Annotated in this window: 118 protein-coding genes and 4 tRNA genes (2 of these 122 cut by a window edge); 75 read left to right on the top strand and 47 right to left on the bottom strand. The window is 71.3% G+C overall.

The features are described 5' to 3' along the window. The 4 genes from ACQEVU_RS50270 to ACQEVU_RS50255 all read right to left on the bottom strand — a co-directional run. Window positions 1-237 carry the beginning of a hemolysin family protein gene (locus ACQEVU_RS50270; protein ID WP_433337509.1) on the bottom strand. The gene continues 1,020 nt to the left of window position 1, outside the view, so the window shows 237 of its 1,257 coding nt (coding positions 1-237); its start codon is at window positions 235-237; its stop codon lies off the left edge, out of view. Window positions 238-357: 120 nt separating this feature from the next. Then, entirely contained in the window at window positions 358-1,917 is a 1,560-nt protein-coding gene (locus ACQEVU_RS50265) for an AMP-binding protein (protein WP_433337507.1), read from the bottom strand. Window positions 1,918-1,987: 70 nt separating this feature from the next. Continuing rightward, entirely contained in the window at window positions 1,988-3,202 is a 1,215-nt protein-coding gene (locus ACQEVU_RS50260; protein ID WP_433337505.1) for an acyl-CoA dehydrogenase family protein, read from the bottom strand. A gap of 3 nt (window positions 3,203-3,205) precedes the next feature. Beyond that, a complete protein-coding gene (locus ACQEVU_RS50255) occupies window positions 3,206-3,661 on the bottom strand; it encodes an SCP2 sterol-binding domain-containing protein (protein WP_433337503.1) in 456 nt (151 codons plus the stop codon). A gap of 161 nt (window positions 3,662-3,822) precedes the next feature. Here ACQEVU_RS50255 and ACQEVU_RS50250 point away from each other — a divergent pair, with 161 nt between their 5' ends. Next, on the top strand, window positions 3,823-4,404 hold the full coding sequence (locus ACQEVU_RS50250) for a TetR/AcrR family transcriptional regulator (protein WP_433339718.1): 582 nt from the start codon (window positions 3,823-3,825) through the stop codon (window positions 4,402-4,404). On the opposite strand, the gene ACQEVU_RS50245 is transcribed toward ACQEVU_RS50250, so the two are convergent. Further along, window positions 4,401-5,351 (bottom strand): rhomboid family intramembrane serine protease, encoded by a 951-nt coding sequence (locus tag ACQEVU_RS50245; RefSeq protein ID WP_433337501.1) that lies wholly within the window; start codon window positions 5,349-5,351, stop codon window positions 4,401-4,403. The two genes, ACQEVU_RS50250 and ACQEVU_RS50245, sit on opposite strands and share 4 nt — an antisense overlap. A 67-nt stretch (window positions 5,352-5,418) precedes the next feature. Next, complete coding sequence (locus tag ACQEVU_RS50240; RefSeq protein WP_433337499.1) at window positions 5,419-5,958, bottom strand: peptidylprolyl isomerase; 540 nt, start codon at window positions 5,956-5,958, stop codon at window positions 5,419-5,421. 185 nt (window positions 5,959-6,143) lie between these two features. Here ACQEVU_RS50240 and ACQEVU_RS50235 point away from each other — a divergent pair, with 185 nt between their 5' ends. After that, window positions 6,144-6,788 (top strand): hypothetical protein, encoded by a 645-nt coding sequence (locus ACQEVU_RS50235; protein ID WP_433337497.1) that lies wholly within the window; start codon window positions 6,144-6,146, stop codon window positions 6,786-6,788. Between the two features lie 57 nt (window positions 6,789-6,845). On the opposite strand, the gene ACQEVU_RS50230 is transcribed toward ACQEVU_RS50235, so the two are convergent. The 3 genes from ACQEVU_RS50230 to ACQEVU_RS50220 all read right to left on the bottom strand — a co-directional run bounded on the left by ACQEVU_RS50230 (window position 6,846) and on the right by ACQEVU_RS50220 (window position 9,887). Next, window positions 6,846-7,982 carry a magnesium and cobalt transport protein CorA gene (locus tag ACQEVU_RS50230; RefSeq protein WP_433337495.1) on the bottom strand — a complete coding sequence of 379 codons (1,137 nt, stop codon included), beginning with the start codon at window positions 7,980-7,982 and terminating at the stop codon, window positions 6,846-6,848. 276 nt (window positions 7,983-8,258) lie between these two features. After that, on the bottom strand, window positions 8,259-9,353 hold the full coding sequence (locus ACQEVU_RS50225) for a PLP-dependent aminotransferase family protein (RefSeq protein ID WP_433337493.1): 1,095 nt from the start codon (window positions 9,351-9,353) through the stop codon (window positions 8,259-8,261). 147 nt (window positions 9,354-9,500) lie between these two features. Beyond that, window positions 9,501-9,887 (bottom strand): CBS domain-containing protein, encoded by a 387-nt coding sequence (locus ACQEVU_RS50220; RefSeq protein ID WP_433337491.1) that lies wholly within the window; start codon window positions 9,885-9,887, stop codon window positions 9,501-9,503. Between the two features lie 115 nt (window positions 9,888-10,002). On the opposite strand from ACQEVU_RS50220, the gene ACQEVU_RS50215 reads away from it, so the two are divergent. Further along, complete coding sequence (locus ACQEVU_RS50215; RefSeq protein WP_433337489.1) at window positions 10,003-11,439, top strand: GuaB1 family IMP dehydrogenase-related protein; 1,437 nt, start codon at window positions 10,003-10,005, stop codon at window positions 11,437-11,439. Between the two features lie 85 nt (window positions 11,440-11,524). Then, window positions 11,525-12,880, top strand: coding sequence for a hypothetical protein (locus ACQEVU_RS50210; protein ID WP_433337487.1), 1,356 nt, complete (start codon window positions 11,525-11,527; stop codon window positions 12,878-12,880). 4 nt (window positions 12,881-12,884) lie between these two features. Here ACQEVU_RS50210 and ACQEVU_RS50205 read toward each other — a convergent pair whose 3' ends face one another. Further along, window positions 12,885-14,045 carry a glycosyltransferase gene (locus tag ACQEVU_RS50205; protein WP_433337485.1) on the bottom strand — a complete coding sequence of 387 codons (1,161 nt, stop codon included), beginning with the start codon at window positions 14,043-14,045 and terminating at the stop codon, window positions 12,885-12,887. Between the two features lie 45 nt (window positions 14,046-14,090). Here ACQEVU_RS50205 and ACQEVU_RS50200 point away from each other — a divergent pair, with 45 nt between their 5' ends. From ACQEVU_RS50200 to ACQEVU_RS50135, 14 genes are all read left to right on the top strand, one after another. Beyond that, the gene (locus ACQEVU_RS50200; RefSeq protein WP_433337483.1) at window positions 14,091-14,951 is read left to right on the top strand and encodes an Fpg/Nei family DNA glycosylase; all 861 of its coding nucleotides are present in this window, start codon (window positions 14,091-14,093) and stop codon (window positions 14,949-14,951) included. Window positions 14,952-14,956: 5 nt separating this feature from the next. Next, window positions 14,957-16,408: a DUF2142 domain-containing protein gene (locus ACQEVU_RS50195; RefSeq protein WP_433337481.1), complete on the top strand. Its 1,452-nt coding sequence runs from the start codon at window positions 14,957-14,959 to the stop codon at window positions 16,406-16,408. A 238-nt stretch (window positions 16,409-16,646) separates the two neighbouring features. Further along, window positions 16,647-18,161: a sugar transferase gene (locus ACQEVU_RS50190; RefSeq protein ID WP_433337479.1), complete on the top strand. Its 1,515-nt coding sequence runs from the start codon at window positions 16,647-16,649 to the stop codon at window positions 18,159-18,161. A 54-nt stretch (window positions 18,162-18,215) separates the two neighbouring features. Then, window positions 18,216-19,403: a sensor histidine kinase gene (locus ACQEVU_RS50185; RefSeq protein WP_433337477.1), complete on the top strand. Its 1,188-nt coding sequence runs from the start codon at window positions 18,216-18,218 to the stop codon at window positions 19,401-19,403. Between the two features lie 28 nt (window positions 19,404-19,431). Beyond that, entirely contained in the window at window positions 19,432-20,196 is a 765-nt protein-coding gene (locus ACQEVU_RS50180; protein WP_433337475.1) for a LytR/AlgR family response regulator transcription factor, read from the top strand. 112 nt (window positions 20,197-20,308) lie between these two features. Next, window positions 20,309-21,007: a response regulator transcription factor gene (locus ACQEVU_RS50175; RefSeq protein WP_345120811.1), complete on the top strand. Its 699-nt coding sequence runs from the start codon at window positions 20,309-20,311 to the stop codon at window positions 21,005-21,007. Beyond that, window positions 21,004-22,035 carry a HAMP domain-containing sensor histidine kinase gene (locus tag ACQEVU_RS50170; RefSeq protein WP_433337472.1) on the top strand — a complete coding sequence of 344 codons (1,032 nt, stop codon included), beginning with the start codon at window positions 21,004-21,006 and terminating at the stop codon, window positions 22,033-22,035. Before ACQEVU_RS50175 ends, ACQEVU_RS50170 begins: the two co-directional genes overlap by 4 nt. A 432-nt stretch (window positions 22,036-22,467) precedes the next feature. Beyond that, on the top strand, window positions 22,468-24,012 hold the full coding sequence (locus ACQEVU_RS50165; protein ID WP_433337470.1) for a DUF4153 domain-containing protein: 1,545 nt from the start codon (window positions 22,468-22,470) through the stop codon (window positions 24,010-24,012). Window positions 24,013-24,101: 89 nt separating this feature from the next. Continuing rightward, entirely contained in the window at window positions 24,102-24,491 is a 390-nt protein-coding gene (locus ACQEVU_RS50160; protein WP_433337468.1) for a hypothetical protein, read from the top strand. Then, entirely contained in the window at window positions 24,488-26,185 is a 1,698-nt protein-coding gene (locus tag ACQEVU_RS50155) for a cation acetate symporter (protein ID WP_433337466.1), read from the top strand. Before ACQEVU_RS50160 ends, ACQEVU_RS50155 begins: the two co-directional genes overlap by 4 nt. Window positions 26,186-26,220: 35 nt before the next feature. Beyond that, window positions 26,221-26,985: an ABC transporter ATP-binding protein gene (locus ACQEVU_RS50150; RefSeq protein ID WP_433337464.1), complete on the top strand. Its 765-nt coding sequence runs from the start codon at window positions 26,221-26,223 to the stop codon at window positions 26,983-26,985. After that, entirely contained in the window at window positions 26,976-28,775 is a 1,800-nt protein-coding gene (locus ACQEVU_RS50145) for an ABC transporter permease (protein ID WP_433337462.1), read from the top strand. The genes ACQEVU_RS50150 and ACQEVU_RS50145 overlap by 10 nt, the downstream gene beginning before the upstream one ends. Before the next feature lie 58 nt (window positions 28,776-28,833). After that, a complete protein-coding gene (locus ACQEVU_RS50140) occupies window positions 28,834-29,346 on the top strand; it encodes a flavin reductase family protein (protein ID WP_433337460.1) in 513 nt (170 codons plus the stop codon). A gap of 43 nt (window positions 29,347-29,389) precedes the next feature. Continuing rightward, window positions 29,390-30,193, top strand: coding sequence for a prepilin peptidase (locus ACQEVU_RS50135; protein WP_433337458.1), 804 nt, complete (start codon window positions 29,390-29,392; stop codon window positions 30,191-30,193). Window positions 30,194-30,201: 8 nt separating this feature from the next. Here ACQEVU_RS50135 and ACQEVU_RS50130 read toward each other — a convergent pair whose 3' ends face one another. The 7 genes from ACQEVU_RS50130 to ACQEVU_RS50100 all read right to left on the bottom strand — a co-directional run bounded on the left by ACQEVU_RS50130 (window position 30,202) and on the right by ACQEVU_RS50100 (window position 37,344). Then, window positions 30,202-31,722, bottom strand: a complete 1,521-nt coding sequence (locus ACQEVU_RS50130) for a hypothetical protein (protein ID WP_433337456.1) — start codon at window positions 31,720-31,722, stop codon at window positions 30,202-30,204. Beyond that, complete coding sequence (locus tag ACQEVU_RS50125) at window positions 31,719-32,312, bottom strand: PulJ/GspJ family protein (RefSeq protein WP_433337454.1); 594 nt, start codon at window positions 32,310-32,312, stop codon at window positions 31,719-31,721. The genes ACQEVU_RS50130 and ACQEVU_RS50125 overlap by 4 nt, the downstream gene beginning before the upstream one ends. Further along, window positions 32,303-32,731: a type IV pilus modification PilV family protein gene (locus tag ACQEVU_RS50120; protein ID WP_433337452.1), complete on the bottom strand. Its 429-nt coding sequence runs from the start codon at window positions 32,729-32,731 to the stop codon at window positions 32,303-32,305. The genes ACQEVU_RS50125 and ACQEVU_RS50120 overlap by 10 nt, the downstream gene beginning before the upstream one ends. Then, window positions 32,732-34,033, bottom strand: a complete 1,302-nt coding sequence (locus ACQEVU_RS50115; protein WP_433337450.1) for a type II secretion system F family protein — start codon at window positions 34,031-34,033, stop codon at window positions 32,732-32,734. It abuts the gene before it with no gap. Between the two features lies 1 nt (window position 34,034). Then, on the bottom strand, window positions 34,035-35,675 hold the full coding sequence (locus ACQEVU_RS50110; protein ID WP_433337448.1) for a GspE/PulE family protein: 1,641 nt from the start codon (window positions 35,673-35,675) through the stop codon (window positions 34,035-34,037). A gap of 143 nt (window positions 35,676-35,818) precedes the next feature. After that, window positions 35,819-36,907, bottom strand: a complete 1,089-nt coding sequence (locus ACQEVU_RS50105) for a type IV pilus twitching motility protein PilT (protein ID WP_433337446.1) — start codon at window positions 36,905-36,907, stop codon at window positions 35,819-35,821. A gap of 86 nt (window positions 36,908-36,993) precedes the next feature. After that, window positions 36,994-37,344 (bottom strand): type II secretion system protein, encoded by a 351-nt coding sequence (locus ACQEVU_RS50100; RefSeq protein WP_433337444.1) that lies wholly within the window; start codon window positions 37,342-37,344, stop codon window positions 36,994-36,996. A gap of 684 nt (window positions 37,345-38,028) precedes the next feature. Between ACQEVU_RS50100 and ACQEVU_RS50095 the strand changes: the two genes are divergently transcribed. The 10 genes from ACQEVU_RS50095 (at window position 38,029) to ACQEVU_RS50050 (ending at window position 48,096) form a co-directional block, all read left to right on the top strand. Next, entirely contained in the window at window positions 38,029-38,394 is a 366-nt protein-coding gene (locus tag ACQEVU_RS50095) for a DUF485 domain-containing protein (protein WP_433337442.1), read from the top strand. Then, window positions 38,387-40,156, top strand: a complete 1,770-nt coding sequence (locus ACQEVU_RS50090) for a solute symporter family protein (protein ID WP_433337440.1) — start codon at window positions 38,387-38,389, stop codon at window positions 40,154-40,156. The genes ACQEVU_RS50095 and ACQEVU_RS50090 overlap by 8 nt, the downstream gene beginning before the upstream one ends. Before the next feature lie 85 nt (window positions 40,157-40,241). Further along, complete coding sequence (locus tag ACQEVU_RS50085; RefSeq protein WP_433337438.1) at window positions 40,242-41,210, top strand: UDP-glucuronic acid decarboxylase family protein; 969 nt, start codon at window positions 40,242-40,244, stop codon at window positions 41,208-41,210. 70 nt (window positions 41,211-41,280) lie between these two features. Beyond that, window positions 41,281-42,507 (top strand): LCP family protein, encoded by a 1,227-nt coding sequence (locus tag ACQEVU_RS50080; RefSeq protein WP_433337436.1) that lies wholly within the window; start codon window positions 41,281-41,283, stop codon window positions 42,505-42,507. 221 nt (window positions 42,508-42,728) lie between these two features. Continuing rightward, entirely contained in the window at window positions 42,729-43,886 is a 1,158-nt protein-coding gene (locus tag ACQEVU_RS50075; RefSeq protein ID WP_433337434.1) for an LCP family protein, read from the top strand. Between the two features lie 26 nt (window positions 43,887-43,912). Next, the gene (locus ACQEVU_RS50070; protein ID WP_433337432.1) at window positions 43,913-44,251 is read left to right on the top strand and encodes a rhodanese-like domain-containing protein; all 339 of its coding nucleotides are present in this window, start codon (window positions 43,913-43,915) and stop codon (window positions 44,249-44,251) included. Continuing rightward, complete coding sequence (locus ACQEVU_RS50065) at window positions 44,232-45,089, top strand: glycerophosphodiester phosphodiesterase (RefSeq protein ID WP_433337430.1); 858 nt, start codon at window positions 44,232-44,234, stop codon at window positions 45,087-45,089. The genes ACQEVU_RS50070 and ACQEVU_RS50065 overlap by 20 nt, the downstream gene beginning before the upstream one ends. A 135-nt stretch (window positions 45,090-45,224) precedes the next feature. Beyond that, window positions 45,225-46,697 carry an ATP-binding protein gene (locus ACQEVU_RS50060; RefSeq protein ID WP_433337428.1) on the top strand — a complete coding sequence of 491 codons (1,473 nt, stop codon included), beginning with the start codon at window positions 45,225-45,227 and terminating at the stop codon, window positions 46,695-46,697. Next, window positions 46,678-47,103: an ATP-binding protein gene (locus ACQEVU_RS50055; protein ID WP_433337426.1), complete on the top strand. Its 426-nt coding sequence runs from the start codon at window positions 46,678-46,680 to the stop codon at window positions 47,101-47,103. The genes ACQEVU_RS50060 and ACQEVU_RS50055 overlap by 20 nt, the downstream gene beginning before the upstream one ends. Window positions 47,104-47,208: 105 nt before the next feature. Beyond that, entirely contained in the window at window positions 47,209-48,096 is an 888-nt protein-coding gene (locus ACQEVU_RS50050) for a DUF5926 family protein (RefSeq protein ID WP_433337424.1), read from the top strand. Here ACQEVU_RS50050 and ACQEVU_RS50045 read toward each other — a convergent pair. Beyond that, a complete protein-coding gene (locus ACQEVU_RS50045; protein ID WP_433337422.1) occupies window positions 48,079-49,272 on the bottom strand; it encodes an arginine deiminase in 1,194 nt (397 codons plus the stop codon). The genes ACQEVU_RS50050 and ACQEVU_RS50045 overlap by 18 nt on opposite strands. Before the next feature lie 191 nt (window positions 49,273-49,463). Here ACQEVU_RS50045 and ACQEVU_RS50040 point away from each other — a divergent pair, with 191 nt between their 5' ends. From ACQEVU_RS50040 to pheA, 5 genes are all read left to right on the top strand, one after another. Further along, window positions 49,464-50,165: a nuclease-related domain-containing protein gene (locus ACQEVU_RS50040; RefSeq protein ID WP_433337420.1), complete on the top strand. Its 702-nt coding sequence runs from the start codon at window positions 49,464-49,466 to the stop codon at window positions 50,163-50,165. Between the two features lie 97 nt (window positions 50,166-50,262). After that, the gene (locus tag ACQEVU_RS50035; protein WP_433337418.1) at window positions 50,263-50,718 is read left to right on the top strand and encodes a hypothetical protein; all 456 of its coding nucleotides are present in this window, start codon (window positions 50,263-50,265) and stop codon (window positions 50,716-50,718) included. A gap of 78 nt (window positions 50,719-50,796) precedes the next feature. Then, complete coding sequence (locus tag ACQEVU_RS50030) at window positions 50,797-51,189, top strand: ACT domain-containing protein (protein ID WP_433337416.1); 393 nt, start codon at window positions 50,797-50,799, stop codon at window positions 51,187-51,189. Between the two features lie 36 nt (window positions 51,190-51,225). Next, window positions 51,226-51,735 (top strand): hypothetical protein, encoded by a 510-nt coding sequence (locus tag ACQEVU_RS50025; RefSeq protein WP_433337414.1) that lies wholly within the window; start codon window positions 51,226-51,228, stop codon window positions 51,733-51,735. Between the two features lie 14 nt (window positions 51,736-51,749). Further along, window positions 51,750-52,694, top strand: coding sequence for a prephenate dehydratase (pheA, locus tag ACQEVU_RS50020; protein ID WP_433337412.1), 945 nt, complete (start codon window positions 51,750-51,752; stop codon window positions 52,692-52,694). 13 nt (window positions 52,695-52,707) lie between these two features. Here pheA and ACQEVU_RS50015 read toward each other — a convergent pair whose 3' ends face one another. The 4 genes from ACQEVU_RS50015 to ACQEVU_RS50000 all read right to left on the bottom strand — a co-directional run bounded on the left by ACQEVU_RS50015 (window position 52,708) and on the right by ACQEVU_RS50000 (window position 55,288). Next, a complete protein-coding gene (locus tag ACQEVU_RS50015) occupies window positions 52,708-53,421 on the bottom strand; it encodes an AIM24 family protein (protein ID WP_433337410.1) in 714 nt (237 codons plus the stop codon). 75 nt (window positions 53,422-53,496) lie between these two features. Then, window positions 53,497-54,225 carry an AIM24 family protein gene (locus ACQEVU_RS50010; RefSeq protein ID WP_433337408.1) on the bottom strand — a complete coding sequence of 243 codons (729 nt, stop codon included), beginning with the start codon at window positions 54,223-54,225 and terminating at the stop codon, window positions 53,497-53,499. Between the two features lie 57 nt (window positions 54,226-54,282). Beyond that, the gene (locus ACQEVU_RS50005; RefSeq protein WP_433337406.1) at window positions 54,283-54,636 is read right to left on the bottom strand and encodes a metallopeptidase family protein; all 354 of its coding nucleotides are present in this window, start codon (window positions 54,634-54,636) and stop codon (window positions 54,283-54,285) included. Between the two features lie 226 nt (window positions 54,637-54,862). Continuing rightward, complete coding sequence (locus ACQEVU_RS50000) at window positions 54,863-55,288, bottom strand: OsmC family protein (protein WP_433337404.1); 426 nt, start codon at window positions 55,286-55,288, stop codon at window positions 54,863-54,865. Window positions 55,289-55,354: 66 nt separating this feature from the next. Here ACQEVU_RS50000 and ACQEVU_RS49995 point away from each other — a divergent pair, with 66 nt between their 5' ends. From ACQEVU_RS49995 to ACQEVU_RS49980, 4 genes are all read left to right on the top strand, one after another. After that, a complete protein-coding gene (locus ACQEVU_RS49995) occupies window positions 55,355-55,744 on the top strand; it encodes a hypothetical protein (protein ID WP_433337402.1) in 390 nt (129 codons plus the stop codon). 26 nt (window positions 55,745-55,770) lie between these two features. Then, a complete protein-coding gene (locus tag ACQEVU_RS49990) occupies window positions 55,771-56,382 on the top strand; it encodes a hypothetical protein (protein ID WP_433337400.1) in 612 nt (203 codons plus the stop codon). Between the two features lie 88 nt (window positions 56,383-56,470). Continuing rightward, window positions 56,471-57,289: an HAD family hydrolase gene (locus ACQEVU_RS49985; RefSeq protein ID WP_433337398.1), complete on the top strand. Its 819-nt coding sequence runs from the start codon at window positions 56,471-56,473 to the stop codon at window positions 57,287-57,289. Then, entirely contained in the window at window positions 57,286-58,086 is an 801-nt protein-coding gene (locus ACQEVU_RS49980; protein WP_433337396.1) for an HAD family hydrolase, read from the top strand. Before ACQEVU_RS49985 ends, ACQEVU_RS49980 begins: the two co-directional genes overlap by 4 nt. A 562-nt stretch (window positions 58,087-58,648) precedes the next feature. Here ACQEVU_RS49980 and ACQEVU_RS49975 read toward each other — a convergent pair. Further along, complete coding sequence (locus ACQEVU_RS49975) at window positions 58,649-59,188, bottom strand: bacterial proteasome activator family protein (protein ID WP_433337394.1); 540 nt, start codon at window positions 59,186-59,188, stop codon at window positions 58,649-58,651. Window positions 59,189-59,283: 95 nt separating this feature from the next. Here ACQEVU_RS49975 and ACQEVU_RS49970 point away from each other — a divergent pair, with 95 nt between their 5' ends. Further along, a complete protein-coding gene (locus tag ACQEVU_RS49970) occupies window positions 59,284-60,102 on the top strand; it encodes an alpha/beta hydrolase family protein (RefSeq protein WP_433337392.1) in 819 nt (272 codons plus the stop codon). A 109-nt stretch (window positions 60,103-60,211) separates the two neighbouring features. Further along, on the top strand, window positions 60,212-61,420 hold the full coding sequence (locus tag ACQEVU_RS49965) for an ABC transporter substrate-binding protein (protein ID WP_433337390.1): 1,209 nt from the start codon (window positions 60,212-60,214) through the stop codon (window positions 61,418-61,420). Here ACQEVU_RS49965 and ACQEVU_RS49960 read toward each other — a convergent pair. Further along, window positions 61,417-61,809: a hypothetical protein gene (locus ACQEVU_RS49960; RefSeq protein ID WP_433337388.1), complete on the bottom strand. Its 393-nt coding sequence runs from the start codon at window positions 61,807-61,809 to the stop codon at window positions 61,417-61,419. The genes ACQEVU_RS49965 and ACQEVU_RS49960 overlap by 4 nt on opposite strands. Window positions 61,810-61,887: 78 nt before the next feature. Beyond that, window positions 61,888-62,325 (bottom strand): hotdog fold thioesterase, encoded by a 438-nt coding sequence (locus ACQEVU_RS49955; RefSeq protein WP_433337386.1) that lies wholly within the window; start codon window positions 62,323-62,325, stop codon window positions 61,888-61,890. An 85-nt stretch (window positions 62,326-62,410) separates the two neighbouring features. Between ACQEVU_RS49955 and ACQEVU_RS49950 the strand changes: the two genes are divergently transcribed. Together ACQEVU_RS49950 and ACQEVU_RS49945 are read left to right on the top strand one after the other, a co-directional pair. Continuing rightward, window positions 62,411-63,760, top strand: a complete 1,350-nt coding sequence (locus ACQEVU_RS49950; protein ID WP_433337384.1) for an ABC transporter substrate-binding protein — start codon at window positions 62,411-62,413, stop codon at window positions 63,758-63,760. Window positions 63,761-63,869: 109 nt separating this feature from the next. Next, a complete protein-coding gene (locus tag ACQEVU_RS49945; RefSeq protein ID WP_433337382.1) occupies window positions 63,870-64,112 on the top strand; it encodes a hypothetical protein in 243 nt (80 codons plus the stop codon). Between the two features lie 65 nt (window positions 64,113-64,177). Here the strand turns inward: ACQEVU_RS49945 and ACQEVU_RS49940 are convergent, their stop codons facing one another. Further along, entirely contained in the window at window positions 64,178-65,500 is a 1,323-nt protein-coding gene (locus ACQEVU_RS49940) for a hypothetical protein (RefSeq protein ID WP_433337380.1), read from the bottom strand. 1,187 nt (window positions 65,501-66,687) lie between these two features. On the opposite strand from ACQEVU_RS49940, the gene ACQEVU_RS49935 reads away from it, so the two are divergent. Then, window positions 66,688-67,113, top strand: a complete 426-nt coding sequence (locus tag ACQEVU_RS49935) for a hypothetical protein (protein ID WP_433337378.1) — start codon at window positions 66,688-66,690, stop codon at window positions 67,111-67,113. A gap of 49 nt (window positions 67,114-67,162) precedes the next feature. On the opposite strand, the gene ACQEVU_RS49930 is transcribed toward ACQEVU_RS49935, so the two are convergent. Together ACQEVU_RS49930 and ACQEVU_RS49925 are read right to left on the bottom strand one after the other, a co-directional pair. Next, complete coding sequence (locus ACQEVU_RS49930) at window positions 67,163-68,449, bottom strand: cryptochrome/photolyase family protein (protein ID WP_433337376.1); 1,287 nt, start codon at window positions 68,447-68,449, stop codon at window positions 67,163-67,165. After that, entirely contained in the window at window positions 68,446-69,399 is a 954-nt protein-coding gene (locus ACQEVU_RS49925; RefSeq protein ID WP_433337374.1) for a phytoene/squalene synthase family protein, read from the bottom strand. The genes ACQEVU_RS49930 and ACQEVU_RS49925 overlap by 4 nt, the downstream gene beginning before the upstream one ends. Before the next feature lie 71 nt (window positions 69,400-69,470). Here ACQEVU_RS49925 and crtI point away from each other — a divergent pair, with 71 nt between their 5' ends. From crtI to ACQEVU_RS49860, 13 genes are all read left to right on the top strand, one after another. Continuing rightward, window positions 69,471-70,961, top strand: coding sequence for a phytoene desaturase family protein (gene crtI / locus ACQEVU_RS49920; protein WP_433337372.1), 1,491 nt, complete (start codon window positions 69,471-69,473; stop codon window positions 70,959-70,961). A gap of 2 nt (window positions 70,962-70,963) precedes the next feature. Beyond that, window positions 70,964-71,494 (top strand): isopentenyl-diphosphate Delta-isomerase, encoded by a 531-nt coding sequence (gene idi / locus ACQEVU_RS49915; RefSeq protein WP_433337370.1) that lies wholly within the window; start codon window positions 70,964-70,966, stop codon window positions 71,492-71,494. Then, the gene (locus ACQEVU_RS49910; RefSeq protein WP_433337368.1) at window positions 71,491-72,360 is read left to right on the top strand and encodes a MerR family transcriptional regulator; all 870 of its coding nucleotides are present in this window, start codon (window positions 71,491-71,493) and stop codon (window positions 72,358-72,360) included. The genes idi and ACQEVU_RS49910 overlap by 4 nt, the downstream gene beginning before the upstream one ends. A 135-nt stretch (window positions 72,361-72,495) precedes the next feature. Next, the gene (locus tag ACQEVU_RS49905) at window positions 72,496-73,428 is read left to right on the top strand and encodes a polysaccharide deacetylase family protein (RefSeq protein ID WP_433337366.1); all 933 of its coding nucleotides are present in this window, start codon (window positions 72,496-72,498) and stop codon (window positions 73,426-73,428) included. 121 nt (window positions 73,429-73,549) lie between these two features. Further along, a tRNA-Glu gene (locus tag ACQEVU_RS49900) sits at window positions 73,550-73,622 on the top strand. Between the two features lie 17 nt (window positions 73,623-73,639). Next, window positions 73,640-73,713, top strand: a tRNA-Asp gene (locus ACQEVU_RS49895). Window positions 73,714-73,739: 26 nt separating this feature from the next. After that, a tRNA-Phe gene (locus ACQEVU_RS49890) sits at window positions 73,740-73,813 on the top strand. 166 nt (window positions 73,814-73,979) lie between these two features. Then, window positions 73,980-74,360 carry a DUF6193 family natural product biosynthesis protein gene (locus tag ACQEVU_RS49885; protein ID WP_433337364.1) on the top strand — a complete coding sequence of 127 codons (381 nt, stop codon included), beginning with the start codon at window positions 73,980-73,982 and terminating at the stop codon, window positions 74,358-74,360. A 19-nt stretch (window positions 74,361-74,379) separates the two neighbouring features. Then, the gene (locus ACQEVU_RS49880) at window positions 74,380-74,745 is read left to right on the top strand and encodes a type II toxin-antitoxin system RelE/ParE family toxin (RefSeq protein WP_433337362.1); all 366 of its coding nucleotides are present in this window, start codon (window positions 74,380-74,382) and stop codon (window positions 74,743-74,745) included. Beyond that, window positions 74,742-75,059, top strand: coding sequence for a helix-turn-helix domain-containing protein (locus ACQEVU_RS49875; RefSeq protein WP_433337360.1), 318 nt, complete (start codon window positions 74,742-74,744; stop codon window positions 75,057-75,059). Before ACQEVU_RS49880 ends, ACQEVU_RS49875 begins: the two co-directional genes overlap by 4 nt. 77 nt (window positions 75,060-75,136) lie before the next feature. Continuing rightward, a tRNA-Phe gene (locus ACQEVU_RS49870) sits at window positions 75,137-75,217 on the top strand. Window positions 75,218-75,854: 637 nt separating this feature from the next. Next, complete coding sequence (locus ACQEVU_RS49865) at window positions 75,855-76,412, top strand: Uma2 family endonuclease (RefSeq protein ID WP_433337358.1); 558 nt, start codon at window positions 75,855-75,857, stop codon at window positions 76,410-76,412. Between the two features lie 117 nt (window positions 76,413-76,529). Continuing rightward, on the top strand, window positions 76,530-76,880 hold the full coding sequence (locus ACQEVU_RS49860) for a hypothetical protein (protein ID WP_433337356.1): 351 nt from the start codon (window positions 76,530-76,532) through the stop codon (window positions 76,878-76,880). 54 nt (window positions 76,881-76,934) lie between these two features. Here ACQEVU_RS49860 and ACQEVU_RS49855 read toward each other — a convergent pair whose 3' ends face one another. From ACQEVU_RS49855 to ACQEVU_RS49835, 5 genes are read right to left on the bottom strand one after another with little or no spacing between them, the layout of a single operon-like run. Then, window positions 76,935-77,834: a DMT family transporter gene (locus ACQEVU_RS49855; RefSeq protein ID WP_433337354.1), complete on the bottom strand. Its 900-nt coding sequence runs from the start codon at window positions 77,832-77,834 to the stop codon at window positions 76,935-76,937. A gap of 29 nt (window positions 77,835-77,863) precedes the next feature. Continuing rightward, window positions 77,864-78,439 carry a PspA-associated protein PspAB gene (pspAB, locus tag ACQEVU_RS49850; protein ID WP_433337352.1) on the bottom strand — a complete coding sequence of 192 codons (576 nt, stop codon included), beginning with the start codon at window positions 78,437-78,439 and terminating at the stop codon, window positions 77,864-77,866. After that, window positions 78,436-79,350: a zinc metalloprotease HtpX gene (gene htpX / locus ACQEVU_RS49845; protein WP_433337350.1), complete on the bottom strand. Its 915-nt coding sequence runs from the start codon at window positions 79,348-79,350 to the stop codon at window positions 78,436-78,438. The genes pspAB and htpX overlap by 4 nt, the downstream gene beginning before the upstream one ends. Before the next feature lie 10 nt (window positions 79,351-79,360). Next, window positions 79,361-79,639 (bottom strand): PspA-associated protein PspAA, encoded by a 279-nt coding sequence (gene pspAA, locus ACQEVU_RS49840; RefSeq protein ID WP_433337348.1) that lies wholly within the window; start codon window positions 79,637-79,639, stop codon window positions 79,361-79,363. Continuing rightward, a complete protein-coding gene (locus tag ACQEVU_RS49835; protein WP_433337346.1) occupies window positions 79,636-80,412 on the bottom strand; it encodes a PspA/IM30 family protein in 777 nt (258 codons plus the stop codon). Before ACQEVU_RS49835 ends, pspAA begins: the two co-directional genes overlap by 4 nt. A 168-nt stretch (window positions 80,413-80,580) precedes the next feature. Here ACQEVU_RS49835 and ACQEVU_RS49830 point away from each other — a divergent pair, with 168 nt between their 5' ends. From ACQEVU_RS49830 to ACQEVU_RS49820, 3 genes are read left to right on the top strand one after another with little or no spacing between them, the layout of a single operon-like run. Then, on the top strand, window positions 80,581-81,297 hold the full coding sequence (locus tag ACQEVU_RS49830; RefSeq protein WP_433337344.1) for a polysaccharide deacetylase family protein: 717 nt from the start codon (window positions 80,581-80,583) through the stop codon (window positions 81,295-81,297). Between the two features lie 59 nt (window positions 81,298-81,356). Continuing rightward, entirely contained in the window at window positions 81,357-82,556 is a 1,200-nt protein-coding gene (locus tag ACQEVU_RS49825) for an MGDG synthase family glycosyltransferase (RefSeq protein ID WP_433337342.1), read from the top strand. Between the two features lie 24 nt (window positions 82,557-82,580). After that, a complete protein-coding gene (locus tag ACQEVU_RS49820; RefSeq protein ID WP_433337340.1) occupies window positions 82,581-83,468 on the top strand; it encodes a DMT family transporter in 888 nt (295 codons plus the stop codon). A 19-nt stretch (window positions 83,469-83,487) separates the two neighbouring features. Here ACQEVU_RS49820 and ACQEVU_RS49815 read toward each other — a convergent pair whose 3' ends face one another. The 4 genes from ACQEVU_RS49815 to ACQEVU_RS49800 are packed head-to-tail and all read right to left on the bottom strand — an operon-like array spanning window position 83,488 to window position 86,263. Then, window positions 83,488-85,305 carry a hypothetical protein gene (locus ACQEVU_RS49815; protein WP_433337338.1) on the bottom strand — a complete coding sequence of 606 codons (1,818 nt, stop codon included), beginning with the start codon at window positions 85,303-85,305 and terminating at the stop codon, window positions 83,488-83,490. 49 nt (window positions 85,306-85,354) lie between these two features. Next, entirely contained in the window at window positions 85,355-85,639 is a 285-nt protein-coding gene (locus ACQEVU_RS49810) for a hypothetical protein (protein ID WP_433337336.1), read from the bottom strand. 4 nt (window positions 85,640-85,643) lie between these two features. Next, window positions 85,644-85,958: a CopG family transcriptional regulator gene (locus ACQEVU_RS49805; RefSeq protein ID WP_433337334.1), complete on the bottom strand. Its 315-nt coding sequence runs from the start codon at window positions 85,956-85,958 to the stop codon at window positions 85,644-85,646. Continuing rightward, window positions 85,955-86,263, bottom strand: a complete 309-nt coding sequence (locus ACQEVU_RS49800) for a hypothetical protein (protein ID WP_433337332.1) — start codon at window positions 86,261-86,263, stop codon at window positions 85,955-85,957. Before ACQEVU_RS49800 ends, ACQEVU_RS49805 begins: the two co-directional genes overlap by 4 nt. Before the next feature lie 18 nt (window positions 86,264-86,281). On the opposite strand from ACQEVU_RS49800, the gene ACQEVU_RS49795 reads away from it, so the two are divergent. From ACQEVU_RS49795 to ACQEVU_RS49785, 3 genes are read left to right on the top strand one after another with little or no spacing between them, the layout of a single operon-like run. Then, complete coding sequence (locus ACQEVU_RS49795) at window positions 86,282-87,094, top strand: SDR family oxidoreductase (protein ID WP_433337330.1); 813 nt, start codon at window positions 86,282-86,284, stop codon at window positions 87,092-87,094. 5 nt (window positions 87,095-87,099) lie between these two features. Beyond that, window positions 87,100-89,601 (top strand): valine--tRNA ligase, encoded by a 2,502-nt coding sequence (valS, locus tag ACQEVU_RS49790; RefSeq protein WP_433337328.1) that lies wholly within the window; start codon window positions 87,100-87,102, stop codon window positions 89,599-89,601. Next, window positions 89,601-90,407 carry a TrmH family RNA methyltransferase gene (locus tag ACQEVU_RS49785; RefSeq protein ID WP_433339717.1) on the top strand — a complete coding sequence of 269 codons (807 nt, stop codon included), beginning with the start codon at window positions 89,601-89,603 and terminating at the stop codon, window positions 90,405-90,407. The genes valS and ACQEVU_RS49785 overlap by 1 nt, the downstream gene beginning before the upstream one ends. Before the next feature lie 88 nt (window positions 90,408-90,495). On the opposite strand, the gene ACQEVU_RS49780 is transcribed toward ACQEVU_RS49785, so the two are convergent. From ACQEVU_RS49780 to ACQEVU_RS49765, 4 genes are all read right to left on the bottom strand, one after another. After that, window positions 90,496-92,232: a VWA domain-containing protein gene (locus tag ACQEVU_RS49780; RefSeq protein WP_433337326.1), complete on the bottom strand. Its 1,737-nt coding sequence runs from the start codon at window positions 92,230-92,232 to the stop codon at window positions 90,496-90,498. 200 nt (window positions 92,233-92,432) lie between these two features. Then, entirely contained in the window at window positions 92,433-93,233 is an 801-nt protein-coding gene (locus tag ACQEVU_RS49775; RefSeq protein ID WP_433337324.1) for an endonuclease/exonuclease/phosphatase family protein, read from the bottom strand. A gap of 4 nt (window positions 93,234-93,237) precedes the next feature. Continuing rightward, window positions 93,238-93,876: a hypothetical protein gene (locus ACQEVU_RS49770; RefSeq protein ID WP_433337322.1), complete on the bottom strand. Its 639-nt coding sequence runs from the start codon at window positions 93,874-93,876 to the stop codon at window positions 93,238-93,240. Between the two features lie 150 nt (window positions 93,877-94,026). Further along, complete coding sequence (locus ACQEVU_RS49765; RefSeq protein WP_433337320.1) at window positions 94,027-95,001, bottom strand: TolB family protein; 975 nt, start codon at window positions 94,999-95,001, stop codon at window positions 94,027-94,029. A gap of 215 nt (window positions 95,002-95,216) precedes the next feature. Here ACQEVU_RS49765 and fabG point away from each other — a divergent pair, with 215 nt between their 5' ends. From fabG to ACQEVU_RS49750, 3 genes are all read left to right on the top strand, one after another. Further along, window positions 95,217-95,966, top strand: a complete 750-nt coding sequence (fabG, locus tag ACQEVU_RS49760; protein ID WP_433339716.1) for a 3-oxoacyl-ACP reductase FabG — start codon at window positions 95,217-95,219, stop codon at window positions 95,964-95,966. 131 nt (window positions 95,967-96,097) lie between these two features. Further along, window positions 96,098-97,270, top strand: a complete 1,173-nt coding sequence (locus ACQEVU_RS49755) for an acyl-CoA dehydrogenase family protein (protein ID WP_433337318.1) — start codon at window positions 96,098-96,100, stop codon at window positions 97,268-97,270. Further along, window positions 97,267-98,325 carry an acyl-CoA dehydrogenase family protein gene (locus ACQEVU_RS49750; RefSeq protein WP_433337316.1) on the top strand — a complete coding sequence of 353 codons (1,059 nt, stop codon included), beginning with the start codon at window positions 97,267-97,269 and terminating at the stop codon, window positions 98,323-98,325. Before ACQEVU_RS49755 ends, ACQEVU_RS49750 begins: the two co-directional genes overlap by 4 nt. Window positions 98,326-98,929: 604 nt before the next feature. On the opposite strand, the gene ACQEVU_RS49745 is transcribed toward ACQEVU_RS49750, so the two are convergent. The 3 genes from ACQEVU_RS49745 to ACQEVU_RS49735 form a co-directional block, all read right to left on the bottom strand. Then, complete coding sequence (locus ACQEVU_RS49745) at window positions 98,930-99,385, bottom strand: MaoC family dehydratase (RefSeq protein ID WP_433337314.1); 456 nt, start codon at window positions 99,383-99,385, stop codon at window positions 98,930-98,932. A 63-nt stretch (window positions 99,386-99,448) separates the two neighbouring features. Beyond that, window positions 99,449-100,327, bottom strand: a complete 879-nt coding sequence (locus ACQEVU_RS49740) for a mechanosensitive ion channel family protein (protein ID WP_433337312.1) — start codon at window positions 100,325-100,327, stop codon at window positions 99,449-99,451. Window positions 100,328-100,380: 53 nt separating this feature from the next. Continuing rightward, window positions 100,381-100,566, bottom strand: coding sequence for a hypothetical protein (locus ACQEVU_RS49735; protein ID WP_433337310.1), 186 nt, complete (start codon window positions 100,564-100,566; stop codon window positions 100,381-100,383). A 40-nt stretch (window positions 100,567-100,606) separates the two neighbouring features. Between ACQEVU_RS49735 and ACQEVU_RS49730 the strand changes: the two genes are divergently transcribed. Both ACQEVU_RS49730 and ACQEVU_RS49725 read left to right on the top strand, forming a co-directional pair. After that, window positions 100,607-101,296 (top strand): HAD family hydrolase, encoded by a 690-nt coding sequence (locus ACQEVU_RS49730; RefSeq protein WP_433337308.1) that lies wholly within the window; start codon window positions 100,607-100,609, stop codon window positions 101,294-101,296. Window positions 101,297-101,351: 55 nt separating this feature from the next. Further along, on the top strand, window positions 101,352-101,693 hold the full coding sequence (locus tag ACQEVU_RS49725) for an STAS domain-containing protein (protein WP_433337306.1): 342 nt from the start codon (window positions 101,352-101,354) through the stop codon (window positions 101,691-101,693). Window positions 101,694-101,703: 10 nt separating this feature from the next. Here the strand turns inward: ACQEVU_RS49725 and ACQEVU_RS49720 are convergent, their stop codons facing one another. Next, entirely contained in the window at window positions 101,704-102,075 is a 372-nt protein-coding gene (locus ACQEVU_RS49720) for an ATP-binding protein (protein ID WP_433337304.1), read from the bottom strand. A 104-nt stretch (window positions 102,076-102,179) separates the two neighbouring features. Here ACQEVU_RS49720 and ACQEVU_RS49715 point away from each other — a divergent pair, with 104 nt between their 5' ends. Then, complete coding sequence (locus ACQEVU_RS49715; protein ID WP_433337302.1) at window positions 102,180-102,542, top strand: TraR/DksA family transcriptional regulator; 363 nt, start codon at window positions 102,180-102,182, stop codon at window positions 102,540-102,542. On the opposite strand, the gene ACQEVU_RS49710 is transcribed toward ACQEVU_RS49715, so the two are convergent. Then, window positions 102,492-102,713 carry a hypothetical protein gene (locus tag ACQEVU_RS49710; RefSeq protein ID WP_433337300.1) on the bottom strand — a complete coding sequence of 74 codons (222 nt, stop codon included), beginning with the start codon at window positions 102,711-102,713 and terminating at the stop codon, window positions 102,492-102,494. The genes ACQEVU_RS49715 and ACQEVU_RS49710 overlap by 51 nt on opposite strands. A gap of 80 nt (window positions 102,714-102,793) precedes the next feature. On the opposite strand from ACQEVU_RS49710, the gene ACQEVU_RS49705 reads away from it, so the two are divergent. From ACQEVU_RS49705 to ACQEVU_RS49685, 5 genes are all read left to right on the top strand, one after another. Further along, on the top strand, window positions 102,794-105,400 hold the full coding sequence (locus ACQEVU_RS49705; RefSeq protein ID WP_433337298.1) for an ATP-binding response regulator: 2,607 nt from the start codon (window positions 102,794-102,796) through the stop codon (window positions 105,398-105,400). Then, a complete protein-coding gene (locus tag ACQEVU_RS49700; RefSeq protein WP_433337296.1) occupies window positions 105,397-105,771 on the top strand; it encodes a response regulator in 375 nt (124 codons plus the stop codon). Before ACQEVU_RS49705 ends, ACQEVU_RS49700 begins: the two co-directional genes overlap by 4 nt. A gap of 109 nt (window positions 105,772-105,880) precedes the next feature. Then, the gene (locus ACQEVU_RS49695) at window positions 105,881-107,515 is read left to right on the top strand and encodes a sodium:solute symporter family protein (protein WP_433339715.1); all 1,635 of its coding nucleotides are present in this window, start codon (window positions 105,881-105,883) and stop codon (window positions 107,513-107,515) included. A 13-nt stretch (window positions 107,516-107,528) separates the two neighbouring features. After that, window positions 107,529-107,810: a hypothetical protein gene (locus ACQEVU_RS49690; RefSeq protein ID WP_433337294.1), complete on the top strand. Its 282-nt coding sequence runs from the start codon at window positions 107,529-107,531 to the stop codon at window positions 107,808-107,810. A 37-nt stretch (window positions 107,811-107,847) separates the two neighbouring features. Beyond that, window positions 107,848-107,997, top strand: a complete 150-nt coding sequence (locus ACQEVU_RS49685) for a hypothetical protein (protein WP_433337292.1) — start codon at window positions 107,848-107,850, stop codon at window positions 107,995-107,997. Between the two features lie 3 nt (window positions 107,998-108,000). On the opposite strand, the gene ACQEVU_RS49680 is transcribed toward ACQEVU_RS49685, so the two are convergent. Next, complete coding sequence (locus ACQEVU_RS49680) at window positions 108,001-108,312, bottom strand: hypothetical protein (protein WP_433337290.1); 312 nt, start codon at window positions 108,310-108,312, stop codon at window positions 108,001-108,003. Window positions 108,313-108,315: 3 nt separating this feature from the next. On the opposite strand from ACQEVU_RS49680, the gene ACQEVU_RS49675 reads away from it, so the two are divergent. The 3 genes in view from ACQEVU_RS49675 to ACQEVU_RS49665 are tightly spaced (at most 32 nt apart) and all read left to right on the top strand, a layout consistent with a single transcriptional unit that may run on beyond the window. Next, complete coding sequence (locus tag ACQEVU_RS49675; protein WP_433337288.1) at window positions 108,316-109,308, top strand: hypothetical protein; 993 nt, start codon at window positions 108,316-108,318, stop codon at window positions 109,306-109,308. 32 nt (window positions 109,309-109,340) lie between these two features. Continuing rightward, window positions 109,341-110,036, top strand: coding sequence for a response regulator transcription factor (locus ACQEVU_RS49670; RefSeq protein WP_433337286.1), 696 nt, complete (start codon window positions 109,341-109,343; stop codon window positions 110,034-110,036). Further along, a protein-coding gene (locus ACQEVU_RS49665; protein ID WP_433337284.1) for a sensor histidine kinase crosses the window boundary here: on the top strand, window positions 110,033-110,539 show its start. 1,002 nt of this gene lie beyond the right edge of the window; 507 of the gene's 1,509 nt are visible here — the first part of the coding sequence; it begins with the start codon at window positions 110,033-110,035; its stop codon lies beyond the right edge, outside the window. Before ACQEVU_RS49670 ends, ACQEVU_RS49665 begins: the two co-directional genes overlap by 4 nt.

The following is a 110,539-nucleotide window of genomic DNA, read 5'->3' as shown; positions in this document are numbered from 1 at the left end:
CGCCGCCGTGGCCGAGGCCAGGAACCCGGCCAGGGTGATGCCGATCTGGATGGTGGACAGAAAGCGGTTCGGGTCGCGGGCGAGGCGGGCCAGGGCGCGGCCGGCGCCGTCGCGCTTCTCCATGCGGCGCAGCTGACCCTCGCGCAGGGAGACGAGGGCCATCTCGCTGCCGGCGAACGCCGCATTGGTCAGGGTGAGGAAGAGGACGAGCGTGAGTTCGAACCAGACGTTGTCCATCGGACGAACCAGGCTAGCGGCCCTTCCTGGGAAGGAACTGACCGTGTACGGGTGCCCGCGCGAGCGGGCATGGGGTGCGGCGTGGAACCCCCCGCCGCGCCCGCGCGGAGCGCGCGCCAGCTAACGCCCGCCGGCAAAGAGCTGACCGCGGACGACCTTTCCTGTCGCATTGCGCGGCAGGGCCGTCACAAAGTACACATCCCGGGGAACCGAGAAGCGGGCCAGGCGGTGGCGTACGTACTCGCGCACCGCGTCCGCGTCGACCTGCTCGCCCGGGTGCAGCGCGATCCAGGCGGCCAGCCGCTGCCCGAACTCCCGGTCCGCCACTCCGGCCACGGCGACCTCGCGCACCTGGGGCAGCTCGGCGATGACGTCCTCGACGGAGGCCGGGTAGACGTTCTCGCCGCCCGAGATCACCATGTCGTCCTCGCGGCCGTCGACGAACAGCAGCCCCTCGGGCGAGAGGTGGCCGACGTCCCCGGTCGCGATGAGGTCGCCGTGGTACTCCCGGCCCGTGCCGTTGGTGTAGCCCTCGAAGAGCATGTCGTTGCCGACGAAGATCCGCCCGACGGTCCCCGGCGGCAGGGCGGCGCCGGTCTGCGACAGGATCGCCACGCGGGTGCCGTGCGGCGGGCGGCCGGCCGTGCCCGGGGCCGCGCGCAGCTCCTTCGGGACGGCGATCGAGGCCCACGACGCCTCCGTCGAGCCGTACAGGTTGTAGAGCACGTCGCCGTACACATCCATGAAGCGCGTGGCCAGCGGCCCGGTCAGCGCGGAGCCCGAGACCGCGACCACCCGCAGCGTCGGCGCGGCGACGGCGCCGGGGGCCTCGAGCATCCGTTGGAGCATCACCGGTACGGCGAACAGGGACGTGCACCCATGCGCGTTGACGGCGGCCAGGGTGCTCGCCGGCGTGAACCGGCGGGTCAGCACGATCGTGCCGCGCAGCGCCAGGCACAGCTGCAGCGCGGCCAGGCCCCAGGTGTGGAACAGCGGAGCGGCGACGAACATGCGCTCGCCCGCGTTGAGCGGGATGCGCGAGACGACGGTGGCCAGCGGGCCGAGCCCGGCCGGGTTCCTGCGCCGGGCGCCCTTCGGGGCCCCGGTGGTGCCGCTGGTCAGCACCACGATCGAGCCGGGCGTCGCCGGCGGGTCGAGGTCGCTCGAGGGCGAGCGCAGGATGAGCCCGTCGATGCGGTCGGTGGACAGCCGTGGGAGGTTCGGCGGCACGGCGGCCAGCATGCCCAGGAACGTGTCGTCGTGCAGCAGCAGCGAGAGGTTCTGGTCGTGGACGACCGCCTCGATCTGCGCGTTGCCGAGGCCGGTGTTGACGAGGACGGCCTGTGCGCCCAGCGCCACGACCGCCATCAGCGACTCGATCATGGCGGCGGAGTTCTCGCACAGCAGCCCGACCCGGTCGCCCGGTCGCACGTCGTGCCCGGCCCGCAGCGCGTTGGCCAGCCGGCGCACGCGCAGGTCGAGCTCGCCGTAGGTGACGGTGCGGTGCTCGTCGTGGATCGCCACGCGCTGCGGGTCGCGGGCGGCGGCCGAGCGCATCTCGCCGTACACCCCGAAGCCCCAGCGGCGCAGGGCGTTGAGCTGGCGGGCGATGCGGGCCGGGCCGGCGGGGTTGAGGACCCTGCGGCGGGCGAGCGTGCGGAGTACGAATCCGGCGTCCATGGCGAGAGGACTCCTCGGTGGAAAGCGGTCGGCCGTGCCGGGCGTTCCGGCACGGCCGCCTCGCGGGTTTTCAGCGGATGTAGGTCCCGGAGATCGCGCGGGAGACCACCAGGCGCTGGATCTCGCTGGTGCCCTCGAAGATCGTGTAGATCTTGGCGTCTCGGTACCACCGCTCGACGGGGTGCTCACGCAGGAAGCCGGCGCCCCCCAGGATCTGCACGGCCTTCTCGGTGACCGCCACGGCCACCTCGCCGGCCTTGAGCTTGCTCATCGAGCCCTCGCCGGCCTCGAACGGGCGGTTGTTGCGCCCCATCCACGCGGCGCGCCACACGAGCAGGCGGGCGGCGTCGATCTCCATGCGCATGTCGGCCAGGGCGAACGCGATGGCCTGGTTCTCGATGATCGGGCGGCCGAACTGCACGCGGCCCTTGGCGTAGTCCAGCGCATACTCGTACGCCGCCCGGGCCACCCCGAGCGCCTGCGCCCCGACGGCCGGCCGGGACAGCTCGAACGTGCGCATCGCGGCCTGCCCCTGCGCCTTGCGGCCCTCGCGGGCGCGGGCGAGCCGCTCGTCGAGCGCCTCCTTGCCGCCGAGCAGGCACGCGCCGGGCACCCGCACGTCGTCGAGGAACACGTCGGCGGTGTGCGAGGCGCGCAGACCGAGCTTCTTGAGCTTCTTCGCGCCGTTGAGACCGGGGGTGCCGGGCGGCACGATGAACGCGGCCTGGCCGCGCGAGCCCAGCTCCGGCTCGATGCTGGCGGTCACGACGTGGACGTCGGCGATGCCGCCGTTGGTCGCGTAGGCCTTCTGGCCCGACAGCACCCACTCGTCGGCCGCCTCGTCGTAGCGGGCGCGGGTGCGCATCGAGGCGACGTCGGAGCCGGCCTCGGGCTCGGTGGTGCAGAAGGCGGCCACCTTGGGGTCGGCGGCGTCTCCGAAGCACTGCGGGACCCACTCGACCATCTGGTCGGGGGTGCCGCTGCCGTAGATGGCGGCGACGGCGAGGCTGGTGCCGAAGATGGCCATGCCGATGCCGGCGTCGCCCCAGAACAGCTCCTCGTTGGCGAGGCACAGCGAGAGGCCGGACGGGTCGGCCCAGCAGTTGGCGAGGAACTCGAAGCCGTACAGCCCGATCTTCGCCGCCTCCTGGATCACCGGCCAGGGGGTCTCCTCGCGGGCGTCCCACTCCGCGGCGGCGGGGCGCACGACCTCGGCCGCGAAGCCGTGCACCCAGTCGCGGAGGTCCCGCTGCTCCTCGTTCAGGTCGAGCGAGAACTCGGGCATGGCTCAGGCCTTAGGGATGTCGAACAGGTTGGCGATGTTCGCGGCGAGGGCCAGGTCGCCCTTGGCCTTGAGCTTGCCGGTCATGAACATCATCATGGGGTTGCCGACGCCGGAGACGACCTTGAGGAAGTCGACCGGGCCGAGGGTGATCGAGAGCTTGGGGTCCTGATCGGGGCTCGGCGACAGCACGCACGTGCCGTTGGCGATGACCAGCTCGTAGGAGTCGGTGCCGCCGTCCGGTGCGCCGGTGACGTTCCAGTGGATGATCGCGTTGGTCGAGCCGGCGCGGTCGGCCCGGAACAGCTCGGGGAACCGGGCGAAGATCGTGTCCAGGATGGTCTTGCGCTGCGGGCTGTTCATGATCTCGGCCAGCTGGGAGTCCGGCGCGTTCTTCACCAGTTGCGCGAACTGCTTCGGGTCGATGTTGTTGAAGTCGCCCAGGTCGGCAAGATCGGACATGATGTGGCCCCTTCTGAAAGCGTTGTTGGCGCTCGCTGCGCTCGTGCGCTCCCACCAAGCGAGAGCCGTCGGCTATAAGCTACTCGTGCGTAACCTTACGCACGAGTAGGTAAGGTGGCAAGGTGCTGAAACGGCTTCCCCGAGTCGTCCGCGAGCGGCAGATGCTTGACGCGGCGGTCAAGGTCTTCTCCAACCGCGGGTTCCACGCGGCGTCGATGGACGAGATCGCGGAGGTCGCCGGCATTTCCAAGCCGATGGTGTACGCCTACCTCGGCACGAAGGAAGAGCTCTTCCTGGCCTGTCTCCAGCGCGAGGCCACCCACCTGATGGAGGCCGTCGCCGCCGGGGTGCGCCCCACCGCCCGCCCCGACGAGCAGCTCTGGAACGGGCTGCGGGCGTTCTTCGCCTTCGTCGGCGCGCACCGCGACGGCTGGCGGGTGCTCTACCGGCAGGCCCGCAGCGAGCCGCACTTCGCCGGCGAGCTCGCCGGCATGCGGGCCCGGATCGTCGAGGTGGTGGCCGGCCTGCTCGAGGACGCCTGCGCCCAGGGGGAGGCGCGCATACCGTCGCGCCCCGACGACTTCCTCGCGATGGCCTACGCCTACGTCGGGGCGGCCGAGTCGCTCGCCGACTGGCTGGCCGACCACGAGGAGGAGGACCCCGAGCAGACCGCCACCCGGATGATGAACTTCGTCTGGGTGGGCGCCGACGCGCTGCTGCAGGGCCGGGTCTGGCGGCCCTAGCCGGGCTGGCCGATCGCGGGCACGGCGGACAGTCCGGCGGCGAAGCCGATCCCGAGCAGGACCAGGGTGCCGACGATGGTGGCGGCCTGCAGCGCGGTGCGGTGTTTCTGGGGGGCGTAGGCGAATCCGGCCGCCACGATCGCGCCCGTGATCAGGCCGCCGATGTGCGCCTGCCAGGAGATGTAGCTGGAGAAGCCGAACGTGATGACCAGGTTGAAGATCAGCACCGGCAGCACCGAGGCGATGCTCAGCCGCAGCCGGCGCAGCACCATGATGAGCGCGCCGAAGAGCCCGAAGATCGCGCCGGAGGCGCCGGCCGAGGGCGTGTTGGGCGCGCCGAGGCCGAAGGCGAGCACGCTGCCGCCGAGCCCGCACAGCAGGTAGAGGGCGAGGAACCGCCAGCGGCCCAGCGCCGCCTCGAGCGGCCGGCCGATGACCCACAGCGCCCACATGTTCATGACCAGGTGCAGGATGCCGAAGTGCAGAAACATCGAGGTGACCAGGCGATACCACTCGCCGTCGGCCACGCTCGGGCCGGCGATGCGGATGTGCGTGTCGACGTTGCCGTGGAAGCCGGTGAAGTAGGGCACCAGGGCGCCCCACTCGTGCAGCGGGGTCACGTTGCCGAGCAGCCCGCCGAGGCCCCCGCCGGCCATTCCGCGGGTCGCGTTGCTGCCCGCGCTGATGATCGTGGCGATGAAGGCCAGCACGTTGATCACGATGAGCGTGATCGTCACCGTGCCCGCGGCGCCCGCGCGGGTGCCGCCGAACGCCGTGCGGACCTGGCGCTGCGTCTTGGCCCCCGAGCGGACGCAGTCCGGGCACTGGAAGCCGACCGATGCCTCGTTCATGCACTTGGGGCAGATCGGCCGGTCGCACCGGGTGCACCGGACATACGTCTCGCTGTCGGGGTGCCGGTAGCAGACGGGGGCCGGCGGCTGAGTCATGCGGACAAGGTTAGCCAGTCGCGATCGAGACCCAGCGCCGCGGATCTATGGAGCCGATCGGCGTGTTTCAGCCGACCCGCTCGACGTCCACGCGCTCGATGACCACGTCCTCGACCGGGCGGTCCATCCGGCCCGTCCGGGTGGAGGCGATCTGGTCGACGACCTTGCGAGAGTCGTCGTCGGCGACCTCGCCGAAGATCGTGTGCTTGCCGTTGAGGTGCGGCGTCGGCCCGACGGTGATGAAGAACTGCGAGCCGTTGGTGCCCTGCCCGAAGCGGACGCCGGCGTTGGCCATGGCGAGCAGGTAGGGCCGGTTGAAGGCGAGCTCCGGGTGGATCTCGTCGTTGAAGTTGTAGCCCGGGCCGCCCGTGCCGGTGCCGGTCGGGTCGCCGCCCTGGATCATGAAGCCCGAGATGACGCGGTGGAAGATGACGCCGTCGTAGTACGGGCCCTTGCCGGCCTCGCCCGTGCGCGGGTCGGTGTAGTCCCTGGTGCCCTCGGCGAGCTCCACGAAGTTCTTCACCGTCTTCGGCGCGTGGTTGGGGAACAGCTCAATCCGGATGGGCCCGAAGTTGGTGTGCAGCGTCGCGAACAGTTGCTCGGCCACCAGTTCTCCCTTTCCTTGGTGACATTCCGTCATCACCGTATCCGACGGGGATTCTGCCGGATCCGGGTGTACGGGCCGCTGGTTCGTTGCAGGATGACCGGAGCGGACCTGCTCCTGAGGTTCTCCCTGGTCGGATCGGGGTAACCGGGGATGGACGGGTTTACGCGCCTCGGGAGGTGGAGCAAGTGTTTCGACGTCGTCAGGTGCAGTCGCACAGCCGGCTCATGCGGGACGAGCTCGGTGAAAGCCTGGATCACCTGCGGATGGCCGCGGCGCACGCCGCCGATGGCGCCTCGGGCGCCCTGGCGCCGCGCGTCGATGCCGCCCGTAAGGCCATGAAGCCCAGGCTGGAGAGCGGCATGAACCGCGCCTCCGGCGGCCTGGACACGGTCATGGTCATCGCTCGGGAGCGCTCGCGGGAGGCCGGCCGCAAGGCCGAGAAGATGGGGCGCAAGGGCAAGAACGCGGCGAAGATGATGAAGAAGAGCGAGTCCCGGTCGTCGCGGCGCTGGCCGATGGCGATCGGCGGGCTGCTGATGGCGGGCGTCGTGGTGGGGGCCGCGAGCTCCATGCTGCGCCGCCGCCGTGACCAGCAGGCGTGGGACGAGTACGGCTCGACCCGCACCACCGCGGACAGCGGCTCGATGCTCGGCGCGGCGAAGTCCACGATGGACGCCGGCGTCGACAAGGCGAAGACGATGGGGGAGGCCGCGAAGGACCGGGCCTCCGACCTGATCGGCCACAAGGGCAACAGCGGCGGGCCGGGGGGCACCGGGGAGTACGACAAGCACCCGATGCCGCACGGCGTGTCGAAGAACGGCCGCTCCTAGCGCGCCATATCACGTAGGCGGGCCGTCCCCGGCCACGGGGGACGGCCCACCTATGTGTCACAGCCAGCCGCTCTTGCGGAAGCCCCAGAACAGCGCGGCCGAGCCGCCGACCATGAGCGTCATGACGCCGGGATAGCCGAAGACCCAGTGGGTCTCCGGCATGTAGTCGAAGTTCATGCCGTAGATCCCGGCGATCGAGGTGACGAGGGCGGCGATGGCGGCCCAGGCGGCGATCTTGCGCATGTCGTTGTTCTGGTCGACGCTCACCTGCGCCAGCCGCGCGGCGAGCACCGAGTTGATGACGTCGTCGAGGTACAGCACCTGCTCGGAAGCCCGCGCGAGGTTGTCGCCGACATCGCGGAAATACCGCCGGATCTCCTCCGGCACCTCGGGCAGGTGCCCGGTCGCCAGCGCCGAGATCGGCCGCTGCAGCGGCAGCACCGTCCGCTTGAACTCCATCAGCTCCCGATTGAGCTGGTAGATGCGCTGGATGCGGTCGTGGGCGCGCCGCTTGCCCCGCTGCGGCGTGAACACCTGGTCCTCGACCGCGTCGATGTCCTCCTCGATCTGCGTCGCCACGTCCACCATCGCGTCGACCACGCTGTCGGCCACCGCGTAGGCGACCGCCCACGGGCCGCGGGCCAGCACCTCCGGGCGCCGCTCGAGGCCGGAGCGGACGGGGGCGAGCCGGGTCGCGTCGCCGTGGCGGACGGTGATGATGAAGTGCTCGCCGATGAACATCAGCACGTCGCCGGTCTCGACCACCTCGCTGGTGTCGGTCAGCTCGTCGTGCTCGACGTAGCGGGCCGTGCGCATGGTGAGGAGGATCATTTCGCCGTACCGCTCGACCTTGGGCCGCTGCCGCGACTGGACCGCGTCCTCGACGGCCAGCTCGTGCAGCTCGAAGGTCTCGGCGATCGCCGCCATCTCGGCCGCCCGCGGCTCCTTCAGCCCGATCCACACGAACCCGCGGCGGCGCTGCGCGGTGTGCAGGGCCTCGGCGTAGTGGGGCTCACCGGGCTGGCGCTCGCCGTCGATGTACAGCGCGCAGTCCACGATCGCGCTCTGCTCCGGCGGCCGGATCGCCGACTTGGCGTGCGGAGCGTTGTTGTTGAGCATCCGCGACATCGCCCGCACCGGTCTCGACAGCGCGCGCTGCAGGGGACGGGCGTAGGGCTGCTCTTCGTCGGCCATCTCGACCTCCTTGGGTGATGAGGTCGGCCCCGCCCGGCGCCGGGCGGCCCGGGGGGAGGGCCGCACGCAAAAAGTTGGCACCGGGCGGACCGACCGCAGGTGGGGGGTGGGGGCGCGGTCGGCCCACCCGGTGCCGTTGGGGGGCGGGGGGTGATGCCTGCAGCGCGATTCGCAAAGCGCGCCGGGCTGGATTTTGATCCATCCGTTACCGCCTGCGGAACCACTCCCACCATCACGGTTTGGTTTCAGGTTGCTCCGAATGTTGCCCGGCGTTACTCAGCCGGCCTTGCGAACCGCCTCAATCGCGGCCGCCAGGCGCTGCACGCCCTCGTCGACCTGGTCGGTGAGCACCGCCGAGAACGCCAGGCGCACGGAGTGCCGGCCGCCCTCGAGCAGGAAGTCGCTGCCCTTGACCACGGCCACGCCGAAGTCCTTGGCCGCCACCTTCTCCAGCTCGGTGGTGTCGATGTCTTCGGGCAGCTCCACCCACAGGAAGTAGCCGCCGTCGGGCTCGACGAACGTGGCGTCCGGGATGTGCTTGCGCAGCCCCTCGGCCAGCAGCCGGGCCCGCTCGCCCAGCGTCGCCGACACCGTGGCGATCGAGCGGTCGATGTCGCCGCTCACGCAGAACTGGTGGGTGATGGCCTCGGCGACCATGCTCGGCGAGATGTACACCGTGGTCGCGTGCTTCGCGATCCCGGCGATCGTCTCCTTCGGGCCGACGAGGTAGCCGACCCGCAGGCCGGGCGCGATCGTCTTGGTGAAGGAGCTCGCGTGCACGACGACCCCGGTGGTGTCCTGCGAGAGCATGCTGGGCAGCTTCTCGCCCCGCCAGCGGATGTCCGCGTACGGGTCGTCCTCGAAGATCGTGAAGCCGTACTCCTGCGCCAGCGCGACCAGCGCCGTGCGCTTCTCGGCCGACAGCGTGACGCCGGCCGGGTTCTGGAAGTTCGGGATGATGTGCGCGAGCTTCGGGCGCACGCCGCTCTCCAGCAGCGCGCGCAGCTCCTCGACGTCCAGGCCGTCGGCCTGCACCGTCACGGGGTGGACGGTCGCGCCGAGGTTGCGCAGGTTCAGCAGCGTCCGGTCGTACGTCGGCTTCTCCACGACCACCGCGTCGCCCGGCTTGACCAGGTGCTCGAACAGCAGGGCGTCGGCCTGCATCGAGCCGTTGGTCACGATCACCTGGTCGGCCTCGACCCCGTGCTTCGCGGCGATCCACGAGCGCAGCGGGAGGTAGCCGACGGACGTGCCGTAGGCGGTGATGCCGGCCGGGTCGGCCTCGAAGGCGCGCACGGCGGCGGCCTTGAGCCCGTCGACGTCGATGATGTCGAGACTGGGCGCGCCACGGGCGAAGGAAATCAGCTGCATGGTGGCAGCCTACGCACGCCCGCGGCCGCCGTTCAGCCGAGTTCCGGGCCCTCCACCTGGGTGGATGGGCGCTCTTGCGGGTGATTTTCCGGCGGTCCGCCGCCGCGGACGGCGATTCGCCTTCCGGACGTCAGTTCCGGCGGATGATCACGCCAGGATCGATGTCTGGACCCAGACGCGAATGATGTCGCGCACAGATATGACGCCGAGCACATCGTCGCCGTCGAGCACGACCAGGTGACGGAAGCCGCCGCGGACCATGGCCGCCGCCGCCTCCTCGATCGTCCACATCGGGCCGGCGTAGACGACCTCCCACGTGATGTGGTCGGCGGTGCGCTCCGCGTCCGGGTCGAGACCGGTGCCGAGGGCGTTGAGGATGTCCCGCTCGGTGATGATGCCGACGCCGGCGCCGTCGGGATCGACGACGATCGCGGAGCCGACCTTGCGCCGTGACATGAGCTGCGCGGCCTGGCGCAGCGTGTGGTCCGGGCCGAGCTGGACCACTTCCGTGGACATGGCTTCGTGAACCTGCATGGCACATCAACTCCTTGCTTCCTTGCAAGGCACAGTAAGAACAATCGTCCCTGCCGGAGGCCGAACTCTCAAGACCTGCTCACCCGCGGGTGCGGTCGCGATACAGTTGCGCAACGTGCGGTTTCTCAACGACCAGACGCCCGGGCACGAACTCACCTACGACGATGTCTTCATGGTGCCGAGCCGCTCGGCGGTGGAGTCCCGGCTGCAGGTGGACCTGACGACCCACGACGGCAGCGGCACCACGATCCCGATCGTCGTGGCCAACATGACCGCCGTCGCCGGCCGGCGGATGGCCGAGACCGTGGCCCGCCGCGGCGGGCTGGCGATCATCCCGCAGGACATCCCGATCGACGTCGTCGCCGAGGCGATCTCCTGGGTGAAGCGCCGCCACCTGGTCTTCGACACCCCGATCACCCTGGGGCCGACCGAGACCGTCTCCCTGGCGCTCGACCTGCTGCCGAAGCGGGCCCACGGCGCGGTGATCGTGGTCGAGGACGGCCGCCCGGTCGGCGTGGTGACCGAGGGTGACTGTGCCGACGTCGACCGGTTCTCCCAGCTCGGCAGCATCATGTCGCGCCGGCTGCTCACGCTGCCCGACGACGCCACGCCCGAGGAGGCATTCAACCGCCTGGCCGCCGGCCACCACCGCCTGGCGCCGGTGATCGACTCGGCCGGCCGGCTCGTCGGCATCCTGACCCGCAACGCCGCGCTGCGGGCCACGCTCTACAAGCCGGCCGTCGACGCCGACAACCAGCTGCGCATCGGCGCCGCGATCGGCATCACCGGCGACGCGGCCGGGCGCGCCGACAAGCTCTTCGCCGCCGGCGTCGACGTGCTCGTCGTCGACACCGCGCACGGCCACCAGGAGCGCATGCTCAACACGCTGCGCGCGGTGCGGGCGCTCGGCCCGTCCGTCCCGGTGGTCGCCGGCAATGTGGTCACCCGCCAGGGCACCGCCGACCTGCTGGCCGCCGGCGCCGACATCGTCAAGGTCGGCGTGGGCCCGGGGGCGATGTGCACCACCCGGATGATGACCGGCGTCGGCCGGCCGCAGTTCTCCGCCGTGCTCGAGTGCGCGGCCGAGGCGCGCCGCATCGGCGGGCACGTGTGGGCCGACGGCGGGGTCCGCCACCCGCGCGACGTCGCCCTGGCGCTGGCCGCCGGCGCGTCCAACGTCATGATCGGTTCCTGGCTCGCCGGCACCCACGAGTCGCCCGGCGACCCGCGCCGCGACCCCGACGGGCGGCTCTACAAGGAGAACTTCGGCATGGCGTCGGCCCGCGCGGTGAGCCGCCGCACGGCCGACGACACCGCCTACGAGCGGGCCCGCAAGGCGCTGTTCGAGGAGGGCATCTCCACCTCGCGGATGTACCTCGACCCGCGCCGCCCCGGCGTGGAGGACATCCTCGATGCGATCGTGGCCGGCGTGCGCAGCGCGTGCACCTACGCCGGCGCCGCCGACCTGGCCGAGTTCGCCGACCGGGCGACCGTGGGAGTGCAGAGCGCGGCGGGCTATGCGGAGGGCAAACCCCTTGATGTGAGCTGGTGATATCCCCTCGGCAGTCGGATAGCCCCGTCACTCCCGGTTCACGTAAGGTGCGTGTCGTGAAGCCAGCTCGCGACCTTATCGGCTTGTGACCGCACGGCCGTTGCTGCGCCGCCTGAAGGGGTTGGGCGGCGTCTCCCGCTTCGTGGGTGCGGGCCTGCTCGACCAGGTGGTCATCGCCGCCGCCAACTCGGCGAACACGCTCCTCGGCGGCATCGTCCTGCCCCCGGCGCGCTTCGGCGAGCTGGCGCTGGCGCTCGCCGTCGGCTACTTCGCGATGTACCTCAACCGCGCGATCGTCGGCGACGTGCTGCTGGCGCTCGCGTCGCGCTACGACGGCGAGCCCCGGATCCGGCTGGCCCGCAACGGCCTCACCACGGCGCTGTGCTCCGGCCTCGTCACCACCGTCGTGTTCGTGCTGATCTGGGCGTTCTGGCCCTACAGCGGGGACCTCGACCTGGACGAGCTCATCTGGCTGGCGCCCTTCATGGTGCCGATCATGCTGCACGACACGGCCCGCTGCGACTACCTCGCCGACCGCCGCCCCAACAAGGCGCTCGGCATCGACCTCGTCTGGGCCGGCGCCCAGGCGGTCCTGGTCGTGGTGATGATCGCCACGCACTCCTCCAGCCCCGGCGGCTTCCTCGCCGTGTGGGGGCTCGGCGGCACCGCGGGCGCCCTGGTGTACCTGACCCGGGAGCGCCGCCTGCCGTGGGCCGGCAGCCCACGGGCCTGGCTGTCCGAGACCCGGCACCTGTCGAGCTGGTTCACCGTCACCGCGATCGTCGCGCAGGTGCAGGTGCTGGCGATCAGCGTGGTCGTCGCCGGCAGGCTGTCCAAGATCGAGCTGGGTCAGCTGCGCTTCGTGCAGACGGTCCAGCTGTCCCCGATCCAGAACCTGATCACCGCGATCACCAGCCTGCTCGTGCCGCGGGCCTCCCGCCACGCCGCGGCCGCGGCCGCGCCCGGCCCGGAGGGCGCCGAGGCCGCCGTGGCGCTGCGCCGCCAGACCCGGATGCTCGCCATCGCGTTCGCGGTTCTGGGCTCGCTGATGGTCCTGATCGTCTGGCCGGTCGTGTCGTTCGTGCTCGTGCACACGCACAAGTTCGCCGGGGCCGCGCCGCTCGCGCTGCCGATCGCCCTGCAGGGCGCGGTCTACCTGCTGCAGGTGCCGTTCACGGCGGCGATGCGGGGCATGCACCGGGCGCGGATGCTCTTCGTGCAGTACGTCGTCTTCGCCGTCGTCTCGATCGGCGGCCTGACCACGGGCGCCTCCTGGGGCGGCCTGCACGGCGCCGCGTGGGGCCTGCTCACCGGCTCGACCGCCGGCCTGATCTGCATGGTCGTCCTCTACGTCTACGCCCTGAAGTGGGTCGGGCCGCCGGCCGGCGCCGCGGCCACGGTCGCCCCGGCCGCACCGAAGCCCAGCGGGGCGCCCGTCTGATGACCTACCGGCGGCGGGACACGACGTCGCGGTAGACGGCGATGAGGCGCTCGGTCAGCACGTCCGGGGCGAACTGCGACTCGAAGCGGGCGCGCGCCACCGGGGCCAGCGCCGCCGCGCCCTCCCGGGCCCGGGCCAGGCCGGCGGCCAGGGCGTCGGCGGCCGGCTCGACGACCCAGCCGGCCTCACCGGTCAGGTACGGCAGGCCGCCGCGGTCCGTGACCAGCACCGGGCGGCCGCCGGACAGGGCCTCCAGCACGATCGTCGGGAGCACGTCGTGCCAGGTCGAGGCGGCGATCACGCACGCCGACCGGGCGATCTCGGCGCGGACCGTGGCGTTGTCGACCGGACCCAGGTAGGTCACGTCGGCGCGCTCGGCCGCGGCGCGCTCGGCGAGCGGGCGCAGCGGGCCGTCGCCGACGATCCGCAGCGGGCCCAGGGCGCCGTCCGGGTGCCTCGCCCACGCGTCCAGCACCAGCTCGAGCCCCTTCTCGGGGGTCAGCCGGGCGGCGTAGAGGAAGCCGTCGCCCGGGCGCTGGGCGGCGCCGCCGTCGGGGATGCCGTTGGGCTTGACCGTGATGCGGTCGGCCGGGATGCCGAAGTCGGCGAGGTGCTCCGCGATCCGGTCGGTCAGCGCGATGAAGCGGTCGACCTGCTTCCAGGTGCCGCGGTGGTACGCCAGCGTCGCCGCCATCACCGCGGACTGGGCCTTCGAGCCGCGGTAGCACGTGTGCGTCACGGCCGGCAGCGGGAACGCGCGGCCCCGGCACTGCGTGCAGATGTGGCCGTCGCGGAAGTACAGGCCGGGCGCGCACACCTGGCGGTAGTTGTGCACGGTGTGCACCACCGGGACGCCGAGCTGGTGTGCGGTGCGGACGATCGCCGGGGAGATCAGGGGATACGGGTTGTGCAGGTGTACCAGATCCGGCTTTTCGCCCTGAATGAGCGCGGCCAGGGCGCGCTGCGAGTCGGCGCCGCGGATGGGGGCCAGCGGCAGGAGCACCTTCTGCGCCTTCGAGAACGTGCCGATCTCGTCCGAGCTGCGCAGGAACGGCAGCACCGTGACGCCGGCCGCGCCCAGCTGCGCGATCTCGGCGTCGACGATCACGTTCTCGCCGGAGGGCTGGCCGGAGGCGTACCGGTTGTGCGCGACGACGACCTTCATGATGGAGGAAAGCCTACGTACTCGTTGTTGAGGCAGACTGTACGGGTGCCCGAGCTTCCCGAGGTCGAGGCGCTCGCCGCGTTCCTGCGGGAGCGAGCCGCCGGCCACACCATCGACCGCATCGAGGTCTCCTCGCTGAGCGCGCTGAAGACCTTCGACCCGCCGATCACCGCGGCCGCGGGGCAGCCGATCACCGGCGCCTCCCGGCACGGCAAGTTCCTCGACATCCACGTGGGCGAAAGCCTGCACCTCGTCGTGCACCTGGCCCGCGCCGGCTGGCTGCACTACCGCGACTCGTTCAACGCCAAGACGCCGCTCAAGCCCGGCTCCGGGCCGATCGCGGTGCGGGTGCGCCTCGACGACGAGTCCGGCTTCGACCTCACCGAGGCCGGCACGAAGAAAAGCCTGGCGGCGTACTTCGTGACCGACCCGCGCCTGGTGCCCGGCGTCTCCCGGCTGGGGCCCGACGCGCTGTCGGTGAGCGCCGAGGACTTCGCCGCCGCGATGCGCTCCCGCAACGGCCAGATCAAGGGCGTCCTCACCGATCAGACCATCCTCGCCGGGGTCGGCAACGCATACTCCGACGAGATCCTCCACGCGGCGAAGATGTCACCCTTCGCGCTGACCAACAAGATCACCGACGACGCGCTGCTCCGGCTGCACGAGGCCATGCGCGCGACGCTCACCGGGGCCGTCGAGCGCTCGGTCGGGCAGAAGGCGGCCACGCTCAAGTCCGAGAAGCGCTCCGGGCTCGCCGTCCACGCGCGGGCCGGCCTGCCCTGCCCGGTGTGCGGCGACACGGTGCGCGAGGTGTCGTTCGCGGACACGTCGCTGCAGTACTGCCCCACCTGCCAGACCAACGGCAAGCCCTTGGCGGACCGGCGCCTGTCGAAGCTCGTACGCTGAGCCGCGTGCGCCGCTCGTTTCTGGTGGCTTTTGCCGCATTCTTCCTCCTCGGTACGGCGTGGGCCCTGGCCCTGCCCGTCAACGGCACCTACGACGAGAAACAGCACCTGGTGCGCGCCTACGCGGTGTGGACCGGGCAGTGGCTGCCGCACGAGCGGGCCAAGGACGCGAGCGGGATCGAGACGAACGCGTTCACCGGGCCCCGCAGCCTGCTGCCCGAGAACGCGGACTGCACCTTCATCGACAAGCCGGTGTACCGCCCGGCGTCCTGCCTGGTCACGACCGGTGACCGCACGCCGGCGGCGGTGCCCAGCGCCGCGGCCCGCTACAGCCCGGTGTACTACGCGCTGGTCGGGCTGCCGCTGCGGATCAGCCCCGACGGCACCGGCCTGACCTGGGCCCGGCTGCTCTCGGCGGCGCTCTCGGCGCTGCTGCTGGCCTGGGCGGTGGCGATCGGCCGGGCCGGCCCGCACCGCCTCGCCGGCCTCGGCGTCCTGCTCGCCGTGACCCCGATGCTGGCCGACCTGGCCGGGTCGATCAACCCGAACGGGCTGGAGATCAGCGCGGCCGTGCTGCTGTTCGCCGCCGCGGTGCACCGACGCTGGGCGGCCGCCGGCGTGGCGGCGCTGCTGCTGTTCACCGTGCGCGACCTCGGGCCGTTCTTCGTCCTGGCCGCGCTCGCGCTGTCGCTGCTCGTGACCCGGACCCACCCGCGCGAGCTGCTGCGCCGCGCGTTCCTGGTCCCGGCCGGAATCGGCGCCGCGTTTGCCGTGTTCTGGGCCGCCGTCGCCTCCCGCGGCAGCGACATCGACTCGGGCCGGCCGGTCCCCCCGACGACGACCGGGGCGGTCCTGTCCGACATCGTGCACAACCGGGCGGAGTTCTGGGTCCGGCAGATCATCGGGCAGTTCAACTACGGCGAGACGACGATCTCGATCGCGGCGGTCGGGCTCTGGTACCTCCTGGTGGCCGCCCTCGTCGTCCCGGCCCTCTGGTTCGGCTCGCGCCGGCTGCGGCTCGCCCTCGCGCTCGTGTTGATCGGCAGCGCCGGATTGCTCGTCGCCCTGGAGGTGTACTTCGCGCCGAAGCTGGGCACCCATTTTGCGCACGGGCGGTACGTCATGCCGCTCGGCGTCGGTGTCCTTCTGCTCGCGCCGCTGGCCGACCGTTACGCAGGGTGGCTGGCGGAACGCGGCTGGCTTGATCGACTGGTGTTGGTGTGTGCCGGACTTGCCGTGCCGATGCAGCTCTATGCCCTGGCCCGGGTCATGACCCGGTTCCAGCGCGGGATCGCCGCGGGCCTCGATCCGTTCGGCGGAGCCTGGACGCCCCCGGCGGGCACCGTCGTGCCGCTGATCTGTGCTCTGGTGGGTGGTGTGCTACTCGGGGTGATAGTCACGCGGAGTTCTGTCCGCCCTACGCCAGTGCACTCGACAGCGAATACGTTGAGCAACTAGTGTCGGCCGGTCGTCATCGGTGGCTTCGGCCCCCATGGGACACTTTGCACGTGCTTTCCGGTGTCCGTGAACCAGCAGTAAACGGACGTAGACGCCAACCGGCCGAGCAGAGCAGTGCCGCGATCGCGAGTCGCGGTGCGAGTTTGCGCCGCGATGTCCGCATCGTGGTGCGAGAGGACGCACTGAGGTGACCGCTAGTCTCCAACGTCCGGCCACTTCGCCGAGCCGGAGATCGACCTTGGGTGAACTCGACAGCTTCGAGATTCTTCCTGACCATGCGGTGACACCCCTGGCCGCCAATGGCGTGCCGCGGTCGGCCTGGCAGCGCACCAAGCGCGCGGCCAGGTGGCACCGGCCCTACGCGGCCATCCTGCTGACGCTCGACGCGGGCGCGGTGGCCCTGGCCTCGCTGACCGCTCGCGCCGGCCTGGACCCCGACAAGATCACCGCCGGCTTCCACGGGCAGCCCGGGCTGTTCAACCTGATGGCGTTCGTGCTGCTGCCGGCCGTGTGGCTGCTGGTGCTGTGGGGCCACGGGGCGTACGACCGCCGGTATCTCGGCTCGGGGACCGACGAGTTCAAGCGGGTCGTGCGCGGCTCCTGGACGGTCGTGGCGATCGTCGCCTTCGCCGCCTTCGCGTTCAAGGTCGACGTCTCCCGGTTCTCGGTCGGCGTCGCGCTCGTCGGCGGCCTCGTCTACGTGCTCGTGCTGCGCTACATCGCCCGCAAGAGCCTCGCGCTCGCGCGCACCAGGTTCCACCTGGCGACCCACCGCATGCTGCTCATCGGCACCCTGCAGGAGGCGATGGAGGTCCACTCGGCGATCGTCCGCGACCCCGCCGCGGGCCTGGTGCCGGTCGGCATCCACCTCACCGAGGGCTACGCGCCGCAGCCGAGCACCGTCACGCCGGTGCCCGTCCACGCCGGCCGCGACATCCTCTCCCTGGTCCGCGAGCTCAACGCCGACACGATCGCGGTATGCGGCTCGGCCAGCGCCGAGCCGGTGGAGCTTCGCCGCCTGGCCTGGCAGCTCGAGGGCACCGGCATCGACCTCGCGGTGGCGCCCCAGCTGACCGACATCGCCGGCCCGCGCGTGCACATCCGCCCGATCGAGGGCATTCCGCTGCTGTACGTCGAGGAGCCCAAGCTCTCCGGCGTCGGCTGGCTCTTCAAGAACGTCATCGACCGGGTGCTCGCGCTGATCGGCCTGCTGATCTGCCTGCCGTTCTTCCCGCTGGTGGCCCTGGCGATCAAGCTCTCCGACCCCGGCCCGATCTTCTTCCGCCAGCCGCGCATCGGCCGCGAGGGCAAGACGTTCCGGGTCTGGAAGCTGCGGACCATGTACGTCGACGCCGAGGAGCGCCTGGCCACGCTGCACGACCAGAACGAGAGCGACGGGCTGCTCTTCAAGATGAAGAACGACCCGCGCGTGTTCAAGGTCGGCAAGTGGCTGCGGGCGACCTCGATCGACGAGCTGCCCCAGATCCTCAACGTGCTCATGGGCGAGATGTCGCTCGTCGGCCCGCGCCCGCTGCCCGCCGAGGACGGCGACTTCCTGGGTGACGTCCGCCGCCGCCTGCTCGTCCGCCCGGGCATCACGGGCCTGTGGCAGGTTTCCGGGCGCAGCGACCTGAGCTGGGACGACGCCGTTCGCCTCGATCTGTACTACGTGGACAACTGGTCGCTCGTGCTCGACCTGCACACCCTGTGGCGCACGATCGGCGTCGTGGTCTTCCGCAAGGGTGCGTACTAGCCGGCTCGCATCGGGGGGTTCCGCATCGGTGGCCGGTGGCCGCACGATTGCCGCGTGAGAGGGAACCTCGGGGCGGCGCTCGTCGTTGTGCTGCTCGCCGCCGGGCTGGCCGGCGCCGTCTACGCGGTCATCCGGCTGCGCGGGCGGCGGGCCATCGCGACGGCGGCGCAGCGGGCGACGTACGACGTGCTGCACATCGCCGAGCTCGCCGCCGAGCCGCTGCGCAACGGGCTCACCGAGGCGGCCGCCGGTAAGGCCATCCGTCACCTGCGGGCGCTCACCGGGGCGGCCGGCATCGCGGTGACCGACGCCAAGCGGGTGCTCGCGTTCGACGGCGTCGGCGACCACCACCGCGATCGGGCGGCGGCCGCCGCGGCCCGGGCCGTGGCCGCCGGGCGCCCGACCGTGCTCGGCGCGCGTGAACTGCCGTGCGATCTCGTCGACTGCCCGATCCGCGGCGCCGTGATCGTCCCGCTCGGGCAGCGCGAGGGCGCCCTGGTCGCGCTGTCCGACGGGCCGCCGGCCCCCGGCCTCGTGCAGGCCACGGCCGAGACCGCCCGCTGGGTCGGCACCCAGCTCGCGCTGGCCGAGCTCGACACATCGCGGGCCCGCCTCGCGCGCGCCGAGGTCCGGGCGCTGCGCGCGCAGATCAGCCCGCACTTCATCTACAACGCGCTGACCGCCATCGCCAGCTTCGTGCGCACCGACCCGGAGCTGGCCCGCGAGCTGATCCTGGAGTTCGCCGAGTTCACGCGGTACTCCTTCCGCGCACACGGCGAGTTCACCACGCTGGCCGAGGAGCTTCGTTCCATCGATCGGTACCTCACGATCGAGCGCGCCCGCTTCGGCGAACGGCTGCAGGTGCGGCTGCAGATCGCGCCCGAGGTGCTGCCGGTGACCCTGCCGTTCCTGTGCCTGCAGCCGCTGGTCGAGAACGCGGTGCGGCACGGGCTGTCGCGCAAGCCGGGCATGGGCACGATCAGCATCGTGGCCCGCGACGCCGGCGCCGAGTGCCACATCACGGTCGAGGACGACGGCGTCGGCATGGACCCGGCCACCCTCGCCGACGCCGACGACGGCCCCGACGCGGGCCAGCACGTCGGCTTGCGCAACGTCGACGATCGACTACGTTCGGTTTTTGGCGACGGGTTCGGCGTGGTGGTCGAGACCGCGCCCGACGCCGGCACCAAGGTGAGCATGCGCGTACCGAAGTTCCACCCCGGAGTGAGGAGCGGCACGTGACCGGTCCGGAGCGAAGCGAGGAGGGCGCGTGACCGAGCAACACGGGTTCCTGCGGGTGCTGGCGGTCGATGACGAGGTGCCGGCGCTGGACGAGCTGGCGTACCTGCTGCGGGCCGATCCGCGCGTGGGGCGGCTGCACACCGCGGGCGACGCCACCGAGGCGCTGCGCGTGCTGCGCGACGCCGACGTGGACGCGGTCTTCCTCGACATCCGCATGCCCGGGCTCGACGGCATGGAGCTCGCGCGCGTGCTCGGGCGGTTCGCCAAGCCGCCGGCGGTGGTGTTCGTGACCGCGTACGACGACCGGGCCGCCGAGGCGTTCGACCTCGGCGTCGCCGACTACGTGCGCAAGCCGGTCCGGCCCGACCGGATCGCCGAGTCGCTGCGCCGCGTGCTCGCCGCCCGGCTCGTGCCGGCCCATCCCGCGGTCGCCGCCCGCCGCGACCGCCAGGACGACCCGACGATCCCGGTGGAGCTGGCCGGGACGACGCGGATGCTGCCGCGCTCGTCGGTGCGGTGGGTCGAGGCCCAGGGCGACTACGCCCGCCTGCACACCGCCGACGCCTCGCACCTCGTGCGGGTCTCGCTGGCGACGCTGGCCGAGCGGTGGGCCGATGCCGGATTCGTGCGGATCCACCGGTCGTACCTCGTGCAGCTCAAGCTCATCACCGAGCTGCGCATGACGAACACCGGCTATGTCGTGCTCATCGACGACCACGAGCTGCCGGTGTCGCGGCGGCACACCCGCGAGCTGAAGGACCGGCTGGTTCGTGCGGCGAAATCGTGGACGTGAACGGGCCAATCGGATTTATCCCGTCTTACCTTCACCGCGGGGCCGGAGGTCTCCACAACCCCTTCACATTGCCGACTGAGTGCCTGCACGACGTGCGAATACGCTTCCAGGCATGAACGCAACGGGAGAGCGCCGCCGCGTGCTCGTCGTGGACGACGAGCGCATGATCGCGGAGTCGATCGCGGTCCGGCTTCGCGCCGAGGGGTTCTCCGTCGACACCGCGCACGACGGACCGTCCGCGGTCGCGTCGGCCCGGATGATCCGCCCCGACCTCGTCGTGCTCGACGTGATGCTGCCCGGCTTCGACGGGCTCGAGGTGTGCCGGCGGATCCAGGCCGAGCGGCCCGTGGCGGTACTGATGCTGACGGCCCGCGACGACGAGACCGACATGCTTGTCGGCCTCGCGGTCGGCGCCGACGACTACCTCACCAAGCCGTTCTCGATGCGCGAGCTGGCCGCGCGGGTGCACGTGCTGCTGCGGCGGCTCGAGCGGCTCGCGCAGGTGCAGCCCGACCCCAACCAGACCCCCATCGTGCTCGGCGACCTCGAGATCAACCGGGCGCAGCGCCGCGTCACCCGGGCCGGCATCGAGGCGCACCTGACGCCGACCGAGTTCGACCTGCTGGTCAACCTGGCCAGCCGCCCGCGCACGGTGCTGCCCCGCGAGCGGCTGCTGGCCGAGGTCTGGGGCTGGGCCGACGCCTCCGGCACCCGCACGGTCGACAGCCACATCAAGGCGCTGCGCCGCAAGCTGGGCGCCGACCTGATACGCACGGTCCACGGCGTCGGTTATGCCCTGGAGTCAGCATGACGCCCTCGTTGAAGAAGGTCATGGACCTGCTGCCGCGGCCGCTCGACCCGTTGCGGTCGATCAAGCTGAAGCTGGCCGTGCTGCTGCTCGCCTCCGCGTGCGCCGGCCTCGGCGTGTTCTGGATCGGCATCGGGTGGATCCCGCCCAACACGACGTACATCGCGCTCACCGCCGGCCTGGTCACCTCCCAGGTCCTGGCCCACGGGGTGACCCGGCCGCTGCGCGAGATGACCGCCGCCGCCCGCGCGATGGCCCGCGGCGACTACACGACCCGGGTCCGCGCCACCTCCAAGGATGAGGTCGGCCAGCTGGCCGTCGCGTTCAACCAGATGGTCGGCGAGCTGGCCGCGGCCGACCAGCAGCGCCGCGAGCTGATCGCCAATGTGTCGCACGAGCTGCGCACCCCGATCTCCGCGCTGCAGGCCGTCCTCGAGAACATCGTCGACGGCGTCTCCGAGCCCGACCCGGCCACGCTGCGCACCGCGCTGGCCCAGACCGAGCGCCTGGGCCGTCTGGTGACCGAGCTGCTGGACATCTCCCGCCTCGACGCCGGCGTCGTACCCCTGGACCGCGAGCTGTTCCACGTCGAGGACCTCCTGCACGAGGTCGTCGCCGAGGCCGAGGTGAAGGCATCGGCGGCCGGCCACAAGGTCGAGTACCTCTCCTGCTCCTTCCCCGAGAACGCCCTGGTCAAGGCCGACCGGGCGCGGCTGCACCACGTCCTGACCAACCTCGTGGACAACGCCACCCGGCACAGCCCGGACGGCGGCACGGTGACGATCCTCGGCCGCCGCGAGGCCGGCCGCGTGATGATCGAGGTCGCCGACGAGGGCCCCGGCATTCCGCACGCCGAGCGCGAGCGCGTCTTCGAGCGCTTCACCCGCGGCGCCCGCGCCTCGGGCGGCGGAACCGGCCTGGGCCTGGCCATCGCCCAGTGGCTCACCCAGCTGCACGACGGGACGATCGCCGTCGTCGAGCAGCCCGACGACCTGCCCGGCTGCCGGATTCGCGTGACGCTGCCGGCCTGACCCGAGCCCCACCGCACGTACCCCTCCGCGACCCGGTTCGCCGCCGGCCGCGCGGATCCGCGCGCCCTTTTTCAGGAGTTGTGAATGTCCGGCCCTGAGCAGAACCCTGCCCGCCCCGAGCATGAACGGTCCGAACCAGAGACGACCCCGCCCCCGCCCGCGCCCGCCGGAGACCCGGACGGTTCCCCGCGCGATGCGTCCGGTGGCGGGTCCGGAGGTGAAGGGTCCGGACGAGAGGCCAGGCAACCGTTCGGTCCGCCCCACCCGCAGGGTGCACCGCACCCCGGCGGCGCGCCCTACCCGGCCGGGCCGCCGCGGCTGCCCGGTGCGCCGGGAGCGCCGTGGCCGCCGGGAGCGCCGTATCCGCCCGGGGCGCCGCGGCCGGCGGGGGCGCCGGGCCTCGTTGCCGCGCCGGGGCCGGGGATGCCCAACGTGGCGCTGCTCAGCCCGATCCGGCTCGGGCCGCCGCCGCCCACCGTGTGGCAGCGCGCCTGGCCGCGCCGCGACGCCGCCGCCGGGCGGCCGGTCCTCTACGGTGCGCTGATCGCCGCGCTCGTCGCCGCGGCCGCGATACCGCTCGACCGGCCGGGCATCGGCTGGCCGGTCGCGGGAATCGCCCTGCTCGGGGCGCTGGTGGTGGCGCTGGCTCGGCGCGGTACCGCCAAATCGCCCGAGGATTATGTCTGGTGCGCCGCGGCGCTGGCGCTGCTGTCGGTCGGGTTCTTCCGCGCCGCGGGGTGGCTGTTCGTGCTGTGCGCGCTCACCGCCTTCGGGTGCGTAGCGCTCGCCGTCGGGCGGCATCGGCGCGTGCCGGCCGTGCTGACCGCGCCGTTCACGCTGCTGTGCGCGCCCTTCCGCGCGCTGCCCTGGGCCCGCGCCGGGCTGGCGTCCACCGGGAGGCCCGCGCCGGCGCCGGCCTCGACAGGTGCCGCTGCCGCGGGTGGCAACAACAACTCGCTGCGGCTGCTCGCGTCGATCGGGATCGGCGTGGCGTTGCTCATCGTGTTCGGCGCGTTGTTCGCCAGCGCCGACGCCGCGTTCGACCGGGTCATCACCGCGATCGTGCCGTCGCTGGACGCCGGGACCGTGTTCCGCTGGATCTTCGTGGGCGTGGCCGCCGGGGCGCTGTCGCTCGGTGCCGCGTTCCTGGCCGCCAACCCGTCGACGGTCGGCGACGGCGAGCCGCGGCCCGCGGCGCCGCTGCGGCGGGTCGAGTGGCTGGTGCCGGTGGGGGCGGTGCTGGTGCTGTTCGTGCTCTTCGTGGGCGTACAGCTGGCGGTGCTCTTCGGCGATCGCCGGTACGTCATGCAGACCGTCGGGCTGACCTTCGCCGAGTATGCGCGCAAGGGCTTCTGGCAGCTGCTCGTCATCACGCTGCTGACCCTCGGCGTGATGGCGGTGGCCGCCCGCAAGGCGCCGCGCGCCACCGCCGCCGACCGGTGGCTGCTGCGGCTCGTCCTCGGGCCGCTGGCCGCGTGCTCGCTGGTCGTGGTCGGGTCGGCGCTGTGGCGGATGAACGTGTACGAGCAGGCGTACGGCTTCACCCGGCTGCGGGTGTTCGTCAGCGCCTTCGAGCTCTGGCTCGGCGGGCTGTTCGTCCTGGTGCTGCTGGCCGGCCTGGCCGGGCTGCGCGGCCGCACGACGTGGCTGGCCCGCGCGGCCGCCGGGCTGTGGGTGGTGACGCTGCTCGGGCTGGCCGTGCTCAACCCGGACCGGTTCATCGCCGCGCACAACGTGGATCGCGTCGATGCCGGCAACTCCGACATCTGGTACCTGCGGACGCTCTCGGCCGACGCGGCGCCCGAGCTGGACCGGCTGCCGAGCGGGGCGCGGGAGTGCGCGCTGTCGGAGATCGCCGACGACCTCGCCCGCGACGGGGACGACTGGCGTGGATGGAACCTGGGGCGGTACCAAGCGCGTCAGATCGTTCCCGAGCCGGTCACCGTGCACGACTACCCCTGTTACCGACGGTACTGAGGCCATCGGGGGATGGGAGCGGGGCCGACGTTCATACGGGGGACGTCGGCCCTTGCTTTTGTTTCGCCCGCATTGCAAGACTGCCGTCCATGGAGCCGCCAACTCCGCGCGTCCGCGTGGTGCTCGGTGAGGTCTCCCGCGCCCGGATCCGCCCGGCCCGCGCCCGCGCGGAGCTGGAGGAGCAGAGCCCGGTCGGCGCGGCGCTGGCCCGCGGCCTGGTGCGCGCGCAGCTGTCCGTGGCCGTGCGCCTGTTCGCCGTGGTCGCCGTCGGGCTGGGCGGGCTGCCGCTGCTGTTCGCCGCGGTGCCGGCGGTCGGGCACGCCCGGCTCTTCGGGGTGTCGCTGCCGTGGCTGCTGCTGGGCGTCCTGGCGTACCCCTTCCTCTACCTGATCGGCGGGGTCTACGTGCACCTGGCCGAGCGCAACGAGCAGGAGTTCGTGGCCCTGGTCGAGGATCGCGGGCAGCACCCGCCGACATGATCTCCTACTCCGTCGCCGCGGTCGTGGTGGTCACGCTGGCCACGGTCGCCATCGGCCTCTACGGGCTGCGCTTCGCCCGCACCACCTCGGACTTCCTGGTCGCCTCGCGGATGGTCAGCCCGACCTGGAACGCGGCGGCGATCAGCGGGGAGTACCTGTCGGCGGCGAGCTTCCTCGGCGTCGCCGGGCTGGTCCTCAAGCACGGCGTCGACCTGCTGTGGTACCCGGTCGGGTTCGCCGCCGGCTACCTTGCGTTGCTGCTGTTCGTGGCCGCGCCGCTGCGCCGCTCGGGCGCGTTCACGCTGCCGGACTTCTGCGAGCTGCGACTGCGCTCCAAGCGGCTGCGCAAGCTCGCCACCGCGTTCGTGATGTTCATCGGCTGGCTCTACCTGGTGCCGCAGTTACAGGGCGCGGGGCTCACGCTGCAGACGGTGACGGGCGCGCCCTACGCGCTCGGCACGTTGCTCGTCGGCGTCGTGGTGACACTGAACGTGGCCCTCGGCGGCATGCGCTCCATCACGTTCGTGCAGGCGTTCCAGTACTGGCTGAAGCTCACCGCCCTTGCGGTGCCTTTCGTCTTCCTCCTGCTGCAGTGGCAGCACGACGGCCGGCCCGAGCTCACCGCGCCCGACGGGCCGCGCTTCGCCGCCGCCACGAGCGTCGCGATCGACCACGCGACCAGGCTGCGCGTCGCCGAGCCGACCGCGGTCCTGGTGCGTGGGACCGTCGACGGCGTGGCGCTGGCCGGCACGCTCGTGCTCACGCCCGGCGAGCATGCGGTCGCGGAGGGTGCCGTCCTGGATTTTCCGGAAGCCGCAGCGGTACCCCAGGTAGCCGCGGTCTCCGCCGACTCCCCCGCCGAGTGGCTGCTCCCGGGCACCAGCTCGCAGGACCTGTTCGCGACGTACTCGCTGATCCTGGCCACGTTCCTCGGCACCATGGGCCTGCCGCACGTGCTCGTGCGCTTCTACACCAACCCCGACGGGGCGGCCGCGCGGCGCACGACGCTCGTGGTGCTCGGCCTGGTCGGGGTGTTCTACCTGACCCCGACGCTGTACGGCGTGCTCGGCCGCATCTACACCCCGCAGTTGCTCATGACCGGCAACACGGATGCCGTGGTGCTCCTGCTGCCGTCGGCGGCGCTCGGCGACGGACTCGCCGGCCGGCTGCTCAGCGCCCTGGTCGCCGCCGGTGCGTTCGCCGCGTTCCTGTCCGCCTCCTCCGGGCTGCTCACCAGCGTCGCCGGCGTGCTGTCGACCGACGTGCTGGGCCACGGCTCGGTGCGCGACTTCCGCCGCTCCGCCCTGGTCGCCGGCGTCGTACCCCTGCTGCTCGCCCTGTTCGTGGCCAGCCTCGACGTCTCGCAGGTCGTCGGGCTCGCCTTCGCCGTCGCGGCGTCGAGCTTCTGCCCGCTGCTCGTGCTCGGCATCTGGTGGCGCGGGCTCACCGCGATCGGCGCGGCGGCCGGCATCGTCGCCGGCGGCGGCGCGGCCGCGCTCGCGGTGCTGCTCACGGTGCTCGGCGGTCCGCCGGCCGGATGGGCCGGAGTGCTGACCACGCAGCCCGCCGCCTGGTCCGTACCTCTGGCCTTTCTGGTGATGATCCTGGTCTCCCTGCTGACAAGGCATCGGTTGCCCCCGGGCGTCGGAGCGATCATGCTTCGCCTGCACGCGCCCGACGCGCTGCGCATGTAGTGGCAGGGGTGGACGGGGTGACCTACGTTCAGAGCGTGACGGATCGCGAGCCGAGTTCGGCTCTCGCGCTGCGGGGGCTCACCAAGCGTTTCGACGACAAGATTGCGGTGGCCGGCGTCGATCTCGAGGTGCCGGTCGGCTCCTTCTTCGGCCTGCTGGGGCCGAACGGGGCCGGCAAGACCACATCCCTGTCCATGGCGGTCGGGCTGCTGCGCCCGGACGCCGGCCACGCCTACGTGCTCGGCCACGACGTGTGGTCCGACCCGGTGGAGGCCAAGCGGCGCCTCGGCGCCCTGCCCGACTCGGCCCGCATGTTCGACCGGCTCACCGGCGCCGAGCTGCTGGCCTACACCGGCCTGCTGCGCGGGCTGCCGGCGGACGTGGTCGACGCCCGCGCGGCCGAGCTGCTCGACGTGCTCGGCCTCGCCGACGCCGGGCGGACCCTGGTCGTCGACTACTCCGCCGGCATGAAGAAGAAGATCGGCCTGGCCTGCGCGATGCTGCACGCGCCCCGGCTGCTGGTGCTCGACGAGCCGTTCGAGGCGGTCGACCCGGTCTCCGGCGCCCTGATCAGGGACATCCTGATCCGCTACGTGCGCAACGGCGGGACGGTGATCTTCTCCAGCCACGTCATGGCGGTCGTCGAGCGGCTGTGCACGCACATTGCGATCCTGGCCGACGGGCAGATCAAGGTCGTCGGTACCACCGAGGAGGTCCGCGGCGGCCGGGAGCTCGAGGACGTCTTCGTCGACGTCGTCGGCGGCCGGGTGGCGACGGGCGCGGAGCTGTCGTGGCTGTGACGCCCCCGCACGGAGCGGCGCCCGAGGCGCCGGCGGACCCGCAGGCGTGGATCCCGCAGCAGCGGCCGGTCGGCGAGCCGTCGCTGCCCGAGCCGCCGGCGCGGCCGGCGGGCCGGCCGCGGGTCGCCTACTTCGTGCGGCTCAAGCTGCGCATCCTGCGCAACACGCTGCGGCCGGGCCGGCGACCGAGCGGCGGCCGGTCGCGCTGGCTCGGCCGGCACTCGCGGCTCATCCTCTTCCTGCTCGGCGCGATGTTGGGGCTGTGGGCGGCGTTCGTCGGCTTCGCCGCCTTCGCGGGCAGCAGCGTGGCCGGGCCCCACCTCCGCCCGGCGGTCGCCGCGCTCGCCGGCACCGCGGTCGTGCTCGCCTGGGTCTTCGTGCCGCTGCTGTTCTTCGGCGTCGACGAGACCCTCGACCCGGCCCGCTTCGCGCTGCTGCCGGTGCCGCGGCGCACCCTGGTGCTGGGCATGCTCGCCGCCGCATTCATCGGCGTGCCGCCCGTGGTCACGCTGCTGGCCACCCTCGGCTCGGTGATCGGCGCCGCGACCGACGGCGGCCTCGCCGCCGCGGTGGTCGCGGTGCTCGGCGCGGCGGTCGGCCTCTGCGTCTGCGTCGCCGCGAGCCGCGCCGTGACCAGCGCGTTCGCCCGGATGCTGCGCTCGCGCCGGGTGTGTGACCTCGCCGCGCTGCTCATCGCGGTCATGGGCGTCTCGTGCAACCCGGTCATCCAGCTGATCATCGCGCTCGTCGGCCGCGGCGAGTCGCCCCAGGCCACCGCGGTCGCCCGCGTGCTGTCCTGGACGCCGCTCGCGGCGCCGTATGTGGCGTACGTCGACGCCATCGACGGTCGCTGGGCGCTCGTCGCCGCCCGCCTGCTGGTGGGCGTGGCGGGCGTCGCGGTGCTGCTGTGGTGGTGGCTGCAGACCATCGAGTCGGCGATGATCGGCAGCGCCGCGGGCCCCGGCTCCAGCCGCCGGTCGGCGACCGCCGAGAGCCCCGTGCGCGCGCTCTTCCCGCGCGTCGTGCGGTTCCTGCGGCCGAACCGGCTCACCGGCCTGATCGCCCGGGAGATGCGGTACTGGCTGCGCGACCCCCGCCGGCGGGCCACCCTGATCTCGCTGCTGGCCACGTCCGTGGTGATCCCGTTCGCGTTCACCCTCGGGGTCAGCGGCGGCCGGGGCGCGGCCCAGGCCCATCCGAGCGGTCACGGCGCGCTCGTGTACTCGCTGACCATCGCGGGCGCGTTCCTCGGCCTGGTGCTGGTCAACCAGTTCGGCAACGACGGCACCGCGTATGCGCTGCACATCCTCGCCGGCGTGCCCGGCCAGGTGGAGCTCGCCGCCCGGGCGCTGGCCGTGGGCGCGCTGACGTTTCCGGTGCTCACCGCGGCGACGGTGGCGGTGGCGATCATCGGCGGCGAGGGCGCCCAGTTGCCGGCCGCGCTAGGGGTGGGGCTGTGCACGTACGGCATCTCGGTCGGCGCGGCCGGCATCACCTCGGTCCTCGCCGCGTACCCGGTGCCCGACACCAACAACCCGTTCGCCGCGAACGCCGGGCGGGGCGGCCTGCGAAGCCTCCTCTCGTTCGTGAGCATGCTTGCGACCTGGGTGCTGACCGCCCCCGTGACGATCGCGTTCGCCCTGCTGCCGGGGGCCCTGACCTGGGTACTCCTGCCGGTCGGCCTGGCCTGGGGCCTCGCGCTCGCCTGGGTGGGCACCCGGCTGGCCGGCAACCTGCTGCAGCGCCGTGCGCCGGAGGTCCTGGCGGCCGTCAGCCCGAGGCGGGCCTGACCGGGCGGCCTGCGGGACCGCGCCGCCGCGCCCGGCCGCCGGCGGCGACAATGAGGCGGTGAGCATCCACGCCTCCGACCCGTTCGCCACGCCGGACGACCTGAAGTCGCCCGTCCGGCGGCTGCGAGGACGGCTGCCCGCCGCCGTCACGTTGTGGACGGCGGCCGGCGAGCAACAGGGCGACAAGGGCCTGACCGTCTCGTCCATGCTGGTCGTCGAGGGCGATCCGGGCCGCGTGCTCGGGCTGGTCGACGAGGAGAGCGACCTGTGGGAGGCCGCCGAGTCGGCCGGCCGGTTCGCGGTCAGCCTGCTCGAGGAGGAGGACCGCCAGCTCGCGGACAAGTTCGGCGGGCTGATGCCGGCGCCCGGCGGCCCGTTCGCCACGGGGGAGTGGGAGCGCACCGAGTGGGGCCCGGTGCCGCGCGGGCGCAGCTGGGCGGGCTGCCGCCTGGTGGGCGCTACCGAGAAGGGCTGGTCGCTGCTGGTGGAGGCGGTCATCGAGCGGGTCGAACTCGCCGCCGCTCCCGCCGCGCCGCTGATCCACGAGCGCGGCCGGTATCGCCGCAGCTGACGCCCGTCGCGGCCGGCCCTGAGCCGGCCGTCATGATAGGGCCGTGCATCTCTCCCAGCTCACACTGCTGCTTCCGGTGACGCTGTTGCTGGGCCTGGCGGTGGGTTCGTTCCTCAACGTCGTGATCCACCGCGTGCCGCGGGGCGAGTCGCTGGTGACGCCCTCGTCGCGCTGCCCGAACTGCGGCAAAGCCATCCGGCATCGGCACAACGTCCCGGTGCTGGGGTGGCTCGTCCTTCGTGGCCGGTGCGCCGACTGTGGTGCGCGGATAGCCGTGCGATACCCGCTTGTCGAGCTGGCGACGGCCGGGCTCTTCGTCGTGGTTGCGCTGCGCATGCACCAGCTGCACCTGATCAGTGCCCTGCCCGCGTACCTCTACGTCGCCGCGGCCGGCATCGCGCTGGCCGTGATCGACCTTGACCTGCGCCGGCTGCCGAACGCGATCGTCCTGCCGTCATACCCGATAGTGGCGATCCTGCTGACGCTTTCGGCGGCCTGGGAGCATGACTGGTGGGCATTGGCGCGCGCCGCGATCGGTGCGGCGGCGTCGTTCGCCTTCTTCTTCGCGCTGGCGTTCGCCTACCCGGCCGGCATGGGGTTCGGAGACGTCAAGCTGGCCGGAATCCTCGGCGGCGTGCTCGGCTATCTGTCCTGGCCCGCGCTGGGAATCGGCACGTTCGCCGGCTTCCTGCTGGGTGCCGTGACAGGCGTCGGCATCATGGTCGGCGGCAAGGGCGGCCGCAAGACGGCCATCCCGTTCGGCCCGTTCATGATCGCCGGGTTTCTGGTGGCCCTCTTCGCGGCCGCGCCGATCGCACAGTTCTATGTGGACGTCACCGCGGTCTGAACGCCCGGCTACCGCTGCGTGCTCCAGTTGTAGATCGTGACCTCCCGCTTGCCCGCTATCGGCGCGCCCGATCGATCCACCAGGCCCACGGTCGCCTGCAGCTGGGGGATACCGGTGGCAGGACACGCGGCAACGCCGTTGCAGATGTACACGGTGAGGTTGACGACGGTACGCAGCCCGTAGCCGGGCGAATCGTCCGGCACCTCGATCACCGGGCCCGTCAGGTCCGCGCTGCCCGTGGGCGTCATGTAGAGGACGCGCGATATCACGCCGTACCGGAAGACCTGTCCCGTCGAGTTGTTGAGCGAGATGTCCAGGGCCCCCTTCGGCACGTACGTCGTGCCCTGGATGTAGAGCCTGCTGTTGGGCGAGTTCTCCGTCTTGATCACCGCGCAGTTCGACGAGTAGGGGACGGCAACGATGCAACCGCTCTGAGCGGACACACCGCCGACCGCTGTCTTCAACCCGTACACGGCGAGGGGTGGGCTGGTCTTGGAGTAGGTGCCACAGATCTCGACCTGCGCCGCCTTGACCCGGATCCGGCTCGCGCCGCCGAACACGAACTGCACGCCGGCGTTGGGGCCCGGCTGGGTCCAGCCGCCGGGCGGCAACGGATCGGGAGGAATCGGGGCCAGGCATGACCCGGGGATGGTCGGCGTCGCGCCGTTGACAGGCTGGGTGGTCGGGGTCCCGCCGATCAGGTACCCCGTGTCGATCAACCACTCGCCACCGAAGTCGAAGTAGTAGGTGCCCGGGTGGAACCAGAAGATGCCACCCTTGCAGCCGGAGCCGTCCGTCATGTCGTTGAGCGACGCGAGGTCGGTGTACCGCCCCGCCGTGAACTCCACGACCTTGCCCTTGCCGCTGCACTTCGGGACCGCCTGAAGCGTCGGGGTCGTCGTCGGCGCTGGATAGTCGGGGTCGGCCGTCGCCGTTGCGGCGTTGCAGACCTTGGCCGGGACGCTGGTGATTGAGCCGGTGCAGCCGGTGCGCGCGGTCGCGCTCGCGTTGGTCTCGAGCGTGCCCAGGGACACGTTGATATTGGAGTTCGAGACGACGCTGCCGTGGACTTTCAGTGTCCCGCCACCGCTGACCTTGAGGTTGATGCCGTCCTCGGCGGCTGACGTTCCCAGCGTCAGGACCGCGCTGCCCGGCTTGTTCGCCGCGTTGATCGCCACCGGGGAATCGCCGCTCTTGGGCTTGTCCAGACCGCACCTGACGAGGGCGGAGTACGCCGAACCGGATGGCGCCTGGTAGAAACCCTTCAGCGTCAGGTCGGTCTTCCCGGCGAAGCAGTTTCCGTCGGCGCCCTTGTACGTCCCCTGCCGCAAGGCGTTGATCGCGATCTGGGCCGCGCCGTCGGCGGTGGCGGCCGCCGCCGCCTGATCGCGCAGGTTCAGGGTGGCGCGGATGCTCGTGTCCGCGAACGACAGCACCGCGGCGATAACCACGGCAATCACCGTGACGAAGACGAGCGCGAAAACCAGGGCCGCGCCGCTGTCGTCGCTGTGCTTGATCCTCGATGTCATGTCTGTCTCCGCTGTCCGTCGAGGGTCACGGTGAACGGCTGCTGGCCGCCGTCGGCCTTGATGGTGACCTTCAGGGTCACGCGCTGCGGCACGCCGGGCGCCGCGGAGCAGTCGATCGGCGCGGTGCAGCTCAGGATGGGATCCCCGTCGACGTTGTGGGCGAGCACGGTGTCCGACGTCGACGATGCGGTGCACCGGATGCGGTGCAGTTGACGCTCCGCACCCCTGGTCATGACCACATAGGACACTCGAACGACGTCGGACCTTGCCAGGTCGTCCCAAGCGAAAGTGACAACGGCCTTCGAGACGCCCGCCGCGCCACACTGATCAACATTAGGAAAAACGGATTGCTTGAGCGGGAACCCGTCCTTGGCCCAGTCCCGCACCCCGACGCTCTGCACGTCCTGGGCGAAGTAGGCCACCATGATCTGTGCGTCGTGCGACTCGTTCAGGCGTCTAGTGGTGTCGTCGGTATTCCGGATGAATCCGATCACCGCGTTGGCGAGGGGAACCGCGATGATGCCCAGGATCGCGATGGCGACCAGCACCTCGATGAGGGTCAGGCCGCGTTCGTCGCGCCTCACGTGCATGGCGAGGCCTCCGAACACGGCTTGCGGATGATGACGTCGAGGGTCTCGATGGCCTTGTTGTCGGAGGTGCTGACCTTGAGCGATACCTTCTGGATGCCGGTGTCGGGAGCGCACACGGTCCCGAACGTCGAACCGTCCCAATACCTGACGGTGGTGATCGTAGGGGTGTAGGTGGCGTCGCCGGTGGAGTAGGCGGCGTACGTGCTTGTCCCCGCGCACTCGACGTACGTGGCTCCCGCGATCGCCTCGCCGAAGGCACGGAGATAGGCGCCGGCCTGGGCCTGCTTGCGGTGGATGTCGGACATCCGGATGCTGGTCGCGATGCCGCCGACGAGGGCCACCATCGCGACTCCCATGATGATCACCGTGACCAGCAGCTCGATCAGGGTCTCGCCCCGATCGTTCGGCTCCCCCCGCATCTAGACGGTCACCTGGTTGAAGATGCCGTACATCGCCGACACCAGCGCGATGGCCACGAATCCGACGATCAGCCCCATGACGATGATGACGGCCGGCTCGAACAGCGCGGTCACCTTCTTGAGCTTGTAGTCGAGCTCGCCCTCGTAGTAGCGGGCGGTGACCTCCAGCTGAACGTCGAGCGTGCCCGTCTCCTCACCGACGCGGATCATCCGGGCGGCGGTCGCGGGGAAGAGCCCGGTGGTGGACAGCGGATCGGCGAGCCCCTGACCTTCGAGCATCGCCTCGCCGACGTGCGCGAGCGCACGCATGAACACCAGGTTGCGCAGCGACTCCGTGGCCACCCGCAGCGCCTCCGGCAGAGCGACGCCGGCGCTGGCCATGGACGAGAGGATGCGGCAGAAGCGCTCGACGAGCGCGAACCGGACCGCCCCGCCGATCACGGGCATGCCCAGCAGGAAGCGGTCCCGCGCGTATCGGCCGCCCTCGGTGCGCAGCGCGAGGAAGATGCCCAGCGCGATGGCGACCACGCCCGCCAGCACGGCCCACCACCAGTGCGTGAAGAAGTCGGTGATCGCCAGGAGGATGCGCGTGGGCAGCGGGAGCTTGGCGTGCAGGCCGGCGAAGAAGACCTTGAACCGGGGCAGCACGAACCAGGCCATCACCACCACGGTGACCAACGACATGAGCGCGATCATCGATGGATAGATCGAGGCCGACTTGATTTTGCGTCTCGCCTCGAGGTCCCGTTCCAGATACTTCGCGAGCTGTTCCAGGACCGTGTCGAGCTGACCGGTGAGCTCGGCCGAGCGCAGGATCCCCCGATAGAACTCCGGGAAGATCTTCGGATGCCGGTCGAAGCAGTCCGACAACGTCTGCCCGGTGCGCAGCCCCTCCTCGACCTCACTCATCATGCGCCGCACGCTGGAGTTCGTCGCCTCCTCGCCGATCGCGCGAACCGCGTCGATGAGCGGCAGTCCGGCGCGGACGAACGCCCCGAGCTGGCGAGACAGGTGCATGACCTCTTCCCGCTTGACGCGGGGCGGGGAGAGCTCCATTTGCAGAAAGCTCTTCTTCTCGCCGGCCTTGCTGTCCCGCGACTGCCGCGCGGGTGGCGCCGGCACGTGTGGTGCCTGCTGGTGCGGCGCCTGCTCGTGCGGCGCCTGCGCGGGGACGAACAGGTGCTGTGTCTGCTCCATGTCAGCGCCGCGCAGTCCGTGGGGATAGACGGTGGTGTAGGGCTGCCCCCCACCGTCGGCGCGCTGTCCTTCTGGACGGATAGTGGTGTAGCCGTACTCGGTCACCTCAGGCCCCTACCACGTAGATTGAACGCAAAATTTCGGCCAGGGTTGTCACGCCCGCTTCGACCAGGCGAGCGGCCTCCTCCTGGAGCGTGCGCATCCCCTCGGCCCGGGCGACCTTGCGAATCTCGTCGTGTGTCGCGCGTTCGAGGACCATTTCGCGAATCCTTCCCGACACCGTCAACATCTCGTAGACGCCGGTCCGCTCGAGGTAACCCGTGTGTGCGCAGAAGTTGCAGCCGTGGCCGCGCACGAAGCCACCGCTCGGCGGCACTCCCTGAATCGCGTACAGCAGGGCCATCTCCTCGGGGGAGGGGTTGTACGGCTCGCGGCAGGAGTTGCAGATGCGCCGCACGAGGCGCTGCGACAGCACGGCGGTGACCGACGACGCGACCAGGAAGCCCTCGATACCCATGTCGAGCAGCCGAAGCAGGGCCGATGGGGCATCGGTGGCGTGCAGGGACGAGAGCACGAAGTGCCCGGTGAGTGCCGACTGGACGGCGATGCGGGCGGTTTCGACATCGCGGATCTCACCGACCAGGATCACGTCCGGGTCCTGCCGCAGGATCGACCGGAGGCCGCCCGCGAAACTGATGCCCGCCTGCTCGTTGATCTGAATCTGGTTGATCGACGGAATGCGGTACTCGACCGGATCCTCGATCGTCGTGACGTTGCGCTCGGGCGTGTTGATCTCGCCCAGCGAGCCGTACAGCGTGGTCGTCTTGCCGCTTCCCGTCGGGCCGGCGCAGATCACCATGCCGTACGGCGAGCGCAGCAGCGCCGAGTATCGAGCGGCCATGTCGTTGGGCATGCCCAGCTGCTCCAGCCGGTACAGCGGGCGGCTCTTGTCCAGCAGCCGCATGACCACCTTCTCGCCGTCGATGACGGCGGTGGTGGACACCCGGATATCGACGCCTCGCCCATCGATGTCCATGCTGATCTGCCCGTCCTGCGGGCGGCGGCGCTCGACGATGTTCATCCCGCCGAGGATCTTGATCCGGCTCGCGACGACGGGCCCCATGGCCGCGGGAAGGTCGAGAACGTCGTGCAACGCACCGTCGATGCGGTAGCGCACGCGGACCCGCTCCGGGTGCGGTTCGATGTGGATGTCGGACGCGCGGTCCCGCAAGGCCTGCGTGATCATGAGGTGGACGATCTGCACCACGGGCGCGTCGTCGTTGGCGACGGCCGGGTCGAGCCGGGCCACCTCCCGGCGCAATGACTGTTGCGCCTCGAAGACCTTGACCTGGGAGCTGACCGCGGAAAGCGCGCGATAGCTGTTCGCGATCACGCGCATGATGTCCGAACGCGAAGCGACCTTGACCATCAGCGGCCGCCCGATGGCCTGTTGTAGCGCCTGCGCGGTGGCGGGGAAGGCAACCGCGACAAGCACGGCCTCCCCGCGCAGCGCCAGCGGGATGGCGATCAGTTCGCGGGCGATCGCCGGGTCCAGCAACTCGGTTGCCGCGGGCTCCGGCACGACCTCGCGGAGGTCGATGGCGTCCACGGAGTATTGCGCACCGACCGCCCACGCGAGGTCGCGCTCGCTGAGCACGCCGAGCTCGACCAGGTGTTCCCCCAGGAACTTCGCCGGACCCTGCTGCAGCTCCGCCAGGGCCGCGACGACCTGCTGGGGGCTGACCACGTTGGCCTCGACGAGAATTTCGCCGAGGCGGCGGCCGCCCGGTTGAAGACTCAGGTCGTCGGGGCGGCCCGGTTCGATCCGCTGCGCACGCGTCGTCGGTGTCGCCTCGGCGGGCTCGGCCGGCTGTCCCCAGTTCCTCAGTCTCATGCCGTCACGCTCGCCCGCGCTCGGGGATGGGCCTCGATGTCCCTGGGATACAGGCTGCGGGCCACGGCGTCGTCGAGGGTGATCACGCCGGCCTGGACGAGCGACGAGAGCGACTGTTCGAAGGTGACCATGCCGTCCTTGTGGCCGGTCACCAGCGAGTTGCGCAGCTGGTGGGTCTTGCCCTCCTTGATGAGGTTGCGCACCGCGCTCGTGGCGACGAGCACCTCGTGCGCGCCGACCAGGCCGCCGCCGACCCGGGGAATCAGCCTCTGGTACACGATTCCGGTGAGCGCGGCCGCGAGCTGCGTGCGGACCTGGGCCTGCTGCTCTGCCGGGAAGACGTCGATGATGCGGGCGAGGGCCTGTGCCGTGTCGTTGGTGTGCAACGAGGCAAGGACCAGGTGGCCGGTCTCGGCGATGGTCAGGGCGAACCGGATCGAGTCCAGGTCACGCATCTCGCCCACGAGCAGGACGTCCGGATCGCCGCGCAGCGCGGAGCGCAGGGCGTCCGGGAACGACTCGGTGTCCGAGCCCACCTCGCGCTGGTTCACCATGGCGCGCTTGTGCTCGTGGATGTACTCGATCGGATCCTCGATGGTCAGGATGTGGCAGGCCCGGTCGCTGTTGATCTCGTTGATCATCGCGGCGAGGGTGGTCGACTTGCCGGACCCGGTCGGCCCGGTGACCAGGACCAGCCCCTGATGCTGGCGGACGAAATGCCACAGAACGGGGGGAAGGCCGAGCTCGGCCATCGCCGGGATGCGTTGCGTGACCATCCGCAGCGCCACGGCGGTCTGTCCGCGCTGGCTGAAGGCGCTGCCCCGGATCCGGGCAAGGTCGCGCCAGCTGAAGGAGAAGTCGTACTCGCGGGACGCGTGCCAGGCCAGCATCTGCTCGTCGGTCAGCATCGCGGTGAGGAGGGCGTCGGTGTCGCGCCTGGTGAGCACCTCTTGCCCGGGCACCGGGCTCAGCTCGCCGTGTACGCGGATCTGTGGGGGCATGCCCACGGTGAGGAGCAGGTCGGTGCCGCGTGCCCGCCACAACGCCTCGAGCAGCGCATCGAGATGATCGCGGCGATCGTGCATACCAACCTCCAGTGCCGCGCAGATTTCTCAAACGTCGGTAGAGAGGGCCACCCGGGGCGGCCCTCTCTACGCAGTCGTCAGCCTGACTAGCAGGCGCCCGTCGAGGTCACCTTGCCGTCGCCGCCGGGGCCCCAGTTCACGTCGATCGTGTAGCCATTCGTGGTCGAGGGCTGCTCCCGGAGGAACTGGTCGGAACCGCCGGTCAGGTCGTCCCACTTGGTCGGGTACGCGTTCTTCTTGGCGCGGTAGGCCTCCACCGCGACCTCGACGTTCTTCTTGTCGGTCTTGCAGGCGGCGGCTTGCCCACGGTCGTTGAAGGCGCCCACGGCGAAGACCACGATGCCGGACAGGATGCCGAGGATGACGATGACAATGAGGAGCTCGATGAGGGTGAAGCCGCTCTCGTTCTCGCGGACCGCACGGATGCGCTGAAGCACTCATTCTCCTTCAGGGAAAGGCAGCCGGGCGGTGACCGCCAACTGATTGCCGGTGACTCGACTAAATGCGGCGACGCTTGAGGACGGCTGTCTATTACGGCCGGCACTGGACCAGTAATGGCCGTGAAATTTATGTTTCTCTACGTCCTCACCAACGACATCCGACTAACTGGGCCAGCTCGGGGCTAGCTGCGGCAACGTCCGCGACGGGGACGCTACAACACGGGTCGTCGTTCGGGATCAAACAAACAGGTGGTCGAGCCATCTGATCAGCCGCCTACGCCCCCTCAAGTGGACGGACGCGCCGCCCGCACGTCCAAACGCGGTCACGTGAAGAAATGGGCAATCGGTTCAAATCCGCAGAGGCGCCACGGCGTCACTGGTCAGGCAATTCGACGTTGCGCCAGAAGAACCGCGAATGCCAGCCCTTTCGGCATTCTCGATCAATTGCCGCGATCGACGTAGAAGGCGCATCGATTGGCGCGGTACGGGACATATTGCCCGAACTGGGCGGCCCCCGGCCGCGGAGCCCGCCGGTAAGCGGCGTGAGTCATGTCACCCGGCGCACGGGCGGTGCCGCTCGGCGCATGTGCGGTACCGGTGGCGGCAGAGATCTTTATTGATGCCTGCCGGGTTTCTAGCGTGCGCGGTTACCCGCACCCCAACCGCAGGTGGTGATCCTCCATGAGCACCGAGACACCGGCGCCCGCGGACACCGGCGAGAACCGCTACGTCGCCGTTGCCCGCACGCCGGAGTTCGACGCATTGCGCCGCACGCTGCGCCGCTTCGTCTTTCCGGTATCCGTTGCGTTCCTTCTCTGGTACGCGCTGTACGTGCTGCTGTCCGCATACGCCCGCGACTTCATGAGCACCAAGGTCGTCGGGCACATCAATATCGCGCTCATCTTCGGGCTGCTGCAGTTCGTGTCGACGTTCCTGATCGCGTGGTTGTACGCCCGCTACGCCGACCGCAACGTCGACCCGCTCGCGGACGACCTGCGGGCCAAGATCGAAGGCAGCCAGGTCGAGGAGGCGTCCAGCGATGCATGAATCGGTCACCCTCGCCGCGGTGTCGGTGGGGACGCAGCGCACCCTCACGCTCACGATGTTCGTCATCCTCGTGGGCGTCACGCTCGGCATCACGATCTGGGCCAGCCGGCAGACCCGCAGCGCCGCCGACTTCTACGCCGGCGGCCGCTCGTTCAGCGGGTTCCAGAACGGCATGGCGATCGGCGGCGACTACATGTCGGCGGCGAGCTTCCTCGGCATCGCCGGCATCATCGCGCTCAACGGCTACGACGGCTTCCTGTACAGCATCGGCTTCCTCGTCGCCTGGCTGGTCGCCCTGTTGCTGGTCGCCGAGCTGATGCGCAACTCCGGCCGGTACACGATGGCCGACGTGCTCGCGTTCCGCATGCGGCAGGCGCCGGTGCGCACCGCGGGCAGCATCTCGACGATCATCGTGTCGATCTTCTACCTGCTCGCCCAGATGGTCGGCGCCGGCGCGCTCGTCGCGCTGCTGCTGGGCATCAAGGCCGGCGACAAGTTCCTCGGGATGGACGCGGAGACGGCGAAGATCGTCACCATCGCGCTCATCGGCGTGCTGATGATCGTGTACGTCACGGTCGGCGGCATGAAGGGCACGACCTACGTGCAGATCGTCAAGGCGTTCATGCTGATGATCGGCGCGCTGGTGCTGACCCTGATGGTCCTGGCGGCGTACAAGTTCAACCTCTCGAGCCTGCTCGGCGAGGCCGCCGCGAAGTCGGGCCGCACGCCGCCCGAGTCGTTCCTGCAACCGGGCCTGCGCTACGGGCGGGAGTTCGCCGGCAACGCCACGGCGACGCTGACGAGCAAGCTGGACCTGATCTCGCTCGGCCTGGCCCTGGTCCTCGGTACCGCGGGCCTGCCCCACATCCTGATCCGGTTCTACACGGTCCCCAACGCCAAGGCCGCCCGCAAGAGCGTCGTGTGGGCCATCGGCCTCATCGGCGTCTTCTACCTGATGACCCTGGCGCTCGGCTTCGGTGCGGCCGCCCTCGTCGGCCGCAGCGCGATCGTCGCCCAGGACCCGGCCGGCAACACCGCCGCGCCGCAGCTGGCCCAGGAGCTCGGCCGGCGGTACCTCGGCGGCGACTTCGGCGGATCGTTCCTGCTGGCCATCATCGCCGCGGTCGCGTTCGCAACCATCCTGGCGGTCGTCGCCGGCCTCACGCTGGCGTCGTCGTCCTCGCTCGCCCATGACCTCTACGCCAACGTCCTCAAGCGCGGTCAGACCGACGAGCGGCAGGAGGTCGTCGTCGCGCGGTACTCCGCGTTCGTGATCGGCGCCGTCGCGATCCTGCTCGGCATCTTCGCCCGCAACCTCAACGTCGCCTTCCTGGTGGCGCTGGCGTTCGCGATCGCCGCGTCGGCGAACCTGCCGGCGATCCTGTTCTCGCTGTTCTGGAAGCGGTTCAACACCCGCGGCGCGACCTGGGGCATCTACGCGGGCCTCATCTCCGCCGTCGGCGTCGTGCTGCTCAGCCCGATCGCCTGGGGCGGCGTCAGCGACGCGCGCACCCCGGCGACGCTCACCGCGGCGCAGGCCAAGGACTGTGGTGTACCGCAGAACTCCAAGGCCGTGTCCAACGCGACGGCGCTGTTCAGCTGCACCACGGCGGCGCCGATCCCGCTGGAGAACCCGGGCCTGATCTCGATCCCGATCGGCTTCATCTTCGCCGCGCTCGGGGCGATGACGAGCAAGGAGCGGGACCCCGACAAGTACAGCGAGCTGGAAGCCCGGTCGCTCACCGGCGCCGGCGCGCACTAGGCGCGATTTCACCCAAGAACGTGCCGGGCCCGGGGGCGCCGCCGATCCCCCGGGCCCGGTGCGGCGACACGCTAGGCTGTCCGTCATGGTCGTTGCGCAGCGTTACGGCGAGGGACACCGGGTCCTGCTGACCGGTGGCGCCGGATTCGTCGGTTCTCACCTTGCCGATGCTCTGATCGCCCGGGGCTGTCACGTTGTCGTGGTCGACAACTTCCTCACCGGGAGTAAGGACAACGTCGCCCACCTGCACGATCACCCGAAGTTCACCCTCGTCGAGGCCGACGTCACCGAGCCGCTGCCGGCGATCGACGCGCTCGCGGCCCGCTTCGACGCGATCATGCACTTCGCGTCGCCGGCCAGCCCGACCGACTTCGAGCACCTGCCGGTGGAGATCCTGCGGGTCGGCTCGCTGGCCACCCTGCAGCTGCTGGAGCGGGCCGTGGCCGACGGCGCCCGGTTCATCATGGCCTCGACCTCGGAGGCCTACGGCGACCCGCTGGTCCACCCGCAGCCGGAGACCTACTGGGGCAACGTCAACCCGATCGGCATCCGCAGCGTGTACGACGAGGCCAAGCGCTTCTCGGAGGCGGCCGTCATGGGCTACCGCCGCGGCCGCGGCGCCGACGTCGGCATCGTGCGGATCTTCAACACCTATGGCGAGCGCATGCGGCCCGACGACGGGCGCGCGATTCCCACGTTCATCTCGCAGGCCCTGCGCGGCGAGGCGATCACCGTGCACGGGACGGGCACCCAGACCCGCTCGATCTGCTACGTCTCCGACCTCGTCCGGGGGATTCTGCTGCTGCTCGACTCGGGCGAGACCGGGCCGATCAACTGCGGTACCGAACACGAGATGACGATGCTCGAGCTCGCCGAGTCGATCGTGCGCATAACCGACAGCAACTCCCGCGTGGCGCTGCTGGCCCGGACCGCCGACGACCCGGAGCGCCGCCGCCCCGACCTGACCAAGGCGCGTGAGCTGCTCGGATACGAGCCGATGGTCGGGCCCGAGGAGGGACTCGCGCGCACGGTGGCGTACTTCCGCAGCCGCTGACTCTCCCGGGTTCGTGCCGCGCCCGCCGCGGTTACGTGGCGCGACGGCGCCGGGTTCGTATGGTGGTTTCATGCCCAACACGCCAGCTTCACGCGGCCCGTCCTCGGGTCGGGCCACCGTGCCCGGCGCGCTCGCACCGACGTCGGGCGCCCGTGCCCGCGTCTCCGCAGCCAACGCCCCGTCGAGCCCGGCCGCGCCCGGCGTGTACGGCCGACCGTCCGGGCCCCCGCCGGACCGGCCCGGGCGCACGCCCGGCAACGGCGGCGAGTACTCGGGCCGCAAGAAGATCCGCCCGCGCTGGGGCCGCATCGCCCTGGTCGCCGGGTGCGCGGTTCTCCTGCTGGCCCTGCTGGCCGGCATCGGCGGCTATGCCTACTACCGCTCGGTCGACGCCGGCCTCAACCGCGACGACCCGTTCTCGCAGATCACCGGCGGCCGGCCGGCCAAGACGGTTGACGGCGCGCTGAACATCCTGCTGCTCGGCAGCGACTCCCGGGACCCCGACAACAAGGGCAAGGCCGGCGAGTGGCGCACCGACACGATGATCGTGATGCACATCCCGGCCGATCACCAGCACGCCTACCTGATCTCGATGCCGCGCGACCTTTACGTGCACATTCCGAAGAGCCAGACGACGCAGTACGGCAACACCAACGCGAAGCTCAATGCCTCGTTCTCGTGGGGCGGCACGCCGCTCACCGTGCAGACGATCGAGGAGTACACCAACGTCCGCATGGACCACGTGCTGCTCATCGACTTCGGCGGCTTCAAGCAGGTGATCGACGCGCTCGGCGGCATCGACATGAACATCGAGAAGGACATCACCTCGATCCACCCGCCGAAGCGGCAGTTCAAGAAGGGCATGAACCACCTCAACGGCGACGAGGCGCTGGACTACGCGCGGCAGCGCTACCAGTTCGCCGACGGTGACTTCGCCCGCATGCGGCACCAGCAGGAAATGATGAAGGCCATTCTCGACAAGGCGGTCAGCTCGGGCACGGTGTCCAACCCGGCCAAGCTCAACTCGTTCCTGAAGGCCGTCACCAAGGCGATGACCGTCGACAAGGACTTCTCCCTCGCCGACATGGCGCTGCAGTTCCGCAACCTGCGCAGTAACGACCTGACGTTCATGGTGAGCCCGAACGACGGCAGCAAGAAGATCAACGGCGAGGACGTCGTGGTGCCGGACAAGGAGAAGGCGACCGCACTGTACGACGCCGTGCGCAACGACAAGATGAACGACTGGATGGCGGCGAACGGGCCGAAGCCCTCCGCCTCTCCCTCCAAGGCTAAGTGAGAAAACGGGCAAGCCCGGGCATGTCGTCCCTTCGGTGGGGTTGCATGCCCGGGCTGTCGCATAGATCTCATTGCTTAACTGGACGTCAGCGAGTAGAAATCGCCTGTTTGACGGCTTTCCAGGAGATCACGCGCCGGGCTCGCGGTGCGCAGACTTGCCGCCGCGAACGTAGACTCGAATAGATTCCCGCCGAAATGTACGCGGGCGGCTCGGGGGCAGTGATGCAGCAGGAGTTCGACGGCACCGCCAACGCTTCCCCCGTCGACCATGCCGGCCCGAAAGGTCCGGAAAAGTCCAAGAAGCCGAAGCTTCCCGGGCGCGACCCGATCTGGGCGAAGCTGCTTATCGTGGCGGGCCTCGCGATCGCGCTCGTCTCCGGCGCCGCGGTCGCCGCCGTCCCGATCCTGAGCAACCGATACACGAACAACATCAACCAGAGCACGCTGCTCGGCCAGAACTCGCGGGCCGGCACGGCCGACGAGACGCACCACGGCGACGTCGAGGGCCCGCTCAACTTCCTGCTGCTCGGCTCCGACCTGCGCGCGCTCGACCCCGAGGACGGCCAGCGCTCCGACTCGATCATCATCCTGCACATCCCGGCGACGATGGACCGCGCCTACCTGCTGTCCATCCCGCGCGACCTGCGGGTGAAGATCCCCGCGTTCGCGCCGACCGACTTCAAGGGCGCGTCGCACCAGAAGATCAACGGCGCGTTCCAGTACGGCGGGGGCGGCGAGGGCGGCGTCCAGCTGCTCTCCGAGACGCTGCACGACCTGCTCGGCATCCAGTTCGACGGCGCCGCGATCGTCAACTTCGACGGCTTCAAGGCGGCGGTCGACCTGCTCGGCGGCGTCGACATGTGCATCGACCAGAAGGTGACCTCGATCCACCTCGGCTGGGACGACAAGGGCAACTACCTCTCGCCCGAGCAGGGCGGCCACCCGGCGGTGTACGAGCCCGGCTGCCACCACCTCGAGCCCTACCAGGCGCTCGACCTCGTCCGGCAGCGCAAGAGCCTGCCCAACGGCGACTACGACCGGCAGAAGAACCAGCAGAGGTTCATCCGGGCGATGCTCACCAAGGCCAAGGAGAAGGGCCTCACCACCAACCCGGTGGCGGCCGACCGGTTCATCCGGGCGATCGGCCAGGCGCTCACCGTCGACCTCAACGGCCTGCCCCTGGCCGACCTGATGTTCGCGCTGCGCAACATCAGCCCCGACAACCTGATGGGCCTGCAGGTGCCGTCCGAGCCGCAGGACATCGGCGGGATCTCCTACGTCGTGGCCCTGCCCGAGGCCGAGGCGCTCTACAGCGCGGTCCGCAACGACCAGCTCGACTCATGGGCGGTCGAGAATCCCACGTGGGTCAACCACATGTAGTCACCGCCCGCAGGTAGCCTGGTGCGGTGTTCAGGCGACCTTCCATCCCGGCCGTCTCGGCCGGCGACGTAGCGGACGATGTTTTCCTGCTCGACGTCCGGGAGGACGACGAGTTTGCGGCGGGCCACGCGCCCGGCGCGTTCCACGTGCCGATGATGCAGATCCCGGCCCGCTTGGACGACATACCCGAGGACCGTGACGTCGTCGTGGTCTGCCGGGTCGGCGGGCGCTCCGCGCAGGTCGTCGCGTTCCTGCAGCAGAACGGGCGGGACCGCTCGATCAACCTCGACGGTGGCATGCAGAGCTGGGAGGCCCACGGCCGGCCCATGGTGAGCGAGGACGGCGGTGCTCCTCGGGTCATCTGAGCCGGACGTCTACCGGCCGTTGGTCTTTGCGCACCGGGGCTCGTCGCGCCGGCACGCCGAGCACACGCTCGAGGCGTACCTGCAGGCCATCGAGGAGGGCGCGGACGGGCTCGAGTGCGACGTACGGCTCACCCGCGACGGCCACCTGGTGTGCCTGCACGACTCGCGCATCGACCGCACCAGCGACGGGCGGGGCCGCGTCAGCACGCAGACCCTGGCCGAGCTGGACCGCTTCGACTTCGCCTCCTGGCACGCCGAGCGGCCCGACGCGCCCGACGAGCTGATCGTCGACCGCTACCAGGCCGACGGCCACTGGCGGGGCCGCGTCCTGACGCTGGACCGGCTGCTCGGCGTGGTCACCGACGCCGGCCGCCCGATGCGCCTGCTCATCGAGACCAAGCACCCGGTGCGCTACGGCAGCGCCGTGGAGTCCGCGGTGCTGAAGCTGCTGCGGCGGTACAACCTGGACCGCCCCGACCCGGACCGCCCCCTGCAGGTCACCGTCATGTCGTTCTCGTCGACGGCGGTCCGCCGCGTGCGCCAGCTGGCCCCGCACCTGCCGACCGTGATGCTGATCGACGTGTGGTCGGTGCCGAGCCGCATCGGGTGGCTGCCGCCGGGGAGCACGATCGGCGGTCCCGGTGTACAGCTGCTGCGGGTGTCTCCCGAGCTCGTCGAGCGCCTGCACCGGCGCGGGCACCCCGTCTACGTGTGGACCGTGAACGAGCCGGACGAGGTCGACCTCACGGTCAAACTGCGCGTCGACGGCATCATCTCCGACCGCCCGGCGTACGTGATCGACCGCCTCCGCGAGATGGGCCTGCGCCCTGACCCGTGACGCCCTGCGCTCCGGGACTGACCTTGACGTCCGCGGGCCGCCCGGGCCGGCGCCATGCTCGCCGATGAGTGAGGCAAGCTGGAAAACCGCGGCGACCACCTTTCAAAGCGCGGCCGGGGAAGGCAGACTCGCACCATGGTCGATGCTGCTCCGCTGGTCTTCGGCGGCCTCGCCGAGGTCGCGGAGGAGCTCAGCTCCGGCGGCGGCGGCCTGACCGGCCTGCAGCGCTCGGTCGAGGTGGCCGCCGCGGCCACCGGGGCGACCGGCGCCGCGTTCATCGAGTACGCGCAGGAGAACGGGCGGGTCGTCGCGGTCGCCGGTGACATGGACTGGTCGCTCGGGCGGCCGATCGACCTCATCCACCCGGCCGTGCGGGGGCTGCTGCAGTACGGCTCCCGCGTCCGCGAGTTCCCGAGCAGCCTCATCGGCACGTCCGGCGGGCAGCAGCTCGACAACCGCGGCCTGCACCGCATCATGGCCTCCGAGGTCATCGCCAACGGCACCGGCGTCGGCGTCCTCGCCGTGAGCTACAACGACGCCGAGGGCGCCGCCAACGAGGAGCAGCGCGCGGCGCTGGCGTTCCTGTCGGCGTTCGTGGCGCTGCAGTACGGGCTGGGGCGCGGGCTGCCGGTGTACAGCGACGGCCCGGCAGTCGAGCCCGCGTCCGAGCCGTTCGCGCTGCTGGACGCCGAGGGCCGGGTGCGCTCGTGGAACCCGCCGGCCGCCCTGCTCACCGCCCGGCCGGCCGAGGTCGCGATCGGCGAGCCCTGGCCCTTCCCGCTGCCGGCCGGCGAGGAGACGATCGAGCACCAGCTGCCCCGCGGCACGTGGATCGAGATCCGCGCGGCCCGGCTGCCCGTCGGCGACCTCGCGGTGTCCTTCCGCGCCCGCCCCGAGCCGCCGCCGGACGGCCGCGACCTGTTCCTCGCGCTCACCGGCCACGAGCTGCGCACGCCGATCACGGTCATCCGGGGGTACGCCGACACGCTCGTCGACCACTGGGAGTCCCTGGGCGACACCGCCCGCCGGGAGGCGATCAACGTCGTCGGCCAGCGCGCCCGCGAGCTCAGCCGGCTCGTCGACCGCCTGCTCAACGCGGTCGGGGACGACGGCGGGGCGGTCGAGTCGACCACGCTGCTGCCGTTCGACCTGGTCGAGTCGCTCGGTGGGGCGGTCGACGAGCTCAACGCGGAGCAGCGCCGGTCCCTGGTCGTGTCCCTGCCCGACGCGCTGCCCAAGGCCCGGGGCGACCGGGCGAGCCTGGCCACCGTATTGGCGGAATTGGTCACCAATGCGGGTAAATACTCCCCGAATTGGGTACAGATCGAGTTGACGGCCGGCGCCGACCCGCAGACCGTCTGGTTCCGTGTCTCGGACCGGGGCATCGGGATCCGGCCGGAGCATGTCGAGCGGGCGTTCGACCGGTTCTGGCAGTTGGAGATTGGCGACCAGCGCACGAGCGGCGGCGTGGGGCTCGGCCTGTACCTCGTACGCAGAATCGTCGAGCGGCAACATGGATGGGTATCATTGCGACCACGTCGAGGGGGAGGGACCGTCGCCGAGGTGCGACTGCCCCGAGCTGACGCCGATGGCCCCGGGGAGGCTTGAGAGCGTGTCCACAACCGTCGCTGAACCGCGCGCCTGGTGCGTCGTGGTCCCCCACCACGCGCGGGGCGCCCACGTGGCCCGCCACCGCCTGGCCGGCGAGCTCGACACCCTGGTCGCGCCCGACCGTCTGGACGACGCAATCGCGATCGCCGCCGAGCTGGTCGGCAACGCGGTCCGCCACGCCTCCCCGCTGCCCGGCGACGTGATCCGCGTGGCCTGGCGCCTGATGCCCGACGGCACGCTGGAGATCCGGGTGACGGACGGCGGCTCCCCGGCCGGGCCGCAGATGCGCGTGGCCGCCCCCGACGCCCTGGACGGCCGCGGCCTGACGATCGTCGCCGCGCTGTCGAAGGGCTGGGGCGTCGAGCGCGACGGCCTGGGCCAATGCGTCTGGGCAACGCTGTAGTTTGCGGGCATATGTCCGAAACGTCCCAGCGGTAAGGGTGACTGACGCGCCGGAGCGGGTGGTGTGCGCGCGTCCCGCGGCGGGGAACGCCTAGGCTGGATCGCCGTGAGCAAGCGTGCGAAGACCCCCCGTGGCCGCGCCAGCAGCGGCGAGAAGCGCGAGAAGATCCGGGACGTGTACGTCGGGCGGCCGTTCCAGGGCCTGGCCGACGAGCCGGAGTGGATCGCCCTTCGCGAGCTGGTGCCGGCCGCCTCGGCGCCACTGAAGCTGGCGCCCGCGTTCGCCGAGAAGTACGGCGACCGGCCGGTGACCCTGGCGACCGTGCTGCCGATGGCCTGGCCCGCCATGACCAAGCCCGACGGGCGGGTGTTCATCGGGCTGCAGCGCCACGTCCAGTCCGGCGACGTGTCGCGGGACCTCGCCGTCGCGCTGCAGTGCGCGCTGGAGACCCCGCTCGGCCAGACCGTCGACATCCCCGCCCTGCCCGGCCTCGGCGACCGCCTGCAGGACGTGATCGAGAACGAGCCGCTCGACATCACGGTGCACACCGGTTTCGAGTTCTGGCTCGACGAGAACGCCACCGACGACCCCAACGTGCGGGCCTCGCTGGAGCGGGCCAACGCGAGCATCTTCCCGACCGTGAAGCTGGCCGCCGCCCCGGCCACGTACTGGTGCCGGGTGACCGACCGATCCCACGTGCGCCTCGTGCTCGGCGACGACGAGGACCGCGCCCTGGACGCGCTGGCCCGCCTCTCCGCCGGCGGCGGGCTGCTGCTCGGCGACAACACGAAGTTCGCCGGGATGTTCCGCGCGCACGGGCTGCTGGCGCCGGTGTGGGACCTGCCGCTGGAGATCGAGGCGGAGCACTGGGAGGCGCCGGTGGCCGAGTTCGCCAAGCGCTACCAGGAGGCCCTGGCCGTCTCCGAGCCCCTCAACGCGACCGAGCGCCGCAGCAAGCAGGGCCTGATCGGGCGCCTACAGCCCCTGCGCTGACTCCTGCCGTAACGACGTCCGAGCGATCGGGGCGGACATGCACCTGGGTCCGCCCCGGCCCGAGCCGAGCTCCGAGCCCGGGATCCGGATGACCTCGATGCCCTGCCGCTCGAGCTGGGCGTTGGTGTGGACGTTGCGCTCGTAGGCCACGCACAGCCGTGGCGCGATCGCGAGCGTGTTGTTGCCGTCGTCCCACTGCTCGCGCTCGGCGGTGACCGGGTCGAGGCCGGTGTCGATGACCCGCAGGGTGTCGATGCCCATGGCCCTCGCGGCGGCGGCGAGGAACGGCGCCGGGCCGGTGCAGGCGTCCTCGGTCACGGTCCAGGCCACGAGCGAGCTGGCGACGTTGGGGTACATCACGACCGCGTCGACGTCGACCATCGTGCACACGGTGTCGAGGTGCATGGTCGCGCGCTCCTGGGCGATCGGCACCACGAGCACCGTCGTGGCGAGGCCGGCCGCGAAGCAGCGCCGCGCGAGCCGCTCCGCGCCCGAGGGGCGGGTCCGCTCGCCGACGCCGACCGCGATCACGCCGGGCGCGAGCAGCAGCACGTCGCCGCCCTCGAGGTGCTCGAGCGCGGGTTCGTACAGCATCGCCGTGCCGCTGAATCGGGGGTGATGACGGTAAATGGCGTGCGTGAGGGTCGTCTCCCGGCGCCGCGCGGGCATCGCGAGGCTCGTCACCGCCACGTGCGGGCCGACCCACACCGACGAGTCGCGCGTGAAGAGCAGGTTGGGCAGCGGGTCGATCACGAAGTCGCCCGGCGCCATGAGCGCGTGCACGAGCCCGCCGCCGCGGCGCAGCTCGGCCCGCGACAGGCCGGCGACGAGCGTGGTGGCCAGCTCCGCGGGGCTCAGCGCGGCGAGGTGCTCGGCCACGTGCTCGCGCAGCGTGTCGCCGAGCCGGACGTCGGCGAGGACGGCCGCGGTCACCTCCGCGCGGGCCGCCTCGATCGTGAGCGCCTCGGCGAGCAGCGAGGCGACGTAGAGGACCTCCACGCCATGCGCTCGCAGCGCCGCGGCGAACGTGTCATGCTCCTCTTGAGCGCGGCCCACCCACGGTATGCCGTCGAACAGCAGCGAGTCGTTGTTGCGCGGCGTCAGCCGCGCGAGCTCCGCGCCGGGGCGGTGCAACAGCACCGTGATCAGGCGTCCGACCTCGCTGTCGACACTCATGGGATCAGCCTACGGCCGCGCCGGCGTCCCCCGGTTGGCGCCATCTGCAAATTCATGACCCGCCGTGAATGTGGCATTCATCCCAGTCATTCCATGTCATTCCGCGATCTGATCGTGCGTGGTGTAGACATGCTCACGTACGGTGTTTGGACACACACGCAACCGAAGCGGCGACATCGGAGGTGTGCGACATGACCGACGTCCTGTACCGCGGTCAAGATTCGCAGCCCGAAGGGTTCGAAGAGCGCGTCATCGTTGACGCGGGCCGGCCGACCCCCATCGACTGGGTTCGCAACCGGAGGGCCGAGCGCGAAACGCGCCGGGAGGAAGCGGCGCACAGCCGCCTCTACCGTCGCATCGGCCACCTCATCGGGCACCTGGGCGAGGAGTGGCACGTCCTGGACCTGCGGGAGCTGGGCGGCGCCGAGCGCACCGCGTTCCTGGCGGTCGGGCCGGGCGGGGTGTTCGCCGTGACGGTCAAGGACCACGGCCGCAGCCGCGTCTCCTTCGCGGGCGACATCGTGCAGATCGACGGCAAGCGCCCGCGATACGTCGAGGAGGCCCGCCGCGAGGCCAAGGCCGCCTCCGAGGCGCTGTCGCGCAGCGCGGGCGTGTCGATCCCCGTGATGCCCGTCCTCGCGTTCGCCGGTAGCGGAAAGATCAGTTTTTACGGCGTGCCCAAAGGCTGCCTGGTCACCGCCTACGGCGAGCTGCCCAGGATCCTCAACGCCCGCGGGCAGCGGCTCGCCGTGGAGACCGTGGACAAGGTGTTTGCCCTGGCCACGCACCCCGGGACGTGGTTTCCGCCGGACTACGGCGACCTTGCCGAGGACTACCGCTGGTACCGCGACGGCGAGCAGGTGGGAACTGACAAGCGGGGTCACTCGGAGTAGCCTCTTCGAGGTGGCCGGAAGCGTTGCGACGATGATTCACGATCGGGCTGTCTCGCCGGGTGTTCGCAATTGCACGACCGGTGCCTGAGGAGGCGCTGTGCCGCAGCACGTCGAGTTCTCGATCTCCGACCCGCATCAACCGCCGGTTCCCACCCGGACCGTGGATCCGGCCGAGTCGTCGCTGGAGCGCTGGGGCGCGACCGTTGACGGCGCCGCCGAGCCCTGCCTGGTGATCGACTCGGACGTGGTCGTGGTCGCGATGTCCGCCTCGTTCGAGGCGATGCTCGGCCTGGCCGAGTCGCCGATCAACCGGTCGCTGCTGGACGGCGACGGCGTGCTGCGGCTGCTCGACTTCGGCGACGGCAATGCGCTCGAGCAGATCGAGGTCGCGCGGATGCCGTCGCTGCTGGCGCTCACCTCCGGGCGGCTGGCCCGCGGCCTCATCCGCATCCGGTGCGCCAACGGGCCGGGGACGTTCGACGCGATCGCCACGCCGCTCACCGAAGAGGGCAAGGTCGTTGGGTCGCTGACCTTCTTCTCGGCCATCCAATAGCGGCAAACTTCGTCAATACGGAGTTACTGTCGTCACGCACGCCGCCACTGTGTGCGTTTGCCCCGTACGCTCCTTGTCATGCTTGACCTTGCGCTCCTGCCGGGCGACTACGCGATATGCCGCCTGTCGGCCGGATCGCCCGTGCCCAACGGCCTGCTCGAGGCCGCCACGGCCGGTGCGGAGGTCATCTCGGTGACCTGGACGCCGGAGGAGGTCTCGATCCTCTGCCCGGCCGGCCGCGTCCCCGAGGGCGCCACCGTCGAGACCCCGTGGCGGTGCCTGCGGGTCGTCGGACCGGTCCAGCTCGCATTGACGGGCATCCTTGCCTCGATCGTCTCGCCGCTCGCTGAAGCGCGGGTGAACATCTTCGCCTTCTCGACCTTCGACACCGACTATCTGCTGGTCCCGGCCGTGCGGCTGGGCGAGGCGCTGGCCGCCCTGGCCGCCGCCGGGCATCGCGTCGCCACCTGACTTCCGGGCGCGATCCGCCACTCCTACGATGGGCGGATGCGAACCGCGGCGACCGTGCTGGCGATCGTCGGCCTTGGATGTCTCCTGAGCGCCTGCCGGCATTCGTCCGACTCGGCACCGCCCGTGCCGGCGCCCAGCCTCCTGAGCCAGGAGCCGCTGTTTCCGGTCGCACCGCCGACGACCGCCGAGGCCCCGCGGACCCAGGCACCGTCGCCCTCGCGCAGCGCTTCGCCGAGCCCGGCCGGGTTCTCCGACCAGTACGTCACCTACTGCAACGGCAAGCCCAGCGGCGAGCAGGTGATCGCCGCGGTCCGGCTGACCCGTGGCAACCTGCCGGCCGGCAGCGGCGTGAGCGTGCAGAAGCAGCCGGTGTGCTCGGGCGTGTGGCAGTACACCGTGCTCAGCGTCGCCGACAGCGAGCCCCTGCGGGTGATCACGAAGGGCAGCCCGACGGCGCTGACCGTCGTCACCGCGGGCACCGACCCGTGCACCGCCGACGTGCGGCTCAACGCACCCCCCGCGTTCCTCGCCGCCGTCGACTGCTGACTACGCTGGGTGTCATGCCTGGTGTGCCGCCGACGCGGTTCGTGTACCTGGGTCCGGAGGGCACCTTCTCCGAGCAGGCGCTCAAGACCATCCCGGCCGCCGACCGCGGCGAGCTGACCCCGGCGCGCAGCGTGCCCGAGGCGCTCGACGCCCTGCGCGGCGGCGACGCCGACGCGGCGCTCGTGCCGCTGGAGAACTCGATCGGCGGCCAGGTCGGCGTGACCCTTGACGAGCTCGCCAACGGCGAACCGCTGGTCATCACCCGCGAGGTGGTCCTGCCGGTGCAGTTCGTCCTCGCCGCCCGCGAGGACCGGCGGCTGGACTCGGTGCGCTCGGTCGCCGCCCACCCGCAGGCCGGCGCCCAGTGCCGCAAGTGGCTGCGCGACCACGTGCCGGGCGCGACCGTCGTCGACGTGCTGTCCAACGCGACCGCGGCGATCGGCGCCGCCGAGGGCGAGTTCGACGCGGCGATCTGCGCGGAGATCGGCGCCGCGCGATACCGCCTGCACGTGCTGGCCAAGGACATCGCCGACAACCCGGACGCGATGACCCGCTTCGCGCTCGTGGCCCGGCCCGGCCCGCCGCCCCCGCCGACCGGCGACGACCTCACCACGCTCGCCGTCTACATCTCGCACGACCGCGTCGGGGCGCTGCTCGCCGTGCTCACCGAGCTGTCGGTCCGCGGCGTCAACCTGACCCGCATCGAGTCGCGCCCGACCGGCGAGCGCCTGGGGCGGTACGTCTTCTTCCTGGACTGCGGCGGGCACGTCGCGGACCGGCAGATGGGCGAGGCGCTGCAGGGCCTGCGGCGCATCTGCGCCGACGTGCGCTTCCTCGGCTCCTACCCGCGCGCGGCACAGGGCGACCCGCCGCCGCGCCCGGCGCCGGGCCTGGCCGACGTGGACTTCGCCGACGCGGCAGCCTGGCTGGCCAGGCTCCGCGCCGGGGAAACGTCGTAGTAGCTGCGGCCTTTCAGCCGCTCAGCACGCTGCCGAGCAGGCCGCCGCCGCTGCTCTGCTGGGCCGGGGCCGGCTTGCCCTCGCTCGGCTGCACGATGACGAAGCCCTGACCCTGCAGCGCCAGCTGGAACAGCTCGCCCGAGCCGCCGCGCAGCATCGACTTGAGGCTCTGGTTCTTCTGGATGCTGGTCTGCAGGCTGCTCGACCAGCCCACGACGGCGTCGGTGTCGACGCAGACCGGCGCCTGCGGGCTCACCGGGATCACGATGGGCGCGCCCTCGGAGACGATGGCGAGCCGGCCCTGGCCGGTGAAGACGCAGTTGAACAGGCCGCCGCCGAACATGCCGGCGCCGCGGACCATCTGGATGTCGTACCGCAGCGTCGGATCGAAGCAGAGCACGTTGCGCCCGTTGATGGACAGCGCGTCGTTCGGCTCGATGTCCAGGATGTGGCAGTCGGCGGCGCCGGCGGCGAACCAGACCTCGCCCTGGCCGCGGACGCTCATGAGGGACACGCCCTCGCCCGTGACCGCGCGCTTCAGGAAGTTGCCGACACCCTGGCTCTTGACCTCGAAGCCGAGGTTGCCGCGGAACGCGACCATCACGCCCTGGCGGGCCAGAACCTCGCCGTTGACGGCGTACTTGACGCACTTGGAGTGCTGCAGGCTCATGCCTGCCTGGGTCGGGGGCTGGGCCATATTCTCGGCCTTGAAAATGTCACCTCGCACGACCAGGAGCGTAGCGAACGTGAACGGGCCCGCCACCAGCGCGTGGAGGGCCCGTTACCTACTCGCTATCGACGTTCAGTCGCCCAGGATGCCGCCGAGCACGCCCTGCTGCTGGTTGCCGCGGCCGCCGGCGAGGCCGTGCGGGATCTCCTCGGACGGCTGGACCACGACGAAGCCCTGACCGGCGAAGCTCATCGTGAAGGCTTCGCCCGTCGAGCGGCCCAGCAGCGTGCCGAGGCCGATCTGGTCGGCGCGGTGGTAGCCGGTCTGCAGGCTCGCCGACCAGCAGATCGCCGCCTGCGGGTCGACATAGGTCGGCTGGTCGACGGTCAGCACCACCGGGGTGCCCTTCGTCGTGATGGCCAGCCGGCCGTGGCCGGAGAAGACGCAGTTGAACATGCCGGCCGAGGACAGCATGCCCATGCCTTGGACCATTTTGATGTCGTACTGCAGGGTCGAGTCGAAGGCGAGCACGTTCGAGCCGTTGATCGAGATCGCGTCGCCCGGCTCGAGGTCGATGAGGTGCACGTCGGAGGCGCGGTCGGCGAAGAACACGTCGCCACGGCCGCTGACCTTCATCAGCGGCACGCCCTCGCCGGTCAGCTTCGACTTGAGCCACTTGCTGACGCCGCCCGAGCCGAGCGCCTTGAACTGGACCTGTCCCTGGTACGCGACCATGGTCCCGGTGCGGGCCATGATCTCGCCGTTGAGCTCGGCCTTGAGCAGCTTGGAGTTCTGCAGCCGCAGGCCGGGCTGCTGCGACTCCTTCTCCATGTTTTCGGCGGCGAACAGCGCACTGCGCATGGATAGTCCCCTTCAGAAATGCCAACCGTACAGTGACACTAGACGGTCGACGCAACCTCAGTCCCAGCCGAGCTCGTGCAGCCTGGCGTCGGAGATGCCGAAGTGGTGGGCGATCTCGTGGACCACCGTGATCGCGACCTCGTCCACGACGTCGTCCTCATCGTCACAGATGGCGAGGATCGGTTTGCGGTATATCGAGATCCGGTCGGGCAGCACTCCGGAGTAGTCCCAGCCCCGCTCGGTCAGCGCGTGCCCCTCGTAGAGGCCCAGCAGCTCGGGGTCCTCCGGCGGCGCGTCGTCGACCACCAGGATGACCACGTTGTCCATGAGGTCGAGCAGCTCCTCGGGCACCTCGTCGAGGGCCTCGCCGACCAGCTCCTCGAACCGCTCCTTGCTCATGCTTACGGGCATGCGAAGAGGGTCCCCGAAATCGGGAACCCTCTCAAGAACGTTTGGTGCAGAGGAGCTGGCCGCTAGCGCCTGTTTCATGACTGAGGCGGGGCTGCGGCCGGCCCAGATTCCGCCTGGCGGCGTCCCGCGAAAGCCGGGTTACAACACCGGTAGCCAGGCTTCCGCGGGCCACCGCCAGACGAAATCTGGACTCGGCCTCGCTCCCACCCCAGTCATGAAACAGGCGCTAGACGAGCTGAGCGTCGAGCGTGATCTCGACGGCGGCGAGGGCCTTGGAGATCGGGCAGCCCGCCTTGGCCTCCAGCGCGAACTTCTCGAACTCCGCGGCGTCGATGCCGGGGACGTCGCCGCGCGTGGTCAGGTCGATGCGGGTGATGGCGAAGCCGCCCTCGACCTGGCCGAGGTGCACGGCCGCGGACGTCTCGACCGACGTGGGCGTGTGCCCGGCCTTGGCGAGGCCGTTGGACAGCGCCATCGAGTAGCAGGCGGCGTGCGCGGCGGCCACGAGCTCCTCGGGGTTGGTGCCGTCGCCGCTCTCGAAGCGGGACGGGAACGAGTACTTGCCCTGGAACGTGCCCGAGCCGGTGGCGACGGTGCCGGAGCCGGAGCGGAGGTCGCCCTCCCAGCGGGCCGATGAAACGCGAGTTGGCATGAACCAGACGCTAGCCCATTCCGTGTCCCGGGTGGGACGAGCTCGCGCAAACGGAGGAGAGCAACGGTGTTGTCGCGCAAACTGGTGCGAATCGGGGGCTGGCTGGCGTTGTTTGGGCTGCTCAGCGGTACCGCATCCATATTCGTGCCGTGGCAGCGCCTCCAGGGCGTCACCGTGCTCAACATCCGCCTCGGCCTGTGGTACGTCATGCTGCTGTTCGCCCTGTTCGCGGTGCTCGGCACCGCCGCGATGGGCGTCAACCAGGGCCGCAGGTTCGCCGGCGTGGCCGGGCCGATCCTGTCGGTCGTCACCGCCTTCGTCGCAGTGGGGCTTATCACCACCGTCGAGGGCCCGGCCGGCGCCGGCGGCTGGCTCGGGCTCGCGTCGCTGCCGCCGCTCGGCTTCGCGTGCGGGCTGATCGCGATCGGAAGGGCACATCGCGGGACATCCGGCTGACAGGCTTCGGCTCTACCATGCGCCGTATGTCTGAGCTGGAACTCGCGCCGCCGGAGATCGCGCCGGAGCAGCCGCGCCCGAAGGTCATCGCGATCACCCTGGCAGCGATCGGGTTCGGGCTGGCCCTGGCCGCGCAGTACCTGCCGTGGGCCAGCCTCAACCTCGACGCGGCCGGCCGGCTGACCGACGGCGAGGACGCGGGGGCGGCCGCCAAGACGGTCGACATGCCGGTCGCCTACTTCAACGTCGCGCACATGACCGTCTACCTGCTCACGCTCGGCTTCGGCCTGGCCGCGCTGGCCATGGTGCTGTTCGCGCCCGCCGCGGTGCGCCGGGCCGCCACGGGCGCCGGCATCGGGCTGTTCGCCGGCAACCTCATCGCGCTCGTCGGCCTCAAGGGCGTCATCGACCACGTCGGCAGCACCAGCCTCGCGGCGTTGAACCTCGACTCGGACATGGTGAAGAGCGGGTCGGGGTACTACCTGGCCTACGCCGCCGTGCTCGTGCTGGCCGCGGCCCTGGTGCTCGCCGCCTGGTCGCCGTCGGCCGTGGTGCGGATGCGCCGCCGCACTGAGGAGCCCGAGGGTGGTGAGCCGCTTGAGCTCACCGTGACCCCTGTACCGCCGCCGTTCCAGTAAACGTTCGGTCGAGTTTTACTCGCAGCCTGTCACCGGTGCGGATCCCGGAGGTACGGTTGCTGCCCCGCTGATGCGGAAGGAGCAGCACATGCGTGGTTCAGGCCTACCGAAGTTGATCGCGACGGATCTCGACGGGACCCTCGTGCGCAGCGACGAGACGGTTTCGGAGTACACCCGCGATGTCCTCGATCGCGTGCGCGCGGCCGGCATCCATGTGGTCGGCGCGACCGGCCGGGGCCCCCGGCTGACCGCGCTCGTGCGCCACGACATCCCGGCCGCCGAATTCCTGGTCATGGGCGGCGGCAGCCGGGTCGTCGACGTGCGCGAGCCGGAGCACCCGGTCGTCCTGCGCGACGAGCGGCTCGACGGCGCCGTCCTGGCCGACGTGCTGGCCCGCCTGGAGCGCGAGCTCGGCACGCTGTCCGTGCTCATCGAGGCCGGAGACCACCACGAAGCCCCGCTGTGGGGCGACACCGACCCCAACTGGCGCTACGACGCCGTCGAGGCCCGCGTGCGCGCCGAGTGCCTGACCGGCCCGGTCATCAAGGGCTTCGCCCGGCACCCGTTCCAGGATGTCGACGCCGTGCTGGCCGTCGCCCAGCGCCTGATCCCGCCGCACCTGGCCACGGTGACGCAGGCCGGCCTGGGGTACATCGAGATCTGCCCGCCCGGCGTCGACAAGGCCACCGGCCTGATGGTCGTCGCCACGGCGCTGGGCATCGACCCCGGCGACGTCCTGGTCTTCGGCGACATGCCCAACGACATCCCGATGTTCCGCTGGGCCGGGTTCTCGCGCGTCGCCGTCGCCAACGCCCACCCCCAGCTGCGCGCGCTGGCCGACGAGACGACGCTCACCAACGACGAGGACGGCGTCGCGACATACCTGGAAGCTATGTTGAGGCTGTGAAACTGATCGCGACGGATCTCGACGGCACCCTGATCCGTCAGGACCGCACCGTGAGCCCCCGAACGGTCGCGGTCTTCCGCCGCCTGGAGCAGTCCGGCGTCTTCATCGTCCTTGTCACCGGGCGCCCGATCCGCTGGATCTATCCGGTGTACGAGCAGCTGGGCGTGCGCGCCCTGACCATCTGCGCCAACGGCGCGTCCACCTACGACCCCGCCACCGACACGGTGGTCCACAGCGCCCCGCTGGAGCGCGAGGCGCTGGCCGAGGCCGTGTCCCGCCTGCGGGCCGAGGTGCCGGGCGTGGTCTTCGCGGTGGAGCAGGACGGCGGCCGCCAGATGCGCCACGAGCCCCACTTTCCCGTCGGCCCGTGGGAGGTCGACCACCACACCGTGGCCCCCGCGTCGCTGGCGGAGATCCTGACCCGCCCGGCGGCGAAGCTCCTGGTCCGCGCGGGCGCCCAGCCCCCGGACGAGTTCACGGCCCGCGTCGGCGCCTGCCTGTCGGGCCTCGCGGAGGCCACGAACTCCTCGTCGAGCGGCATGGTGGAGGTCTCGGCCTTCGGCGTGACGAAGGCTTCGGCCCTGGCCCGGGTGGCCCGCACGCATGCGGTGGCGCAGGCGGACGTGATCGCATTCGGCGACATGCCGAACGACCTGCCGATGCTGACCTGGGCGGGCCGCGGCGTGGCGATGGCGAACGCGCATCCGGCGGTGCGCGCCGCGGCGAACGACACCACGGACTCGACGAACGAGGAAGACGGCGTGGCCTTGTACCTTGAGCGGGTCTACAACTACTGAGGTCGACCTTTTTCCGGATAAATCCGGCCGCTGGCGCGTCCAGATTTATCCGACTTATACCTTATTTCGGGCTGCGGCCTCGATCGTCGCTCTACTCCCAAAGCGCTGGTTCCTCCAGTCCGGACTCAAACCGCGCGACGCCACCAAGTGGCACCAGCTCGACGACCTCGACGCCGTGCTCGGTAGAGGCACCGGAGCCGACCTTTAGCCCCGACGATCGTGCTGCGGCACGGCGGCGGGGCCCAGGCGCAGGCGAGGTTTTCTCCCGGCTCATGCCAATGTCCGATTCATCCGGCGATCGGCCGCCGGCTGATGGTGGCGACGAGGCCGGGCGGCGGGGTCGGCGTCGAGCTGGTCCGCGATGGCCTGGACCGCGCCCGCGGCCGCAACCAGGTCGGCATCAGCCGGCGGCAAGCATGATCCCGCAGCGCCGCGCGGGCGATCAGAGCGCGGATTAATCGCCTGACAGGGTATAAATCCGACAAGTCGTGGCACGGAGTGCCCGACTTGTCGGGAAAACAGGAGGGCCGCACCGCCGAAGCGATGCGGCCCACGGTCGCGCTTACAGGTACTGCCCCGTGCCCGACGACGGCGGATGACCCGGCTGGCCCGGCAGGCCCCCCGGGCCGCCGGTCAGCGCCGGCCGCCCCCGCATCTGCTCGAGCTGAACCCGCGCCGCCATCTGCTGCGCCACCAGCGCGGCCTGGATGCCGTGGAAGAGGCCCTCCAGCCAGCCGACCAGCTGGGCCTGCGCGATGCGCAGCTCGGCCTCGCTCGGGGTCGAGCCCTCCTCGAACGGCAACGAGAGCCGCTCCAGCTCGTCACGCAGCTCCGGCGCCAGGCCGTCCTCGAGCTCGGTGATCGAACGACGGTGAATCTCCTTGAGCCGCTGCCGGCCGGCCTCGTCCAGCGGGGCGGCGCGGACCTCCTCGAGGAGCTGCTTGATCATGCTGCCGATGCGCATGACCTTCGCGGGCTGCTCGATGAGCTTGCTCGGGTCTTCCGCGTTCTCGTCCTCGCCCGTGGACATCGTGCCGAGCGGGCGGCCGTCCGGGCCGACGACCAGCACGGTGCGCGACTCGTCCTGCGCCTCTTCTGCCATGGCTCCTAGTCTGTCCTACGGCCCTCGCGACTGCCCACCAAGGGGTGCCGAACCGGGCCCTGTTGCCACGCTTCGTAACGCGATAACGTCTCCCGGTGACCAGCAATGCCCGGGACGTGTTGAACCGGCCGGCCCCGCCGCCGGACTTCACGCTGCGCTACGGAGAGCACCCGGACCATGTGGCCGACGTGCGGCTGCCCGGGGTACCGAAGGCGCCCCTGGTGCTGTTCGTGCACGGAGGGTTCTGGCGTCACGAGTGGGACCGCGCCCATGCCGGGCCGCTGTCCGCCGATCTCGCGGCCCGCGGCTACGCCGTCGCGACGATCGAGTTCCGGCGGACCGGGCAGGCCGGCGGCGGGTGGCCGGGCACGTTCTCCGACGTGGCCGCGGCGGCGGTGGCCGTACCGGATCTGCTGGCAAAGGAGATTGCGCACCGGGGACTCCTGCCCGTGTCGGTCGACCGGCCGATCCTGTCCGGCCATTCGGCGGGCGGGCACCTCGCGCTCTGGTACGCCGCCATCGCCCCCGACGCCGTCGGCGGCGTGGTCGCGCTCGCGCCCGTGGCCGACCTGAAGAAGGCGTACGAGCTCAACCTCGACGACGGCGCCGTCGGCGATCTGCTGGGCGGGGCGCCCGACGTGGTCCCCGGCGCGTACGACTCCGCCGACCCGATGCGGAACCTGCCCTCGGGCGTGCGCACCGTGATCGTCCACGGCGCCGAGGACGACATCGTGCCCGTGGAGTTGTCGCGCGACTACTGCCGGTCGGCCCGCCGGGCCGGCGACGACACCACGCTGGTGGAGCTGGCCGGGGTGGAGCACTTCGCCGTCATCGATCCGTTGTCGGTCGCGTGGCCGGCCGTCCTCGCCGCCTTCGGGACGGTGACCAGGGGCGAGGCCGTCGACGGCGATTGACTCCCCGCCGCGATGGCGGTAGAACCCACCCTGGGCTGTAGGCTCGTGCCTCGCGAGAGGCCCACCAAGCAAGCCGCGCCCCGTTCGGGGTACCGGGGAGGAAGAGCACGTGTCCAACCTCAACCGCCGCCAGGCGCTCCGGCTGTTCACGGCCGCGGGCGTGGCGGGCATGACCGCGCCGATCCTGTCCGCCTGCAGCACTGGCTCGGACGACTCCACCGACTCGACGAGCGTGCCGAGCGGCCCGCCCGTGAAGATCGGCATGATCGTGCCGCAGACGGGCGCCTTCAAGGACCTCGGCAACGAGCTCGACAACGGCTTCAGCCTCTACCTGCAGGCGCACGGCAACAAGCTCGGCGGGCGCCAGGTCACGCTGGTGAAGGTCGACGAGGGCGAGACCGGCGACACCGGCAAGGCGGCCGCCGAGAAGCTCATCAAGGAAGAGAAGGTCCTCGCGCTCACCGGCGTTGTCAACCCGCAGTCGATGCTGGCGATGAAGGAGACCGTCGAGGCGGGGCAGATCCCGCTCGTCGGGTCGAACGCCTCGCCGAGCACGCTGCAGGGCGCGAAGTACATCTGGCGCACCTCCTTCGTCTCGACCGAGCCGGCCCAGGCGATCGGGCCCTGGGTGGCCGCGAACGGCGGCGGCGCCATCGCCGTCATCGGGCAGGCCGGGCCCAACGGCGACGAGGACGACGTGCGGATGTTCGTGGAGACCCTCCGCGGCGCCGGCGGGAACATCGCCGGGACGGCCCGCACCACGCCGTACGGCAGCAGGGACTTCGCCGCGATCCTGGGCCAGGTCAAGAACTCCGGCGCGAACGCGCTGTACGCCAGCTACGGCGGCGCCACCGCGGTCGAGTTCGTCAAGCAGTTCCGCAACGCAAAGTTCCCGAGCACCTTCAAGCTCTTCGCGCCGGGCAGCCTCACGGAGGGCTACCTGCTCAAGCAGCTCGGCGACTCGGCCAAGGACATCTACACCTCGCTGAACTACTCGCCCGACCTCGACAACGCCTCCAACCGCCGGTTCGTCGCCGAGTACCAGAAGGCGTTCGGGTCGATTCCCTCGACGTACGCGATGGCCTCCTACGACGCCGCCGCCGTGCTCGACAAGGCGATCACCGACGCCACGAAGAGCCTGGACTCGTTCTCGCTCAACGCCGCGATCGGCCGCCTCGGCCAGATCGACAGCCCGCGCGGCGGCTGGCAGTTCTCGCAGAACCGGGCGCCGCTGCAGCGGTGGTACCTGCGCCAGGTCCGCGCCGACGGCGCCGTGCTCTCCAACGTGCTCACGGCGGAGCTGACCACGCTGGGTTAGGCGGCGCCGCGGCGCTTGAGCGTCGCCACCGCCGAGCCGGCCAGCGTCAGCAGGCACTCCGGCAGCTTGCCGTCGACGAGCGCCACGGTGAACAGCGCCGTGGCGCTCGGCGCGTCCTCGTTCGCGTACGCACTCACGAACCGGGCCACCCACCGCTGGTCGTAGTCGGCCTCGTCGATGTCCGGGAAGTCCAGCCGCCACGGCCCCCGGATCAGGTTGTCGCCCACCATCTCGCCGGCCAGGCGCCACGCGACGTCGTAGGCGGCGCTCATGCCGCGCCGGTCCACCACCGAGTCGAACGTGTGCACCACGGCGTCCTCGTCGCCCGCGAGCGCCGACTCAAGGACCTGGGCGGCGTCCTGATACGTCTCGTCTCCCGGGTCATCCACGCCGCAACCGTATGTCGCCGGGTCAAGACCCGCCCGTTTCTTCCGCCTTTTTGTTCGGTACCCCGGGTGAGTCCTCGGTCACGAACGGCGCAGCGCGCAGGTGAGCCGTGCGGTGCAGATGCGATCGCCCGAATCGTCGGTGATGGCGATCTCGTACGACGCGATCATGCCCCCGAGCCGCAGCGGCGTCGCCACGCCGGTCACGATGCCGTCGCGGGCCGCCTTGTGGTGCGTCGCGTTGACCTCGATGCCGACCGCGATCCCGTTGAACAGCCGGGCCGCGTGCATGGCCGCCCCGATCGAGCCGAGCGTCTCGGCGAGTACGACCGAAGCGCCACCGTGGAGCAGCCCATATGGCTGGGTGTTGCCCTTCACCGGCATGGTCGCGACGACCCGCTCGGGCGAGGCCTCGAGCACGGTGATGCCCATCCGCTCGGGCAGCGTGCCCTCCAGGGACAGCCCACCCGGCAGTTCCTCACCGACAGTGATCTCCGACTCGGTTCCCGCATCAGCCATGCCGGAAGCGTACCCGCGCCCCCGCTTAAGTCCTGGAGCCGTCCGCGCTAAGGTGCGCACGGCACCTTTGGGGAGGAGAACGCCCATGCGCGCACGATCGGCCACCACCATCGTGGGAGCGATCACGGCGATCGGAATGCTGCTCGCCGCATCAGGCTGCGCGTCCGACACGAAGAGTGACGCCGACTCGGGTCCGGCGGACGTCCGGCTGTACGGCACGGACGGCAACATGGCCAACTCGTTCGGCGAGGCCCTCAAGGACTCCCCGGCGGTGCTCAACGGCATGAAGGGCACGACGCCGCTGACCCCGCTCAGTGAGGACTTCAAGCGCCGGGTCAAGGCCATCGACCCGTCGCTCACCGACTTCAACTACTCCGGCGAGTCCTACGACGCCGTCGTCATCGCCGCCCTGGCCGCCGAGGCGGGCAGGTCGTCCGACGCCGGCTCCATCGCCAAGCAGCTGATCGGCGTCACGACGGGTGACAACCCGTGCGACACCCTCGCCGCCTGCCTGGCCGCCGCCAAGTCGGGCAAGGACTTCAAGTACCGCGGCATCTCCCTGCGCAGCAGCGGCTTCACGAGCGTCGGCGAGCCGTCGTCGGCCATGTACGGCGTGCTCAACTTCGGCAACAGCAACACCATCGACGACGCCAAGACGGAGTTCGTCGGCGCCGGCGACGAGAAGACCGAGGACAAGACGCCCCCACCGGCCGCCCCGGCGGGCAACAAGGGCGGCGGCCAGAAGCCCCCGCTGAAGGTCGGCCTGCTGCTGCCGAAGACCGGTGCGCTGGCCTTCCAGGGCCCGCCGATGTTTGCCGCCGCGAAGCTCGCCATCAAGGAGATCAACGAGGCCGGCGGCGTGCTCGGCCAGCCGGTCCAGGTCGTGGAGGGCGACGACGGCACCAACCCGGACGTCGCCAAGGCCACCGCCGGGCAGTTCATCTCGCAGGGCATCCAGGTGATCATCGGCGCGGGCGCCTCCGGCGTGAGCAAGGCGGTCATCCCGCTGGTCGCGCAGGCGGGCCGCGTCATGATCTCGCCCTCGGCGACCTCGGACGAGCTCACGAAGTTCGACGACAAGGGCTTCTTCTTCCGGACTTCCCCGCCGGACGTACTGCAGGCCAAGGCCGTCGCCGACATCATCATGCGCGACGGGCACACGAAGGTCGCGATCATCGCGCGCGGCGACACCTACGGCACCGGCCTCGCCGAGGGCGTCAAGAAGGACCTGGTGTCCGCCGGCATCAAGCCGGAGAACATCCTGGTCAAGACGTACGAGGCCAAGGACAAGTACGAGAAGGACGACGGCGCGAAGATGTTCAACCCGATCAGCACGGAGATCAAGGGCTTCGGCGCCACCGGCATCCTCGTCGTCGGCTTCGACGAGTCGGCCCTGGCCATCCGCGCACTCGTCAGCGGGGGCGTCAAGCTCTGACCGTCCGGCCGAGGGCCGACTGTCTTGAAGTAGGTCTGGGCTCGCGCACCGCGGGCCCAGGGCCTACGGTGAACCCGATTGCCCCCGAGTGAGGTGAGAGGACCACCTGATGAGCGAGAACGAGACCGTCGAGACCCGCGGCGATGAGCGCGTGGAGCTTCTCGTCGGGGACACGAACAACGACGGCAAGCCCGACCTCTGGGCGGTCGACACCGACGGGGACGGCAAGGCGGACCTGTTCCAGTTCGACACCAATGGCGACGGCAAGGTCGACATCACGATGAGCGACCTCGACCAGGACGGCACGCCCGAGGCGGTCGTCGACGGCGACGGCGGCCTGCCCCCCGCCTGAGCTTTGCATTCGGTACCGAGGCAGCGCGGATCAGCCGTCCCGCTGCCTCGGTCGCTTTGCGGGTGCTATTGGCCGGCCTTCGCCACGAAGTCCCGCCACTGCTGCTCAAGCTGCGTCTGCCCCACCCCGAGCACCTCGCGCGACACGGACTCGACCTCCGACATCCGCTGGAACCCTTCGTAGAACGCGACCAGCTTGGCCTGCCCGTAGGTCTCGGCGATCATCCGGCAGGCGAGCCACCCGGCGATGTAGTTGCGCGGCTCCTCGTAGAACTGCTTGTCGTCCGGAAACGCCCCGACGACCATGCCGCCGAGCGCCGCCCGAATCCCCGCCGCGTTGTACCTGCCGTCTTTGTAGGCAACGTATTCGGCAAACCCCTCGACCACCCACCGCGGCGTGTGCGGCCCCGTGACGGGCCCCATCGCGGCGTGCGTGAACTCGTGCGTGAGGTCATGCTGGAGCTCGGAGGATGCCGCGCTGAGCTCGCTGGGGTTGAACACGACGCGCGTGGTCGCGTACTCCGGCCGCGCCGCCCACTCGGCCACCGATCCGTAATAGGGAACGGCAATCGCCGCGACCTGCGCCACCCGATCCTGGGACTCGGCGAAGTACGTGTCGAAGATGTGTTTGTCGTTGACGGCGGTCAGCAGCACTTTCCCGTCCCACCCGCCGGGCCGGACCTCGGCCACCTGCCGCAGCCCCGTCTCGGCGAGCTGGAGCAGCTTCTGCCCCCCGTTGGCGTCCCCCGCGGAAAGCACCACCACCACGCGATCATTGCGAACCACGGTGATGCCCCCCGCAGCGTCCCACGGCTGCCCCGCGGCCCCGGTCGGCATGTCCTTGCCGGCCCCGTCCCCGCCGATGACCCACTTGCCGTGCACCAGCCCGAACACCGCCAGCCAGGGCGTCGCGACACTCTTGCTGTCAATTCCGTCGATACGATGCCGCACGGTGACGGCAACAACCCGGACGGCCGCGTGATACCGATCGAACAGCGGCGTCGGCAGAAATGCTCCGGTCCGGCCCGCGGACACGTTGGCCCGCTCGAACGCGAACTCGGCGAACGGCAGCTTCGTGAGATTCTCGAACACCTGCCGCTGCCGCTTCACGAACGCCGGATCGGCCTGATCGACGTCCGCCATCCACTCGTCGACGTTCTTGCGCCGCACGGCATCGGCATGCCGCGCGAGCACGTCGTCGATCGCTTTGCCCCCGACCTCGGGCCGCACGTCGACCCAGGTAACCCCGGCCGGCGCCTCGTCGTCGCCACGCAACACCCAGGCGGTGGCCGCCACCCCACCGAGCGCCAGCACCATGCTGACGACGAGCAGCGTGCTGAGCACGAGCCAGAAGTAGTTCCGCCGCGGCTGCGGTGGCAGCTGCTGCACCCCCCACGGATAGGGCGCCGCCCGATAACCCCCGCCATACCCCGGCGCGCCTGCCACTGGCGCCGCCGGCGGCGTTGCCCACGCCGGCGGCAGCGCGACGGCGGCCGGCGGCGCGGCGGCCGCGAATGGTGCGGCGGCTGCCGCCTGCGCGGGGGGCGTGGGCGGCGCGGTGGGTGACGACGGCGGTACGGCGGTTGTCCGTGGCGCGGTGGGTGCTGGCGGTGGCGGCGTGGTGGGTGCCGATAGTGCGCTGGATGCAGACGGAGGCGGTGCGGCATCGGCTCCGGGCTCCGCGGCCGCTGTGGGCGGTGGTCCAGGCGCGGGCTCATGAACATCGGCGCCGGGCGGCTGCTCCTGCGCCCCTCGCTGCTGCGGAATGCGTGGCGTCTGGGCCACTACCGCGACCGTGTCCGTGACTACCGGTTCGGTGAAGTCCGTAGCTGTCGGTGACGCGTCCGGCGGAGTCGGCGCCGCGGTGGTCGGTGCGGCGGTCGGTTCGGGGTTCGTCACGTTGCCTGCTGACGTCGGGGAGCGGAAGCACATCCTCTGTCAGCAAGTACGGCCTTGTCGAGTCGCCCGACCAGCCGCCGTTGCTGCCCGAGCGTCATCGCACCGAGACGGGTGCCAGGTCCGCCCTGCACGCAGGCCGCGGCGGATGGATGCCGCGGTGACAGCGGCCGCTGGGAAGCGACCTCACCCGTCCACGCTCGTCCGCCGGTCCGCCCGTCCGCGCCCGTCCGCGCCCGCCCGTCCGCGCCTCGTTCGCGCCCGTCCGCCTGCGCCCCCGCGGCTGGTCGCGGACGCGGTCATGTCCGCGTGGGGTCGGCCTGCCGGTGAGAGGCGCGCAAAAGGGTGACGTGAAAAGTGGTGAGGCGGACTAGGTGAGGGTCGGGATGAGGTCGGTGAAGGGTGTGGCTCTTTGGTTCACCCGATCGAGTGGTATGGGCGATGTTTAGGTGAGTAAGGGCTACATCGCATTGCATCGTGCATGTGCATGTTTGAGGATTTGCATGTTCGTCGTACCGAGCGTCGCAGCGCCCGAACCCCCCGACCGTGTGCCGACAGAGGGGTCCGCGCGGTCGGGTGAACGGGCGGGCGCTTCGACGTGGAATGACTTCTGCGTGGCCGCGTTCGGGCGCCCGCCCCGTATGCCAATTCAGGCACGCACGAGGAGGCGATGAGCCAGCATGCACTACTCGCAGCTTGCCGCCGACCGCATCGCGGCGGCGCAACACGTCATCATGGTTCACCTTCCCTCGCTGACGGGGGAACTCTGCTCAGCCTGCGGGCATCCGTTTCCGTGCGCGTTTCGGCGGGCCGCCGACGGCACGCTCGACGCATACGGGCGGCTGCCGCGCCGGCTTCCCGGTGCCACGCTCCGGGCCGCGGGCGTGCTGCGGCCGACATACGCCGTCGCGTGGGGCCTGGTGGACGCCAAGGGTCGCGAGGCGACCAGCCCCCAGCCGCACCGCGACGACCCGCAGGGGCGCGATGAGCAAGGGCGCCGGCGTGGATGGTTCGACGCGGCCGTCAACCCGGCCGTGGGCGTGGCCCAGGTGCCGAACACCGCGCACCCGTCGCGGTTTGTGCCGTTGCAGCGCTCAGGCTCCTAATCTCCATGCCGGCACCCTACGACCGACCTACGACACTTTCCCGGCGCCGCTACCGAGCGTCAAGAACCAGAGGCGAAGGGTAGCGGCTGGTGGGAGGGGGCTTCGGCAACGACCACGGGGCGTGGACGGCCTTGCCGGGGATGTCCGAGAGCTCCGGCACGTAGCGGCGCACGTAGTCGCCGGTCGGGTCGAAGCGCTCGGCCTGGCGCAGCGGGTTGAAGCGGCGGTACGGCTTCGTGTCGTTGCCCGTCCCGGCGACCCACTGCCAGTTGCCGTAGTTGTTGGCCACGTCGCCGTCGAGCAGGAGGTCGAAGAAGTGGTCGCCGCCGAGGCGCCAGTCCAGGCCGAGGTGCTTGGTCAGGTACGACGCGGTGATCAGCCGGGCCCGGTTGTGCATCCAGCCCTCGGCCAGCAGCTGCCGCATGCCGGCGTCCACGATCGGGACGCCGGTGTGGCCGCTCTTCCAGGCGTCCAGCGCGTCCCGCTCGTCGCGCCAGTCGTCCTGGGCGCCCGGGCGGTACGCGCGGCGGCGCAGCTGCGGGAACGCGAACAGCACCTGGTGGTAGAAGTCGCGCCAGCACAACTGGCGCAGGAACGGCTCGGCGCCGGGCCTCCCGTCCACCCGGGCCGCCAGCTCGCGCGGCGACAGGCAGCCGAAGTGCAGGTACGGGCTCAGACGGGATGTGCGGTCCGCCGCGAGATTGTCGTGCATCTCGTCGTACACCTCGAGGTGCGAAAGCCAGGACGAGAGCCGCTTGCGGGCGGCGGACTCGCCGGCCTCGAGGGTCGCGGCGCGGTCCGTTTCGAACCAGGATTTCATCACATTCCCGGGCAGTGACACGCGACGCGGCGCGGCGAGGACGTCGCGGAACGTCGTGGCCTGCCAGGCGCGATGGAACGGCGTGAAGACCTTGTAGTGCGAGCCGCCGGCCGGGCGCACCGAGCCGGGCGGCACGACCGTCACGCCCGGGAAGGTGCGAAAGGCGATCCGCTCGGCCGAGCAGGCCGCGGCCAGCCGCGCCTCCCGCGACCGCGCGTAGGCGCTCACGTCCGCGGCGAGCGCGATCCCGGAGGCGCCGACGGTCTTCGCGACCCGCACCGCCTCGCGCACCGGGTCGCCGCGCAGGACGGCCAGGTCGCCGCCGCGCTCGCGCAGCGCGGCGGCCAGATCCGCGAGGGAGGCGTCGAGGAAGCGCCGGCGGTTGTCCCCGGCCGGCAGGGCGGGATCGTGCACGAAGAGCGGTACCACGTGCTCCGCCGCGCGCACGGACGCCGCCAGCGCTGGGTTGTCGTGCACGCGCAGGTCGCGCGTGAACAGCACGACGGCGACGTTCATGCCGCCGTACCGCGGAGATCGGCCAGCGCCGCGCCGGTGTCCCGCTGCGCCGGGATGTGCCCGGCCGGGGCCTGCGCCGGCCGGGCCAGGATGCACGAGAGCGCCACGGCCAGGCGCCGCCACTTGGGCACCGTGGCGCGGCCGGCGAACACGTCGTAGCCCTGCGCCTCGACCTCGTCGAGGATCATGCCGTAGAGCCGGTACGCCGCCCGGATGCAGCCCTGCGAACCGGGCGCCAGCATCGCGATGCCCGGCGCCGCGAGCGCGTAGTGCGCCCGGGCGCGGCTCACGAAGTACCGAATCAGGCTCTTGATCTTGGGGGTGCTCGACCCCGACGCGAGCGCGCGCTCGAGGTCCGCGCGTGTGACCCCGAACGCCTCGAGGTCGCGTTGCGGCAGGTAGACGCGCCCGCGCTCGAGGTCCTCGGCCACGTCGCGGATGAAGTTGGTGAGCTGGAAGGCGAGGCCGAGCTGGCGGGCGGGCTCGCGGGCGGCGGCGCGGTCGGACGACTCGAGGATCGGCAGCATCATCGTGCCGATCACCGCCGCGGAGCCCTCCATGTAACCCAGCAGGTCGTCATACGTCTCGTACGACGTCACGGTCAGGTCCATCGCCATGCTGTCGAGGAACTTGCGGAAGTCCTCGAGGTCGATGTCGAACACCCGGATCGTGTGCAGCACCGCCGGCAGCAGCGGGTCGTCGGTGTGCCCGCCGCGCAGGCCGCGCAGGAACTCGGCCGACCACGCGGCGAGCTCGGCGGCCCGCTCCGCCGGCGTCGCGCCGCCCATGCGGTCGACGATCTCGTCGGCGTATCGGGTGAATCCGTACAGCGCGTGCACATGACGGCGCTTCCACGAGGGTAGGAGGCGCGTCGCGAGGTAGTAGGTGCGCCCGTGCTGGCGGTGCAGCGCGCGGCACCGCTCGTACGCGGCGGCTAGGGACGCACCCATCTGACCTCCCGGTTTGCGGCAAATCGACGCAGCAATCGACGCAGACTCCAGCCTACGCTACCCTCGTGAGCATGCGAACCGTTACCGGCCCCACGACGCGCGTGGTGGTCGTGGGCGCGGGCCTCGGCGGGCTCGCGGCGGCCATCCGGCTGGCCGCCGCCGGGCGATCCGTCACCCTGCTCGAGCGGCTCGACCAGCCGGGCGGGCGGGCCGGGCGGCTGGTCGTGGACGGATACGAGTTCGACACCGGCCCGACCGTGCTCACCATGCCCTCGCTGCTGGGCGACCTGCTCGGCAGCGTCGGCGAGGACCTGGCCGCATGGCTGCCGATGACGAAGCTCGACCCGGCGTACCGCGCCCATTTTCCCGACGGCTCCACGCTGGACGTCATCGCCGACACCGCCCGCATGGCCGGCGAGGTCGCGCGAGTCTGCGGCGCGCGGGAGGCGGACGGATACCTGCGCTTCGTCGACGACGCCCGCGAGCTGTGGGCGCTGGAGCGCGACGACTTCATCGACCGCAACCTCGACCGCCCGCGCGACCTCGTCACCGCCAACCTGTGGCGGCTGATCCGGCGCGGCGGCTTCGGGCGGCTGCAGTCGAAGGTGGACTCGTACTTCAAGGATCCCCGCACGCGCCGAATCTTCTCCTTCCAGGCGATGTACGCCGGCGTCGCCCCGCACCAGGCCCTCGCGCTCTACGCCGTCATCGCCTACCTCGACTCGGTCGCCGGGGTGTACTTCCCGCGCGGCGGCATCCATGCGGTCTCCCGGGCGCTGGCCGGCGTCGCCGAGAAGCACGGCGTCGAGATCGTCTACGGCGCCGACGTCGAGCGCGTCGAGGTCGCCAACGGCCGGGCGAGCGGGGTGCGGACGGTGGACGGGCGCCGGTTCGCGGCCGACGTGGTGGTGCTCAACCCCGATCTTCCCGTGGCGTACCGCGACCTGCTCCCGCCCGCGAAATGGCGCAACCCGCTGCTGGGCCCGCTGCGGTACTCCCCGTCCTGCGTGGTGCTGCACGCCGGATCGACGCAGGCGTACGGCGCGATCGCCCACCACAACATCCACTTCGGACGCTCGTGGCGCGAGACGTTCGACGAGGTCATCGACCAGGGCCGGCTCATGAGCGACCCGTCGCTGCTGGTCACCAACCCGACGCGGACCGACCCGTCGCTCGCCCCCGAGGGCCGCCAGACCTACTACGTGCTCGCGCCGACGCCCAACCTGACCGCCCGGCTGCTCGACTGGCGGGGTCCGCTGACCGGCATCTACCGCAGCGAGCTGATCGAGACGCTGGAGCGGCGGGGGTACATCGGATTCGGCGCCGGCATCGAGACCTCCCGGTTCGTCACCCCGGCCGACTGGGCCGATCAGGGCCTGGCCGCCGGCACTCCGTTCGCCGCCGCGCACACCCTGCGCCAGACCGGCCCCTTCCGGCCGGGCAACCTCCATCCGACACTGTCCAATGTGGTCTTCGTCGGCTCGGGCACGCAGCCCGGCGTCGGCGTGCCGATGGTGCTCATCTCCGGTCGCCTCGCGGCGTCCCGTATCACGGGGGAGTAGGCGTGCAGCCTCGAGAACAGCAGCTGGTCGAACTCGTCGACACCGCCGGCGGCGCGGCCGGCACCGCCACCGTCGAGGAGGCGCACCGCGCACCCGGCCGGCTGCACCGCGCCTTCTCCGTCCTGCTCGTCGACCCCGACGGCCGCCTGCTGCTGCAGCAGCGCGCCGCGGTGAAGACGCGCTTCGCCCTGCGCTGGGCCAATGCCTGCTGCGGGCACCCCGGCCCCGGAGAGCCCGTCGTCGACGCGGCCGCGCGCCGGCTGGGCGAGGAGCTCGGCGTGTCGACGCCGCTTCAGGAGGTGGGGGTGTACCTCTACCAGGCCGCCGACCCGGACTCCGGACGGGTCGAGTTCGAGTACGACCACGTGCTCACCGGCGAGTACGCGGGCCCCGTGCACGCCGACCCCGACGAGGTCGCCGACACCGAGTGGGTCGACCCCGCCGACCTCGCCCGCCGCATCGAGCGGTTCCCCGACTTCTACGCCCCGTGGCTCGGCGGGGTGCTCGACGCCTGGCGGTCCGCCGCACGATGACCCCCGCCGCCGCGTATTCGGCCGGGGCGGTGGCCCGGCGCCTCGGCGTCGCCGTGACAACCCTGCGCACGTGGCACCAGCGGTACGGGATGGGGCCATCGCTGCACGAGCCGGGGCAGCACCGGCGGTACACCGAGCTGGACGTCGAGCGCCTCGAGGTCATGCAGCGGCTCATCGTCGAGGGCGTGCCCCCGGCCGAGGCGGCCCGCTGGGTGCGCGGCCGCCGCCCCGAGGTGGAGCTCCACCAGCCCATCGGCGAGGACGGCGCCGCCGTGCGCGGCATCGGCCGGGCCGCCCTGCGCCTCGACGCGCCCGCCGTGCGCCAGCGCGTCGGCGAGGCCGTGCGCGAGCTGGGTGTCGTGGCGGCCTGGGACCGCGTGTTGCGCCCCGTCCTGGTTGCCGTCGGTCAGCGGTACTCCGCGACGGGCGGCTATGTCGAGGTCGAGCACCTGGTGTCGGGCTGCGTCGCCGCCGTCCTCGGCGCCGTGCCGCGCCCGGGCCCCGGCGTGCCGGTCCGCATCCTGCTCGCCTGCGCCGACGAGGAGCAGCACAGCCTGCCGCTGGAGGCCCTGGCCGCCGCGCTGGCCGCCGAAGGGGTCCCGGCCCGCTCGCTCGGCGCGCGGGTGCCCCCGGCCGCGCTGCTGGCCGCGGTGCGCCGCACGGGCCCCGCCGCGGTACTGGTCTACTCGCATCTGCGCGAGACCGCCGCCCCCGAACAGCTCGCCGGCGTCCTCGCCGAGCGGGCCCGCCCGGTCGTGGTCGCCGCGGGCGGTCCGGGCTGGCATCGACCGTCCGTACCATCGGGCGTCGTCTTTCCGGACAGTCTCGCCGAGGCGCTGGCGACCCTCACATCCGCACTCACCTAGTTATCTGTGTAAAAGTGCCTTGCGGCGGTACTCCCGGGTTCGTGCCATGGGCTGAACGCGGGAGGTTGAGTGCGGCTGGGAATCACTAACGTGAAGCTTCGTCGGAAGAACCTCAACAACCCCTCGGAGCCTTCAATGTCACGCACACGACTCGCGGTAGGAGCAGTGATCAGCGCCGCCGTCCTGGCCCTCGCCGGCTGCGGCTCGGACGCTCCCAACCAGACCTCGTGGCACGCGTCCGGCTCCGGGTCCGCCCCGGGGGTGGCCGGCCAGGGCGGCGGCGACCCGATCAGCCACCCGATCGCCGGCACCTCGGACTCCGCCTCCGGCCAGGCCAAGCCCGCGGTCTCCGCGTCGGCGTCCGCCTCGCCGTCGGCCTCCGCGTCGGCGTCCGCCTCGCCGTCGGCCTCCGCATCGGCCTCCCCGTCGGCCTCGGCGTCGGCCAGCTCGCCCGCGGCCCCCGCGGACGGCGTCTGGCGCACCACGGGCTCGGACGCGGTCGCCCTGACCTTCGACGACGGCCCCGGCCCCGACACGCCGAAGCTCCTCGCGATGCTGCGCGCCCAGGGCATCAAGGCCACGTTCTGCCTCATCGGCGTGAACGTGCAGGAGTACCCGCAGTACGTGCAGCAGATCGTGCAGGACGGCCACACGCTGTGCAACCACACCTGGAAGCACGACGAGAGCCTCGGCAAGAAGTCGGCCGACACCATCCGAAACGACCTCCAGCGCACCAACGACGAGATCCACAAGGCCGTCCCGGACGCGCCGATCAAGTACTTCCGCCACCCCGGCGGCAACTTCACCCCGCTGGCCGTTCAGATCGCGTCCCAGCTGGGGATGACGTCCATCGGCTGGAACGTCGACCCGTCCGACTGGAACACCAAGAAGTGGTCCGGCCAGCAGATGACCAACCACATCGTGTCGAACGTGAGGAACAACACGAAGCCCGGCTCGATCGTCCTCTCCCACGACGGCGGCGGCGACCGCAGCTGCACCATGGCCGCGTACAAGACCCTGCTCCCCGAGCTCAAGGCCAAGTTCACCCTGATCGCGATGCCTGTGTGACCCACTGACGGATACTCATTTGGAGAACGCTGGAGGGGTCACGTATGCTCTGAAAGCCTCCGGCGGGGCCGGATGGGAGCAACACCGCAAGGGTCGCAGGGTATGCGATGATTGCGGGGCCGCCCTCATCGTCTAGCGGCCCAGGACGCCGCCCTTTCAAGGCGGTAGCACGGGTTCGAATCCCGTTGGGGGCACGGAAAGTGAATAGCTAGGTCCTGTGGAGCAGTTGGAGTGCTCGCCGCCCTGTCAAGGCGGAGGTCGCGGGTTCAAGTCCCGTCAGGACCGCTTAGCCCACCTCGGTGGGTTGCTCTGGGCAGGTAGCTCAGTCGGTACGAGCGTCCGCCTGAAAAGCGGAAGGTCGGCGGTTCGACCCCGCCCCTGCCCACAAGTCCTTCGCCGGGCTTCGGAGACCCTGACCAGCGGAAACGCGGTCAGGGTCTTCTGCTTTCCGGCTTCGCTACGAAGATCATTGTGTAGCAACGGCCGCTATCGTGACGGCGGACGGTCGGCAGGCGCTTGCAGCCGACGTCCACACGCAGCAGGATCGGCTGGTGACTGAGGCGCCTGACATCGAGACCGCGTGGCGGTATCTGCTCGAACGGACGCCAGGCACCAGGCAAGGCGATGAGTTGATCGTTCGGGCAGCATCTGCCCAGCCGCGGCTGCGTGCGCTCTACCCGTTTCCGACACATGGCACGCTGAAGTTCCTCTCCGACGGCCCTCCTTGGGGTCCGGACAGCGACCAATTGCCGTTCCTCGTCTGTGGACTCAAGACCTATCAGGTCTATACGTCGGGCTATGCCGTGCTGCTCGGGGAGACGACAAGCCCCGAGCAGGCGGCCGCCTTGCTGGTTGCCCATCTCCCACCACCTGACGATTCAAAGCAGCTGAGGTCGCAACCGCCACGGTCGCCAGGACGCTGTCCGGTATAGTTTTCGCTATACTGCCTCTGTGGCCACACCGGAGTGGGGTATCTACGTCGTCAACGAGGTCCGCACCTGGATCTTCTCTCTGGAACCGGCAGCCAAAGCGCGGGTTGTCCAGGCGATCGACGCCCTCGCCGAAAGCGGACCGAGCCTCGGTCGGCCTCTCGTCGACACCATCACCCACTCGTCGCTGGCCAACCTCAAAGAGCTACGACCGGGCACCATGCGGATCCTCTTCGTCTTCGACCCCTGGCGATCCAGCATCCTGCTTGTCGCCGGCGACAAGGCAGGGCAGTGGGAATCCTGGTATCGAGAGGCGATACCGCTGGCGGAGCAGCGTTACGAGATCTACTTGAAAGAACGGGCACAGGAAGAGGGGGACCAGCGATGAGCAGCTACGTGCGCTGGAGCGACATCCGAGCCGAACTCGTGGAACAGGCGGGCGGCGAGGAAGCTGTCGCGGCCGGCAAGCAGGAGTTGCTGGCCGAGGTCACCGGCCACCGCCTCGCCGAAGCGCGCCGCGGTCGCGGCCTTACTCAGCAGCAGGTCGCCGACCGCATGGGAGTCACCAAAGGCCGGGTCTCCCAGATCGAGCAAGGCAAGATCTCGGGTCAAGAGGTCCTCGCGCGCTACGCCGTTGCTCTGGGTGGTCGCCTCCACCAGGCCATCTACTTCGACGACGGAGACATCACCGCCATTGCCTGATCGCAGAGTCGTGTAGCAACGCGTGTAGCAACGGCGGCGAACATGTCCGGGTTGCTGGAGATGGCGCGACACGCGTTGGCTCGGCGTTCGAGTCTTCCACGCAGAGCCGCCGACACCTGAAAAGCGGAAGGTCGGCGGTTCGACCCCGCCCCTGCCCACAAGTCCTTCGCCGGGCTTCGGAGACCCTGACCAGCGGAAACGCGGTCAGGGTCTTCTGCTTTCCGGGTCCGGTCATTGACCGCTGCTGCCCAGGCGGCACGCTGCGCCTCTTCAAGCCGTCCTATCGCCTGGACGGCGGGGTGCGGGGTGCGGCCCACGGGAACCCTGAGGCCCCCGGCCGGAGGCCCCGCCGGAGGCACGATTGGAACTACACACGGACCCGGCGGGGGAGCGAAGCGACCGGTGTCCGCGGGAGCAACGGCATGTAGCCCACGCCTCCCCGGTCGCGTCGGACCGCTACCTTCACGAGGTGGACGGGCGGGGCGTAGAGATCGCCTCGGCCCTGTCGGAGCTTGCGGCTCACGGCGATGCCGCAGCACTACCTAAGACCATCATCGTCAAGCACTGACCGAATAGGCGAGAGACCGTGAGTGCTTGAAGTACGGATCTGAGCTTCCTAACCTAAACTTGCTAAAGTACCTAACTTGCTAAGGAAGATGGAATAGCGGAAGTAGGGTAGGCTCCCACCCGGCTCGCGGCCAGGGCGGGGCGAGCCCCCTGCTAGATGCTGGTCCAACACTGAAGTCGGCCTACCCGTGGAACACTAACGGACAGCCACCGGGAGTTGAATTCAGCGTGAGTGTCGACGCACTTGATCAACACATCGGGCCATGGTCCGAGGATGACTATTTCGCGCTCGGTGAGACGGCGAATCGCTTCGAGTTGATCGACGGGAGTCTGTTGATGAGTCCGGCGCCCACTCCGCGCCATCAACTGCTGTCTCGTCGTCTGGCCAACGCGTTGGAGCCCGGGGCGTCGGCAACGGAGCTTTGGACGTTCGAGGCGGTGAACCTGCGGCTCCAGAAGGACCGGATCGTGATCCCGGACCTGGCGGTAACCAGCACCGACGAACCGACCACGTTCGAGGCGTCCGACGTGACACTGGTCGGAGAGGTGGTATCACCCAAGAACGCCGCCGCCGACCGACTGGTGAAGATGCAGTTGTACGCTGCCGCGCGGATCGGTTGGTACCTGCTGGCCGAGCGGGACGAGGAAGTCCAGGTCACGCTCCGGCTGCTGCGGCTGGACGGCGAGCACTACGTCGAGCACGCGGTCGCCAAGCACGGTGAGATCCTGTCGGCCGACATGCCGTTCGCCATCCGGATTGACACCCGCGACCTGATGCGCCGCTGAGCAGGTCGGGCTACCGATGTTGCACCTGGAGCGCGCAGCCGTTCAACACAAGCGCGTTGACCTGCGGATAGGTCTCCCTGAAAAGCGTAGGGGTCGGCGAACGAGGGCTTCTCGCAGTTGGCGCGGTCGTACAGCTCGTTCCACAGCACCGAGAACGCGACGAACTCGCCGGGGTGCAGGAAGTACACCTTAGGCTGCTCCAACACGCTCGACGAGCGGTTGGTCAGCGACGGCCGCGATCAGACGTTGCCCGGCTGGAGCGTCTCCGGCCAGGTCGGCGACTTCACCGACGGCACTCACGCGTCCAGCGGCAGCCACCTGGGCTGGTCCCCGACGGCCGTCGCTCAGAACGCGGCCCACGACGGGGTCGCGGGCGCCCCGGTGCGGCCGGGCGCCACGCCGGGCCTGCAGGGCGGCGGCGTCCTGGCCACGCGGCGGCGACCAACGGCCTGTACTCCGCCATGCTGACCATTACCGTGCTGGCGCAGGCCTGACACCCCCCGCCGGCGGCGACCAGGCCGGTTACTCGCGGTGGTGCCGGTGCGGGACGTGCGGGTGCGGGAGGTGATGGGGGTGGTGGTGCGCCACGACGAGCTTGGAGGCGGCGAGGGCGTACACACCCCCGGTCATCACCGCCAGCGCCGCGAGCTCGACGGCGAACGCGAGCGGCGTGATCCGCAGCGAGCCGTCCAGCACGCCGACGCCGATGGCCACGCCGGCGAGGGGCTCCGCCGCCGCGACCGGTGGGTAGGAGACCGGGAGCGGGGCCAGCTTGTACGCGCTCTGCGCGAGCAGGATGCCGATGATCGCGATGGCCAGGATGGCGTACGGCGTCCAGGACAGCATCAGAGGCTTCAGCCCGCGGTCGAAGAGGCGGTGCGCGGCCGCGCTGGTCAGCGCGGCTTGCAGGCCGAAGAGCATGCCCGCGCCGAGGCCCAGCACGGCCGCTTCGTGCCGTGGAACCATCCGGCGGGCGAGCGAGACCAGCGTGGCCGTGATGGCGCCGATGGACGCGGCGGCGAGCGCCCATTGCCAGAACGGCGCGTCCAGCTGGCCCGGACCCGGCTGGCCGACGATCAGGAACACCACCACGCCGGCGACCACCGCGAAGGCGCCGGACCACTCTCGCAGGCCGACCCGGTAGCGGCTCCACATGGCCGCGACGGGCAGCGCGAACAGCACCGCGGTCACGCTCAGCGGCTCTACCTCGGCGACAACGCCCGAGCCGAGCGCGGCACCGCTGAGCACGTTGCCGATTACCGAGATGCCGATGCCGGTCAGCCACAGCCGCTGGTGGAGCAGGTACCCCAGCAGCCGCCAGTGCAGGACCGCGCCGGCCGGGGCACGAGCCGCCGCGCGCTGCTGGACGGCGTTGCCGACCCCCACGAATGCCGCTGCCAACAGGGCCAACGCGTACACCATGACGACCGGGTACCCGGCGGCGGGCCGCCCTACAGCGCGGGCGTCGCCCAGATCGGAAACCAGCGGCCGAGGTCCCCCTCGACGGGGAGCTCGCCGCCGAGCTGAGCGCGGACCTGCAGCTCCAGCGCGTTGTCGCGGGTGTGCGCCCCGGTGGGTGAGAACGGGTAGAACGTGCCGCGCTTGAACAGGTAGACCAGGCCGAGCCGGCGGCGCTCGCCGTCGGCGCCGGTGAAGCCGATGACCGTACACAGCAGGCTCGGTCCGTAGCCCGCGTCGGCGAGGGTGCTGTTCACCGCGTGCAGGTCGGTGACGAGACCGGCGAGGTCGTCGGGGTCGTGCCGGGTGGCGATCCAGGTGTAGCCGTACTCGTCCTGGCTGACGGCCACCTGTGCGGCACAGTCGGCGGTGAGCAGTGAGAGGGCGTCGGACTGCGCCTGCGTGGCGGCCTGGCCCTCGGCCGCCTTGAAGCAGACCGCGCCCACGCCGGTCGGGGTGAGGCCGAGGGCCGCCTGCAGGGTGGTGGCCGCGGCCGGCACCGCGAACAGGGCATCGAGGTCCGGCTGGACCGGTTTCGTGCGGCCCAGCAACGCGTCGAGGAATTTCATGGCTCCGGTGTCGCCTCCGCGAGTTCGGTCGAGATCACGGCCAGCTGGTCCAGCCGCTGCTGCAGGCTCGGATGCGTGGAGAGCAGGGTCGCCAGGCTCGGCCGCGCCCCGACGGCGGGGGTGAAGAAGAGCGCGTTGAACGGCTGCGCGGTGCGCAGGTCGCGGGTCGGGATGCGGGCCATGTCGCCGGTCAGCTTGGTCAGCGCGGAGGCGAGCACGGACGGGCGGCCGGTCAGCGTCGCACCGGCGCGGTCCGCGGCCAGCTCCCGATAGCGCGACAGGGCCCGGATCAGCAGGAAGCTCAGCGCGTACACCACCGCGGACACGGCCATGACCAGCACCACCAGCAGGTAGGTCTGGTCGCCGTCGCGCCGGCGGCCGCCGAACATCTGCGAGTAGAACATGAAGCGGGTGACCAGGCCGGCCACGACGCCGAGGAACGAGGCGATCGTCATGACCGTCACGTCGCGGTGTGCGATGTGGGACAGCTCGTGGGCGAGCACCGCCTCCAGCTCGCCGGTGTCGAGCCGGCGCATCAGGCCGGTGGTCACGCACACCACCGCCCGCTCGGTGTTGCGTCCGGTGGCGAACGCGTTGGGCAGGTCGGTGTCGGCGACCGCGACCCGCGGCTTGGGCATGTCGGCGGCGGCGCACAGCCGGTCGACGACCCCGTGCAGGCGCGGTTGCTGCTGCGGCTCGACGATTCGCGCGTGCATGCCGGCCAGGGCGATGCGGTCGGAGAACCAGTACTGCACGGCCAGCACGCCGCCCGCGATGAGCACGATCGCCACCCACGAGCGCAGCACGGCGACCAGGATGGCGATGAACGCCACGTACACCAGCCCGAGCAGGAAGACCGTCAGCGTCATGCGCGCGGTCAGCCGGCGGTCGGGACGGAACCGGGTTCGCATTGCCGGCACCTCAGCCCGGAATGAGGCCCTCGTCGCCCAGCAGCGCGGCCACATCCGCCAGATCGCTGTCGGGCCCGGGCAGGACCAGATTGGAGGCCGTCAGCACGTCGTCGGGCACGCCGGTGCCCCGCTCGCGGACGGCGTCGAGCAGGCCGCCCAGCCGATCGCGGAAAGCCGCCTGGTCGCCGGCGTCGACGGCCGTCTGCACCTCGGCGTCGAGCGCGTTGAGGTCGTTCAGCGCGGAGTCGGGCACGTCGTACTGGCCTTCGCCGAGAATCCTGATGATCATTGCCGGGCCTCCTCGTCCGATGGCCTCCCGCCCACCGCGCGAGGCTCCTGGCCCCTCCCGACCGCCGGTGCGGACCGTCCGGCCTTGAGCGCGGCGAGCTCGCGCTCGACCCCCGACTGGCCGCGCGCGGCGTCGAGGGCGGCCTGCAGGTCGTCGCGGCCGGCGGTCGTCGCGGTGGCGTCCTGCAGCGCACCGGAGTTGAGCAGCTCGTCGATCGCGCCGGCGCGGGCCTGCATCTGCGCCGTGCGGTCCTCCGCGCGCTGGACGGCCATCCCGACGTCGCCCATCTCCTCGGAGATGCCGGAGACGGCCTCGCCGACGCGGGTCTGCGCCTCGGCCGCCGTGTAGGTGGCCTTGATGGTCTCCTTGCGCGTCCGGAAGGCCTCCACCCGGGCCTGCAGCCTGGTGGCCGCCGTGGTGAGCTTCGCCTCTTCGGCGGTCAGCCCGTCGCGCTGCGACGTGATCTCGTCCATCTGAGTGGCGACGGCGGCCCGGCGCGAGAGCGCCTCGCGGGCGAGGTCGTCGCGGCCCACGTCGACCGCCTGCGCGGCCTGGTCCTGCAGCTTGTCGGCCGCCTGTTGCAGCTGGTTGAGCTGCAGGTCGAGGCGTTTGCGGCTGGTGGCGACGTCGGCCACGCCGCGGCGGACCTTCGTCAGCATCTCCAGCTGGCGTTCGTACGAGTAGTCGAGCACCTCGCGGGGGTCCTCGGCCCGGTCGAGGGCCTTGTTGGCCTTGATCCGGAACAGATCGGCCAGGCGGCGGGAAATACTCACGGCAGCCGTCCTTCCTCGCGGCGACGGGACGCCGGTGGGGCGCCACCCTCAATCTTGCTTCGGTTTCGGCGCCGTGACCGCGGGTAGCGGCGGGGGCCGGACACGCGGACCCCGGCCGCAATGCCTCGAAGGTTCATCCGGCGGGTTCGTACGGCAGGAGGTCAGGGCATGAGGAGACAGCTGCTGGCGACGGGCGCGTTCGCGGCCGCCGCCGCGGTACTGCATGCCGGCCCCGCCGTGGCGGCGCTGCCGCTGGTCCACCGAAACCTGCGGGCACTGCGCGGCGCCGGCCGGCCCGGCACCGTCGCGCTCACGCTGGACGACGGCCCGGATCGCCGGTCCACGCCGGCCTTCCTCGACTCGCTGGCGCGGCTCGGCATCCCCGCCACCTTCTTCGTGCTCGGTGGCATGGCGGCGAAGGCGCCCGACCTGCTGCGCCGCATCCACGACGACGGGCACGAGATCGGCGTACACGGCTGGACCCACCGCGACCACCTCCGGATGACCCCGGGCCGCGTCCACCACGACCTCGCCCGCACGGCCGACCTGATCTTCGGCATCTGCGGGGTCCGGCCCGTGTGGTTCCGCCCGCCGTACGGGATCCTGTCCGCGGGCAGCCTCCTCGCGGCCGCCCGGCTCGGCCTGCGCCCGGTGCTCTGGAGCGCCTGGGGCCGCGACTGGGAGGCCGGCGCCACCACCGGCTCGGTGCTGTCCGGCCTGCGCTCCGGCGGCATCCGGGGCGGCGCCACCCTGCTGCTGCACGACAGCGACTGCGCGGCGGCCCCCGGCTCCTGGCGCTCGGCCCTCGGCGCGCTGGCGGCGATCGCCGGCGACGGCGAGCGGCAGGGGCTGCGGTTCGCCCGGATGAGCGACCATCGTCCGTGACGGCCGGCCGGCGACGGCCGAAACGTTAGAACCACGGGCTGTGCGGTAGATCGTCCAGCGTGTCCACCACCGAGCCTGGTCCGGTCCGCGCAGACCTGAGCCGCCGCGTCGTGGTGATCTCGGCGAGCGTCGGCGCCGGGCATGACGGCACCACCCGCGACCTGGCCGCCCGGCTTCGCGAGCGAGGCCTGCGGGTCGACTGCGTGGACGTCACCGACGTTTTCCCGCTGGGGCTCGGGCGGCTGCTGCGCGGCACGTACCACGGCCTGCTGCTGCGGATGCCGTGGATCTACGCCGGCCTGTTCGCGATCGCCTGCCGGTTCCGCGGCGCCGCCCCGATCACGCGGGCCCTGCTGCGTCCGGTGCGTCCGCGGATGCGCCGCGCGCTGCCCGCCGACGTCGATGCGGTCGTGTCGACGTACCCGATCGCCAGCCAGCTCCTGGGCCCGCTGCGCCGCGACGGTCAGCTCGCCGTGCCGGTGGTCACCTACCTGACCGACTTCGCCCCGCACCCGATCTGGCTCTCGCCCGGGGTGGACGTGCACTACGTGGCGCACGAGACCAACCGCGCCCAGGCGCTCGCCGGCTCGGCCGCCGACGTCCGGGCCGGCCGGCTGGTATCCGCCGGCTGCGGGCCGCCCTCCGCGGCGGCGAAGCAGCGCGCCCGGCAGCGGTTCGGCCTTCCGCCGGACGCCCGGATCGCGCTGGTGGTCGCCGGCGCGTGGGGAGTCGGCGAGATCGCCGCGACGGCCGCCGACATCGCGGCCACGGGTGCCGCGATCCCGGTCACGGTCTGCGGCCGCAACGAGGACCTGCGCCGCCGGCTGCTGCGGGCCGGGACCGGTCACGTCCTCGGCTGGGTGGACGACATGCCGGAGCTGCTGCACGCGGCCGACGTGCTCGTCGAGAACGGCGGCGGCCTCACCGCCCTGGAGGCCATGGCGAGCGGGCTGCCCGTGCTCACGTACCGCCCGCTGCCCGGGCACGGCCGGGCGAGCGCGGTCGCCATGGCCGAGGCCGGGGTGAGCACGCTGGTCCGCGGCCGCGACGAGCTGGGGCGGGCACTGTGTGAGCTCGCCGACGGCGAGCGGGGCCGCCGGGCTCGCGAGGCCGGGCTCGCGCTGTTTGCCACCGATCCCACCGACGGCATCGCCGCCCTCACGACTGCCGGCGTCGGGTCCCTCGCCACCGGCGGCATGGCCGCACGGGCGGTGGGTGAGCGTCCGTCGTTCGCCGGTGGCGATGCCGGCCCCGGGTGACCCGGGCGTCGACGGGCCGTCGTCATGATTTACGTTGCGGTGGTCGCGGCGCTGGGTTCGGCGGCCGCGTTCGCCGTCGGCGCCGCGCTCGAGCAGAGCGAGGCCAAGCGGGAGAAGCGCACCGAGTCGCCGTACGATCCGCGGCTGCTGCTGCGCCTCGCGCGCCGGCCCAGATGGCTGCTGGCCTGGGTGCCCGAGGGCATCGGCACCGGGCTGCAGGCCCTGGCGCTGAGCTTCGGCCCCCTCATCCTGGTCGAGCCGCTGCTGGTGACGGGTCTGTTCCTGGCCATACCGCTGACCGCCGTCTTCAACCGCCGCCGCGTCCACGCGCGCGACTACGTCGTGGTGGCGCTGGGCGCGGCCGGCCTGGCCGCGTTCCTGCTGGCCGCCCAGCCCCAGCCCGGCGTGACCGAGCCCTCGGTGGCCGGCTGGCTGAGCGTCGCATTGTGGGCCGGCCCCCTGCTCGGGGTGTGCCTGGCCTGCTCATGGCCCGCCGGCAACGGAGGCCGGGCCGTGCTGCTGGGCGTCGCCAGCGGCCTGCTGTACGGCATCGCGGCCTCCCTGCTCAAGGCGCTGACCGCGCAGCTGTCCACGGATCCGATCGGCATCTTCACCCGCGGCCAGACCTACGCCCTGGTCATCGTCGGGCTGGCCGCGGTGAGCCTCAACCAGAACGCGTTCCAGAGCTCCCGCATCGCCGTGCCCCTGACGGCGATCACCATCGTCGACCCCGCCGTCGGCGTCGCGGTCGGTGTCACCGCGTTCCACGAGCAGATCGACACCAACGGCCCGCGCCTCGCGATCATGATCGTCGCCGGACTCGTCATGCTCGCCGCGATCTGGCTGGCCAGCACCACCCGGTCGGACATCCGCCAAAACCATCCGCTCGGCGCGGACGCCCCGACCCGCTGACCCCGCGGCGCCGGAGCCGCTACTTGAGGCGGTCGCGGACGTCCCAGATCCAGACGTCGTCGACGCGCTGGCCGGGGCCCAGAAGGGCCTCCATCGTCTGGAGCAGCAGGTCCTCGTGGGCGGTCTTGCCCAGGACGAAGACCGACGCGTTCCAGAACTTGATGTCCTCCAGCAGCTTCGCGCGGTCGGCGTCGGTGACCTCGTGGGGCTTGCCCGTCGCGGCGACCGTGTCCAGCAGGGCCGTCGTCGGGCGGGCCGGCGGGCCCAGGACGCCCTCGCCCTTGTCGTTGGGGCCCAGGAAGTAGCCGTGCGGGATCGGGAACTCGTGCCGGGCCACGGCGCTCCACTGCAGGCCGCCGACGCGGACGTTGCTCGGGACCGGGACCGGGACGAGGGTCTGGCCGTCGGCCACGTAACCGCGCCACTTGTCGCTGGTGATGAAGTGCGGGATGGGGTCGGCGGCGACCACCGGCAGCGGGGTCGGGAAGAGCGGGATCAGCGCGATCGCGATCGCGACGCGGGCGTCGAAGCGGAACCAGTCCTTGAGCGGGCGGGCGACGCCGTCCGGGCGGGCGACCTTGTCCCAGGCCATCGCGAGCAGGACGGCGATCGCGAGGGTGCACACGTACGCCATCCGGGTCGGCAGCAGCAGGCCGACCAGCGGGGTGCTCTCGGGGACGAGCGACCAGATGCCCTTGTAGCTCGTGTAGTGGCCGTCCCACCGGACGTCCCAGCCCAGCGAGCAGAGGGCGATGATGAAGCCGGTGATGGCCGCGGTCCGGGCGATGATCGAGCGCCACAGCACGATGACGAGGACGGGGACCAGGCAGAACAGCGCCACGCCGTACCACGTGTTCTGCTCCGTGATGCCGATCGTCGACTCGACGCTCTCGTCGCCGGCCAGGGTGTCGCGGGAGTACGTGAAGAATGCGCGGACGTCCTCGCCCCAGCCGACGAACGGCAGCCCGTGGAACGTCTGGGGGCCGTTGAACTGGTACCACAGCGGGTACGCCAGCAGCGCCGCCGCCACGGCCGCGGTCACCGCGGCGCCGAGCAGGAACGGCTTGGCGATCTTGGCGGCCTCCCGCGGGCGCATCGCGGCCCAGACGATCACCGCGACCGTGCAGCCGAGCGCGACGACCAGCAGCTGCTCCTCGTTGAGGAAGACCTGGTACGTCACCAGCAGGCCCAGGATGATGCCGTTGCGCAGCCAGCGGCCCTGCTCACCGAGCTTCATCACGCGCAGCACGATGAACGGCAGGACGAAGTTGGTCACGAAGTTGGCCTGGCCGTTGGCGTGGTGCACGATGCCGGGCGCGAAGCCGACGAACGCGCCGGCGACGGCGGCGGCCGGGCGGGACTTGACGACGTGGCGCGAGAGCACCCAGTAGGTGCTGTAGCAGGTGCCGACCGAGGCGCCGCCGAGCCAGAGCAGGTAGGTGATCTGCGGGCCCAGCAGCATGGTCAGCGGGGCCAGCGGGATCGTGATGCCCAGCACCGAGGTGTTGGCCATCATGTTGACGCCGACGGGCACGTTCTGGCGCGCGGAGAACAGCGGGTTGCTCAGGTGGCGCACCGAGTACGCCCCGTGGCTGAGCAGCCACTCGAACCAGATGTGGTCGTCGGGCAGGTGACCGGAGACACGCCGCTGCACGTCCAACCAGAAGTGGCCCAGCATCACGAACGCGACGAAGCTGAATGCCGCCACGGCCGCCAGGTCCGGCAGAATTCGCCGCATTCTCGGCGAAATCCGCTCATGAAGCCGCAAGGGCGGCGACGCCGCGGGGGGCGCGTCGGTCTCGTCGGGTTCGAGCTGGGTCGCCGTCACGCGCGACATCGTAGGCCAACCGGGTGACATGCGGCGCCCGCCCGTCACCCGGCGTGCGTCACCCCTGGTCGGCCGGGGGTGAAGAGAACGGCCGGAGCCGGTGGAATCCGATCAATGTCGCCAGGAGCAGGACGGTCGTGACGGAGTAGTCGCCGAGGCCGTAGCGGGCCGCGATGTGGCGCCAGAGGACAACCAGCGCGGCGCCGGCGGCCAGCCACAGCCAGGCGGTGAGCCGCCGCTGGGACGACGGCCGGGGCCGGTCCATCCACGCGGTGAGGGGGCCGCGCCACGCGAGGAGGCCGAAGACGAGCCCGGTCGCGGCGATGATGGCCAGGTCGATCACCGGGTCAGGCGACCTTGCGCAGCGTGGTCAGGGCGCGCAGGGCCTCGGCCAGCGAGATGGGGTGGTCGTCGGCCTCGGTGGCCAGGCACTGCTCGATCATCTGGCGCATCAGCGTCGAGGGCTTCACGCCCCGGCGCCGCGCGATGCCGGCCAGCTGCTCGGCCGTGCTCGTCGGGAGGCGTACCGAATACACCGCCATCGTCTCGCCGTCGGGCTTCGGCGGCAGCTCGGCGGAAGCGTCCGTGTAGGTGATGTTGCCGGCGGCCACGGCCAGGGCCAGGGCGTCCAGCTGTTCGTCCGTTGCGAACCCGTCGCTCATGACTTCGCCTCCCATGCCTCGAACTCGGCCAGCTGGACGGGGGTCATGTCCAGCGCGCCGACGATGAGCCATTCCAAGCCGCCCTCGTGCCGGAGCACGACGATCAGCGGGCGGCCCGACCGCGTGCGTGCCCAGACGCTGAGGACCGGAAGTCTCAGGGAGACTCCCGCCCTCGGCAGCCGCCGGTCCGCGTTCAGCGCCTCGAGGGCCTCGATCGGCTCGATGCCGTTGAGTGCCGCCAGGGTCGCCGGCCACCAGCGGTAGGGCATACCCCAATGTACGACGCGCGTCATACGCACGTCCACCGGGAGCATACTGACGACATGATCCTGATTACCGGCGCGACCGGGCAGGTCGGGCGGCGCGTGGCCGAGCGGCTGACGCTGCCGCACGCGTTGCTCGTGCGGGATCCCGCCAAGGCCCCCGAGACCGACAAATCCGTGAGAACCGCCGAGTACGCCGACAAAGCGGGCATGATCGCCGCGTGCGAGGGCATCGACACGCTCTTCCTCGTCTCGGGGCGTGAGGACCAGAGCCGCCTCGCGGCGCACCGCACGGCCGTGGACGCGGCGGTCGAGGCCGGGGTGAGCCGGATCGTGTACCTCTCGTTCGAGGCCGCCGCCCCCGACTGCACGTTCACGTTCGGCCGCGACCACTGGCACACCGAGCAGCACATCCGCGCCACCGGCCTGAGCTACACATTCCTGCGCGACAACATGTACCAGGAAATGCTGCCCCGCCTGGCCGGCGCCGACGGCGTGATCCGCGGCCCGGCCGGCGACGGCCGGCTGGCCGCGGTCGGCTACGACGACGTCGCCGACTCCGTCGTCGCCGCACTGCATACGGACCTGCCCGGAAAGACCTTCAGGCTCAGCGGCCCGGAGGCATTCACGCTGTACGAAGCGGCCGAGATCCTTGGGCTGCGGTACGAGCCGGAGACCGTCGAGGAGGCCTACGCCTCCAGGGCGCATTACGGCGCCCCGCAGTTCGAGGTGGCGGGCTGGGTCACGTCGTACGAAGCCATCGCGGCCGGCGACCTGGCGGAGGTCACCGACGACGTGCAGATGCTGACCGGACATAGGCCGCGGTCCCTGCGGGAATTGAGAGGTGACGACGGCCGGGCGGTCATAGCATGAAGCGCATGCCGGAAACCGATCGCATACCGCAGCGCCCCACTCTCGACGGCCTCGAGGAGAAGTGGGCGGGCGTATGGGAGGTAGAGGGCACGTACCGCTTCGATCGCACCGCCGCCAAGGAGCAGATCTTCTCGATCGACACGCCGCCGCCGACGGTGAGCGGCGCCCTGCACGTCGGGCACGTCTTTTCCTACACGCAGACCGACATCGTGGCGCGGTACCAGCGCATGCGCGGCAAGGCCGTGTTCTATCCGATGGGGTGGGACGACAACGGCCTGCCGACCGAGCGCCGGGTGCAGCTGACGTTCGGCGTGCAGTGTGACCCCACGTTGCCGTACGACCCCGAGTTCCAGCCTCCGGAGCGCCCCGGCAAGGACCGTGTGCTCATCGGCCGCCGCAACTTCGTGGAGCTCTGCCAGCGCCAGACCGACCTCGACGAGCGGTCCTACGAGCGCCTCTGGAAGCACGTGGGCCTCAGCGTGGACTGGTCGTACCTGTACACCACCATCGGCGACCGCGCGAGAGCCACCGCGCAGCGCGGGTTCCTCAACAGCCTCGAGCGCGGCGAGGCCTACGCGGTGGACGGCCCGACCCTCTGGGACGTGACGTTCGGCACCGCGGTGGCCCAGGCCGAGCTCGAGGACCGCGAGCGGCCCGGCGCGTTCCACCGCGTGCGCTTCGGCGAGCACTTCATCGAGACGACCCGCCCCGAGCTGCTGCCGGCCTGCGTGGCGCTGGTGGCGCACCCGTCCGACGAGCGGTACAAGCCCTATTTCGGCACGACGGTGCGCACGCCGCTGTTCCACGTGGAGGTGCCGCTGCTCGCCCACCACCTCGCCGACCCGGAGAAGGGCAGCGGGCTGGTGATGGTGTGCACGTTCGGCGACCTCACCGACGTGATCTGGTGGCGGGAGCTGGACCTGCCGACCCGCACCGTGATGCAGCGCAACGGCCGCCTCGGCCTGCAGGCGCCCGACGGCGTGGACGAGGACGCCTACGCGCCGGTGGCCGGGCTGACGATCAGCCAGGCGCGGGAGAAGGTCGTGGCGATGCTGCGCGCCTCCGGCGAGCTCGACGGGGAGCCCCGCCCGATCACGCACTCCGTGAAGTTCTACGAGAAGGGCGATCGGCCGGTCGAGATCGTGGCGACCCGGCAGTGGTACATCAGGAACGGCGCCCGCTCGCCCGAACTGCGCGAGACGATGCTGGCGCGCGGGCGCGAGCTGCAGTGGACGCCGGCGCACATGCGGGCCCGCTACGAGCACTGGGTCGAGGGCCTCACCGGCGACTGGGTGATCAGCCGGCAGCGGTTCTTCGGGGTGCCGATTCCGCTGTGGTACCGCCTCGACGCCGACGCCAACCCGATCTACGACGATCCGATCATTCCCAAGGCGCTGCCCATGGACCCGAGCAGCGACACGCCGCCGGGGTTCGAGGAGGCCGATCGCGGCCGGCCGGGCGGCTTCGTCGGCGACCCGGACGTGATGGACACCTGGGCGACGTCCTCGCTCACGCCGCAGATCGCCGGGCGCTGGCTCGACGACCCGGAGCTGTTCAACCTGGTGTTCCCGATGGACATGCGCCCGCAGGCGCACGAGATCATCCGCACCTGGCTCTTCTCCACGGTCCTGCGCTCGCAGTTCGAGCACGGCGTGCTGCCGTGGCGCAACGCCGCGATCGCCGGCTGGATCCTCGACCCGGACCGCAAGAAGATCTCGAAGTCCAAGGGCAACGCGCGCGACGACGACAGCCCCGAGGTGCTGCTCGAGCGGTTCGGCGCCGACGCGATCCGGTACTGGGCCGGCAGCGCCCGCCGCGGCGTGGACACCGCGCTGGACACCAACCAGATGAAGGTGGGCCGCCGGCTGGCGGTGAAGCTGCTCAACGCGAGCCGGTTCGTGCTCGGCTTCGGCGGCGCGCCTGACCCGGCGAAGGTCTCCGAGCCGGTGGACCTGGCGCTGCTGGCCGCGCTGTCGCGGGTGGTGACCGAGGCGACCGCGTCCTTCGAGGAGTTCGACTACGCGCGGGCCCTCGAGGTCACCGAGCAGTTCTTCTGGACCTTCTGCGACGACTACGTGGAGCTGGTGAAGGCCCGCGCCTACGGCGAGGCCGAGGCCGCCGGGGTGGAGTCGGCCCGGGCCGCGCTGGCCGTGGCCCTCTCGACGCTGCAGCGGCTGTTCGCGCCGTTCCTGCCGTACGTGGCCGAGGAGGTCTGGTCGTGGTGGCAGGACGGCTCGGTGCACCGCGCGCCGTGGCCGCAGGCGCTGCCCGAGCCGCTGCCGGCCGGCGACGTGGCGCCGCTGCACGTGGCGGCCGAGGTGCTCGGCGCGATCCGGCGGGCCAAGTCGGCCGCGCAGCAGTCGATGCGCGCCGAGGTGGCCCGGGTGGAGCTGGCCGGCCCGGTCGCGACGCTCGAGCGGGTGCGGGCCGACCTCACCGCCGCCGGCAACGTGCGCGACTGGTCCATCGTCGAGGCGCAGGAGCTGTCGGCTACCGTCACCTTGTGATGGAACTCCAGGCCATCGGGGTTTCGCACCCCGCGGTGCGGCAGGTGCAGCACATCCAGAACAACACCGCGCCCAACCGCTACAAGCTCTTCGTCGCCGAGGGGCTGTGGGCGCACAACATGCTCCTGGAGTCGGGCGCGCCGATCGACACGTTCTTCTGGTGCCCGGAGGCGATCTACGCCGACGAGGCGCACAAGCGGGCCGAGGAGATCGCGGAGCGGGCCGAGCGCTCGTTCCGCATCTCCCTGCGCACGCTGGAGAAAATCTCCGAGCGGGACAAGCCCGACGGGCTGCTGTCGCTGGCCGCGCTGCCGCGGTGGGACGCCCGGGACCTGCGCTTCGGGCGCACCGCGCTGGTGCTCGTCGCCGACGGCGTGGAGATCCCGGGCAACCTCGGCACGCTGATCCGCTCGCTGGACGCCTGCGGGGCCGACTGCCTCGTGCTGACCAACCGCAAGACCCGGCTCACGCACCCGAAGGTGATCCGGGCCAGCCAGGGCACGATTCTCACGGTACCGACGCTGGAGTTCGAAACGGTGTCCGAAGCCGCCGCGTGGCTCGAGGACCGGCGCTTCACCGTGCTGCTGGCCGACACCGACGAGGCGGTCAACTACCGGCAGGCCGACTACGGCGGGCGCACCGCGCTGGTGGTGGGCAGCGAGCGGTACGGCATCGGCAAGGACTGGTACGGCCGCGGATACCAGCGAGTCGCCGTACCCATGCTCGGGTCCGGCGACTCGCTCAACGTCTCGGTCTCCGCGTCCGTCCTCCTCTACGAGGCCCGCGCGCGGAAATCGAACTGGTAGCCGGAAAGCCTGGCCTGGCGCTCGCTTCGCTCGGGCGCGGGCGGGGGGTTCCCACCCGCACCCCTATGGCGCTTCGCGCCACTACCACCTATTTCGGCGCCGTGACCTGGCCACGCAGGGAGATCGCCTGCAGGAAGATGTCGCCGATCTTGGCCGGGTCGGGCGCGACGAACGTGCCGCCGCCGATCGCGTCGGTGATCTGCTTCATGTGCACCTGGTCGGCCTGGTCGCTGATGCCGATGAGGATCAACTGGATCGGCTTGGCCGGGTCGGCGGCCTTCTTGAGCTCGGCGATCAGCTGGTCCAGCGACAGGCCGCCGGCGGGGTCGTCGTTCGCGCCGTCGGTCATGACGATGACCGAGTTGACGCGCCCGCTTTCGTACCCCTGCTGCACGGTCTTGTAGGCGGCGAGGATGGTGTCGTAGAGCGCGGTGTCGCCGTTCTTCTTCGCCTGGATCTGCGAGAGCGCCTGCAGGCACTGGGTGCGCTGGCTGACCAGCGGGCCGATCGGCACTAGCTGCTTGTAGTCCTTGTTGCCGTCCATGAGCGTGGAGAACTCCCACACGCCCAGCGCCCACGAGTCGTCGAAGAGGCTCATGCCCTTGCGCGCGGCCTCGAGCGTGACCTGCATGCGGGTCGCGCCGCCGGCCGTCGGCACCGGCTCCAGCATCGAGCCGGACACGTCGATGACGGCGAGCATGCGGGCCGGCAGCGTGATCGCCTGCCACTTCGTCAGCAGGCCCTCCACGGTGGCCGCGTCGGGCGCCGCGCCCGCGCCGGACAGCGTCGACGGCGCGCTGGTCGGCGTCGCGAAGCCCTTGCCGGGCGCGCCGTCCGGGCCGCGCAGCCCGATGGCGCCGAGCTGGTCGCGGAACTCCTGCGTGTCGAACGACTTGAGCAGCTCGGTGGCGATGCTGGCCTTGTCGGGGGACAGCACCACGGCCGGGTAGTCCAGCGCCGGCATGGGCTCGGCGTAGATCGCGGCCAGGCGCACCGGCGGCTGCACGCCGTTGTACTGGATGACCGCCTGCTCGGACAGCGGGGCCACGCTCAGGCCGCTGCTCAGCGCGGTCGGGTCGCTGCCGCGCGGGAACTTCTGCAGCAGGTCGGCCCGCAGCGCGGAGCGGCCGGCGGCCAGCGCCCGCAGCGCCGCCGTGGCGGTCTGCGTGGCCTGGGTGGCGTTGCCGCCGCCGGCGGCCTGCGCGGCCGCGGCGAGCGTGAGCAGGCCGCCGAGGCCGGTCGCGTCGCGGCTGGGCTCGACGATGCCGACCTTCACCTTCTGGTCGGTCGCCACCTTCGCGATCAGGTCGGTGTACGTGATCTTCTTCTGCGGCCAGCCGAACGTCGTCGCGATCGGCTCCGGCATCGCGAGCACCACGGGGCTGCGGGCGATCGACTTGGGGGTCACGGGCGCGCTCTGCGGGTTGGCTGCCTGCAGCCGCAGCAGCCACAGCGAGGAGTCGGCGACCCAGATGTCCGGGATGCGGGTCTTGCCGTTGGCCTGCCCCACGCCGGTCAGCGTCTTGTTGGCCCGGCCGGCCAGCGCGGACGCGACGTCGGCCGGGTCCTCGTCGATGACCTCGATGTCGACGCAGTTGCCGTTGGCCTTGGCCTGCTCGGACCAGGCGGTGGTCTGCGCCTTGATCGCCGGTGTGATGTCGGCCGGCGCGCCGATGGACAGCTTGGCGGCGTTGCCGCACGAAGGCTGCGAGTACTTGCGGAATGCATACCAGCTACCGGCGAGGACGACGAGCACGGCGACGGCGGCGGCGCCCAGCTTCAGCGCTCCGCCCGACGACCCCGCTGAGCGGTGGCGACCTTTCACGGCTCTTATCCTCCGGACCGGCGGCCTTTGCGGCCTTGTACCTTCGGTTGAAAATCACTGACGGTACGCATCCCAACAAACGAACGCCCAATCTACAAGGCGCCGAAGAATCGTAGTTACACGAACACGGTTCGCAATCGTGACCGGACAAACGGACACAACCCGGCAATCTGCGCCGACTTAAATCTGTTCTAATCGATCTACAGTGTGCCGGGGCGATCGCGGAGCGTGACCACGAGCGGGCAGTGATCGGAGAACGGCAGGGACGGGCTCGCGACGTCGGCGACCCGCGGCAGGCGCTCGAATCCGCGGCGGTCGGCCAGGACGTGGTCGAACTGCACGCGCGGCGCGGGCGCGGGATAAGTAGGAACGGCGGCCAGCCGGTGCCAGCCCGAGAACAGCCGGGGCAGGCCGCCCGGCAGGTTCAGGTCGGCCAGCAGGATCCGCGGGGCCGGCAGGTCGCGCAGCGCGCGGCGGACCAGCCGCAGCTGCCGGACGTTCCATCCGGGCACGAACGACAGGTGGGTAGTGGCGATCGTCACGCGCCCGATCGGCGTCTCGGTCACCGCGGCGATGAGCACCCGCGGCTCGTCGTCGAGCAGCATGACCCGCATCCGCCGCGGCCCCGGGATCATGATCGGCGCGCGCATCGGGGCGGCCGGCAGGCGGGTGACCCGCCAGTGGCTCACCGGATAGCGGCTGACCAGCGCCACGCCGTAGTGCGGATCGGGGGCGTAGTGGTCGTCGTCGGTGGCGGGCCTGAACGTTTCACCGGGCGTACCGACGACGGCCGGGACGAAGATCACGTGCGCCGCCCCGAGCGCGTCGGCGGCGATGCGGGCCAGGTCGGCGTGGCCGCTGCGCGGCTGGGCGCGGTCGACCTCCTGCAGACCCAGGACGTCGGTGTCGAGCCCGGCGATCGCGGCGCCGATCCGGTCGGCGTCGACGAGGCCGTCGGCGAGCGACCGCCCGTGCATCAGGTTGAACGTGCCGAGCCGCATGTCCTCATTGTCGTCGCCTGATCTTGGAAACCGCCGCCCGGGCGATGGTCTCGGTCTCGGCCCGGTCGACGCCGGGCTGCCCGAAATGCACGAGCGTGCAGGTCGCGGGCCCGACCCGGACGACCACCAGATAGCCGCTCAGGGCAAAGGCATCATCGCCGGTACCGCCATTCGCCGACATCCGGAACACCCGCTCCTGCTCGCCGAGGCGGGGGAAGTCGCCGACGGGCGCCACGCTCACGGCGGTCGTCTCGCCGCCGCCGTCGGTGTCGGTGAAGCTCGCGCACCGGGCGGCGAGCTCGGCGGCCTCGCTGCCGGCCGAGACCTCCTCGGCCAGGAACGGCCCGGTGCCGCCGGCCTCGAACCGCGCGATCTGGCCCTGCATGGCGCCGCCGCCGTCGCGGAAGTAGTCCAGCAGCGCGTCGCAGCCGGCCACGCTGGCGCTGCTCGCGGTGCTGACCTCGGGCGCGACGTCGGCGGGGCTGACCGTGTACCCGTCCGGGAGGTCGGCCGGGGCGAGCAGGACGTCGGCGCTCGCGCGCTCCGGCGACGGCGCCGCGGCCGGCTTGGCGCCGCCACCGCACCCCGCGAGCGCGAGCACGGCGGCGCTCACGACGGCGGTGGGCAGACACCGATGGCTCATACCGGCATCATGCCCGCTACCCAGGGCCGGCATCGCCCGTTCGGCGCCTTGCCCGGTTCGGCCGCGCTGCTTCTTTCCGCCTGCACCGCCGGCGTCCGGGCCGGCCGGCTCGCCCCGACACCGGCTGCTCGGCTGCGCGCCGAGCTGACGTCACGGGGCGACGGTCGGCTGCGAGCCCTGGTGCAGCGGCGTGCGCCTGCCGGTGGCCAGGTCGACCGCGGTCACCCAGGATCGGCCCTGGTAGGCGGCGGTGAGCACGCCAGTGCGGTCCCCGGCGTACACCATCTCGCGGTCGTCGGCCTTGCCGACCTGGTGGCGCTGGGCGCCCGACGCGTCGGCCTCCGTGACGGCCACGGCCTTGCCGTCGGTGTTGTAGCTGGTCCACGCGACCTTCTGCCCGTCGGCGCGCCAGGCCGGGACGACGCCGAAGCCGCTGGTGCCGTTGCCGCCGCCGCCGTACACGTCGATGGCGCGCTCGCGGCCGGTGCTCACGTTGCCGATGCTCAGGCAGTTGTCGGCGATGCTCTCGCACTCGCCGCCGCGGAAGGCGATCTGCGTGCCGTCGGGCGACCAGGCGACGGCGTCGTCGGTGCGCAGGCGCTCGACGAGCGTGGTGGCCTGCGTGGTCGAGCCGTCGGTCGGGGCCTCCATGGCGTACCCGACCTCGGGCACGGCCTGGTCGCGGCACTCGGCCGGGAACAACGGCTCGGAGGCGGTGCCGCCCTCGGTGCCGACCCGGAAGACGCCGGGGCCGCCGGTGCAGGACAGCGCGGAGTACGCGATCCACTTGCCGTCGGGCGACCATGACGGCCCGCCGGCGACCCGGTCGCTGACCTGGTGCTTGTCCTCGCCGTTGGCGCCCATGACCCAGACGGTGCCGTTGTGGAGGTACGCCAGCTTCGTGCCGTCGGGAGAGAACCGCGGGCGGGCGTTGACCTCGTCCTCGGTGAGGCGCACCTCGTCGGCGCCGTTGCTGCGGTAGATCACGCCGCCGCGGACGTAGGCGACGGTCTGACCGCCCGCCGGGGCGCCGGCCTCGGCGGCGTGGGCGGCGGAGGCGCCGATCAGCGCGGTCAGGCCCGCGGCCACGGTGATGCCGGCCATCGTGATCGTCTTGCGGTACATCCTTGCCCCCCGTATTGCCGTCTCGTCCGTGTGACGCCGAGAACCATCGGCGCAACCGTGCCGCACCTGAACGGTTCCCATCCGGAAACTCCGAGATTTTCCGCGAATCGGACAAAACGGGCCCTTGATTGTTCCCGAAAGAAGATGCACTCTTAGTGCACACTTTTCGGGACCGTGTCTCACGCGCAAGGATCGGAGTCGTGACGAACACTGACTTGAACCGCGTGGCCATCGTGACCGGCGCGGCCCGGGGCATCGGGGCGGCCACCGCCGTGCGCCTCGCCGCCGACGGGCACGCCGTCGCCGTGCTCGACCTCGACGAGGGCGCGTGCGCGGACACCGTCCAACGGATCACCGACGCCGGCGGCCGGGTGCTCGCCGTGGGAGCCGACGTGGCCGACGGCGAGCAGGTCGCCGCGGCCGTCGACCGGGTCGCCGCCGAGCTCGGCCCGCCGGTCGTGCTGGTGAACAACGCCGGCGTGATCCGCGACAACCTGCTGTTCAAGATGACCGACGGCGACTGGGACACGGTCATCGGCGTGCACCTGCGCGGCGCGTTCCTCATGAGCCGGGCGGCCCAGGTCCATATGACCGCGGCGAAGTTCGGCCGGATCGTGAACCTGTCCTCGTCCTCGGCGCTGGGCAACCGCGGCCAGGCCAACTACTCCGCCGCGAAGGCCGGCCTGCAGGGCTTCACCAAGACGCTCGCGATCGAGCTCGGCCCGTTCGGCGTGACGGCCAACGCGGTCGCGCCCGGGTTCATCGCCACGGACATGACGGCGGCGACCGCGGCGCGCATGAAGGTCGACTTCGAGACGTTCCAGAAGGGCGCCGCGGAGCAGATTCCGGTACGCCGCGTGGGCCGCCCCGACGACGTCGCGCACACGATCTCGTTCCTCGTCAGCGACGGCGCCGGTTTCGTGTCCGGCCAGGTCATCTACGTGGCCGGCGGGCCACTCGACTAGTCATCGAAGGAGTTTTTGCGGTGAGCAGCACAGCGGGTCTCGCCCGCGACTTCCTGGCGGCGAAGGGGTTTTTGCGGTGAGCAGCACAGCGGATCTGGCCCACGACTTGCTGGCGGGGAAGGGTTTTTGCGGTGAGTAGCACAGCGGGTCTCGCCCGCGACTTCCTGGCGGGGCACGATCCGGCCGCCATGGAGCCGCTGGAGTTCCTGCGGGCGCGCTTCGACGCCGGGCTGGCCTGGGTGCAGTACCCACCGGGGCTGGGCGGCCTCGGCCGGCCGCGCGCCGAGCAGCCCCCCGTGGACCAGGTCTTCGCCGAGGCCGGCGCGCCCGACAACAACCCGCGCCGCATCGGCATCGGCCTCGGCATGGCCGCGCCCACGATCCTGCGCCACGGCACCGACGAGCAGCGCTCGCGCTGGCTGCGGCCGCTGTGGACCGGCGAGGAGGTGTGGTGCCAGCTCTTCAGCGAGCCCGGCGCCGGCTCCGACCTCGCCGGCCTCGCCACGCGGGCGGTGCGCGACGGCGACGACTGGGTGGTCGACGGGCAGAAGGTCTGGACGTCGATGGCGCACGAGGCCCGCTGGGCGATCCTCATCGCGCGCACCGACCCGTCGGTGCCCAAGCACCAGGGCATGACCTACTTCGTGCTGGACATGACGGCGCCGGGGGTGGAGGTACGCCCGCTGCGTCAGATAACCGGAGAAGCGGAGTTCAACGAGGTCTTCCTGACCGGCGTGCGCATCCCGGACGCCGACCGGCTGGGCGGGGTCGGCGAGGGCTGGGCCGTCGCGCAGACCACGCTGATGAACGAGCGGGTCTCCATCGGCGGCCAGGCCGTCCCGCGCGAGGGCGGCACGATCGGCATCGTCACCGACCTGTGGCGCAAGCGCCCGGAGCTGCGCTCCCCGGGCCTGCACGACGCCCTGCTGCGGCTGTGGGTCGACGCGGAGGCGGCCCGCCTGACCGGCGTACGCCTGCGCCAGCAGCTCGCGGCCGGCCAGCCCGGCCCGGAGGGCTCGGCGTCGAAGCTGCTCTTCGCCCGGCTCAACCAGGAGATCTCCGCGCTGGAGCTGGACCTGCTCGGCGAGGAGGGCCTGCGCCACGACGAGTGGACCATGCGCCGCCCCTCGATGGTCGACTTCGCCGGCCGCGCCGCCGGCTACCGGTACCTGCGGGCCAAGGGCAACTCGATCGAGGGCGGCACGTCGGAGATCCTGCGCAACATCATCGCCGAGCGCGTGCTGGGCCTGCCGCCGGAGCAGCGGGCCGACAAGGACGTCGCGTGGAAGGACCTGCCGAAGTGACCGATCTGCTGTACTCCGAGGTCGAGGAGGAGCTGCGCTCCTCGGTGCGCTCACTGCTGCAGGACCGCGTCGACCTGAGCCGCCTCGAGGGCCCCGAGCCCGTCGACCTGAAGCTGTGGCGCACGCTCGCCGCCGACCTGGGCTTCGCCGGCCTCCCGGTCCCCGAGTCGGCCGGCGGCGCCGGCGCCTCCTGGCGCGAGGCCGCGGTGGTCATGGAGGAGCTGGGCCGCGCCGCCGCCCCGGTCCCGTTCCTGGGCAGCGCGGTCCTCGCCACGGCCGCGCTGCCGCCGGACGACCCGCTGCTGCCCGAGCTCGCCGCCGGCACCCGCACCGCCACCCTGGCCGTGCCGCTGTCCTCCTTCGACGGTCCCCAGTGGACGGTCGAGGCCCGCGACGGCGTCCTCGAAGGCGCGGTGACCACGGTCGCCGACGCCCTGACCGCCGACGTGCTGCTCGTGCCGACCGCGGCCGGCCTGTTCGCGGTCGCCTCCGACGACGCCGCCGTGATCCGCACGCCGGTCGTTTCGCTCGACCTCACCCGCCCGGTCGCCGACCTGACCTTCCGCGGCGCCTCCGCCCGGCCGGTCGCCCCCGACGCTCAGGCGCACGTCGAACGGGCGCTGCTGGTGGGCGCGGCGATGCTGGCGTCGGAGCAGCTCGGCATCGCGGAGTGGTGCCTGAACGCCACCGTCGACTACGCGAAGACCCGCCGTCAGTTCGCCCGCCCCATCGGCTCGTACCAGGCCCTGAAGCACCGCCTGGCCGACCTGTGGGTCGCGGTGACGCAGGCGCGGGCCGTGGCGCGCTACGCCGCGGACTGCCTGGCGACCGACTCCCCGGACCTGCCGGTGGCGGCCTCGCTGGCGCAGGCGTTCTGCTCGCCGGTGGCGGTGAAGGCGGCCGAGGAGTGCGTGCAGCTGCACGGCGGGATCGGGTTCACGTGGGAGCATCCGGCGCATTGGTACCTCAAGCGCGCCCGCGCCAACGCCGCGGCGCTAGGCTCGTCCACGCGCCACCGCGCGCTGCTGGCCGACCTGGTGAACCTGCCCGCGTAGGGCTCCGTTTCCGCTCCACGATCATGCCGCGCCCCCGCCGGTCCGCACGATCGTGGAGCGGAATCCCGCCCGCGCTCGCGTCGCGTCTTCGGCCCGCAGCGCGGTTCCGCCCCGCCGTTGGTGCCCCGGGGTCCGTTTCGTGGGGGGTTTTGCTGCGCCGGTCGCTCGGCCGTGCCTGCCCGGACTCGCGCGAAGCGCAGAGAAGGCCAGCGGTGCGCTGCGGTGCTCCTCAGGCCCGCCTCGCCGTCCGTGCGCCAGGGCCGCTTCGTGGAGTCCAACAGTGGACCGTTTCGTGCCGATATGTCGGGCGCTGGCGCGCCACGACGCCGTCCGTGCGCCAGGGCCGCTTCGTGGAGTCCAACAGCGGACCGTTTCGTGCCGATATGTCGGGCGCTGGCGCGCCACGACGCCGTCCGTGCGCCAGGGCCGCTTCGTGGAGTCCAACAGCGGACCGTTTCGTGGCGATATGTCGGGCGCTGGCGCGCCACGACATATCGGATTTATACCCCGCCGGGCGAAAAATCCGAAAAGTCGTGGCGCGCCAGCGCCCGACTTTTCGTGATCCAGCGGGGGCACGCGCAGAAGCGGCGCGAAAAACGGGCGCTCAGACCAGCAGGCGGGTCAGGGTTTCCGCGACGCAGACCGGCTTCTCGTGGCCCTCGCGCTCGATCGTCGCGCGGTTCTTCAGCTGCAGCCAGCCCTCGCCCAGGTCGTCCGCGACCAGGAGTTCGACGCCCACGCGGACCTTCGAGCCCGTCGGCAGCGGCGCCGGAAAGCGGACCTTGTCCAGGCCGTAGTTGATGCCCATCCTGACGCCTTCCACGCGGTACACCTGCGAGACCAAGGTCGGCAGGAGCGACAGCGTCAGGAAGCCGTGCGCGATCGTCGTGCCGAACGGGCCGGTCTTGGCGCGCTCCGGGTCCACGTGGATCCACTGGTGGTCGCCCGTCGCCTCGGCGAAGAGGTTGACGCGCTCCTGCGCGATCTCCTGCCAGTCGCTGTAGCCGAGGTGCTCACCGACCGCGGCCAGCACTTCGCCGGCGCTCGCAAACGTCCGCATGACCCCGATCCTCTGGCGGCCGGCCCCCGCGTGCAAGGGGGCCGGCCGCGATTTTGGAGGAACTCAACGATTGGGCTTTTCGGGCGGATCCATCAGGACCGTGTCGTCGCTCGCGGGCGGGCGCGGCAGCGGGACCACCATGGTCGGGGCGTTCATCATGTCGGGGGCGGGGGTCGGGGTGGCGGGCACCGGCTGAGCGGAGGCGCGCGCCTCCTCCTCGGCGGCTCGGCGGGCCTCCTCTTCGGCGGCGGCGGCGCGGCGGGCCTCGGCGGCCGAGCGCACCCGGGCCGAGACCTCGGGCGCCTCCTGCTCGATGCGGCCCAGCCAGCCCTCCCAGCGCTGCTGCATCGGGCGGATCAGGCCGCCGCCGACGCCCACGACCAGGACGCCGCCGATCGTGGCCAGCACGGCGATGAGCACCGGCGTGGTGACCGTGGTCGCGATGCCGATCTGGTTGAGCGCGGCGACGACGCCGAGGCCGAGGATGAACCAGTACCCGACCGCGGCCAGCGCCCGGCCGTAGGCCAGGCCGCCGAGGGCGCCCTCGGCCAGGTCGCGCACGCCGGCCGCGATGGCCGCGGCGACCACGACGATGATGACGGCGACGACGGCCCGTGGCAGCCAGCCGACGATCGAGTCGATCAGCGCGGAGACCGGGTTCGGGCCCCACACGCCGAAGGCGACCTGGAGCGTGAAGAGCAGGATCGCGTAGTACACCAGCTTGGCCAGCAGGTCGCTCGCGTCGAGCCGCCCGCGGGCCAGCGCCCGGCCGACGCCGCCGCGCTCGGCGAGTCGATGGAAGCCCACCCGGCCGAGCAGCTTGTGCACCGCCGTGCGGACCAGCACCGCGACCAGCCAGCCCACCAGCAGGATCACGAGGAACAGCAGAAACGACGGTATGAAGCGGACGATGTCGCCCAGCGCGTCGCGGACAGCACCCATCGGGGCCTCCTCCCAGGTTTTGTACCCCGGCAGTTGCCCCGCGGCGACCTGTACTACTCGTCCATTCCCGCCAGCCCGTGCGGGCTCTCCGGCTCCCGCGCGTGCTCCGGCCCCCCGGCGAGCTCCTCAGCCAGCGTCACGCTGCGGTGCTCGGTGGCGAAGTCGCCGAGGTCATCGGCGTCGAAGCCGGGAAAGGGCTCGGCGACGCCGACGGTACTGGCCGGATCGGACTCGGTCATGGCTCAGTGATACCCCTGCGCGGGTGGGTATCACCCGAACATGACCAAACCCGTGACCGGTGTGCTGTTTGATGTGGACGGCACGCTCGTCGACACCGTGTACCTGCACGCCGTGGCCTGGTGGCAGGCGCTGCGCCAGCATGACCACGACGTGCCCATGGCCCACATCCACCGGGCGATCGGCATGGGCTCCGACCGGATCCTCGACGAATTGCTCGGCCCGGACCGCGACCGCGAGCGCGACGGCGAGATCGTGGCCGCGCACGCGAGCCTCCACGCCGTGCACTGGCCGGCGCTGCGCCCGCTGCCCGGCGCCCGCCGCCTGCTCGAGGACTGTGCCGGGCGCGGCCTGAGCGTGGTGCTGGCGACCTCGGCGTCCCGGCCGGAGCTCCAGGCCCTGCTGCGCTGCCTGGACGCCGACCAGGCGTTGACCGCCGTCACCAGCGCCGACGACGCCGAGCAGAGCAAGCCCGCGCCGGATATCGTCGAGGTGGCGCTGGAGCGCTCCGGCCTGTCCGCCGAGGAGGTGGTCTTCGTCGGCGACTCGGTGTGGGACGTCCGCGCCGCCGGACAGCTGTCGATACCGTGCATCGGCCTGACCAGCGGCGGCCTGAGCGCCGTCGAGCTGCTCGAAGAGGGGGCCACCGGCGTCTACGAGCACCCGCAGGACCTCCTCGATCACCTCGACGAGGCGCTCGCGACCGCCCTGCGGATGGCGCTGAGCGTTTGAACTCGGGCAATTGGGTACCGCAAACTGTTGACCAGTGACTCGAGGAGGGGGCCTGGTGATAGACGACGAGGTGGTCTGGGAGCTGCAGACCCATCGACAGGGCGCCCGGTCGCAGGTGGTGCTGACCGGCGAGCTCGACCTCGACTCGGCGCCGAGCCTGCTCACGGCCGTGGTCGAGGAGCTCGCGGCCGGCGCCAACGAGGTGATCGTCGACCTGAGCGGCCTGGTTTTCATCGACTCGAGCGGCCTCGGCACGCTGGTCGGCTGCTGGCGCCGGGCGAAGAACGCCGGCGCGGCGCTGACGGTGGCCAACCCGGGCGAGGACGTCCGCACGACGCTGGAGATCACCGGCCTGGACCAGATCCTGCCGATCACCAGCGGGGCGGTCGCGAACTAGCGCGGTCGCCCTACAGCGCGATCTCCGCCCAGACGACCTTGCCGCCCGGCTGGGGGCGCACGCCCCACGCGCGGGCCAGCTTGCTCACGATGCGCATGCCGCGCCCGGACGTGCTGGTCAGGTTGTCGATCTCGGCGATGCGCGGCACCTGCTCGCTGGCGTCGCGGACCTCGATCACGACCGCGTCGCCGCGGCGCAGCAGCCGCAGGACCGCCGGCGGAACGCCGTGGCGCAGCGCGTTGGCGACCAGCTCGTGGCCGACCATGACCGCGCCGCGGGTGAGATGGGGCAGCCCCCAGGCCTCGAACGCCTGGGTGATCACTCGCCGGGCCTGTCGTGCGTGGCCCTCGGCGACGTCGACCTCGATCGAGTCCCCATCCACCTATACATGGTGCCCCCCGGCAACCCGAAAAAAACAGTCAGGTTTGCGCCACCACTCCCCGGGGCACACCGGAAGCCAACATTTTCCGTTACCGGGGGGCAAACATGCTCGTCTACCCAGAGACCCGCACCGAGGACATCCGCACCGCGCTGCGCAGCCGCCATGAGGAGCTCGAGGCGGAGTACGCGGCGGCGGTGGCCGAGATGACCCTCGCCGGCGCCGCGGACTCGGGCGACGATGTCGCCGACCTCGGTACCAAGGCATTCAACCGCGAGCAGGAGTTCGCGCTCGCGGTGTCGATCCGCAACCGGATGGACCAGGTCGAGCGCGCCCTCGAGCGGCTCGCCGACGGCCGCTACGGCACCTGCGAGACCTGCGGCGACGAGATCCCGGTCGCGCGCCTGGCGGCGTTCCCGTCAGTCACGCTCTGCGTCGGGTGCAAGAGCCGCAGCGAGTCCCGTCACTAGGTCGAGCGCCCGCTGGGCGGCGCTCTGCAGGTGCGGCAGGTACTGCGCCGCCACCTCGGTGCCGTCCAGGTCCTCGGCGAGAAAGGTCGTGTAGTTCAGCACCGCACCCAGGGCATTGGACAGGTCGTGGGTGGCCGTGGCGACCGTCGCGCGCAGCGCCTCATCGCGCATCTGGCCCCCCACCTCCGCATAGCTGACTAGAGTGAGTCCCGTTCGCGAACGTAACGGGGCGTAGTTGCATGGTAACTCTAGTGATCGGTGTCTTGATCGCGGCGGTCTTTCTCGGCGCGCTCGCCGCGTATGCCCGCACTCGCGAGCCGATGCAGCGCGACATCGCCCTGCTGTTCCTGCCGTCGCTGGCGGTCTGCGCCAACGGCGCGTTCCGGGAGCTGACCGATCGCCAGGTGCCGGCCATCGCCGGCGCCGCCGTGACCACGCTGCTGCTCCTGCAGCCGTACCTCACGCTCCGGCTGGCCGCGCGCCTCGGCCGGGTGCCGCGGTGGCTGGACGCGAGCCTGCTCGTGCTGCTGCTGGCCAGCATCGCCGTGACGGCGGTCGCGCCGCGGCCGCTGAGCGACCCCTACCTCATCGGGGTGGCGGCGGCGTTCACGCTCACCGAGGCGATCGCCGGCTCGATGCTGCTGCGCGTCGCCGGCCGCCGGTCGGGCGCCCCTCGCGCGCGGCTGCGCCTGGCCGCCGCCGCCACGTTCGTGTACCCCCTCATGCTCCTGATCCTGGTCACCGGCTCGTCCCGCTTCCCCGCCGAGCGGGACTGGCTGCTGCCGGCCGGCCGCGCGGTCGGGCTGATCGGCGCCGTGCTCTACCTGCTCGCGTTCCTGCCGCCGGCCTGGCTGCGGCGCATGATGTCGGCGACGGTCTGGTACGAGGCGACCGAGGACCTGCAGCGACTGCCGGCCGACGTCGACGCCGGCCAGGTGTGGCGGCGCTTCGCGCATGTCGTGCACGACACGACGGGTACCGACGCGGTCCTGCTCCTCGACGATCGGCTCGAGCGCGTCGCCGCCGTCTGCCGCTCGGGCACCCGGCTGCCCCGCGAGCGGCTCGACTTCGACCTCGCGGCGCTGGTCAATGCCCGCCGCGCGGTCCCGCTGCGCCGCGACCACCCGCTGGCGCTCGCGACAGGCACCCGGATGGCCACCGCGCTGCCGATCGAGGGCGTCGGCACGTTGCTGCTGCTGGACCGGTACCGCGCCCTGTTCAGCGCCGACGACGTGCGCCTGGCCCGCGTCCTCGGCGGGCAGGCGAAGGTGCTCGCCGAGCGCGGCGCCGTCCTGGTGGAGCAGCGGGAGCTGGCCGCGCGCCTGGCCGAGTCGGTCGCCGCGCTCACCCACGCCAGCCAGGCCAAGAGCGACTTCCTCGCCGGGATGAGCCACGAGCTGCGCACGCCGCTGAACGCGATCATCGGCTTCAGTGACCTCATGCGCGCCGAGCCGCCCGAGGGCGACCGGCGCAGCGTGCCGGCCGAGTGGGTCGAGCACATCCACGGCAGCGGCCGGCACCTGCTGGGGCTGATCAACGACATCCTGGACCTCGCGAAGGTGGAGGCCGGCCGGATGGAGCTCGGCCTCGAGTCGATCTCGCTCGATGCCGCCATCGGCGACGTGATCACCACGCTGCGGCCGCTCACGGATCGCAAGGGGCTGCAGGTGTACCTCGACGTGCCCCCGACCGCCGCCGTCCACGCCGACCCGCTGCGGCTGCGGCAGATCCTCGACAACCTGCTGTCCAACGCCATCAAGTTCACCGCCGACGGCGGGATGATCGCGGTGTTGGTCACTCCGGCGCTGCAGGACGTGGCGATCACCGTGGCCGACAGCGGCATCGGGATCGCGCCGGAGGACCAGGAGCGCGTCTTCGAGGAGTTCCAGCAGGTCGGGCCGGCCGCGCAGCGCAAGGCCGGTACCGGGCTGGGCCTGGCGCTCACCCGCCGGCTCGTCGAGGCCCACGGCGGCACGATCGGGCTCGAGTCCACGCCGGGCGAGGGGAGCCGCTTCACCGTCCGGCTGCCCGCCGCCGAGGCGCCCAGTGCGGCGCCCGACGGCGCGCCGGCGCCCCGCCCGGGCCGCGGCCGGGTGCTGATCATCGACGACGACGCCCGCGCCGCGGAGCTGCTGGAGGCGTACCTCGCGGGCGCCGGCTACCAGGTCCGGACCGCCTCGAGCGGCGAGGCCGGCCTGGCCGAGGCGGGCGCGTGGCGCCCCGACGCGATCCTGCTCGACGTGGTCATGCCCGATATCGACGGCTGGGACGTGATCCGGCGCCTCAAACGCGACGAGGCGCTGCGCTCGATCCCGGTCTTCTTCGCCACGATCGTCGACGACCGCCGGGCCGGGCTCGCCCTGGGCGCGGCCGACTTCTTCGTCAAGCCCGTCGACCACGACGCCCTCCTGGCCCAGCTGGCCCGCCACGTTGCGCCCACATCGGCGCAGGATTCGGCGTCGGTACTCGTGGTGGACCGCGACGACAACACCCGCGCCGTCGTGGAGCGTCAGCTGGCCGAGGCCGGCATCAGCGTGGTGACCTGCAACGACGGGCCGGAGGGCCTGCGGCTGTCGCGGGGCCGGCACTTCGACCTCATCATCTGCGACCTGCAGATGCCCGACGTCGACGGCTTCGCGCTGCTGGCCGGGCTGGACGGGGAACCGTCCACGCGCGGCATCCCGGTCCTCGCGCTGACCGCGCCGGACCTCTCCGACGCCGACCGGCGCCGGCTCACCGGCAAGGTCATCGGCACGGTGCCGAGGTCCTCGGCCGCCGACGGCGTCCGCGAGTGGATCGACCTGGCCGCGGTGGCGAGCTCCCTGGCCGATGCCCGTCAGGAGGGGGTGGCGCCATGAGCCGGGTCCTGCTGGTCGAGGACGAGGAGCTCAACCGCGTGCTGGTGCGGGCGATCATCGCGCGGGCCGGGTCGCCGGCGGTCCGCGAGGTCGACCTGGTCGAGGCCGGTTCGCTGGCCGACGCGCGCACCGCGCTGACGGCCGGCCGGGTCGACGTCGTGCTGCTCGACGTCAATCTGCCCGACGGCAACGGGCTCGAGCTCGCCGCCGAGCTCAACGAGGCGCCGGCCCGACCGACGGTGATAGCGCTGACCGCAAGCGTGCTGCCGCACGAGCGCGCCGCGGCGATGGCGGCGGGCTGCGATGCCTTCCTGGACAAACCATACGCCGCCGCTGATCTGGTGACGATGCTCGCAAATCACATAGGTTGACCATGATGGTTTGATCCGGTCCCTGAGCTGGGTAGGTGCCAGACGCCCCAGTCGTACCAGTTCAGGGGAGGAATGGGTGCAGACTCTCGCCGATGGGCTGCGCCTGCAGATGGACGCATTGGACTACGTCCTGCTGGCGCTCTACTTCATCACCGTCCTGGGGGTGGGTCTCGCCGCCCGCCGCTCGATCCGCAACAGCGTGGACTTCTTCCTCTCCGGCCGCTCGCTGCCGGCCTGGGTGACCGGCCTCGCGTTCATCTCCGCCAACCTCGGCGCCCTCGAGATCCTGGGCATGGCCGCGAACGGCGCCAAGTACGGCATCATGACGGTCCACTACTACTGGATCGGCGCCGTGCCGGCCATGGTCTTCCTCGGCATCGTGATGATGCCCTTCTACTACGGCTCGAAGGTGCGCAGCGTCCCGGAGTTCATGCGCCGGCGCTTCAACCGCCCCGCGCACCTGCTCAACGCGTTGTCGTTCGCCCTGGCCCAGGTCCTGATCGCGGGCGTCAACCTGTACGCGCTCGCGCTGATCATGCAGGCGCTGCTCGGCTGGCCACTGTGGACCGCGATCGTGCTCGGCGCCGCCATCGTGCTGATCTACATCACGCTCGGCGGCCTCTCCAGCGCGATCTACAACGAGGTGCTGCAGTTCTTCGTGATCATCGCCGGCCTGCTGCCGATCGCGATCATCGGCCTGGTCAAGGTGGGCGGCATCGGCGGGCTGTTCGACGCGGTGCGCAACACCAAGCTCGGCGACGCCGGGCTGCACGCCTGGTCCAACACGGGCGGCTCCGCCAACCCGCTCGGCGCGCCCTGGTGGGGCATCGTCTTCGGCCTCGGGTTCGTGCTGTCGTTCGGCTACTGGACGACCAACTTCGCCGAGGTCCAGCGCGGCCTGTCGGCCCGCAACATGAGCGCGGCCCGGCGCACGCCGATCATCGCCGCCTACCCGAAGCTCGTGATCCCGTTCCTCACCGTCATCCCCGGCCTGGTCGCCCTGGTGACCGTGAAGGGGCTCGGCGCCGAGTCGGGCGACCTGCAGTACAACAACGCCATCCCCCTGCTGATGCGCGACTTCCTGCCCAACGGCGTGCTCGGCATCGCCGTGACCGGGCTCCTCGCGTCGTTCATGGCCGGCATGGCGGCCAACGTGTCCGGGTTCAACACGGTGTTCACGTACGACATCTGGCAGGAGTACGTCGCCAAGGACAAGCCGGACGGGTACTACCTGCGGGTCGGCCGGCTCATCACCGTCGTCGGCGTGGTGATCGGCATCGGCACGGCGTTCATCGCCGCCGGTTACAGCAACATCATGGACTACATCCAGGCGCTGTTCTCCCTGTTCAACGCCCCGCTGTTCGCCGCGTTCATCATCGGCATGTTCTGGAAGCGGATGACGGCGTGGGCCGGCTTCTGGGGGCTGTTGTCCGGGACGGTGGCGGCCTTCATGGTGTACGCCGGCTACAAGTGGTTCGGCTGGTTCTCCTTCGGCTCCGACCTGGACGAGTCGTTCTGGGGCGCGGGCATCGCGTTCGTGGTGGTGGCCATCGTCGCCGTCATCGTCACCCCGCTGACCCGCCCGAAGGCCGAAGCCGAGCTGGAGGGCCTCGTGTACGGCGTCGGCCGCCACGACCTGAGCGCCGACGCCCTGGCCGGGGACACCGCGTGGTACCGCTCGCCGGTCCTGCTCGGCTCGACCGCGCTCGTCCTCGCCGTCCTGTTCTACCTGCCGGTCCTGTGAAGGGGGTCCCGCGATGAGCGACGAGAACAAGATGGACACCGCACGGGCGGCGCGCCTCTTCGACGTGCGGCGGGTCATCGGCGGCCTGTTCACCGTGTACGGCGTCGTCGTCACGATCGTCGGCATCTTCGACTCCCAGGCGGAGATCGACAAGGCCGCCGGCGTGCGGATCAACCTGTGGATCGGGCTCGGGATGCTCGTGCTCGGGCTGCTGTTCCTGCTGTGGCAGTGGCTGCGCCCGGCCGAGGCGCCGGAGACCTCGGACATTCCGCCGGCCGATCGAGTCGAACAGTAGATGTCCAAACCGGCCCGGGCGCCGCAGACTCTCCGGCATGAAACTTGTGCTGGCGGATGCGGCGCCCGAGCCGTCGTTCCTGGCGGGCACCGCGATCGTCCTGGTCCTGGGCTGCCTGATCTTCGTGACCGCGCTCGTCGTGCTGATCGTCTGGCTCGTCCGCCGGACGAAGAACAGCCGCTATTAGGCCCTACGTGAGCAGCCCGATGAGCAGCGAGCTGGCGTTGGCGCCGAGCGCGATCACCGCTAGCAGCGCTTTGTCGCGTTTTATCGCCTTCATCAGGATCAGTGACTCGACGGCGGTCGCGACGATCTCCGCCGACCAGAAGCGCCACGCGTCCGGGTGCGGGTTGAGGAACAGCCAGAGCGCCGGGTGCGTCACCAGGTTGACCAGCACGCCGAGCAGGATCGCCGTCCGCCAGCCGGCCAGCCGCAGCAGGGTCAGGGCCGCCGTGTACAGCGGGACCTCGACCAGCAGGGTCAGCAGCAGGGCGCGGAGCACGCGATGAAGATAAGCCTGCTCTTCGGCCTCGCCGCGGCCGCCGCGCTCTCGATCGCGCTGCGCGCGCCGCTGGCCACGACGGTGCTCGGGCTGATCGCGTTCGGAGTGCTGCACAACGTGCTCGAGCTGCGGTACGTCACCGGGCGCTTCGGACCCATCCTGCGCGGCCGGTTCCTGGCGGTGCTGCTCGGCCTGATCAGCGCGATCGTCCTGTGCCGCCTCGCCGCGCTCGTCGTCGGCGAGCCCGCCCGCTACGCGGAGATCCTGGTCGGCTACGCGGTGCTCGCGGCCGGCTGCGCCCATGCGCTGCGCGGCTGGCGGCTCGCCGCGGCGGCATTCGTGCTGATCGTGGCGGCGGCGGTGTCGCTGGGCTTCCCGGGGTACCACTTCGTGGTCTTGGCGCACTTGCACAACGTCGTGCCGCTCTTCTTCCTGTGGGAGTGGGCGGGGCGGCTGCGGCGGCCGGCCGTGTTCCGCTGGACCCAGGTCGCGTGGGTGCTCGGCGTGCCGGCCCTGGTGCTGGCCGGGGCGCTGGACTTCGCGCTCGGCGGCGTGTCCGCGTCGACCGTCGCGGCGTTCGCGGGCGACCCGGCCCGGATCGTGGCGGCGAGCGCGCCGCCCGGATCGGCCACCATCGTCGGCGCCCGGTTCCTGGTCGTCTTTGCGTTTTTGCAGACGATGCACTATTTCGTCTGGGTGTACTTCCTGCCGCGCCACGCCCCGGACGCCGCCCGCGCTTTCGAGACCCGTGCACCCTGGCTGTCGGCCCGGCGCGCCTGGGCCCTCGGCGCCGGCCTCGGCGCCGCGCTCGCCGTGCTGTTCGTGATCGACTACGCCTCGGGCCGGGCGCTGTACGGCGCGTTCGCCTCGTACCACGCGTATCTCGAGTTCCCGGTGCTGCTCGCGCTGCTGCTACCCTCCGGCGCAGCCAGTTCACAGCTGGTTTTCAGGCAAACCGCATCCGAGCGTCAGGAACCGGCGGCAGTCTCTAGATGACGAGGGAATTCTGACGTTATTTGGAGCGAATCATGACGCGGCTGCTTGTGGTCGACGACGAGCCGGACATCGTCGAACTGCTCTCCGCGAGCCTGAAGTACCACGGCTACGACGTCGCGAGCGCCACCAGCGGCCGCCAGGCGATGGAGGAGGCCCGCCGCTTCCGCCCCGACATGATCCTGCTCGACGTCATGATGCCCGAGCTCGACGGCTTCGATGTGCTGCGCAAGCTGCGCGGCGAGGGCACCCGCGTGCCGGTGCTGTTCCTGACCGCCCGCGACGCCACCGAGGACAAGATCAAGGGCCTCACCCTGGGCGGCGACGACTACGTCACCAAGCCGTTCAGCCTGTCCGAGATCCTGGCCCGTATCCAGGCCGTCCTGCGCCGTGTCGCCGACCCGGCCGGCGGCGCCTCCGCCCAGACGTCGCGCCTGAACTTCGCCGACATCGAGCTGGACGAGGACACCCACGAGGTGTTCAAGGCGGGCCACGAGGTCCAGCTGTCCCCGACGGAGTTCAAGCTCCTGCGGTACTTCATGACGAACCCCGGCCGCGTCCTGTCCAAGGCCCAGATCCTCGACCACGTGTGGCAGTACGACTTCGGCGGCGACGCCGGCGTCGTGGAGTCGTACGTCTCCTACCTGCGCAAGAAGATCGACACCACCGAGCCCCGTCTGCTGCAGACCCTGCGCGGCGTCGGTTACTCGCTGCGTCTGCCACGCACATGAAATCCTGGCCGCTCCGCGTCAAGCTCGTCGTCCTGATGCTCGTCCTGCTGGCGGCGGCCCTGGTAACCACCGGCACGGCGGGCGTCTACAGCACCCGCGACTATCTCCTCAACCGGGTCGACGACCAGCTCCTGGCCAGCGTCGGCAACGCCGCCGCCAGATGTAGCAACCCCTCGGGCGACATGAATGGCGGGGGCCCCCAGCTGCAGCAGCGCAGCGGCCAGTACCTCGCCTGCATCGACAGCGGGAACGGCGCATTCCTCCGCGGCCGGCTCTATCCGACCGATACTGCCCAGCAGCCACCGGCCCTTCCGAGCTCGGTCAACGTCGAGACCTTCGCCCAGCTCAACCGCGACACCATCGGCCTCTACGACACCGTGGAGCCCGTGAGCGGCAACGGCCACCAGTGGCGGGTCCTCTACGCCGTGACGACGATGCCGGCGCCCCGCGGATTCCCTGGCGATCGCCGCCAGCAGGTGCAGCAGCCGCTGGTCGTCGCCATC

Origin of the sequence: Dactylosporangium sp. CA-139066, assembly GCF_050936175.1 — a bacterium.
In the GTDB taxonomy this organism is placed as follows: domain Bacteria; phylum Actinomycetota; class Actinomycetes; order Mycobacteriales; family Micromonosporaceae; genus Dactylosporangium.
This window is presented reverse-complemented; position numbering and strand designations above follow the sequence as displayed.

Excerpts from the sequence above, each read along its gene's own strand:
- ACQEVU_RS50265 (WP_433337507.1), bottom strand. The coding sequence starts at position 1,917 with ATGGACGCCGGATTCGTACTCCGCACGCTCGCCCGCCGCAGGGTCCTC.
- ACQEVU_RS50260 (WP_433337505.1), bottom strand. The coding sequence starts at position 3,202 with ATGCCCGAGTTCTCGCTCGACCTGAACGAGGAGCAGCGGGACCTCCGC.
- ACQEVU_RS50255 (WP_433337503.1), bottom strand. The coding sequence starts at position 3,661 with ATGTCCGATCTTGCCGACCTGGGCGACTTCAACAACATCGACCCGAAG.
- ACQEVU_RS50250 (WP_433339718.1), top strand. The coding sequence starts at position 3,823 with ATGCTTGACGCGGCGGTCAAGGTCTTCTCCAACCGCGGGTTCCACGCG.
- ACQEVU_RS50245 (WP_433337501.1), bottom strand. The coding sequence starts at position 5,351 with ATGACTCAGCCGCCGGCCCCCGTCTGCTACCGGCACCCCGACAGCGAG.
- ACQEVU_RS50230 (WP_433337495.1), bottom strand. The coding sequence starts at position 7,982 with ATGGCCGACGAAGAGCAGCCCTACGCCCGTCCCCTGCAGCGCGCGCTG.
- ACQEVU_RS50225 (WP_433337493.1), bottom strand. The coding sequence starts at position 9,353 with ATGCAGCTGATTTCCTTCGCCCGTGGCGCGCCCAGTCTCGACATCATC.
- ACQEVU_RS50220 (WP_433337491.1), bottom strand. The coding sequence starts at position 9,887 with ATGCAGGTTCACGAAGCCATGTCCACGGAAGTGGTCCAGCTCGGCCCG.
- ACQEVU_RS50205 (WP_433337485.1), bottom strand. The coding sequence starts at position 14,045 with ATGAAGGTCGTCGTCGCGCACAACCGGTACGCCTCCGGCCAGCCCTCC.
- ACQEVU_RS50175 (WP_345120811.1), top strand. The coding sequence starts at position 20,309 with ATGAACGCAACGGGAGAGCGCCGCCGCGTGCTCGTCGTGGACGACGAG.
- ACQEVU_RS50170 (WP_433337472.1), top strand. The coding sequence starts at position 21,004 with ATGACGCCCTCGTTGAAGAAGGTCATGGACCTGCTGCCGCGGCCGCTC.
- ACQEVU_RS50160 (WP_433337468.1), top strand. The coding sequence starts at position 24,102 with ATGGAGCCGCCAACTCCGCGCGTCCGCGTGGTGCTCGGTGAGGTCTCC.
- ACQEVU_RS50155 (WP_433337466.1), top strand. The coding sequence starts at position 24,488 with ATGATCTCCTACTCCGTCGCCGCGGTCGTGGTGGTCACGCTGGCCACG.
- ACQEVU_RS50130 (WP_433337456.1), bottom strand. The coding sequence starts at position 31,722 with ATGACATCGAGGATCAAGCACAGCGACGACAGCGGCGCGGCCCTGGTT.
- ACQEVU_RS50125 (WP_433337454.1), bottom strand. The coding sequence starts at position 32,312 with ATGCACGTGAGGCGCGACGAACGCGGCCTGACCCTCATCGAGGTGCTG.
- ACQEVU_RS50120 (WP_433337452.1), bottom strand. The coding sequence starts at position 32,731 with ATGCGGGGGGAGCCGAACGATCGGGGCGAGACCCTGATCGAGCTGCTG.
- ACQEVU_RS50105 (WP_433337446.1), bottom strand. The coding sequence starts at position 36,907 with ATGCACGATCGCCGCGATCATCTCGATGCGCTGCTCGAGGCGTTGTGG.
- ACQEVU_RS50095 (WP_433337442.1), top strand. The coding sequence starts at position 38,029 with ATGAGCACCGAGACACCGGCGCCCGCGGACACCGGCGAGAACCGCTAC.
- ACQEVU_RS50090 (WP_433337440.1), top strand. The coding sequence starts at position 38,387 with ATGCATGAATCGGTCACCCTCGCCGCGGTGTCGGTGGGGACGCAGCGC.
- ACQEVU_RS50085 (WP_433337438.1), top strand. The coding sequence starts at position 40,242 with ATGGTCGTTGCGCAGCGTTACGGCGAGGGACACCGGGTCCTGCTGACC.
- ACQEVU_RS50080 (WP_433337436.1), top strand. The coding sequence starts at position 41,281 with ATGCCCAACACGCCAGCTTCACGCGGCCCGTCCTCGGGTCGGGCCACC.
- ACQEVU_RS50075 (WP_433337434.1), top strand. The coding sequence starts at position 42,729 with ATGCAGCAGGAGTTCGACGGCACCGCCAACGCTTCCCCCGTCGACCAT.
- ACQEVU_RS50060 (WP_433337428.1), top strand. The coding sequence starts at position 45,225 with ATGGTCGATGCTGCTCCGCTGGTCTTCGGCGGCCTCGCCGAGGTCGCG.
- ACQEVU_RS50055 (WP_433337426.1), top strand. The coding sequence starts at position 46,678 with ATGGCCCCGGGGAGGCTTGAGAGCGTGTCCACAACCGTCGCTGAACCG.
- ACQEVU_RS50045 (WP_433337422.1), bottom strand. The coding sequence starts at position 49,272 with ATGAGTGTCGACAGCGAGGTCGGACGCCTGATCACGGTGCTGTTGCAC.
- ACQEVU_RS50040 (WP_433337420.1), top strand. The coding sequence starts at position 49,464 with ATGACCGACGTCCTGTACCGCGGTCAAGATTCGCAGCCCGAAGGGTTC.
- ACQEVU_RS50030 (WP_433337416.1), top strand. The coding sequence starts at position 50,797 with ATGCTTGACCTTGCGCTCCTGCCGGGCGACTACGCGATATGCCGCCTG.
- ACQEVU_RS50025 (WP_433337414.1), top strand. The coding sequence starts at position 51,226 with ATGCGAACCGCGGCGACCGTGCTGGCGATCGTCGGCCTTGGATGTCTC.
- pheA (WP_433337412.1), top strand. The coding sequence starts at position 51,750 with ATGCCTGGTGTGCCGCCGACGCGGTTCGTGTACCTGGGTCCGGAGGGC.
- ACQEVU_RS50010 (WP_433337408.1), bottom strand. The coding sequence starts at position 54,225 with ATGCGCAGTGCGCTGTTCGCCGCCGAAAACATGGAGAAGGAGTCGCAG.
- ACQEVU_RS50005 (WP_433337406.1), bottom strand. The coding sequence starts at position 54,636 with ATGCCCGTAAGCATGAGCAAGGAGCGGTTCGAGGAGCTGGTCGGCGAG.
- ACQEVU_RS50000 (WP_433337404.1), bottom strand. The coding sequence starts at position 55,288 with ATGCCAACTCGCGTTTCATCGGCCCGCTGGGAGGGCGACCTCCGCTCC.
- ACQEVU_RS49990 (WP_433337400.1), top strand. The coding sequence starts at position 55,771 with ATGTCTGAGCTGGAACTCGCGCCGCCGGAGATCGCGCCGGAGCAGCCG.
- ACQEVU_RS49985 (WP_433337398.1), top strand. The coding sequence starts at position 56,471 with ATGCGTGGTTCAGGCCTACCGAAGTTGATCGCGACGGATCTCGACGGG.
- ACQEVU_RS49975 (WP_433337394.1), bottom strand. The coding sequence starts at position 59,188 with ATGGCAGAAGAGGCGCAGGACGAGTCGCGCACCGTGCTGGTCGTCGGC.
- ACQEVU_RS49955 (WP_433337386.1), bottom strand. The coding sequence starts at position 62,325 with ATGGCTGATGCGGGAACCGAGTCGGAGATCACTGTCGGTGAGGAACTG.
- ACQEVU_RS49950 (WP_433337384.1), top strand. The coding sequence starts at position 62,411 with ATGCGCGCACGATCGGCCACCACCATCGTGGGAGCGATCACGGCGATC.
- ACQEVU_RS49945 (WP_433337382.1), top strand. The coding sequence starts at position 63,870 with ATGAGCGAGAACGAGACCGTCGAGACCCGCGGCGATGAGCGCGTGGAG.
- ACQEVU_RS49935 (WP_433337378.1), top strand. The coding sequence starts at position 66,688 with ATGCACTACTCGCAGCTTGCCGCCGACCGCATCGCGGCGGCGCAACAC.
- ACQEVU_RS49930 (WP_433337376.1), bottom strand. The coding sequence starts at position 68,449 with ATGAACGTCGCCGTCGTGCTGTTCACGCGCGACCTGCGCGTGCACGAC.
- ACQEVU_RS49925 (WP_433337374.1), bottom strand. The coding sequence starts at position 69,399 with ATGGGTGCGTCCCTAGCCGCCGCGTACGAGCGGTGCCGCGCGCTGCAC.
- crtI (WP_433337372.1), top strand. The coding sequence starts at position 69,471 with ATGCGAACCGTTACCGGCCCCACGACGCGCGTGGTGGTCGTGGGCGCG.
- ACQEVU_RS49910 (WP_433337368.1), top strand. The coding sequence starts at position 71,491 with ATGACCCCCGCCGCCGCGTATTCGGCCGGGGCGGTGGCCCGGCGCCTC.
- ACQEVU_RS49905 (WP_433337366.1), top strand. The coding sequence starts at position 72,496 with ATGTCACGCACACGACTCGCGGTAGGAGCAGTGATCAGCGCCGCCGTC.
- ACQEVU_RS49875 (WP_433337360.1), top strand. The coding sequence starts at position 74,742 with ATGAGCAGCTACGTGCGCTGGAGCGACATCCGAGCCGAACTCGTGGAA.
- ACQEVU_RS49855 (WP_433337354.1), bottom strand. The coding sequence starts at position 77,834 with ATGGTGTACGCGTTGGCCCTGTTGGCAGCGGCATTCGTGGGGGTCGGC.
- pspAB (WP_433337352.1), bottom strand. The coding sequence starts at position 78,439 with ATGAAATTCCTCGACGCGTTGCTGGGCCGCACGAAACCGGTCCAGCCG.
- htpX (WP_433337350.1), bottom strand. The coding sequence starts at position 79,350 with ATGCGAACCCGGTTCCGTCCCGACCGCCGGCTGACCGCGCGCATGACG.
- pspAA (WP_433337348.1), bottom strand. The coding sequence starts at position 79,639 with ATGATCATCAGGATTCTCGGCGAAGGCCAGTACGACGTGCCCGACTCC.
- ACQEVU_RS49830 (WP_433337344.1), top strand. The coding sequence starts at position 80,581 with ATGAGGAGACAGCTGCTGGCGACGGGCGCGTTCGCGGCCGCCGCCGCG.
- ACQEVU_RS49820 (WP_433337340.1), top strand. The coding sequence starts at position 82,581 with ATGATTTACGTTGCGGTGGTCGCGGCGCTGGGTTCGGCGGCCGCGTTC.
- ACQEVU_RS49815 (WP_433337338.1), bottom strand. The coding sequence starts at position 85,305 with ATGTCGCGCGTGACGGCGACCCAGCTCGAACCCGACGAGACCGACGCG.
- ACQEVU_RS49805 (WP_433337334.1), bottom strand. The coding sequence starts at position 85,958 with ATGAGCGACGGGTTCGCAACGGACGAACAGCTGGACGCCCTGGCCCTG.
- ACQEVU_RS49795 (WP_433337330.1), top strand. The coding sequence starts at position 86,282 with ATGATCCTGATTACCGGCGCGACCGGGCAGGTCGGGCGGCGCGTGGCC.
- valS (WP_433337328.1), top strand. The coding sequence starts at position 87,100 with ATGCCGGAAACCGATCGCATACCGCAGCGCCCCACTCTCGACGGCCTC.
- ACQEVU_RS49785 (WP_433339717.1), top strand. The coding sequence starts at position 89,601 with ATGGAACTCCAGGCCATCGGGGTTTCGCACCCCGCGGTGCGGCAGGTG.
- ACQEVU_RS49775 (WP_433337324.1), bottom strand. The coding sequence starts at position 93,233 with ATGCGGCTCGGCACGTTCAACCTGATGCACGGGCGGTCGCTCGCCGAC.
- ACQEVU_RS49770 (WP_433337322.1), bottom strand. The coding sequence starts at position 93,876 with ATGAGCCATCGGTGTCTGCCCACCGCCGTCGTGAGCGCCGCCGTGCTC.
- ACQEVU_RS49765 (WP_433337320.1), bottom strand. The coding sequence starts at position 95,001 with ATGTACCGCAAGACGATCACGATGGCCGGCATCACCGTGGCCGCGGGC.
- ACQEVU_RS49745 (WP_433337314.1), bottom strand. The coding sequence starts at position 99,385 with ATGCGGACGTTTGCGAGCGCCGGCGAAGTGCTGGCCGCGGTCGGTGAG.
- ACQEVU_RS49740 (WP_433337312.1), bottom strand. The coding sequence starts at position 100,327 with ATGGGTGCTGTCCGCGACGCGCTGGGCGACATCGTCCGCTTCATACCG.
- ACQEVU_RS49735 (WP_433337310.1), bottom strand. The coding sequence starts at position 100,566 with ATGACCGAGTCCGATCCGGCCAGTACCGTCGGCGTCGCCGAGCCCTTT.
- ACQEVU_RS49730 (WP_433337308.1), top strand. The coding sequence starts at position 100,607 with ATGACCAAACCCGTGACCGGTGTGCTGTTTGATGTGGACGGCACGCTC.
- ACQEVU_RS49715 (WP_433337302.1), top strand. The coding sequence starts at position 102,180 with ATGCTCGTCTACCCAGAGACCCGCACCGAGGACATCCGCACCGCGCTG.
- ACQEVU_RS49710 (WP_433337300.1), bottom strand. The coding sequence starts at position 102,713 with ATGCGCGATGAGGCGCTGCGCGCGACGGTCGCCACGGCCACCCACGAC.
- ACQEVU_RS49700 (WP_433337296.1), top strand. The coding sequence starts at position 105,397 with ATGAGCCGGGTCCTGCTGGTCGAGGACGAGGAGCTCAACCGCGTGCTG.
- ACQEVU_RS49695 (WP_433339715.1), top strand. The coding sequence starts at position 105,881 with ATGGACGCATTGGACTACGTCCTGCTGGCGCTCTACTTCATCACCGTC.
- ACQEVU_RS49690 (WP_433337294.1), top strand. The coding sequence starts at position 107,529 with ATGAGCGACGAGAACAAGATGGACACCGCACGGGCGGCGCGCCTCTTC.
- ACQEVU_RS49685 (WP_433337292.1), top strand. The coding sequence starts at position 107,848 with ATGAAACTTGTGCTGGCGGATGCGGCGCCCGAGCCGTCGTTCCTGGCG.
- ACQEVU_RS49675 (WP_433337288.1), top strand. The coding sequence starts at position 108,316 with ATGAAGATAAGCCTGCTCTTCGGCCTCGCCGCGGCCGCCGCGCTCTCG.
- ACQEVU_RS49670 (WP_433337286.1), top strand. The coding sequence starts at position 109,341 with ATGACGCGGCTGCTTGTGGTCGACGACGAGCCGGACATCGTCGAACTG.